The sequence below is a fragment of the Methylobacterium sp. J-090 genome (genome assembly GCF_022829345.1).
In the GTDB taxonomy this organism is placed as follows: domain Bacteria; phylum Pseudomonadota; class Alphaproteobacteria; order Rhizobiales; family Beijerinckiaceae; genus Methylobacterium.
On sequence record NZ_JAKSXV010000089.1, the window covers coordinates 55,816 to 168,250 of the forward strand.

Here is a 112,435-nt window from a genome sequence, read left to right on the forward strand (position 1 = left end):
CAGGTCCGGCACTGGCCCGACGCCAGGGTCATGTTCGAGGTCGGGCAGTGGCACACGCCGACGCCCGCCCTGCCGAGGCGGGCAACCTCGTCGTCGTTGAAGTGGATGCCGTGGGCGAGCCAGGCGCGCGGGCTCATCCAGCCGACCTCCTCGAGGTAGTCGACGGGCCGCTGCCCGAACGTCGCGAGGCAGAAGGCGTCCTCGTCGAGGGTCTCGCCGAGATGGGTGTGCAGGCGGCAATCGTGGCGCTCGGCGAGCATCGCGCTCTCGCGCATCAGCCGCTTCGTCACGTTGAAGGGCGAGCACGGGGCGAGCCCGATCTGCACCATCGCGCCGGGCTTGCGATCATGGAACAGGGACAGCACCCGCTCGCTGTCGGCGAGGATCGTGTCGTCGTCCTGCACGAGGGCGTCCGGCGGGAGCCCGCCGTCGCGCACGGACAGGCTCATGGAGCCGCGGGTGACGAAGGCGCGGATGCCGAGCGCCCGCGCTTCCTCGACCTGGATGTCGACGGAGGCCTCGAGCCCCTTCGGGAACAGGTAGTGATGGTCGCCCGCCGTGGTGCAGCCCGACAGCAGCAGCTCGGTGTAGGCCAGACGCGTGGCGAGGCGGAACGCCTCCGGATTGAGCCTGTCCCAGACCGTGTAGAGCGCCTGCAGCCAGGGAAACAGCGGCTTGTTGATCGCCAGCGGGTGGGCGCGGGTCAGGGTCTGGAAGAAGTGATGATGGGTGTTGACGAGGCCGGGGATCACCACGTGGCGCGACGCGTCGAGGGTCTCGTGGACCGGCGCCGCCGGCCGGCCGCCCGAGGGCACGCGTTCGACGATGCGCGTCCCCTCGACGACGATCCCGCCGGCGGAATCCGCCGCGAGGATCGCCAGGGGGTCCCTGATCCAGAGACGGCGGTCCCCGCCCATGTGCTCGTTCATCCCGACTCCCGATTCCGCGTGTCCCCGCAGGAGAGCATAGTTCGGGCCGCGCGGCCCACCCTCAGAAGATGTGGAACGCGATGCCGGCGAGGAAGCTCTTCTCCTCGTTGCCCTTGAAGGTCGTGCGGTCGACGTTGCCGAACTTGTTCAGCCAGTACTGGAAGCCGATGAAGGCATCGAGCTTGTTGGGCTGGTTCCAGACCATCTTGCCGACGTCGAGTACGAGGTTCGTTCGCGACAGGAACTCGACGCCCGTGCCGGGATAGTAGCCGCCCGGATAGTTGAACGGGTCCCGGATGCCTTTGCCCTTGGGCGTGACGATGTTGTTGAAGCCGGCGAGGCTCAGGGGCAGGTTCGGGAAGAAGGTGATCGGGAAATTGTAGACGATCTCGAACTCGGGAACGGTGTCGAAGCTGACGTCGCGGTCGCCGCCGACGTTGAAGCCGTTGCGGTTCCATTCCTTGTAGGCGTGGGCGCTGATGTTCAGGAAGCCGGCGGGCACGTCGACCGAGAAGGTCAGGCCGCCGACGACGTCGCGCTTCTTCGGGCCGAAAGCGGTGTTCTTCGTGTTCGCGTCGAAGCCGTAGGACAGCGACACGTCCTTGATGAGGCCCGCAACGGTGAAGGCCTTGGTGCCGGTGAGCGCGTTCAGGCTCAGGGTACCGCGATAGAGGCCGTAGGCTTCGGTGGCGCCGCTGTCGTACTGCGCGAAACCGCCCGGGGCGTTGGTGGTCCCGGCCGGGTCCTGCGAGGTCGATTTCAGGATATCGAGGGAGAAGAAGTTCGTGCCGTACGCCCAGGCATCGGCGTGCGAGATGTTGGTGATGTATTTCGGGATGTCGCGGTTGCGGAAGCTGCCATCCGCCCGCTGGATCTGCACACCCGGCTCGGCCGCCGGAAACTGGTAGCGAAAGCTCACCTGCGTGTCCGAGAACAGGAAGAAGGACGGCTCCTTCATCGGCGCCGCCTCCGCCACGTTCGGCTTCTTCGAATCGAGATCGGCGGCCATACCGCAACCAATCATGCCCAGCGACAGAGCCGCGGCCGTGAACCCCCTGGCGACCATCGTGGATCTCCTCATCCGCAAAATCTGCGAAGCGGGCCGCAACCGACGTGCCAGGGCGGGCCATCGGCGCGACGTCGGAGCCCGCCGTCACATAACCGCAACAGATGCCCCCACGGCGGCCGTGCGCCGGGACACCCGCCCGGGCGGGTGACGCCGTTGCGGGGCGGGGGAACTCGTCCTAATCAACGGTGCGCACGCTGCCCTTGCGCCGATTGCGTGTCGGGAACCGAGACCCCAGTGCCTGCGTCCCCCACCCGCTCCGAGAGCCTGTCCGATACGATCGCCGACGCCATCCTGTCGGGCGAATTCGCGCCCGGCACCCATCTCGACGAACAGATCCTGGCCAAGCGCTTCGGTGTCTCGCGGACCCCGGTGCGCGATGCCCTGCGGCTGCTCAACGGCACCGGACTCATCGACCTGCGCCCGCGCTTCGGCGCGACCGTGCGGACGATCACGCCGGACCAGCTCGACATGCTGTTCATCGCCATGGGCGAGATCGAGGCGACCTGCGCGCGCCTCTCGACCCTGAGCATGACGCCGGCGGAGCGCGGGCAGCTCCGGACCCTGCACGAGCGCATGGGCGGCCTCGCCGAGGCGGGCGACCACGACGGCTACGTCCTCGCCAACGGGGACTTCCACAGCCTTCTCTACGCGGGCGCCCACAATTCGGTGATCGACGAGATCGCCCGCAACCTGCGGCGGCGGCTGACGCCGTACCGTCGCATCCAGTTCCAGGCGCCGGGGCGGCTCGCCCGCTCGCATGCCGAGCACGGCCTCGTGGTCCGCGCCGTCCTCGCCCGCGACCCGGCGGCCGCGAACTCGGCGATGCTGGTCCATATGAGCGTGGTCGAGGACGCCTTCGAGATGCTCGACGCCGGAAGTGCCGCCGCGCGCGAAGCGGCCGGCGAGCGGGTGCGGGACCGCCGGTCGCGGAGCGCCGCGCCCGCTCGTGCGAGCAAGGCGCGCCCGCCGCGCTGAAGGCTCCGGCGTCCGGTGCCGCGCCGCGACGGTGTGCACACGCGATGGCCACGGAGGCCGAAACTTCGCGCACGGATGTGTGCGGTTTGGGCACGCGTTTCGGCCGACTTGCATACATGATTGGGGCCGGTCGATCCGACTCGACGGCCCCGCGAGGCCCTGCGCATGCCCAGCGTCATCGAAGCCCAGCCGTCCCCGCTCCCCTTCGACGCGTCGCGCACGGCCCTCGTCATCATCGACATGCAGCGCGACTTCCTGGAGCCCGGGGGCTTCGGGGAGAGCCTCGGCAACGACGTCTCCCTCCTGGCCGCCGCCGTGCCGCCGTGCCGGGCGGTACTCGACGCGGCGCGGGCCGCTGGCCTCCTCGTGGTGCATACACGCGAGGGCCACTGTCCGGACCTCTCCGACGCGCCGCCGGCCAAGCTGGAGCGCGGCGAGCCGACGGCGCGGATCGGCCAGCCCGGTCCGATGGGACGCATCCTGATCCGCGGCGAGCCCGGGCACGACATCGTTCCCGCCCTCGCACCGCGGCCGGGCGAGCCGGTCGTCGACAAGCCGGGCAAGGGCGCGTTCTACGCCACCGACCTCGCCGACATCCTCGCGGCCCGCACCATCGCGACGCTCCTCGTCTGCGGCGTGACCACCGAGGTCTGCGTGCACACGACGGTCCGCGAGGCCAACGACCGGGGCTATCGCTGCGTCGTCATCGCCGATGCCTGCGGGTCGTACATCCCCGAATTCCACGAAGCCGGCCTCGCGATGATCAAGGCGCAGGGCGGCATCTTCGGCTGGGTCTCCGATTCGGGCAGCGTCATCGCCGCCCTCGGCCGCCACGGCTGACCCGTTTTCCCGGGGGGCGCGCGCCCCGCCGGACCGATCGGAGGGCATCATGGCGAGCGGCACGACGAGTCCAGCCGGCGCACCCGGCCGCCCGGCCCTCTGGGTTCCGGGCGACTGGAACGCCTTCTTCGGCTTCGGCACCAACATCCTCGTCAACATGCTGGTGCTGACGGGCCTGCTGCGCTTCGTCCTCGGCATGCCCGACGCGATCACCTTCGGGCGCATCCTGCCCGCCATCGGGCTGATGCTGTTCCTCTCGACCGCCTATTACGGCTGGCTCGGCTACCGCCTCGCCAGGACGACCGGCCGCGACGACGTCTGCGCCCTGCCCTCCGGCATCAGCGTGCCGCACATGTTCATCGTGGTCTTCGTGATCATGCTGCCGATCAAGCTCTCCACCGGCGATCCGGTGAAGGCCTGGGAGGCGGGCCTCGCCTGGGTGTTCATCCAGAGCTTCATGCTGATGATCGGCGGGTTCGTCGCCCCCGTCATCCGCCGTATCACGCCGCGCGCGGCGCTGCTCGGCACGCTTGCCGGCGTCTCCGTCACCTTCATCGCCATGCGCCCGGCGCTGGAGCTGATCCAGACGCCGGTGATCGGCGTCGTCGCCTTCGCCATCATCCTGCTCGCGTGGTTCGGCGGCGTCCGCTACCCCGGCCGCCTTCCGGCCGGCCTCGTGGCCATCCTGTTCGGCATGGCCGTCGCCTGGGGGGCGAAGCTCGTCGGGATCGACATCGGCGGGGTCAGCGGTCCCGGCCTGACGAGCGCGCTCTCGGGCATCGGGTTCTCAGTACCGCTGCCGGCCCTCGGTCACGTCTTCGGCGGCTTCGAGTTCATCGGGATCATCCTGGTGACGGCGATCCCCTTCGGCATCTACGACCTCGTCGAGGCGATGGACAACGTCGAGAGCGCCGAGGTCGCGGGCGATGCCTACCCGACCACGCGGGTGCTCACGGCGGACGGCGCGGTCAGCCTGATCGGCTGCCTGATGGGCAACCCCTTCATCAACGCGGTCTATATCGGCCATCCCGGCTGGAAGGCCATGGGCGGGCGCATCGGCTATTCCTTCGCCACCGGCCTCGTCGTGCTGCTTCTCGCCTGGCTGAACCTGATCTCGCTGATCTCCAGCGTGGTGCCCATCGTCGCGATCTCGCCGATCCTGCTCTACATCGGCATGCTGATCGGGGCGCAGGCCTTCCAGGAGACGCCGCATTCCCACGCGCCCGCCATCGTGCTCGCCTTCGCGCCGCATCTCGCGGCCTGGGCCAAGACCCTGATCGACGGGGCGCTCGGGGCGGCCGGCACCAGCGCCGCGGCGGTCGGCCTCGACCGGCTGGGCCAGGTCGGGGTGCTCTATCACGGGCTCGCGGTACTCGGCGAAGGCGCGATCCTCGGAGGCCTGATCCTGGGCGCCATCGCGACCTTCATCATCGAGCGCGATTTCCTTCGGGCCGCGGCCTTCGCGGCGGCCGGCGGGGTGCTGACCTTCTTCGGCTTCATGCACGGGCCCGCCGTCGGCTTTGCCGTGACGCCGACCCTGGCGCTCGCCTATATGCTCGTCGCGGCCCTGCTCTTCGTGGCGGCCCGCGGCGCGGTCCCGGTCCCGTCGATGACGCGGCCGGTCCACGCGCCGGCGGAATAGGATTTGCCAGGATGCCATCGCTCGATCGCCGTCGCTCGATCGCGCCGGGGAGACGCATGACCGACACACCAAACGACCCGGCCTTCGATCCGGACACCTACGCCCGGGCCGTCGCCGGCCTGCTCGGCCTGCCGATCGATCCGGCCTGGATGCCCATGATCGCGGCCAACCTGCGCGTCCTCCACGCCGCCGCCGATCTCGTCGGCGCCTTCCCCCTGCCGGACGAGGCCGAGGCCGCGCCGGTCTTCGCGGCATGAGGCACAGTCCCGTGAGCGAGCAGGATGGGAACCGGGATTGGAGCCTTGCGCCGGCCGCGTCCATCGCGGCCGCCGTCGCGGACGGTTCGGTGCGCGCCCGGACGGTCGTCGCGGCCGCCCTCGATCGGATCGGCCGGATCGATCCGGCCGTGAACGCCTTCACCGCGGTCCTGGCGGACCGTGCGCTGGCCGGCGCCGACCGCCTCGACACGGCCCGCGACCGGGGCACGCCCCTCGGCCCCCTGGCGGGCGTGCCCTTCGCGGCCAAGAACCTCTTCGACATCGCCGGACTGCCGACGCGGGCCGGGTCGCGGATCAACCGGGAGCGGGCGCCGGCGGAGCGGGACGCGACGCTGATCGCCCGCATGGAAGCCGCGGGGGCGATCCTCGTCGGCGCCCTCAACATGGGCGAGTACGCCTACGACTTCACCGGCGAGAACATCCACGACGGCAACACCCGCAACCCGCACGATCCCGGCCGCATGTCCGGGGGCTCGTCCGGCGGGTCCGGCGGGGCGGTGGCGGCGGGTCTCGTGCCCCTGGCGCTCGCCTCCGACACCAACGGCTCGATCCGGGTGCCGTCGGCCTTCTGCGGCTGCTTCGGCCTCAAACCGACCTACGGGCGCCTCAGCCGCGCCGGCAGCTTTCCCTTCGTCGGCAGCCTCGACCACCTCGGGCCCATGGGCCGCTCGGCCGGCGACCTCGCCCTCGCCTACGATGCCATGCAGGGCCCCGACCCGGCGGACCCCGCCGCCGCCCGGCGGGACCCCGAGCCCGTCCGTCCGAGCCTCGACGCGGGCGTGGCGGATCTGCGGATCGCCGTGGCGGGGGGGTTCTTCGCGCGCGGCGGGGAGGCCGACGCCTTCGCGGCCGTCGCGGCGGTGGCCGGCGCCCTGTCCTGCACCCGCACGGTGGAGATCCCGGAGGCGGCGCGGGCCCGGGCTTCGGCCTACCTCATCACCGCCGCCGAGGGCGCGGCCCTGCACCTCGACCGCCTGCGCGCGCGGGCGGGCGACTTCGATCCGGCCGTCAGGGACCGGCTCATCGCCGGGGCCATGCTGCCCGCGCCCCTCGTCGAACGGGCCCAGCGCTTCCGGCGCTGGTACCGCGCGGCGGTACTCGACCTGTTCCGCGAGGTGGACATCATCCTCGCGCCCTGCACGCCCTGCCGGGCGCCGCGCTCCGGCCAGACCACGTTCGTCCTCGATGGCGTCGAATTGCCGGTGCGGGCGAATGTCGGCCTGTTCACCCAGCCGATCTCGTTCATCGGGCTCCCGGTCGTCGCCGCGCCGGTCTGGCTCGATGGAGGCCTGCCCCTCGGCGTGCAGATCATCGCCGCGCCCTGGCGCGAGGACCTCGCCTTCCGGGTCGCCCGGTACCTCGAACGCGCGGGCATCGTCCGCGCGCCCGTCGCGAACCTCGCGTGACCCCGATGCTGATCGATGATCCCCTGGTGAAGGCCGAGGTCGAGGCCGCGTTCGCCCACTACGAGGCGGCGCTGGTCGGCAACGACGTCGCGACGCTCGAAGCCCTGTTCCACGACGATTCCCGCACCATCCGCTACGGCGGGGCCGAGAACCTGTACGGCATGGACGCGATCCGCGCCTTCCGCCGGTCCCGCTCGCCGCAAGGCCTCGCCCGCGACCTCTCGGGCACGGTCATCACCACCTACGGACGAGACTGCGCCGTGGCGATGACGCTGTTCACGCGCGCGGGCGCACCGGATCGGATCGGGCGGCAGAGCCAGACCTGGCTGCGGTTTCCCGATGGCTGGAAGGTCGTCGCGGCCCATGTCAGCGTCATCGACGCGTAGAACCCCGTGTGAGCGTCATCGACGCGTCGACCCCCGTGTCGGCGTCATCGATGCGTGCCCTGATACGACACGACGACCATCGGATCGGTCTTACGAAGTCCGATTGATCGCTTCGCGATGCGGGTGCCGACCTGGCTCGAGCGCCGCGCGGGGTTCCTTGGCGTAGGATTCCTTGGCGTAGCATTCCTTGGCGCGGGGTCCTGGGGCGCGGGGTCCCGGGCGTCGGCCGCCGTCACGGTCGATCGAGGAAGCCCAGAAGCGTCCCGGTGACGGCCTCGGCCCGCGTCACCGAGTGGGCGTGGCCGCCGTCGAGGGCGAGATCGAGGCCCGCGTTCGGCAGCCCCGCGGCGAGCCGCTCGGAAGCGGTGAACGGCACGAGGACGTCGTCGCGCGCGGCCATCACCAGGGTCTCGTGCGGCACCCCGCCGAGGCGTCCCGTCAGGTCGAACGCTTCGAGCGCGGCGATGCGGGCGAGAACGGTGTCGGCGCCGGGGAAATGCGCCAGGGCATGGGCCTCGTCCGCGGCGAGGCGATCGGCGTTCGCCGAGATCCAGGGCGCCGGATACAGGTAGGTCGCCTGGGCCCGGACGAAGGCCTCGGGGCCGGCCTCGGTCAGCAACGCCTTGCGGGCGGAGAAACAGCGCCGGGTCGCCGGGTCCATGGCATCCCAGCCGTTGACGACGACGATGCGCCCGACCCGCTCGGGGTGGGCGAGGGCCAGCTGCAGCGCGATCAGGCCGCCGAGGGCGTGCCCGACGATGTCGGCCGCCGCGATGTCGAGCCGGTCGAGGAGGGCCAGCACGTCTTCCGCCATGGCCGGGATGTCGTGGCCGGGCTCCAGCGGACCGGGCGAGCGGCCCGTGCCACGATGATCGTAGGCGACCACGCGGAAGCGCTCGGCCAGGGCCGGCAGTTGCGGCGCGAAATAGCCCGCTGAGCCGCCGAGTCCCGGCGAGAGCAGCACGGTTCGCCCCCCGGCCCGGCCGTGGACCGCGTGATGGACCGGCGCGGCCATCCGCTCAGCCGGCCCCGAGATGCGCGACCGACGCGATCTCGATCAGCGCCTCGGGTTTCACCAAGCCACACTGGATGCAGTAGCGCGCCGGCTTCTCGCCGGGAAAATACGTGGCGTAGACGGCGTTGATCGCGGCGTAGTCGGCCCAATCCTTCAGGAAGATGTGGTTGAAGGTGACGTCGTCCATGGTGCCGCCGGCGGCCTCGACCACGCCCTTGATCGTCTCCAGGACGTGGCGGGTCTGCGCGCTCGCGTCACCCACATGGACGACGTTGGCCTCCGCATCGAGGGGCAGCGTGCCCGATACGTAGAGCACGCCGTCGGCGAGCGTCCCGGGGACGTAGGGCGCCAGCGGCTTGCCGGTGCCGGGCGGGATCACGACGGTTTTCGGCATCGCTCTGGGACTTTCGGTTGGCGATCACGCGGCGGAGGCGAGCGCCGCCGCGAAGGCGTCGACGTCGGAGACCCAGCCGAAGAAGGTTTCGATGTTGAGGAGCGCGCCCTCCTGCAGGCTCGGCGGCCCGGCCTGATGCGTCGCGTCGGCCAGCACGATCCCGAAATATTCGAGGAAGAAGCCGTCGCGCAGGGTCGATTCCACGCAAACGTTGGTGGCGATGCCGGTGAAGATCAGGGTGCGGATGCCGCGCGCCCTGAGCATACTGTCGAGGGCGGTGTTGGCGAAGCCGCTGTAGCGCGGCTTCGGCAGGACGATGTCGCCCGGCTCCGGCGTCAGCGCGTCGACGAAGGCGTAGTCCCAGGTGCCCTTGGCGAGCAGCCGCTGGTTCATCTCCGGGCGCCGGCGCATCGTCCTGAGCGCGTTCGACTTGTGCCAGTTCGGCGAACCCGGTCCGCCGGCCTCGACGTAGTCCGCGTCCCAGCCGTTCTGGAACCAGATCACAAGCATTCCCGCCGCCCGGGCGGCCGCGACGGCCTCGGCGATCCGTTCGATGACCGGCCCCGTGGCCGAGACATCGAAGCCGGCGAGATCGAGATAGCCGCCCTTCGTCGCGTAGGCGTTCTGCATGTCGACGACGATGAGGGCGCTCGCCGCCGGATCGAAGGCGATCGGCTCCGGCCGCGCGGCGAGGGTCACGCTGCCGGAGCGGCCAGCCGCGTCGCGGTACCCGGCGGGGGCGTCGCCCTGCATCACGCCACCTCCGCCAGCGGGGCCACGTCTCCGGCGATGTGCCGGCGCGTCGCCATCAGCGGCTGGATCTTCTGCCCGAACGCGTCGAGGCCTTTCAGGAAATCATCGAAGACGAGGAGCACGCCGCCGGTGCCCGGCACCGTCATGACCTCGTCGAGCAGGCGCGCGACGGTGGCGTGGGAGCCGACCAGCGTGCCCATGTTGATGTTCACGGCGGAGGTCGGATCGGCCATCTGGCGGACATTGGTGTCGGCGCCCGACTTGGTGTCGGCCGAGCCCTGCACCCCGAGCCAGGCGATCGCGTCCTCGTCGGCGCCGGCCTTGTAGTGCTCCCACTTGGCGTGGGCCGCCTCGTCGGTCTCGTCGGAAATGATCATGAAGAGCACGTAGGACGAGACCGCGCGGCCGGTCTTCGCCTTGGCCTCCTCCAGCCGCGCCACGGTCGGGGCGAAGGCGGTGGGCGTGTTGACGCCCTTGCCGAAGCAGAAATTGTAGTCGGCATAGGTCGCGGTGAAAGCCATGCCGGCGCTGCTCTGGCCGGCGCAGATGATCTTCATCTCCGCCTGCGGGCGCGGGCTCAGGCGGCAATCGTCCATCTGGAAGAAATCGCCCTTGCGGTCGCTGCGGCCGGTCTCCCACAGATCGCGCAGGATCTGTGCGTATTCCGACAGATACTCGTAGCGCCGCGAGAAGTACTCGTCGCCGGGCCAGAGGCCCATCTGGGCGTATTCCGGCTTCTGCCAGCCGGTGATCAGGTTGAGGCCGAAGCGGCCGTTCGAGATCGAGTCGATGGTCGACGCCATCCGGGCGACGATGGCCGGCGGCAGGCACAGCGTCGGGACGGTGGCGTAGAGCTTGATCCGGCTGGTGACGGCGGCGAGCCCCGACATCAGCGTGAACGAATCGAGGTTGTGGTCCCAGAACTCGGTCTTGCCGCCGAACCCCCGCAGCTTGATCATCGAGAGCGCGAAGTCGAACCCGTAGCCTTCGGCCTTCAACGTCACCTGCTTGTTCAGCTCGAAACTCGGCATGTATTGCGGCGCGTTCTCCGAAAGGAGCCAGCCGTTGTTGCCGATCGGAATGAAGACGCCGATGTTCATGGGCTCGGTCATCGCCACCTCGCAGTTTGATGCCATCGCGCCATGCGGTTGCATGGAAGACGTCAAGCTCGATGCCGCAGGGTGCCGGAACGATCCGGAGCTTTGCTGCATTCCACGAGAATGGCCGCTCGATCCAAGCGGTCAAATCTTAAATCGCGAAGTTTGACCATTTGCACAAACTCTCCGCCGGGTGCCCGCGCGGTGCGCCGCATCTGCCCACGCGTGCGGCGAACCTGATCGCCGGACCATCCCGGCCCCGGCGCGCGCCTCGAATCAGGGGAGGCCGAGGCTCGCCAGGATCAGCCTCTGCGTGCTGGCGACGGTCCGTTCGAAGAAATCCGCGTCGGACAGGTCGCGGCCGGTGATCGCGTTCACCTGCACGGCGAAATCGGCATAGTGCTGGGTGATGGCCCAGATCGAGAAGATCAGGTGATGGGGGTCGTGCGGCGCGATCCGCCCTTGCGCGATCCAGCCGCTCAGCACGGCCGCCTTGGCGTCGACGAGGGCCCGCACGTCGCCCTCGAGTTCGGCCCGCAGGAGCGGCGCGCCCCGGACGATCTCCAGGCAGAAGAGGCGGGATGCCTGCGGCGCGTCGCGCGACAGCGTCACCTTCGCGCGGATGTAGGCCCCGAGGGCCTCCGCCGGTTCGCGTCGCGCATCGAGCGCCTGGAGCGGATCGAGCCAGACATCGAGCACGCGCCGCAGCACGGCGACGTAGAGCGCCTCCTTCGAGGAGAAGTAATAGAGCAGGTTGGCCTTCGAGAGCCCGGCGCGCTCGGCGATCCGGTCGAGGCTCGCCCCGTGCAGGCCGCGGGTCGAGAAGACCGCGAGGCCGGCATCGAGAACCGCCTCGCGCCGCACCGCGCCGTCACGCCGACGCCGCCGCACGGGCGCCGCCACGAAGTCGCCCGCCGGGCCGGTGCCTCCCGAAGGCGCGGCCGAGATGTCCGCCGGAGTCACCACGCAGGCAGCCCGGCGCACCATTCGGCCTCATCGATCGGGATGGCTTCGGGACCCCTCACCCGAGACGCAGCCCGGCCCTCGCCCGGCGCCGCTGCAGGTACAGGCTCGCGCCGAGCGCCGTGGCGATGACCGCGAGCGACATGGCCGTCGTGAGGGTGCCCAGCGCGTAGATCTCCGGCGTCGTCACGGTGGTGGTCAGGCCCTGCAATTCCAGCGGCAGGGTGTTGCGGCCGCCGATGGCCTGGCTGGTGCGGGCGAGTTCGTCGAAGGACAGGGTGAAGCCGAACAGGGCGACGCCGACCAGCGACGGCCCGAGGATCGGCACCACCACGTGGCGCAGGGTCTGGGGCCCGGTTGCGCCGAGATCGCGCGCCGCCTCCTCGTAGGCCGGATCGAACCGGTTGAAGACCGCGAACATGATGAGCAGGCCGAACGGCAGCGTCCAGGTGAGGTGCGCGCCCAGCGCCGAGGTGTAGAGCCCCATCAGGGTGCCGTGCTCCTGGAGCCAGCCCCAGCCGGTCGCGGCGGCGGCCCCGTTCACGGCGTCGTCGAGGAGCCGGAACTCCAGCCCGATGCCGAGCGAAACCACGATGGAGGGCACGATCAGGCTCGCCACCGCGACGGTGAACAGCGCGCCCTCCCCGCGGAAGCGCTTGCGGAAGGCCAATCCTGCGAAGAACGCGATGACGACGGTGAGCCCCATCACCACGACGCCAAGGCGCAAGGATCGCCACAGGGCGCCCCAGATGTCGACGATGCCGAGGCCCGCCCAGAGCTTGCCGAACCAGTGCGTCGAGACCCCGTTCATCGGAAACGTCAGCCCGCCCTGCGGCCCCTGGAAGCTGAGGACCAGGATCGTCAGCGTCGGCCCGTACAGGAAGGCGACGAACAGGGCGAAGAACGCCGCGAGTGCGTAGAAGGCCGGGGCGCGGGGACGGTCGCTCACGGTCAGAGTTCCTTGCGCAGGTCGATGAGGCGGGTCATCGCCACGATCATCAGCATCACGGCGCCGAGCAGCACCACCGCGTTGGCCGCCGCCGCCGGGAGTTGCAAGGCCGACATCTGGACCTGGATGACCTTGCCGACGGAGGCAATCTGCTGGCCGCCCATGACGCCGACCGTGACGAAGTCGCCCATCACCAGGGTGATCACGAAGATCGAGCCGATGGCGATGCCGGGTTTTGCCAGCGGCACCACCACGTTCCACAGGGTCTGCCAGCCGGTGGCGCCGGCATCGTAGGCCGCCTCGATGAGCGCGCGGTCGATGCGCGCCATGCTGTTGAAGATCGGCACGATCATGAAGACCGTGTTGAGGTGGACGAAGGCGAGCACCACCGAGAAGTCGGAGTAGAGCAGCCCCTCGATGGGCGTCTTGATCAGTCCCATCCCCATCAGCGTGTCGTTGACGAGGCCGTTGCGGCCGAGCAGCGGAATCCACGAGATCATGCGGATCACGTTCGAGGTCCAGAACGGGATCGTGCAGACGAGGAACAGCGCCATCTGCATCGTGCGCGAACGGACGTGGAAGGCGACGAAATACGCCACCGTGAAGCCGATCAGCAGGGTGAAGACCCAGGTGAGCGCGCAGAACTTCAGGGTCGAGAGGTAGGTCCGCACCGTCGTGCAGGCCTCGGCCGTGTTCAGGCAGCCCTCGAACACGTCGATGTAGTTCTGCACCGTGAAGGACGGGATGATCTCGTACTCGTTGTACGCCCAGAAGCTGACGATCAGGGTCAGGCCCAGGGGCACCACGAAGAAGACGAGGAACACCAGCGCCATCGGGGCGGCCTGGAGATAGGCCAGCGCCCGGCGGCGGCGGGTTTTCGCGGTGAGACCGGCGGTGGCCGTCGAGGCGGACGGAGTTTTGGCGATGGCGGGCATTGCGGAGAGGGCGGTGTCGGTCATGGCTCTACCCTCGTGAGACGCCAATCCCTCCCCCCCTCTGCGGGGGAGGGTGGCCCTCGCGTCAGCGAGGATCGGGAGAGGGGAGCACTGCTTTTTCCGGGGATGTCGCGGTCCCCTCTCCCGCCCGCTCCGCGGGCACCCTCCCCCGCAGAGGGGGAGGGTTCATGGCAAGCCAATTCCCTCACGCGGCGATGAACTCGTTCCACTTGCGGACCATGTAGGTGTTCTCGTCCATCACCGCGTTCCAGCAGGCGACGCCGCCCATGCGGGTCTCGAACGAGCCGCCGTCGCGGGTGGCGCCGGCCTTTTCCAGCACGCCGCCGTCGGGGCCCTTGATGTCCTTCTCGGCGGGCTTGCCCTCCATCCAGTAGGCCCACTCGTAGGGCTCCATGTGGGATTTCGCCGTCTCCAGCACCGCCGAGTAGTAGCCCTGGCGGTTGAGGTAGGCGCCGGCCCAGCCGGAGAGGAACCAGTTGATGAAGTCGTAGGCCGCATCGAGCTTGCGGCCCGTCAGGGTCTTCGGGAGACCGAAGCCCGTCGCCCAGGCGCGGTAGCCCTCCTTGAGGGGCTGGTAGGTGCAGGCGACGCCCTGGCTGCGCACCTTGGTGACGGCGGGCGACCACATCGACTGGATCACGGTCTCGCCGGACGCCATCAGGTTCACGGATTCGTTGAAATCCTGCCAGAAGGCACGGAACTGGCCGGCGCGCTTGGCCTCGATCAGGAGCTTGATGGTGCGGTCGATCTCCGCCTTCGTCATGTTGCCCTTGTCGGGATAGGTGTAGTCCCCCGTGGCCTCGATCACCATGGCGGCGTCCATGATGCCGATGGAGGGGATGTTGAGGATCGAGGCCTTGCCCTTGAACTCGGGGTTCAGGAGTTCCTTCCAGCTCGTGATCGGGCGCTTGATCAGGTCCGGGCGGATGCCGAGGGTGTCGGCGTTGTAGGTGGTGGGGATCAGGGTGATCCACTCGGTGGCCGAGCCGGCGAAGGTTTTCGCGTTCTGCCCTTCCAGGTAGAACACCTTCCTGGGCGCCGTGCCCTGGTCGCCGATTGTCTTGCCCGCGACCTCGCCCTTGGTGAAGACCGGCGTGATGTTGTCGGCCTGCTTGATCCGGCGGGCGTCCATGCCCTGGATGTTGCCCGAGGGGATGAGCTTCTTCAGGCTGAAGAACTCGGTGTCGAGGAGGTCGAACGAGTTCGGCTGGGTCACCACGCGCTTCGTGACCTCGTCGGTGACGACGGGGATGTACTCGAGGGTGATCCCCAAATCCTCCTTGACCTTGCGGGCGATGTCGCCGGACTGGTTCACGGCGGTGCCGAGGTAGCGCAGGGTCACGGGCTCGGCGGCGATCACGTTGGGAAAGCCGGTGATCGGCCCGGCGCCGAGCGTCAGTCCGGTGGCACCCGCCCCCTGGAGCAGGGTGCGGCGGCTGAACTTGATCGTGGTCGTCATACGGTGTCCTCTGGGCGTTGGATTACGGATCAGGCGCTCAGGTGGTGCGCGGCCGCAGCGTCCCAGCCGAGCGACACGGTCTGGCCGAGGGCGAGCGGGCGGCCCGCATAGGCCGCGTCATCGATGACGGCGGTGAGCGCCGTGGCGCCGGGCCCGCCGAGGCCGTCCGCCTCGAAGCCCACATGCACGCTGGTGCCCTGGTACTCGACGGAGACGACGCGGGCCGGCACCGCGCCGGACCCGGCCTGCGGGCCGAGGCGCATCCGATCGGCGCGCACCGCGATCTCGGTGGAATCCGGCAGCCGGATGATGTTGTGGCCGCCGATGAAGCGGGCGACGAAGGCGGTGGCCGGCCGCTCGAACACCGTGCGCGGGTCGGCCGCCTGCTCGATGCGCCCGCCGTTCATCACCACCACGAGGTCGGAGAGCGCCATCGCCTCCTCCTGGCTGTGGGTGACGTGGATGAAGGTGATGCCGAGCTCGGACTGGAGCCGCTTCAGTTCGGTCCGCATCCGCACCCGCAGGAACGGATCGAGGGCGGAGAGCGGCTCGTCGAGGAGCAGGACCTTGGGTCCGGTGACGAGGGCCCGGGCCAGCGCCACGCGCTGCTGCTGGCCGCCGGAGAGCTGGGCCGGCAGGCGCTCGGCCAGATGCGCCATCTGCACGAGGTCGAGCATGGCGAGGGCCTTGGCCCGGCGCTCGGCCTTGCCCATGCCCCGCATCTTCAGGCTGAAGGCGACGTTGTCCCGGCAATTGAGGTGGGGGAACAGGGCGTAGCTCTGGAACATCATCGCGGTGCCGCGCTCGGCCGGCGTCGCGTTGCCCACCGCATGCGGGCCGATGACGACGTCGCCGGAGGACACCGTCTCGTGCCCGCCGATCATCCGAAGCGTGGTGGTCTTGCCGCAGCCCGAGGGGCCGAGCAGGCAGCAATAGGCGCCCGAGCGGACCTTCAGATCGATGGCATCCACGGCCGTGGTGTTGCCGTAGCGCTTGGTCAGGCGGATCAGCTCGACATCCATGATTCTCTCCCTCCGGACATCCAGCAAGCGGCGGGCCAGACGAGAGCCGGTTCGCCGGGGAAGTCGCCCCGTCGGCTCATGAACTTGGGGCGCCCTGCGCGGTCCGGTCGAGCACCCGCCCATGGCCGAGGGCGCCCACCACCCGCCCGTCCTCGGCCACGACCTCGCCCCGCGCGAGGGTCATCACCGGCCAGCCCGTCACCGCAAATCCCTCCCAGGGCGTGTAGTCGGCACCGTGGTGGAGGTTCGCCTGCCGGATCGTCTCGCGGCGGTTGGGGTCCCACAGCGCGAGGTCCGCGTCGAACCCGACGCCGATGGAGCCTTTTCGCGGGTAGAGCGCGTAGAGCCTGGCGTGGTTCGTGGCGGTGATCGCGACGAAGCGGTTGAGGGAGATGCGCCCCGCCGAGACCCCTTCCGAGAACAGGATGGGCAAGCGCGTCTCGATACCCGGGATGCCGTTCGGCACGTAACGGAACGAGGTTTTCGCGCGCGGGTTCAGCTTGCCCGCACTGTCGTCGTAGCGGAACGGGCAGTGGTCGGAGGACACGATCTCGAACACGCCGGTCTCGATCCCGCGCCAGATCGCGGCCTGGCTCGCCGTGTCGCGGGGCGGCGGCGAGCAGACGTATTTGGCGCCCGCCATGGGGTCGTCGGACCCGTGCCCCTTCAGGTCCTCGGCCGTCAGGGTGAGGTATTGCGGGCAGGTCTCGGCGTGGATCTTCAGGCCGCGCGCCTTGGCCCAAGCGATCTGCTCCATGGCCTGCTCGCCCGAGACGTGGACGATGACGATGGGCAGATCCACGAGTTCGGCATGGGCGATCGCCCGGTGCGCCGCCTCGCGCTCCACGAGTTGGGGCCGGGACAGGGCATGGCCGTAAGGCGTGGTCTGCCCGGCGCGCTCCAGCTTCTCGGTCATGTACCGGATGGCGTCGTAGCCCTCGGCATGGACCATGACGCGGGCGCCCTCGCGGCGGGCCACGTCGAACACGTCGAGGATCTGGCGGTCGTTCAGCACTAGGTCGTCGTAGGTCATGAAGACCTTGAACGAGGTGTAGCCCTCGGCGATGAGCGCCGGCAGTTCCTGGCCGAGCACCGCGGGCGTCGGGTCCGAGACGATGAGGTGGATGGCGACATCGATGTGGCATTGGCCCTCTGCCAACGCCCGGTAGGCGTGCGTCGCCTCGCGGAGCGACGCGCCGCGCGGCTGTAGGGCGAAGGGCATCACGCAGGTGTTGCCGCCGGCCGCCGCCGCCCGGGTGGCGGAGGCGAAATCGTCGGCCATGACGATGCCGGGGCCGGAATCCTGGGCGATGTGGACGTGGCTGTCGATGCCGCCGGGCAGGACGAGGAGGCCCGAGGCGTCGATGGTGCGGGCGGCATCGGTGATCCGCTCGGCGATTCCCGCGATCCGCCCGTCCCGGATGCCGAGATCGGCGCGGACCGTGTCGGCGGCGGTGACGAGGGTGCCGCCCCGGATGGCGAGGTCGAACTCGGGCATGGGTGTCAGTCCCTGACGCGGGCGATGATGGCGACGGGGCCGCCGCCGTCCGGCCCCTGATGCTCGGCCCCGCCCGATACGAACAGGTCGGTCCGCCCGATCACGGCGGCCGCGACCCCGCCCACGAGGGCGCGGGCATGCCGGGTGGCGTTGATGTCGCTGTCGTCGTTCATGATGTGGCGCCGCCCCCGGATCAGGCCATCGTGCGACGGCTCGGCCTTGGCGAGAAGGGCGACCACGCGCTCGGCGTCGTCCGGCGCCAATTGGCCCGCGACGGAGAAGCGGAGATCGGACAGGACGCCGTGAATCGCGAGACCGTCGATGCCGTCGCGCATGACCCGGTGGGCGATGGCGTGCGGGCCGGACCAGCCGCGCGCGTTGCCGAGCACGATGACCTCGTTGCGCATCAGTTCGATCCCGGCCGAGGCGCTGGCACGGCCGGAATAGAGGTCGCGCCGCGCGCCGATGACGGCGTCGGAGAGGTCGGCCCCGTCCACCTCGCCGAGCGCGAGCGCGATGCCCAAAGCCGAGGCGCCGCGCGACAACCCCATCGAGGCGTAGGTGTCGTGGGTCGAAACGGTCCGGCCGCGCGCCGCTGCCTCACCGATCCGGGCGCTGGTGAGAAGCGGACACTTCACCTGGACGAAATGGACGTCCTCCGGGTCGTCCAGGCCGGCCCCGGCCATCGCCCGGCCGACCGCCGCGGCGGTGGCCTCCACCTGCGCCATGCGGCCGATCTCCTCGGGCTGGAAATCGGCGGTGAAGGCCGTGCCGATGGCGAGCGCCGCCGTATCCGGGTCCGGCGCGCCGTCGCGGCGGGCCAGGACGAGCAGGTGAGGCGACAAGCCGCCCTCGGTCCCGCCCGACATCACCAGGGCGACCCGCGCGCCCACGGCCTCGGGCGTGCACCCGAGGGTGCCCGCGAGGGCCGTCTCCAGGGCCATCACGGCGAGTTGCCGGGTGAAGTCGTTGACGCAGCCATTGCCCTCGGTCTTGCCGAAGATTGCCACGATCTCGGCCGCCGCCACGGCGCCGGACGCGATGAGGTCCATCACCCCCGCGACATCGGCGGGGTGACGCGTGGGCACGCGGAAGACGAGGCATTCGGGCATGGCACGTTCGGTTGAGGACGGGGACGCGACGCGCGCCTGGGCTGGGTCGCACGGCACGGCTAAGACCGCTTCCGCCCGGCGCCCCGCGCCCGGACCTTCGACCGCCCGGGGCGGAACGGCAGGCGCCCGCGAAACTTGCACGAACTGGACCAAGCCCGTCGAGCCGGCCCCTCGACCGGCGCCGGGTGGCGGCTCGGATCGGTCACGACCGGCGAAACCCACCCGGCCGGTCGCCCTGCCGCCCCTGGGGTGTCGCTGGGTGACGCGAACGGTGGTTTCCCCGCCGGTCGCGGTCGGGCTCACCACCCTCGACGGAGTCGGCACGGAGCGTTACGCCGGACGTTCCGTACGCGCAATGTTACAACATTTCATGAAAGTCCGATCGGCCGATTGACTCCCCTCCGCCGCGCGGCGAAGGTTCGACGGTCAAGCTTGCTGCGGGTGGTCGACCCGAGGCTGGCGTGCTCCTGCGACGCAGAGGATACCGGTTCGCCGCGGGCGCGGGTGACACAACGAGGGTTTGCGGGAGACCCATCGTGCACAACGTAACGTCCCTCGGGCGGGGTATCCCGGCGGAGTGCAGGAACGGGTCCGGTTGCCGATGCGGCCGATCCCGTGAGGGCACCCGCCCGGCCGCCGCCCGACACTTTCGAGCGCATCGGTGACCGTTCGTCCAAGCCCAACACCCCCGAAGGCCGACGTCGTGCTGGCGATCCGAGGCGCGACCAAGCGCTTCGGCGACCGGCCGGCCCTCGACGGCCTCGACCTGTCGCTCCGCCGGGGCGAGGTCTTCGCCCTGCTCGGACCGAACGGCGCCGGCAAGACCACCACGGTCAACCTGATCCTCGGCTTCCTGAAGGCCGATGCCGGCTCGGTCCGGGTCTGCGGGATCGATGCCGGCACCGATCCCATCGGGGCGCGGCGGCACGTGGCCTACATTCCCGAGCAGGTGGCACTCTATCCCGGCCTCTCGGGCGTGGAGAACCTGCGCTACTTCGCGACGCTCGCCGGCCTCGACCTGGCGAAGGAGACCGCCGTCGCCCTGCTCGCCGAGGCCGGCCTCGGCCGGGAAGCCCACCGCCGGCCCGCCGGTTCCTACTCGAAGGGCATGCGCCAAAAGGTCGGCATCGCGGTGGCGCTCGCGCGTCAGGCCCGGCTCCTGCTCCTCGACGAGCCGACCTCCGGGCTCGATCCGAGTGCGGCGGCGGACTTCTCCGTGACGGTCCGCGCGGCGGCGGACCGCGGCACCGCCATCCTGATGGCGACCCACGACCTCTACCGGGTGCGCGAGATGGCCGACCGCGTCGGCGTGCTGAGCCGCGGCCGGATCGTCGAGGAGATCGCCCCCAGGACCCTCGACCATGTTGGCCTGGAGCGGCTCTACATGGAGCGGCTGGCCGGGGGCGCGGCGTGAGGCGGATCGCAGCCGAACTCGCGCTGACCGCCCGCGACGCGCGCCTGCGCTGGATCGGTTCCGTCCTGGTCCTGCTGCTCCTGGTCACCGGCCTCGGCGCTTGGCGCGACGCCGCGCGCTACGCCGGCGAGGTCGGGCAGGTGACGGCGGCCGAACGCGCGCGCTGGCTCGGCCAGGATGCCAAGAACCCGCATTCGGCCGATCATTTCGGCCTGTGGGTGTTCCGTGCCTCCGCCCCGCTCGCCGTGCTCGATCCCGGCACCGAGCCCTATACGGGTCGGATGGTGCGGGTCGAGGCGCACGTCTTCAACGAGGCGGTCTACCGCGCCGTCCAGGATGCCGGCCCCCTCGCCCGCTCGGGCCTCGGCAGCGTCGCCGAGATCGTCCAGCTCGTGGTGCCGCTCGCCGCCATCCTGCTCGGCTTCTCCGCCTTCGCGGCCGACCGCAAGCGCGGCACGCTGCGCCTGGCGCTCGGCAACGGCGTCCCGCCGGGCCGGCTCTTCGCGAGTCGGTTCACGGCGCTGTTCATCGCCCTCCTCGCCGTGGTCGGCGCTCCGCTCCTCGGGATCGGCGGGCTCGCGGTGGTGAGCCAGGAGGGTGCGGGCTGGCAGGCGGTGCCACGCCTGTTCGCCTGGGTCGCGGCGCAGCTCGCCTACGCCACCGCGTTCCTGCTGCTCGCGATGCTCGTCTCCCTCGTCGCGCGCACGGCCCGGGGCGCCCTCGCCGCCGCGCTGGCGGCCTGGGTCGTCCTCTGCGTCGCGGCGCCCCGTCTCGCCAGCGCCGGTGTCGACGCCTTCGCGCCCGCGCTCGCGTACCGGGACGTCCGGGCCCGCATCGATGCCGGCTTCCGGGCCCATCGGACCGCGGAGGCGAACGACGTCCGCGCGCGCGAGGTGCTGGCCCGCTACGGGGTGAGCGACGCCGACGAACTGCCCGTGGATCTGCGGGGCCTGATGATGTCCGAGAACGAGAGCCACAACTTCGCGGTCTACGACCGCGAGCTCGGCGCCTTCTTTGACAGCCTCGCGGCCCAGGAGCGGGCCTTCGCCTGGGCCGGCCTCCTGTCGCCGCGGGTCGCCCTGCAATCCCTCTCGCAGACGCTCGCCGGCACCGACTTCGCCCAGCACGCCCACTTCGTCTGGGCGGTGGAATCCTACCGGCGCGGGATCTCGGAACGCATGAACGCCGAGATCCGCGACCATCCGCAGCGCGGCGGCGCCGTCCTCGTCGCCGGGCCGGACCTGTGGCGGGAGATCCCGCCCTTCGTCCTCCAGCCCCTGCCCTTCGCCCGCGCCCTGGCCGACGCACGCGTCCCGGCCCTCGTCCTCGCCCTGTGGCTCGGCCTGCTCGCAGCCCTGTGCATTCCTGGAATTCGGAGGCTGAGGCCGTGAGCGCCGCACGCTTCCCCCACCTGCTCCGGGCCGAGCTGCGGCTCATCCTGCGCGAGCGCCTGACCTGGGCGATCCTCGCCGCCCTCGTGGCGGCGCTGTGCCTGGCCGCGTCCACGGGGGCCGGGCGCGTCGCCGCGGAGCGCGGCGCCCTGGCGCAGGCCGCGGCCGACGGGGCGCGGGTGGTGCACGAGGCCAGGGCCGCCCACGAGCGCTACGGCAGGCCGGCTCCCATCAAGGTGAATTACTGGCAGGACCCCACCGACGCCTTCGGCTACATGACCTATTTCATGGCCGCCCACGCGGTGAAACCGCCGACGCCGCTCGCCGTGCTCGCCGCCGGTCAGTCCGACGTGCAGCCCGCTGTCATGCGGGTCGGCTTCGGCTACAGCACGGTCTTCGACGATACGGCCTACGAGCCCGGCTCTGCGGCCAAGCTCCGGCTCGGCCCCTTCGATCTCGCCTTCGTGCTGGTCTACCTCGTGCCGCTCGCGGTCATCGCGCTGGCCGGCACGCGGCTCTCGTCCGAGCAGGATCGCGGCATCCTGCGCCTGATCGCTTCCCAGCCCATCGGACCGCGCCGGGTCGCGGGCGCGAAGTTCGGAGCCGTCGCGCTGGTCGCCGTCGCCGGCGTGCTCGGCGGGACGGCGCTGGCGCTCCTCGTCTCGGGGGGTCTCGGCAGCCTCGATGGGTGGAACGGCACGCTGGCCCTGCTCGTAATGGCGCTGGCCGCCTATGTGGCCGTCTGGGTGGCGGCCTGCACGGTGGTGGCGAGCTTCTGGCGCGGGGCCGTCGCCGCCCTCGCGATCCTCGTGCTGGCCTGGGTCTGCGTGACGGTCGCCCTGCCCACCGCGCTCGCCCTGGCGGTCGACGCCCTCTCGCCCGTGCCCTCGCGGATCGCGGCCATCGACGCCAGCCGGCGGGCGCAGGCCCACTTCTACACCGGCGCGGAAGGCTCGCGGATCACGGCGGCTTGGCTTGCCGGGACGGTCCCGGAGGCCGCGCGCCGGCCGGACCTCGTGGAAGCGCCGGAGATCAAGCGCCTGGCGCGCGACGCGTTCTACGACACGGCACTGGCGGGGTATCGGGACGCCGCGCGCGCGCATGCCCTGGCGGGGGCGGCCTGGGGCCGGCGGTTGGCCGTCCTCTCGCCGGCGACAATCCTCGGCCTCGCCCTGGAGACGGCGGCCGGGACCGATGCGGGACGGCATGCCGCCTTCCTGTCGGCGGGTGCGGCCTACCGGCGGGACCTGAGTGCGTTCTTCGAGCCCCGCATCCTCGCCCAGGCCCTCGAGCCTCGCCCGGTCTGCGACGGCTGCCCGGCGCGCCTCGATTTCGACGCCTACGATGCCGTGCCGTCGTTCGCGCCCTCCCTCCCCCGCGCCGCGGCCGAACGCCAGACGCTGATGGCCCTCGGCAGCCTCATGGCCGGTGCCCTGCTCCTCGCCGCAGTCGCCCACCGTCGGCTCGCCGAGTGGCCCGCCTGAGGTCCGTGAACGGGCTCGCGGTGCGGGGCCTCCACTTGCGACCCTCCGAGCACTTGTCACCCTCTGAACACAGGGGCTCGAAAAGCGCGGCATGGCATTGACGCCGCGCCGTTCGATCGGGCTCTCCTGAGCGCGACGGTTCCTCGTTCGAGGATCAAAAGGGAACGCGGTGAGGGCTTTCGGGCCCGATGCCGCGGCTGCCCCCGCAACTGTAAGCGGCGAGCCCTTCACCACCGACGTCACTGAGCCGCCTCGCTCGGGAAGACGGTGAAGGGCGACGACCCGCGAGCCAGGAGACCTGCCGTCAGTCGTGGTCACACGCGAAACGCGCTGGGCGGGGTGCCCCGGCGGGTGCGGGAGCATGCGCGCGTGCGTGGTTCGGCCTCGTTCGCGGTGACGTGCCACTGCCGTCGCCCGAGGCCCATCAACGTGTCCCGTTCACCGTCGATCCCGCTGCTGCCCGTGCTGGCCCTGTCCTTCGCGATCCCCTCCGCCGTCGCCGCCCAGGGGGCATCCTCCGGCGGGACCGCCGTGGTGCTCGATGCGCTCTCGGTCGAAGGCGCGTTCACCGCCACGCCGACCTACCGGGTCCCGGACCGCTCCAGCGGCACCAAGACGGTGACGCCGCGCCGCGACGTGCCCCAGCAGGTCGACGTGGTCCCCCGGGAGGTCCTGGTCGACACCGCCGCGACCCGGGTCGAGCGCGCCCTCGACTACGTGCCGGGCGTCGGCAAGCAGAACGATTTCGGCGCGCAGAACCTCGCCCTCTACTCCGTCCGGGGCTTTGCCACACAGGACATCTTCCAGAACGGCTTCAACATCGCCCGCGGCTACAACGGCGCGCCCGACACCCAGAACGTCCAGTCCATCGAGGTCCTCAAAGGCCCGACCGGCGCCCTCTACGGCCGCAGCGATCCGGGCGGGACGGTCAACATCCTGACGAAGCAGCCCGTCGCCCGGCCCTTCGTCGAGATGGGCACGCTGTTCGGCAGCTTCGGCACCGCCCGGACCACGATCGATGCCGGCGGGGCGCTGAGCGAAGACGGCCGCGTCCTCTACCGCTTCAACGGCGTGCTCGCCCGCCAGGACAGCTTTCGCGATTTCGTCGACGGCGACCGCGTCCTCGTCGCACCCGTGGTGAGCTGGCAGATCACGCCCGACACCAAGATCACGGTCGAAGCGCAGTACCTGCGCAACCGTCAGACCTTCGACCGGGGCACGGTGGCGGTGAACAATCGCCTCGGCCTAGTCCCGCGCTCGCGCTTCTTCGGCGAGCCGGGCGACGATTCCGTGTCAGAGAGCGCGCTGCTGCAGGTCCGCCTGGAGCACGCCTTCAACAACGACTGGCAGCTGCGCGTCGCCACCCATCTCAACACCGGCAGCCTCACCGGCCTGCAGACCGGCGCGACGGGGCTCCTCGACGATGGCCGCACCCTCCTGCGCGAGTTCCGCCGGCACGACTTCACCTGGGGCGTCGCCATCGGGCAGGCCGAACTCGTCGGCCGCTTCGAGACCGGGCCCTTCGCCCACACCCTGCTGATCGGGCTGGAGCACGAGCGCTACAACAGCACCGAGAACCTCCTGCGCTCGACCCCGCGCCGCGACCCGTTCGGCCTCGACCTGTTCAACCCGGTCTACGGGCAGGCCAAACCGCCGTTCACCCGCACCTACAGCGCCAGCGAGAACGTCGGCAACACGGCCGTCTACCTCCAGGACCAGATTGCGCTCAGCCCGGAATGGAAGCTGCTCGTCGGCAACCGGACCGACCTCTACAACCAGACTTTCCAGGACAAGGTCGCGGGCGAGCGGACGGAGCAGGACCGGACCGGCTTCTCGCCGCGCGCCGGCCTCGTCTACCAGCCGCTCCCGTTCCTGGCCCTCTACGGCAACGTCGCCGCCTCGTTCCGCCCCAACACCGGCTTCGACAGCGCGACCCGGCCCTTCGCCCCCGAGACGGGGTTCGGCTACGAGGTCGGGGCCAAGCTCGACCTGTTCGACGGCCTCAGCGTGACGGGCGCCGCCTTCCACATCGAGAAGGAGAACGTGCTCACCACCGACCCGGCGGACTTCTTCTTCCAGATCGCCGCCGGCGCCGTGCGCAGCCGGGGGTTCGATCTCAGCCTCGTCGGGCAGGTGACGCCGGAGTTCCGGGTGATCGGCGGCTACGCCTTCATCGATGCCGCGGTCACCCGCGACGAGGTGCTGCGTCCCGGCTCGCCCCTCCTCAACATCCCGCGCCACAGCGGCTCGTTGCTGGGCATCTACGAGGTCCAGGCCGGGGACTGGAAGGGGTTCGGGATCGGCGGCGGCCTTCGGGCCGTGGGCTCGCGCCTCGGCGACAGCGGCAATGAGCGCTTCCGGCTGCCGGGCTACGTCCTGACGGACGCGCTCGCCTATTACCGCTACGAGAACCTGCGCTTCGGGATCAACGTCGACAACCTCTTCGACGAAACCTACTACGAGCGCTCCTACAACACGTTCTGGGTCGGCGTCGGCGAGCCGCGCCGGGTGACCGTCAGCATGACGGCACGGTTCTGATGGCCACACCTGCTCCGACGACCGTCCCGCCCGCGCGGGCCCGCATCGGCTCCATCGATGCCCTGCGCGGGCTCGTCATGCTGCTCATGCTCGTCGATCACGTGCGGGAGTTCGTCTACCTGCACGCCCAGGTCCGCGATCCCATGGACCTTGGCCTCACGCCGCCCGACCTCGTCCTGACGCGGCTGACCTCGCATCTCTGCGCGCCGGTCTTCATCCTGCTCACCGGCCTGTCGGCCAGCCTCTACGCGCGGAAACACGGCGACCGGTGGACGGCCAGCGCCTTCCTGCTCAAGCGCGGCCTCCTGCTGATCCTGCTCGAGGTGACGCTGGTGAACCTCGCCTGGACCCGCAGCCTGTTGCCGCCCATCCTCTACCTGCAGGTGATCTGGGCGATCGGCCTCAGCATGGTGGCGCTCGCCGCCCTGCTCTGGCTGCCGCGCGCGGCCCTGATCCTGTTCGCCCTCGCGATCATGCTCGGCCATAACGGGCTCGACGGCCTGGTGCTCCAGCCGGGCGACACCGGCTACCTCCTCTGGTCGATCCTGCACCAGCGCGGCTTCATCGACCTGCCCTGGGGCGTCGCGCGGACCTCCTACCCGGTGCTGCCCTGGATCGGCGTGATCGCGGCGGGCTACGCCCTCGGGCCGCTCTTTGCCGCACCGGTCACGCCGGCCACTCGCCGCGCGGGGCTCCTGGCGCTCGGCGGCGCGGCGCTCGCCGCCTTCCTGGTCCTACGGGGCCTGAACGGCTACGGCGAGCCGGTGCCGTGGCAAGGCGGCGCCACGCCGCTCCTGACGATCCTGTCCTTCGTCAACCTGACCAAGTACCCGCCCTCGGCCGACTTCCTGCTCCTGACGCTGGGCCTCGGCCTCGGCCTCCTCGTGGTGTTCGAGGCCCTGCCGCAACGCGGCCTCGGCTGGCTGCGCGCCTTCGGCGGTGCGCCGCTGTTCTTCTACCTCCTGCATCTCGGCCTGCTGCGCCTGCTCCACGACGGCGCCCTCGCATGTGGCTTCGCCGGCCCGTCCGGCCGGATCGAAGCGGGCGCACCGGTGCAGATCTGGCTGATCGCGGCGGTTCTCGCCCTGCCGCTCTGGTGGGCCTGCCGCTGGATGGTCGCCCTGAAGCGCCGCTCGGCCTGGGCGGGATTGCGTTACCTGTAGGGGCCCGCCCGAGCGCCCGCCCAAGGCGCGGGTGGTCTCGCGGCCTCCGCCGGACCGCGAGGTCGACCACGGCCTCGTGGAAGCGGCCGGTGCCTGCGGCGCGAGCCCGGCCCGGATCGTCGCCGGGGTCCCGCTCCCGGAGGCGCCGCCCGGACACGGGCCGGGTCCGACCCTGGCGGTGGTCTCGGTCCCGGGCTTCTCCGCCATGGTCGGGGCGGTGCCGACGAGCGGGCAGGCCCCGATGCCCCGGTGCACGAAGCCCGTCGCGCGGGGGCCGCGGCGGCGTGATACCCTTGGAGCATGAATGCTTTCTCCGACCCGCAGGCCGTTGCACGCTACGCGGAGAACCCGCCCCGTTTGGTGCCCGGCTATGCCGATCTGCAGCGCATGGCCCTGCTGCTCCTGACGGAGCAGGCGCCCGCCGGGGCCCGCGTGCTCGTCCTCGGCGCCGGGGGCGGCCTCGAACTCAAGGTATTCGCCGACGCCCGGCCGGGCTGGTCGTTCGTTGGGGTCGATCCGGCCCCGGCGATGCTGGACCTGGCGCGAAAGACCCTCGGGGCGCATGCGGATCGGGTCCAGTGGCACGAGGGCACGATCGACGGCGCGCCGGACGGCCCGTTCGATGCCGCGACCTGCATTCTGACCCTGCACTTCATCGCGCGGGCGGAGCGGCTGCGCACCCTCAAGGAGCTCCGGCGCCGCCTGACGCCCGGCGCCCCCCTCGTCACCGCCCATTTCAGCATCCCGGGGGGCGAGCGCGACCGATGGCTCGCCCGGTACGCCGCGTTCGCCACCGCCTCGGGGATCGATCCCGTTCAGGCCGAGAGCGCGCGTGCCGGGATCGCCGCCCGCCTGCCGATCCTCTCGCCCGAGGACGACGAGCACCTCCTGCGGGAAGCCGGGTTCGACGGAATCGGCCTCTTCTACGCGGGCTTCGCGTTCCGTGGCTGGGTCGCCTACGCCTGATCCCCGGTCGGCTTCCCGCCTCGGGCAGACAGGATCGTTCGCGAGCGATCGCGTGCGGCGATGGCGAGCGAATACGCGGCTCAGAACATCCCGTTCGGATTGGCGGAATGCTCGGGCAGGGTCTGCATCACGTCCCAATGCTCGACGATCTTTCCGTCGGCATCGAGCCGGAAGATGTCGATGGCCGCGTAGTCGTCGCTCCCCGGCCAGTGCTGGAGGCAGTGCAGCACCACCCAATCGCCCTCTGCGATGGCCCGCTTGACCTCGACCCGCTTGCCCGGCCACTCCCGCGCCATGCGCTCGAAATACGCGATGAAGCCGTCCTTGCCGGTCGCCACATGCGGGTTGTGCTGGATGTACTCACCGCCGACGTAACGCGCGATCGCCTCGCGGGGCCGGCCGTCGTTGAACATCAGTTCATAGAAGGCGATCACGGTCGCCTTGTTCTGCACGGGATCGGTCATGGTGCCTCCCTGACGGGCCGGACCCGGTCTTCTCATCGAGATCATGCGGGCCGCCCGTCCGCAAGTTACCCCGTCCGGTCGCCGCATTCGCCCCGCTCGCTGCTCCGGCGCGGACAGGGCGGCGGCGGGCGTGGGATCGCGGTGCCGGTCCGCCTGCCTGATGGTCTGCGAGGGTCAGGTCGGCCCTCTGGCCGCCAAGCCGGCTCTGTCCGTCACCTGCACCTGACCGCGACGGATCTCGACGAGGCCCACCTCCGCCCACTCCCCCAGGAGGCGGCTGATGACCTCACGCACGCTCCCCACATCCGATGCGAGCTGCTGATGGGTCTTCCAGACGATGCCGTCCGCGTCGGCCTCGATCAGCAGCCGTCGGGCCAGGCGCTGTTCCAGGGGCGCGAAGGCGATCTCCTCGACGAGGTCGAACATCCCGGACAGGAGCCGGGTGTAATCGTCGAGAACGAAGTCCCGGAAGGCGTCGCTCTCCCGCATCAGTTGCCGGAAGGTATCGGCGGGCAACGCCGCCAGTTCGGTCCTGGCTTCCGCGATGCTCTGTGCCGGGAAACCCCCTCCGGACAACAGGCATTGAGTGGTGAGCACGCAGGTCCCCCCGGCGCCGACCTTGTAGATCAGCATCTCCCTTCCGCCCTCGGACATCCGGAAGACGCGGGTCCGTCCGTCGATGCACATGAGATAGTTCGCGCAGACGTCCTGGAGTTCGTAGGCAATCGCGCCGGCCTCGAGCACCGGGAAATGCACCGTGCCACGGGCGATCTGAAGATGGCTGGCGCTGAAGTTCCGGACCAGCGGAAAGCGCTCGATCCAGCGCTCGACCTGATGGGCGCTCTGCATGGTCGTCCTCCCGAAAACCAGCGGTCGTTGGAGGCCGCCATACCCCGTTGAAGCGATGGTTCTCGCAATTTACAGCCCTCGGTGACCTAGGTCACAGACGGTTGGGAGAGACCCCAGTACCACCGTCGCCAGCGAACAAAAAACCGTCCGGACGGCATCGTTGGGAAGCACGTTCTTTCCGGGAGCCGCCCCGAGCGTCACCGGGAGAAACCATGCGCCGCCTCGCCCCCCTTCTGCTTGTCTCCATCCTGTCGGCCACCCCGGTCCTCCTGGCCGCTCCGGCCCTCGCCGAGCAGGATTTGCTGCTTGGCGCCGACATGGGCTCAGCCGCGATGACCCGGGCCGAGATGACCCGGGCCGATGTCGAGGCGCTGATCGCCAAGGCCGACGGCAAGCCCATCGACCTCTCCGACAAGGCGCTCGCGGGCCTCGACCTCTCCGGGCTCGACCTCAAAGGCGCGAACCTGCGCACCGCCCGCCTCAACAAGGCGAACCTGCGCGACGCCGACCTGAGCGGCGCGAATCTGGAGCAGGCCTGGTTCATCAAGGCGGATCTGTCCGGCGCCAAGCTCGTCGGTGCCAAGATGTTCGGCATCACGGCGCGCGACGCGAACCTCAGCGGGGCCGACCTCAGCCGGTCGATGCCCATCGGCGACTTCAAGGGGGCCAACATGGCCGGGGCGACGCTGGTCGACCTCAAGGGCGGCGCCGACATCAAGAACCAGTCCATGGGCCTGATGCGCGCCGTGTTCGTCTCCGTGAACCTCAAGGGCGCCAACCTGAAGGGAGCGAACCTCGGGCGTTCGCGCCTGGAATATGCCGACCTCACCGACGCCGACCTCACCGACGTGGTGCTGATGGGTTCCGACCTGTCGGGTGCGAACCTGACCGGCGCGACCGTGTCGGGCGCCGACTTCAAGAACGTCGACGTGAGCGGCGCCCGCCTCGTGTCCCTCAAGGGCCAGGACAGCGCGAAGGACTGGTCGGCCCGCGTGAACGTCGAACGCGCGATCACGCGGGCATCGAACTGACCCCACCGCCGTCCCGGAGCGATGGGGGCCGGAGGCCCCGGATCGGGCACGGCTCCGAGCCGGCGCGGTGCGGGCTGCCCTCGGATGGCGGGCTCACTTCAGATGATAGGAGACGCCCGCGATCAACGCCCTTTCCTCGGTGTTGACCGTCCGCCGCGGGTCGGCGCCGAACTTGTTGTGCCAGTACTGGAACCCGGCGAACACCTCGAGCTGGTTGGGCGTTCCGCCGGTCAGCCGGCCGACGTCGAGGACCAGGTTGGTCTGGGACACGAATTCGAGCTGCGTCCGGTTCTCGTTGGTCCGGCCGTAGCGGCCCTTGGGCAGGATGATGGTGTTGAAGCCGGAGAGCGAGAGCGGCAGGCCCGTGAACGCCAGCGGGAACGCGTAGGTGACCTCGAACTCGGGCGTCATCAGGAACTCGACGCTGCGGAAGCGACCGGTGGCGAAGCCGTTATGGGCGAATTCCTTGTAGGCCTGGACCTTCAGGTTCAGGAACCCGGCGGGCACGTCGACGGCGACGTTGAGGCCGAAGGTGCCGGCGCGCTTCTGCGAACTGAAGGTGGTGTCCTTGGCGTTGGCGTCGACGCCGAACGCGAGCCCGATCTCCTTGACGAGGCCCGGAATGGCGAAGACGTCGGTGTCGAAGATTCTGTTCGCGCTCAGGGTCCCGCGGTAGAGCAGGTAGAGTTCCGTCGCGCCGATCTCCGGGAAGCTTCCGAACGCGTTGCCGGCCGGGTCCTGCGAGCCCGAGCGCAGGATATCGAGGGACACCAGGTTCGTGCCGTAGGTCCACGCGTTGGCGTGGAAGAGATTGACGACGTTCTTCGGCACCTCGCGGGGCTCCCGCCGGCCCGTCGGCGTGCCGTCGGGGCGCTGCACACCGATGCCGGGCTCCGCGGACGGGCCCTGGAAGCGGTAGCTGACGATGGTGTCGGAGAAGCTGAAGAGGGTGGGCGGGGCCACGGGCGCGGCCGCACCGCCCGCCGACTCGGCGGCACGGGCGGCACCGATCAGGCGCCCCCCCGTGACGTCCCCGGCGAGCAGGGCCGCCGACACTCCCAGGGCCGTCAGGACCGACCGGCCTGCGCGAGGCGCGAACGCGAGCATGTGCGAGATTCCCAAACGTGTCTTCGCGACGTGTGACGCGTTCGGGGTCGGTCCCCGCTTTCAGGTGTGACGCGTTACGGTCCTGGCCCGTTACGGTCTTGCTCATGGGCTGCCGCACTGTTCCGGATCGGCGAAAACCGGCTCAGAGTAGCTTCCAGAACACCAGGATCATGACCGCGAAGGCGGCGATCAGCAGGGCCGCGCCCTGGCGATCGACGCTGGCGCGGCGCTCCGGCGGCGGCGACAGCCACCAGCCGAGCCGGTTGGCGGTCCACGGCACCAGCCGCGCGGTGAGGAGCACGCTGAAGACGTTGCCGATGAACAGGGCGACGGGGAAATCGAGGTGCAGCACCCGGCCGAGGAACGGCGTGCCGACGAACAGGCCCCACAGGAAGACGGTGGGGTAGAGCGTCAGGAGGACGATCATGTTCATCTTCCAAGCGGCGGGCGGCGGGGCGCCCTCCGGCGTGGCGTCGCGGAACCACTGCTCGAACCCGCTCTGCACCGTCCGCGTATGGAACTCCGCCGTCAGCGGGGCCGCCTCCTCGATGAGCTGCCGGCGCTGGGGCGAGTCGAGCCACGCCTGAAGGTTGGCATCGCCGTCGAAGCGCAGGATCGCGACGAAGTCCTCCTGCACGCCCGGCACGGCCGGCTCGAAGCGGTAGCCCTGCAGGCCGGGCGCCTTCGACTGCGCCGCGGCGACCTTCTGCTCCCACTTGCGGTAGGCGTCCTCCATCCCGGGCTTCACCCGGGTGCTGATGACCGCCGAGGCCGGGGCGGTGCGGGCCGCGCTGGCGGCGTCCGTGACGATGTGGACATCGTCGCGCCCCACCAGCATCGGGGCGGCGCCGACGATGCGGGCCTGGCGTTCGGACGAGGCGAGCCAGCCCTTGGCGTGCGCGAGGCTGACGAAGCGCTGCAGGATCACCCAATCGACCTGGAGCGGCGGGTGGGGCGGCATCAGGCGCTGTTCGATGAAGCCCGGAAACCCCGAGATCACCGCGCTGGTGCCGCCCTGCCACTGGGCGAACGCTTCCGCGCTCTCCGGCCGGACGGAGGTCTGCGTCACGATGCTGACGCTGTTCGTCTCCCCGCTCATCGGGCGGCGAGCTGCGTGAACAGGCGGTCGGGCGTGAACGGCAGGTGGGCGAAGCGCAATCCGGTGGCGTCGGCGAGCGCGTTCGAGACGGCGGGGGCCACGGGATTGATGCCGCACTCCCCCTGCGATTTCGCGCCGAGCGGGCCGATGCGGTCCGTGGTGTCGGCGAAGAAGATGTCCGTGCGCGGGGTGTCGGCGAAGGTCGGGATGCGGCAGTTGCGCAGCTGCGCGTTGACCATCCGCCCTTCGTCGTCGTGCACCATGTTCTCGACCAGCGCCCATCCGTAGCCCATGGAGACGGCGCCATCGAGTTGGCCCCGGCACTGCATCGGGTTGATCGGCAGGCCGATATCGGCGGCATGGACGCTGTGCAGCACCCGGATCTCGCCGGTGACGCGGTGGACCGCGAGGCGGACCCCCTGCACGTTGAACGCGATGGTGCGGGGCGAGAGGTAGGCCCGGCGGCTCACCGCGAAGCGGTGGTCGACCTTCGTACCCGCTTCGTGCAGATCGACCAGGGTGATGCGCCGGTTGCCGCAGATCACCCCATCGGCATCGAGGCGGCACTGATCCACCGGCACGCCCGTGTGCCGGCTCGCGAAGTCCAGGATGTCCTCGACCATGGCCTCGGCCGTCAGGTGGACCGCCTTGCCGCCGACCACGACACCCGTGCTGGCGAAGGTGCCGGTGTCGTAGGGGGTGCGGTCCGTATCGGCGTTGATGATGCCGACGCTGTCGGCGCGGGTCCCGAGGATCGCCGCGGCGATCTGCTTGTGCGCCGTGGTGATGCCGTTGCCCATCTCCGTCGAGCCGCAGGCGAGGAAGTAGGTGCCGTCGGCCTTGAGGTGGAGTTCGGCGCCCGAGCGGTGCTCGGTGGGCGGTCCGCATTCCAGCATGGCGAGCGCGACGCCTCGGCCCTCTTCCCAATCCGCCCCCTCGGGCTTCGGTACGCCGTTGCCCTTGGCGAGCTCACGCTCGACGATGTCGAGGCACTCGCCGATGCCGTGGCTGCCGAAGCTGGCGTCGCTCGGCTCCTTCCAGATGGATTCGATGTTGTCGCCCGGCTGCACGACGTTCCGGCGTCGCATGGTGAAGGGGTCGATGCCGAGCGCGCGGGCGAGGGCGTCGATGGCGCATTCCACCGCGAAGGTGGTCTGCGAAGCGCCGTAGCCGCGAAAGCCGCCGCCCGGGGTCATGTTCGTGTAGACGGCGTGGCCGATGCCCCTCTTGTTGGCGCAGCGATAGGCCGCGATCGGGCTCGCCATGGCGGCCGCCAGGGTCTCGCTGCCGTGGCCGCCATAGGCGCCGGTGTTGGAGTGGACCTCCACGTCGAGGGCCGTCAGCGTCCCGTCCCGGCGGGCGCCGATCTTCACCCGGGTGGTCATCTGGTGGCGCGTGGTCGCGCCGATGAACTCCTCCTCGCGGGTCCATTCCCACTTCACCGGGCGGCCGAGCTTCATCGTGGCGAACAGGACGAGGTCCTCCGAGACCATCTCCTGCTTGCCGCCGAACCCGCCGCCGACCCGCTCCGTGAACACGTGGAGGTCGCGGGGCGGGATCCCCATGACGTAGGCGAGCTTCTGGCGCACGGCGAACGGCGCCTGCGAACTCGTGCGGACGTGCCAGCGCCCGTCCTCGCCCTTCCAGGCGATGGTGCCGTGCATCTCCAGGTGGACGTGCTGGACGCGCGAGGTCGAGTAGGTCTGCTCGTGCACGGCGTCGGCCTCGGCGAACCCCCGGGCCACGTCGCCGATCTCGCCCTGGAGGGTGCAGAAGATGTTGGTGCTCGCGGTGATCCGGTCCCGGTCGTGCAGCACCGGCGCGCCGGGCCGCATGGCCTCGACGGGATCGAACACCGCCGGCAGGATGTCGTAGTCCACCCGCAGGGCCCGGCAGCCGGCCTCGGCGGCGGCCTCCGTCTCGGCCACCACGGCGGCGATGCGCTGGCCGGCGAAGCGGGCCACGTTGTCCAGCAGCAGGATGTCGTCGGGATCGACGAGGTGGTCCTCGTGCAGGGCCGAGCTGAACAGGCGTTTGGGCACGTCCTCCCAGGTATAGACCGCGACGACGCCCGGCACGGCCAGCGCCGCCTGCCTGTCGATGGACACGATGCGCGCGTGGGCATGGGGCGAGCGCAGGACCTTCAGGTGCAGGAGGTCCTCGACCGCGAGATCCATGGTGTAGCGGGCGGTGCCGGTGAGGATCGTGTCGGTGAAGGGGTTGGGCAGGCTCGCCCCGAGGGCCTTGCCGGCGATGTCCGCCTCGATGTTGCACACGCCGTCGAGGGCGTCCTTGATCGAGCGGTAGCCGGTGCAGCGGCAGAGATTGCCCTTGAGGGCGTGCGGCAGGTCGGCCTTCTGCGCGTCCGTGAAGGTCACGGCGGTCATGATCATGCCGGCGGTGCAGAAGCCGCACTGGAAGCCTTGCGCGTCGTGGAACGCCTGCTGCATCGGATGGCGTTCGCCGCACGGCGCCAGCCCCTCGATGGTGGTGATTTCGCGCCCCTCGGCCCGGAAGGCGGGGACGAGGCAGGAATGGAACGGCTTGCCGTCGATATGCACCGTGCAGGCGCCGCAATCGCCGGAATCGCAGCCCTTCTTGACGCCGAACACGTCGAGGTCGCGCAGCATCGTGCGCAGGCACTGACCGGGCGCCGGCTCGGCGGCGTAGGCGCGGCCGTTGATGGAATACTGGGTCACGCGAGCTCCGTACGGATCTGTTCGGCCAGGTACTGCGTGACGTGGCGCTTGTAGGCGGCCGAGCCGTGCACGTCGGGGAAGTACGCGTCCGGCGGCAGGCGCCCGTCGATGGCGCGGCGCAGGTCGTCGGCGGAGGGAAGGGTGGCGAAGCGCAACTGCACGGGGCGCGGAGTCGCCGCCGTGATGGTCAGCAGGAAATCCGCGCCGCCGTCGCCCACCGTGGCGATGATCAGGGCGGCCGACCGCCCGTAGCGGGTCAGCGAGACCTGGCGCATGGCCGTGCGCTTCGCGAGCGCCGCGGCGGGCAGGTGGATGCTGCGCAGGAGCTCGCCCCGGCCGAGCACGTTCGCGTGGTTGCCGGTGACGAAATCGACGACCGGAACCGTGCGCGGTTCGCCGTCGCGCGGCCATAGGGTGCAGACGCCTTCGAGGGCGGCGGTGAGCGAGACCATCGCGCCGGCGGGCAGCGACATGCAGACGTTGCCGCCGACGGTGGCGGCGTTCCAGATCTTGAACGACATCAGGAACGAGTCGATGCAGTGCCGGAACAGCGGCACCGCGCACCAAGCCGGAGGCCCTTCAAATCCGTGCAGTTCCACGATCCGACACGTCGCGGCGATCTCGAGGCCGGATTCCGTCGCCGTCAGCGGCGCCCAGCCCAGGCTCTCGAGGTCGATCAGCGTGTCGACGGCGACCTGCGGCTCGGCGAACAGCCAGGTTCCGCCGGCCAGCCACGAACAGCCGTCATGCCAACCCGAAATCTCGTTCAGCGACGTCGGCCGCTTGACGTCGACGACGGTCGAAATGTTCATCGTTGCCCCTCAAACTCATCCATCGTGACGGCCGGCATGATGTCCCGAGTCCTCATCGGTCTTCGCGCGACGACCGGCAGGCCCTCGCTCCGGGCATTGCGGGGCGACGGGAGGCCCACGACCCGCTCCGAGCTTCACCGTTCGGCGAAAATTTTCCCGTCAGCGGGAGCGTCCCGCACGTGACCCGGCCCGTCGCGACCGCGCCCTCAGGAATTCCGGCCCGTCAGTCCTGCCTCCCACCTCGGCGTTCGCCTCGGACGGATGCAGGAGCCAGTCTGCGACGAGCGGGTAAATAAAAGATAGGTCAAACCGTTTTCTTCGGACGATCTGCGAAGAATTGTAAAGACGCGCATGACGCATCGAGGACATTTTAGCGGAATATCTCTTCTTAAAGAGTCGAGTCACCCAAGAGGCGCATGCCCCGCTGGCATCGGCGGATGCTTCACAGCGACCGCCGACCGACGTGAGACGCATCGCGGTGCCGGGTGGGCGAGCCGGACAGGAACAAAAGCCGCGCCATCGCGGTCGCCCGTGCGGTAGACGAATTAGCCCGACGCGACCGCCCCGGTGATGGCCCGCTTCAGCTCGACCCGCTTCTCAAGGACAGGGTCGAGACATCCGACGCGCGTGTCGACACGCGATGGAAGGCGATGCCGAAGGTCGCGTCGAGGACAGGCGAGAGCGCGACCGCGTTTGCGGTACCGTCGAGAACGATGCGGCCGCGGTCGAGGAGCACGAGGCGGTCACAATCGCGGACGGCCCGTTCGAGGTCGTGCAGGACGACGATCACCGTGCGGGTCCGGGCATAGAGCGTCAGCCGTCGCAGCAGGTCGACGCGGTGGCCGACGTCGAGGCTGGCGCCGGGCTCGTCGGCGAGGAGCACCGGCGGCTCGGCCACTAGGACGGCGGCCAGAAGCGCACGGGCGCGCTCGCCGCCCGAGAGGCGCGACCACGGTCGTTCGGCGAGGTCGGCGAGGCCGTTCGCCTCCAGGGCGGCGGGGACGCGCAGGGCCGCCCCCGGCGCCCGGCTCGCGCCGAGCTCCACTACCGCCCGCACGGTGTAGTCCCAGGCCGGGTGGAAGCTCTGAGGCAGGTAGCCGATCCGGCGCCCGCGCTCGGCGGCCGGCAGGGCCGCGAGGGGCCGCCCGTCGAGGGTCACCGTACCAGCCTCGGGTGCGGCGAGACCGGCGAGGCAGCGGAGCAGGGTCGACTTGCCGGCGCCGTTGGGGCCGATCAGCCCGACGAGGCGGCCGGGCTCGGCCCGGAACGACACACCGTCGAGGATGCAGGTCCGCGCATCGTCGCGCCCGACCACGAGGTTGTCGGCGGCGAGAACGCTCATCCCCGCATCCGCCGGCGCAGGAGGACGAGGAAGAACGGCCCGCCCGCCGCCGCCGTGATGAGTCCGAGGGGGATCTCGGCCGGGGGCAGGACGGAGCGGGCGAGGCCGTCGCAGACGAGGACGAGGCCGGCGCCAATGGCGCCCGAGACCGGCAGGAGCGCACGGTGCCGGGGACCGACCCACCAGCGGGCGATGTGGGGGGCGATGAGCCCGACGAAGCCGACGAGCCCGCCATAGGCCACGGCCACGGCGACCACGAAGGCCCCGACGAGGACGGCACGGCGCAGGAAGCGGCCGGTCTCCAGGCCGAAGGCCGCCGCCTGATCGGCCCCGAGGCCGAGGAGGTCGAGGCCGCGGGCGAGCGGCAGGCTGGCGGCCAGGGCCATTCCCACGAGGATCGCCAGAAGGCCGAGGCCGTCCCAGGTCGGGGTCTGGATGCCGCCGAGCGTCCAGCTCAGAACCACCTGCAGGCTCACGCTCTCGTCCGACAGGGCCAGCATCAGGAACGAGCGCACGGCCCCGAGCATCGCCGCGACGGCGACACCGGCCAGAAGCAGGCCGGCGGTGTCGCGGGCCCCGTGCGCCACACCGAGGACCAGCAACGTCGCGGCCCAGGCCCCGGCGAAGGACAGGCCGCCGAGCGCAAGGCTGGAGGGGATGCCGAGGGGCACGAGGAGCGCGATGGTGGCGCCGATGGCCGCCCCTCCGGCGGAACCCAGCAGGTAGGGCTCCGCCAGGGGATTGCGGAACACGCCCTGGAAGATCGCCCCGCCGAGGCCGAGGAGCGCGCCGACGAGCCCGGCGGCCAGGATTCGGGGCAGGCGCCACGCGACCAGGAGGCGGGCGCCGAGGTCCGGATCGCCCGCCAGCGCGCGCACCAGATCGAGGGGGCCGGCCCAGCGGTGGCCGGCGCAGGCCGCGAAGACGAGGCAGGCGAGGAGCGCGAGGGCGAGGAGGGCCGGGCGTCCGGCGACGACCCTCACGGGGCGCCGGCCGGATGGAGTAGGCCGGCGAGGCGCTCGATCCCCGCGACGGTGCGGGGACCGGGGATCAGGAACTCGGTGCGGGGCACGGCGTGGGCGTGTCCCGCGGCGACGGCGCGCATCCCGGAGAATCCCGGCCGCCGCGCCAGTTCCGCCATCTCGTCGGCCGAGCCGGCGAGCAGCAGCACGTCGGGATCGGCGGCGAACACCGCTTCGGGCGAGACCTGGGGGACGGCCCCGTTGCCGGAAAGCGCGAAGCAGCCGCCGGCGCGCAGGATGGCGTCGCCCGTATAGGTGTCGCGGCGTGCGCTCAGCAGCAGCCCGTTGCCGAGGCGCCCCGTCACCATCACGACCCGCCGGCAGGGACGGGTCGCGACCCGTTCCCGCACGGCCCCGAGGCGGGCCTCGAGACCGGACGCCAGGGCCTCTCCGCGCTCCGGCACGCCGGTGGCGCGCGCCAGCAGGCGGAGGTTCTCCACCACTTCCGTCACGGTGCGGCTGGTCAGCACGACGGCCGGCACGCCGATCCGCTCCAGGGCGTCGAGGATCTGGTGCACCGCCTGCCGGGCCGGCGTCAGCACGACGAGATCGGGGTTCTGCGCGGCGATGGCCTCGACGGAGAAGCCGAGGCGGCCGCCGACCACGGGTTTCGCCGCGGCGTCGGGCGGGTAGCGGGTGAAGGCGTCGATGCCGACGATGCGGTCGGTGAGGCCGAGGGCCGCGACGAGCTCGGTGTTGGACGAGAAGATCGTCACGATGCGCCGGGGCGGCGCGGCCAGGACCACGCCGCGCCCGAGGGCATCGACCACGCGCACGGGCTCCGCCCGGATCGGGCCGGCCGCGACCAGAACCAACAGACAACCGGTCGCGGCCCCGCGCATCAGAACCGCGCCTGGACGCCGACCTGGATGTCGCGGCCCGGCGACGAGGTCCCGGCGCTGCCGTTGTAGAACCGCAGGTCGGCGAGCGTCGGCGTCTGACCGGCGATGGCGATGAACAGCGGGTGGTAGTTCGTATCGAACACGTTCCGGACCTGCGCGAACAGCTTCACGCCGGGCAGGAGATCGACCTCGCCGCGCAGGTTCACGAGGACGAACGGGTCCTTCCGCCAGATGAACTCGCGGTAGGGCTCGGCGAAGGGGACGCGCAGGTTCTCTTCCGTGTTGTACCAGACCGGTCCGTTCAGCACGCCCTGGACCTGGACCGTCCACGGATAGGGCACACCGGCCTGGCCGATGCGGGTGCCGAGCGCCAATTGGTACTGGTAGACGCGCTCGACCCGGTGGGTATTGGCCGAGGCGACGCTGAGCGAACCCTCGTCCTTCATGTCGAAGTTGTAGTTGCCGTTGGCGTAAGTCCGCCAGCGCCAGACCTCCGACTCCCAGCCGACGACTTTCAGCATGTCGGTCTCGAACTGCGCCTCCAGGCCCCGGATGACCACGTCGCCAGGGTTGTTGACGTAGTCCGAGGTGTTGGCGTTGGCCGAGCGCGCCCGGGTGATGATGCGGTCGGTGATCGTGTTCTGGAACAGGGCGAGATCGAGGCGGGCGACGCCGTTGGTGAGCGTCGTGCCGATCTCGATCTGCTCACTGGTCTCGGGCCGGATGTTCGGGTTGCCGAAGATGCGCCCGCCGCCGAGCGTGTTGAAGTCGGCGGCGATCTCGGTGGCCGTCGGCGCGCGGAAGCCCGACGAGGCGCCGATGCGGAACGCGGCCCAGTCGGTGGCCCGATAGGTGGCGCCGACCGAGTAGGTGGTGGCCTCGTAGGGGCGCGAGCCCGTCACCTGCGCGGCGAGATACGGCGTCGGGTCGAAGCTCGTGGTGCCGTAGGTCTGGCGGATGCCGGCCCGCAGGGTCACCCGGTCGCCGAACAGGCGCTGGGTGTCCTCGAGGTAGAGGGCGTGGAACTGGTCGGTCTGGTTGTTGTCCTGCGGCGAGACCTGGGCCAGGGGATTGCCCGGCACGCCGACGCGGAACCGGTCGGAGCGCAGGCGGCTGGTCTCCCAGTCCCAGCCGAGCAGCAGGTCGTTGCCCGGCAGAAGGCGGGCGCGCGGCTGGAACCGGGTGCCCTGGATGTCGAGGAAGCGGGTGTTGAAATCGGCCGCCGTGCCCAGAGCCGGCAGGTTGTTGCCGCCGCGCTGCACCGGCGAGGCCCACTTGAAGCGGTCCTCGTCGGTGACGCTGTAGGCCTGAGCGAACAGGCTGAAGCGGTCGTCCTCCGTGCGCCCGGAATAGCTCGCGTCGAACGAGCCGTTGATGCGGTCGTCCCGGCTGTAGAGGTTGCCGCCGGAGCCGCGAAAGCCGACGCCGTAGATGCCGTCCGTGCGCAGGCTGACGTCCAGGCGCTGGTTCGGGTCGATCTGGAGGCCGAGCCCCCCGGTGATGCCCATGCGCTGCCACTGGGTGTTGGCCATGCGGCCGCCCCCCGTCCCGGCGAAGTAATCGTCGCGCTGCGCGCCCGACACGCCGAGATAGTAGTCGATGGGGCCGGCCGTGCCGCCGGTCTGGGCGCGTCCCTGGGCCAGTCCCCAGACGCCGCCGATGCCCTCCACCAGGGTGCCGGGCGCCGTGCGGCCGGTCTTCAGGATGATGTTGATGACGCCGCCGATGTTCTGGCTGCCGTAGATCACCGAGGACGGGCCGCGCACGATCTCGATGCGCTCCACGTCGGCGATGGACAGCTTCGACAGGTTGGCGGTGCCGGCGCGCCGGCCGTTCATGAGGACGAGGACCTGACTCTTGAAGTCCTTGCCCTGGCCGTCGGTGGCGCCGCCGCGGATGTTGATGGAGGTCTGGCCCGGCGTCCATTCCGAGAAGAAGCCCACCGCGTTCTCGGCCAGGAGATCGGTGATGGATTTCGCCGTCGAGGTCTCGATCATCGCGCGGTCGATGACCTGGACGGTGCCGGCGATCTCGGAGCGCGGCTCGGGCCGGCCGGTGGCGGTGACCACGAGCTGGTCCAGGGTCACGGACGTTTGGTCCTGCGCCTGGGCGACGGGGGACAGGGCTGTCCCGCCGAGGCAGGCCAGGGTGAGGCGGGCAACGGTGAAGCGGGCGAGGGAGCGCGGCATCACGAAGGGGTCCTCCACACGAGAACGGCGGAGGTCCGGGCGACGGCGAGGCGATGGCCGGACGGGACGGGCACGGCCTGGGCGGCGAGGTGGTCCAGCAGGTCCGGCCGACGCGGATCGTCCGGCGGCCAGCCGAGGCGATCGGCCAGCGAACGCGCCGTCCGCGCCACGTCGGCGACGACGGCCGTGAAGGTCCAGGCAACCTCGGCGACGATGGCCGGCTGTTCGCTCGGCGACAGGCCGCGCAGGACGATGTCGACGCCGGGCGTCTCGTCCTCGCCGTGCCAAGCCTGGGGCAGGCAACCGGCGAGGCAGATGCCGCGCGGGCCGTGCTGGGCGGGAACGAGCCAGACCACGGTGCGGCGCGCCCATTCGCGGCAGCGCGCCAGGAAGGCCGAGGGATCGGTGAGCGGGGCCGGCATGTTGGCGGCGAGCACGGTGTCGGCGCAGGCGGCGGGCAGGCCCGCCTCCTTCCAGCCGCTGCGGACGAGGCGGGGCGCGGGATCGAGGGCCTGCAGCCGGCGCTGCATCACGGGCGCGGGCTCGACGACGCTCCAGGCCTGGCCCGGCACCCGCAGGTTCGCACCGAGCTGGCCGCCGCCGGCCCCGATGTCGAGGAGGTCGCCGATGCTCGGCACGGCGGCCCGGATCAGGGGGGCGACGCGCGCGACGTAGTCGGAGGTGTCGATGCCCGCGGCGTAGCGTTCGAGGGGATCGACGCCGTCGGGCTCGGGCGATGGCCGGGGGCCCGCCCGTCCCGGCGGCGGCCGGTCGTCGAAGCGTAGGGAATCATCGGGCCAGTTCGCCCCGGCAGCAGAGGTTGGTGTCATCATCGGTCCTTCCCCGAACCTTGCGGGGATGCCGATGAGGGGGCGCAGGCGCGCACGCGGACGGGATGCCGCGCATGGCATGCAACCCGTCAGGACACCCCGCCCACGAGATACGTTCCGGAGTTCCTCACCAAACGCCCGGTCGCAGTCGGTTCGCTCTCTGAACACGACGGCGCAGCGGGAGTTTCGCGCGGGAAACTCAGTCGAGGCAGGTCTCCTGGCTCGCGGGTCGGTGCCATCCGTCTGGTCTTCCCGGTGAGGTCTCACCAGTGACGCTGATCGACGGGCGGCTCGCCGCTTACAGTTGCGGGGACAGCTTCGGCATAGGCGCTCGCGCGCCGCACCGAATTCCCTCTTCGCTCACCGTCTTGTGACGGCGAGAACCTTGACTACAGTTCACTTGCTGGAGCGACGCCCGCGCTGTCAACAGCCGCGTGATGCCGGACAGCGGATGACTTCATTCGATCCACCACCGTGGCCGATGCGCGACGATGGCTTCCTTGCAGGCGTGCAGTTCGCCGTCATGGACCGACGGGTCCGGGAAGCGCTCATCCTCCAGGATCGACGTCGATCCCGATCGGGCTGGGGCGGCTCATCCGCGAGAAGAGACAGGGCTCCGACCGCCCCCCGGCATCGTCCCCGTGGAACTCTCACGCCGGTGCCGGCATAGGCCACGCTGACGCGCGAGGGCCGCCCATGACCACGGATGTGACGACCGACGGGACGCCGCCGCGCCTCGAACGAAAGGCGGTGGCGGCCGTCGTGCTCGGCAACGCCCTCGAATTCTACGACTTCACCATCTACGCCTTCTTCGCCAAGCCGATCGGCGAAGCCTTCTTTCCCTCACAGAACGCCACCGACAGCCTGCTCGCCTCCCTGGCGCTGTTCGGCATCGGCTACGTCATGCGTCCCATCGGCGGCATCCTCATCGGGGCGTTCGCCGACCGGGCCGGACGCAAGCCCGCGATGCTGATCACCATCGCGCTGATGGCGATCGGCATGCTGATGCTGGCGGCCACCCCCGGTTACGCGACCCTGGGGGGCTGGTCGCAGGCGATCGTCATCGTCGGCCGGCTCATCCAGGGCCTCGCCCTCGGGGGCGAGGTCGGTCCCTCGACCGCCTACCTCCTCGAAGCGGCGCCGCCCCGGCACCGGGGCTTCGTCGCGAGCTGGCAGATCGCCAGCCAGGGCTGCGCCGCCCTGATCGCCGGCCTCGTCGCCTCCGCCCTGACCTTCGCCGTCGGCGACGAGGCGATGGGGACGTGGGGCTGGCGCGTGATGTTCGCCCTCGGCATCGGCGTCGTGCCCGTGGGGCTGATCATCCGCAGCCACCTGCCCGAGACGGCCGGCGAGGGAGCCGATCCGGCCGCCGCGGACTCGACCTTCGCCGTCGTCCGGCGCCTCGTGCGCGAACACGGCCGGCTCCTCGTGCTGACCTTCCTCGTCATCGCGGCCTCCACTGTCTCCAACGCGGTGGGCACCAACATGCCGGTCTATGCCCAGGCGACCCTCGGGCTGACCGAGACGGTCTCGACGGCCGTGCCGATCGCGCTGGGCCTCGCCTCCATCGTGTTTCCGCTCCTCGGCGGCTGGATCGCCGACCGCGTGGGCCGCCGCGCGGTGATGATCTGGCCGCGCGCGGTGATCGTCCTCCTGACGGTCCCCGCCTTCGCCTGGCTCGTCCGCGACCCGACCGGTCCGTCGGTCTACGCCGTGACATTCCTCCTGTCGGCTTTGTCCTCGATCAACGCGGCGGCGATCATCGTGGCGATCCCGGAATCCCTGCCGCGGGCCGTGCGCAGCGCGGGCCTGTCCATCGTCTACGCCTTCTCGGTCTCGATCTTCGGTGGCAGCACGAACTACGTGGTGAACAAGCTCATCGCGCTCTCCGGCGACAAGATAGCGCCGGCCTACTACCTCGTCGCCTTCAGCATCGTCGGGACCATCGCGGCCTTCCTGATGCCGGAGACGCGGGGCAAGGATCTCGAAGCCAATTCGGAGTCGCGATGAAAGATCGCGTGCCCGCGCGAGGCTCCTCGCGCCGGTCCGCCCCAGCGCGCGGCCATGGAAGGCCGCCGAACCGTAAGGTTTCGCCGAAAGGACGACGTGAATGTCCTGCTCGAAGCCAGCGCGGGCGGACGCTGCTGGCTTTCGCACACCGCACGCCCTCTGCGGCGAAACTCAAGCTTGCCAGTCGAGCCCGGTCGCGGCACTCTTAAGCTTGGCCTGACGCTCGTCAGGGAACGCCGCAGCGTTCTCTCATCCGGCCGCCTGACGTGGGAAGTCGAGGATCATGATCGTGGACGGTGGACATGCCGAGGGCGGCGGGATCGCCCTTCTCGGACGTCGAGCGGGGGTTCTCAGCCGCCGGTCGTTCCTCGTCGGGTGCGGCGCGCTGGGGTTGGCCGGTTGCGCGACATCCGACGGCACGATCCTCGCCGAGGCGGCGAAGGTCTACGGACCGATGCCGGACGAGAAATTCCCGATCCCGGCGGCCGATATCAGCAAGGTCGACCCGAAGTATTATCGCCGGACCGTTCGTTACGAAACCAAGGAAGCGCCCGGCACGATTGTCGTCGACCCCGGCAATTTCTATGTCTACCGCATCGAGGGCGACGGAACCGCCACACGCTACGGTGCCAATGTCGGCCGCGACGGGTTTTTGTGGAGCGGGGACGCCTATGTCGGCCGCAAGTCCGAATGGGCGACCTGGACACCGCCCAAGGAGATGATCCGGCGTCAGCCCGAGGCCGCCAAATACGCCCGCGGGATGCCGGGCGGCCTCGACAACCCCCTCGGCGCCCGCACCCTCCATCTCTACCAGAACGGCGCCTATACGCTCTACACGATCTACGCGAGCAGCGAGCCCGAATCGATCGGCACGGGCGTCACGAGCGGCTGCGTCGGCCTGCTCAGTCAGGACATGATTCACCTCTACGCGCGAACGCCGGTCAAGACGAAAGTGGTCATCCTGCCCGCGTAGGTATCTGCCCGCGTAGATAAAGGTGTCGGCCGAGCCGTCGCAACGCGCCCGACCGGGCCCGTCATTCGGCTCCGACGACCGGTGGGCGCGCGGTCGCCGTCGCGACCGGACGCTCCCGGGAAAGCCCATGGCCGCAGCAGGGTCGGGAAGCCGTTCGGGAACCGCCAGACGCGTCAAAGGTGGCCGCGCCCCACGACGTCCGGCATCGCCCTTCGCGACGCTGGGCGCTCATCGGACGGGCCGGGCTCCCGCGTCGATAGGGTGATCTCGGCGCGAAGGCCGCCTCCCGGGCGATTGGACATCCTGATATCGCCACCATGGGCGCGGACCGCCGACCGTACGATGGCCAGTCCGAGTCCGGTCCCGCCCGTCTCCGCGTTGCGCGAGACCTCGAGGCGCGTGAATGGCGCGAACATCTCCTCGACCCTATCCGGCGGCATGCCCGGACCGTCGTCGTCGACGAGAATCCTGACGCTGTCCGGCCCGCTTTCCAGGGTGATCCGCGCGCGGTCGCCGTACCGGACGGCGTTGTCGACGAGATTGTCGAGGGCACGACGCAACGTCATCGCCCGGCCGTGGAACGGAAGGTGCATCGGAGCGGCCACGGATACCTCGCGCCCCAGGACGGCGTGGTCGGCCACGAGGGCTCGAACCATCGCGGCGAGGTCGAGGGGACCGCTGTCCTGCACGAGCGCATCCTCACGCGCGAATGCCAGGGTGGCGTCGACCATGCGCCCCATCTCCGAAATCGTGCGCACCATGGCGCCGCGCAGGTCGGCATCCTCCACCATCTCGGCCCGCAGCCAGAGCGAGGCGATGGGCGTGCGCAGGTCGTGGCTGATCGCGGCCAGCATCCGGGTCCGGTCGGCGACGAAGGCCCGCGAGCGCGCCTGCATCCCGTTGAACGCCGCCGTCATGGTGCGCAGCTCCTGCGGGCCGCGTTCCGGGAGCGGTTCCACCACCGCGCCCCGGCCAGCCATCTCGGCCGCTCGGGCCAGTGCCGAGACGGGTCCGACGATTCCGCGCATGGCGATGCCGGCGACGGCGAGAACGGCGACGACGCTGGCCACGGCCTGGATGAGCCCGATGCGTATCCAGGGAGGCGTCTGCAGCGCGAGCGGGGCCTCGCCGTTGAGCCAACGGCCATCGCCGAGCCGGACGGAGACGCGAAGCGCCTGGAGCTTGCCGGCGCCGTGGTCCGACGGGGCATCGGGATCGGTGTCCCGATCCACCAGGGCGATCCGGGCCTGTCCCGCGCCCGCCGCCAGACGCCGGTCGAGGCGGTGCGCGAGCCGAGCCGCGTCGTCGGCCATCGCGCTCTCGGATACGAAGCTCGTGGCGTCGAGGGTGAAACTGCGGCGCGGGGAACCGTAGGCTTCGAGCACGGCCGGAACGGCATCGGCCGGCACCGCATCGAGGAGGCGCACCAGGGTGGCGGCCCGGTCGAGGAACTGGGTCCGGGCGACCGCGCGACCGACCCGGGAGGATTCCAGCGCGACCATCGTGAAGGCCACGGCCTGCGCCCCGACGACAGCCAGCAGGAGCAGGAGCGCCAGCCGGACACCGAGCGACCGCGGCGCCAGCCTCACGGCAGGGTCCTCACCTCGGTGGCCAGCACGTAGCCTCCGCCCCAGACCGTCTTCAGAAGGCCGGGGTTGGCGGGATCGCGCTCCAGTTTCCGCCGCAACCGGCTGACCTGATTGTCGATGCTGCGGTCGAACCCGTCGGCGGCGCGGCCGCGCGTCAGGTCGAGCAGCTGGTCGCGGGACAGCACCACTCTCGGATGGCGCGTCAGCGCGGCGAGAAGGCGGAATTCGGCGGTGCTGAGCGCCACGGCGGCACCGCACTCGTCGACGAGTTCGCGACGGCCGGTGTCGAGTACCCAACGGTCGAAGAAAAGCTTTCGTCCGTCGGCCTCGTCGCGGGTCCGCGGAAGTGCCCGGGTGCGGCGCAGAAGATTCTTGATGCGCGCCAGGAGCTCGCGCGGCTCGAAGGGCTTCGTGACGTAGTCGTCCGCCCCGATCTCCAAGCCGACGATCCGGTCCGTTCGCTCCGCCAGGGCGGTCAGCAGGATGACCGGGGTGTCGTAGGCCTCGCGGATGTGCCGGCAGAGCGACAGCCCATCCTCGCCCGGCATCATCACGTCGAGGACGACCAGATCGATGGCGCCGGCGGCCAGGATCGGACGAGCGGACGCGGCCTCCGCGGCGACACTGACCCGGAGATCGTGCCGCTTGAGATAGGCCGCGAGCGGATCGCGGATATCGCGGTGGTCGTCGACCACCAGGACGTGTGCGTCTTCCATGGTCCCCTCCCCTCTTGATCACCCGGTTTAGCGCGTCGGGCCGCTCGCCTCACGAAAATGATGTCGCGAAGTGTATCGGCCGGCTCGGATCTGCGACCGATCGCGACGCTTTCGGCTCTCCTCGGCAAACGCCTGTGACAGGCCGCCGGCACGGTGGGGGCCTGGCAACCGATGCTTGGAGAACGAGACGATGACGAAGGACGTGTTGCGTGCGCCGACGCTGCTGAAGCGTCTTCTCCCGGTGGCCCTGCTGGCGGCGGGGCTGGCGGCCCCGCTGGCGACGGCCGGCACGGCCGAGGCCCGCGACGGCTGCGGCCTCGGGTTCCACCGCGGGTTCCGTGGTTACTGCCGACCCAATCTCGGGTGGAGACCGTTCTACGCCCCCTACGCTTACCGGCCGTCCTTCTACGGCCCGCGCCGCTTCGGCTGGGGCGGACCCCGCTGGCATCGCTGGGGCGGCTACCGCCACGTCGGATGGCGCGGCGGATGGCATGGTGGTTGGCATCGCCGCTGGTGACCTCGGTTTCACAGGCGTCGGGGACGTACCGCCCGGTGCGCGCCCCGCCGATCCTCCCGCGACGAAGGAACTCCCATGGCGAAGAGAGCCGTTTGCCTGACGCTCGCCGCGTTCATCGCGGCGACGGGCGCCGACGCCCAGACACCCACGACCAGGCCCCCGACGGCGGCCGACGGACCCGGCGGCGTCGACCTCGCGACCTTCCAGACACGGAACCGGACGCGGCTGATGCGGATCGATGCCGACCGCGACGGGCGTATCAGCCGATCCGAGTGGTCGGCCTGGTGGGACGCCCGCCCCGGAAGGGGGCCATACGATCCGGCGGGGCGCTTCCGGGCTCTCGACGCCGACGGAGACGGCTTCCTCACCGCGCAGGAGGTCGACGCGGCATTCGCCAAGCGTTTCGCGCGGCTCGATGCCGACCATGACGGACGCGTCACGCCGTCGGAGCGGCCCTGCCGGGCCAAATGATCCCGAATTCAAGTAATCCCGATATCAGGTGGTCCCGATAGTCGGGCCCCGGCCCGAAGACCTTTCCCCGAAGGACCGGCCGAGGCGCCGCGTCCGCAGCAAACAAGGAATCGCCATGAAGCTCACAGGTCTCATCGCCGGCGCGGCCGCGACCCTGCTCGTCGCGGGCGCGACGCAGGCACTTCCCATGACCGCCGCCGGAATTGGATTGGACGCACCGGTCGTCCAGGTTCGCGGAGGATGCGGCTTCGGTGCCCACCGTGGCGTGTTCGGCGGCTGTCGCCTGAACCGCGGGCCGCGTGGCGCGATCCGCGGCGCCCTCACCGGCGCCCCCCGTGGCTGCCCGCCCGGGCTCTACCGCGGCCCGGCAGGTCGCTGTCGCCGCTGACCGTGCCCTTTCGCAGGTGCACCGGCCGGGGTTCCCCGCGTCCGTGCGCCTCGCGCGGCGCGCGGGGCGATGAGCCCCGGGGCTCGCGCACCCTGAATCTGGGCTGATATGGCGCTTGACGCCCGCGCGCCGCAGTATTCGGCAGCATTTGCCCGGCGAGCACCATCGTCGCGGGCTTCCGCCGCAACCCCCGGAAAATCCGGGCAGCAATCGAGAGCGCCGCCATCATTTCGGCTTGACGGGCGATCTTGGACATCGATCGCGTGGGGAGGCGCAGATCCTGCGCGTCACTTCGCGGCCTGCCGTCATGCGCGTCCATACCCGCGGAATCTTCCTCGGAATCGAGTGTCAGGAGCAAGCCTCAGCCTGAGCGACTGCAGACATCTGTTGATATATCCTATGAATACGAATATTTAATCAGCGAATAAACTCCATTTTCATTGTTTAAAGCCACAGTCAGCCTATGATCTGGCTCAGCTCCCTCATGATTATTATCGGTATAGCGTTGCTGGCCGCATCGCTGAAGCCGATCTCAGACATCCTCACGCTGGTACGCGAGGGGCGATTGCATCGTATGTGGCGTGTCCTCAGCTCGCTCATCATTCTCTTCATGGTGGGCTATGCAGCTTTTGGTATCCTGGGTTTGTCCAGTACCGTCGTCAGAATTGCCGATATCATCGTCTCTACCATCTTGCTCGCCGGCGGGGCCTTCGTCCTCATCGTCGCCCAACTTTCCGCGTCCACGACGCGCGACATCGTCCGCATCGCGAAACTGGAAAGCGACGTGATCCGGGATCCGCTGACCGGCGCCTTCAATCGCCGGTATCTCGACGAGATGATCGGAGCCGAGGTGGCATTTGCAAGGCGGACGGAGCGGTCGCTGTCCGCCCTGCTCATCGACCTCGATCACTTCAAGCACGTCAACGACACGTATGGTCATCCGGTCGGCGACCTCGTTCTCAAGCACGTCGCCGGCCTGCTCCTCCAGTCTTGCCGAACCTCCGACAGGGTCGTGCGGTACGGGGGCGAGGAATTCCTGGTGGTCGCACTCGACAGTGATCTCGACGACGTGACGACGCTCGGCGAACGCCTGCTCCACAAGATTGCCGATGGCTCCATCGCTCTGCCGGACAATACGCAGTTGAAGGTCACCGCCAGCATCGGCGCCGCCTGCTTGAGAAAGGACACCGATCAGGACAACTTCATCGCGCGCGCCGATGAAGCGCTCTATGCCGCCAAGCAAGGCGGTCGAAATCGTCTCTGCACTTTCCCTCCGGTCGCAAGCCAGGTCGTTGCGAAGCCGGTACACGGGGCGATGCCCGCCGAACTCTGCCTTGCACAGGCGATTTGTAGGAAGATCCCGCTTCCGCCCCCCGGGCAGGCCCTGGGAAGGTCCGCGTCCAGGCTGTCGATGGAGCGGAGGCCTACGACTGCCTGGGTGGTCTCGCGACGGTTTGCTTCCGGCAGAATGGTCGATGAAGCTGACGATGGACAATTCGGCTTCGTCCAGGTTTTCTACCCGGGATGCGGAGCGATCCCGTTGATCCCGATGCCGAGCCTCTCGGGACCACGGAGGGAGGCCCCGGGCCTGTACGGTGGGGGATCGGCTAAGAGCCGTGGGGCCACGAGGCGGCGGCAGAGGGCGACCAGGGCGATCTCCGCCTCGATCCGCGCGAGCGGTGCACCCATGCAGTAATGAAGCCCGCCGCCAAAACCGAAATGCTGGTTGTCCTCCCGATCCGGGTCGAAACGGTCCGGATCGTCGAAGCGGGCCGGGTCGCGGTTCGCGGCGGCGAAGAGCAGGATGACCGGCGCGCCCTTCGGAATGATCCGTCCCGCGACCGCGATGGTCCCGAGGGCTTTGCAGGTCCGAAAATGCACGGGCGGCTCGTAGCGGAGCAGCTCTTCGATCACCCGCGGCGCCCGCTCCGGATCGGCGCGCAGGCGCTCCAACTCTTGCGGATGGCGCAGCAGGGTGAGCATGCCGTTGGTGATCAGGTTCACGGTGGTCTCGTGGCCCGCCACCAGCAGCAGGATCGCCGTCGAGATGAGGTCGAAATCACCCATCACGGCCTTGCCGTCGGGGCCCGGCGCGGCCAGCGCGCTGAGCATGTCGGCGGTGGGGCGTCGACGCTTCTCGCGGATCAGGGCGCGCATGTAGCCGGAGATCGCGTCGAAGGCCGCCACCGTCCGGTGCCGGCTGGCCTCGTCGTGGCGGGCATCGGGCTCCAGGGCGGTGGCAAGCTGCGTCGCCCAGGCCTGGAACCGCGGCTCGTCGGCCTCCGGCACGCCGAGCAGGTCGCAGATCACCGAGACCGGGAGCGGGTAGGACAGGTCCTCGACGAGGCAGACTTCGTCACGCCCCCGGCAGGCGTCGATGAGGGCGTCCACGTCCCGCACGACGCGCTGCCGCAGCGCCTCTACCCGCGCCACCGAGAACGCGCGCATCACGGCGTGGCGCAGGGTGTCGTGGTCGGGGGGATCGCGGAAGATCAGGGGGCGGTGCGCGGTGGCGATCCGGTCCTTGATGGGGTTGAGAAACCAATCCTTGAGCGGGTTGCCCGTGCGCGGGCGGTGGGAGGGCGGCAGATCCTCGGAGCTGAGGCGCGGATCGAAGATCAGGCTGCGGATCGCCGCGTGGCTGCTCACCACGACGCTGCCGTCGCGCTGGGGCGCGACCGGGTTCTCGCGAAGCCGCGCGTAGATCGGATAGGGATCCGCCCGATTGGCGGGGTCCAGGACCTCGGAAAACAGCGTGTCCTCAGCCATGGTGGGCCTCGATGGGGGTGGGAGCGGCACGCGGTGGCGGGAAGCCCGGCGCCATGGCGAGGAAGCCGCCCTGGTCGCTCGCATCGCGGATCGGCGGGAACGCTTGGCCGGCCGCGACCGCCTCGGCATAGGCGGGGAGCCAGCGCGCCTGATCGAACGAGACGGCGGCGATGCTGCGTCCGGCGCGGCCATAGACGGCGAGGAAGCGCCGCGATGCGCGCGAGCCCTGGACGATCGCGACCGCGTCGGCGCCCGCGCTCAGGCCGACGGCCTTGATGTTGATCCCGAACTGGCTCGACCAGAAGGCCGGCAGATGGTGATAGGCCTGCTGGTCCTCGGAAGGCGCCAGCATGTTGCGCGCGGCGTGCGCAGCCTGCGCGACGGCGTTCCCCCAATGCTCCACCGACATCAGCCGGCCGCCGTAGAGGGGATTGGGCCAGCGCGCGACGTCCCCGGCGGCGTAGATGTCCGGGCACGGCGTCCCATCGGCGCCGAGCACCCGGCAGGTGCCGTCGCAGGTCACGCCGCCGGCATCGGCCATCAGGCCTGCGCCCGAGAGCCAATCCGTGGCGCGCGTCGCGCCGAGGGCCACGATCACGAGATCGGCCTCGACCGCGCGCCCGTCCGCCAGATGGGCGCGAGCGACCCGGCCCGCGGCGTCGCCCGCGAAGCGGAGCACCTGTGCGCCGGCATGAAAGGTTACGCCGGCATCCCGCAGGCAATCGGCGATCACGCCGCCGACCCAGGTGCCGAGCGAGCGGGCGAGCGGCGTCGGATTGGGATCGACCAGCGTGACGGGCAGTCCGAGATCGCGGCAGCAGGAGGCCGCCTCGCAGCCGATCAGGCCGGCGCCGACGATGAGGACGCGGGCAGGCCCTTCGGCCAAAGCGGTCCGCAGCCGGGCCGCATCCTCCCGGCCGCGCAGGGTGAAGATCCCGTCAAGCCCGCCACCCGAGGCGGCGGGCCAGGGCCGCGCCTGCGCGCCGGTGGCGACGAGCAGCCGCTCGTAGGCGAGCACCGACCCGTCCGCGAGGCGGATCGCCTTCGCGTCCCGGTCGAGGGCGACCGCCGCATGGCCCAGCCGCCACTGCGCATCGAGGGCGGCGCGTTCCGGCAGCACGGTGGCATCCGGTGCCAGTTCGCCGGACAGGACGTGCTTCGACAGGGGCGGCCGGTCGTAGGGGCGATGCGGTTCGTCGCCGACGAGGGTGAGCCGGCCGGCATAGCCGTGGCGGCGCAGGGCCTCCGCGCCCCGAAGACCGGCGAGCGACGCGCCGACGACGACGATGCCGGCCTCCGCGGCGCTCACGGCGTGTCTCCGCGATCCGCCTGGAGGCTGATGGCGCGGACCGGGCAGGCCTGGACGGCCCGCTCGATCTCACCTCGTCGTGCGCGCGGCGGAGCGGGGTCGTAGAACAGGATCTCGTGGCCCCGCACCTCGAAGGCGCCCGGCGCCGCGTAGCAGCACTGGGCGTAGCCCTGGCACCGGTTGAGGTCGACCACGACGCGAAGCGGCGCGGCCTCGCCTGGAGCGGACGCGATGGGGTCGGTCATGGCGATACCTCGCTGACGGTCAGAGGCCGAGGAACGGTTCGGACGGATCGTCCGCCCGTGGGATCAGTTTGGCGACCGACCCCAGGGGCAGGCCGGTGACGGCAGCGAGGACGAGCGTGGCCGCGAACGCGATCGGCCCGGACGTTCGCCAGCCCTCGTGGTCCCGGTTCGCCGTCTCTCCGGCCAGGGCTCCGGCACGGCCGAGGATCGGGATGGCGGTCATGCGGCGATCCCCCGGAGGCTCGAGCGGGTGCGAACCGCCTCGTCGATGCCCGCGAGCACCGCCGACCCGGCGTCCAGCCCCGCGAAGGCGCGCGCCAGGGATGCGGCCCGCGCGCGGTAGCGGGGTTGGGCCAGCACCGTCTCGATCGCCTCGCGCAGCGCCGGGATCGCCGGTGCGTTGGTCGCCAGATTAAGTCCGGCGCCCGACCAGCCGATGCGGGCGCCGATCTCCGCCTTGTCCTCGGTCAGCCCGGCCGAGACGATCGGCACGCCGGCCGCGAGGGCCTGCGAGACGCTGCCGTATCCGCCGTTCGTGACGAGGAGGGACACCTCCGGCAGCATCGCGTCGAAGGGCAGGAACGGCGCCACCCGGGCATTCGCCGGAAGAGGTCCGCGCAAGGCCTCGACGGGGCGCCCGCCCGTGGTCGCCACCACGAGCAGGTCGTCGCGCTCCGCCAGGGCCGCGAGGGTCGGCTCGACCAGTTCGCCGAAATCGGCATTCGCGAGGGTGCCCTGCGTGACCAGGACGACGGGCTTGGCCCGGTCGCGCGCCTGCCACCAGTCGGGAAGCGCCACCGCGGCGCTCAGCGCCGGCAGCAGGCCGACGAAGCGCAGGTTGGGCGGCAGCGTCCCGAAATCGTACTCGAAGTCCGGCACGGTCGGCTGGAGGAACAGGTCCGGCAGCACGGCGATGGAGTGCGGCAGCGAGGCCGGCAGGGGCGGCAGGCCGAGGCGCGCCAGTTGCGCGTCGGCATGGGCGCGCACGGGATCGACGAAGGCGGCGTCCATCCCGGCCTTCAGGACCGCGTAATGGGCCCGCTCCGCGTCCGTTCGGGCCGGCGGCAGGCCGAGGCCGACCGGCGCGTCGTCCGGCCGGTCGAGGAACAGGAAGCTGACGTTGAGGACGATGATCGGAGGACGTGGCTCGGAGGCGAGCAGCATCGGCAGCACGCCGAGGAACAGGCTGCCGGCGACGATCACGTCGGGACGCTCGGCCGCGACGAGGCGGCGCAGGGCCTCGGCCTGGACCGGAATCGGGTCGATGAAGCGGCGCGCGAACTCGCGCCGGTAGCGCTCGGGGCCGGCCGGCAGGTCGGTCTCGCGGTACGCGGCGGCATCGCCGTCGTCGTAGGGTGAGAAGCGCAGGCCCGCCGCCTCGACCTTTTCGCGGAACCGCTCGGCGGTGGTCATGACGACGCCGTCTCCCCGGGCGGCGAGACACCGGCCCAGGCTGAGAAGCGGATTGATGTGCCCGGTCAGGGCCGTGGCGGCGATCAGCACCTTCATGGCGGCGCGTCCTCGATGAATCGGTTGCGATGCTGAGACCATCGCTGACGCGCACGTCCGGGTTACGGGCGGGCGACCGGACGGGTGCGCTGGCGCACGGGGGTTCCCGGCTCGATCATGGCCGCAGCGGTCCGCCGCCCTCGGTCCAGGCGCGCAGACGCCCCTGCGCGAGGGCCTCCTTGGTGTGGCGGTAGCCGATCTCCGCGATGGCCTCGAAGCTCGACCAGGCCCGCAGGTCGATGCCGGCCAGCGGCGGCTTGAGCAGGGCGGTGGCGTGACCGACCGCCATCATCGATTGCGCATCGCCCGACACGGTCGCGGCCCGCAACAGCAGGGGCGCGATGCCCGGCATGGCGTCGGGCGCGCCGAGCATCCGCCGGATCAGGCGTCCGCGCCAGGAGCGCGTCGGCATCTCGCCGAAGGCGCGGTCGCTGCCGACGTCGATGGCGAGCACCGGTCCCCGCTCCAGGCCCGCCATCACGTCGGCCGGCAGGTTGTTCATCATGCCCCCATCCACCAGGACGCCCTCCTCGGTGCAGACCGGCGGGAGCAGGCCCGGGATCGCGATGCTGGCGCGGAGCGCTCCCGGCAGGTCGCCGGTGCGGTGGACCATCGCGGTGCCGGTCGTCAGGTTGGAGGAGACGCAGAGGAAGGGAAGCCAGAGATCCTCGATCCGGGCACCGCCGAACCACGCGGCGAGACCCGCATCGACCTTCGCCCCACGGGTCAGCGCGTGGTAGGGCAGCGTGTAGTCGTTGAGGGGATTGTGGCCGACGAAGAAGTCGACGGTCCGTGCGCGGATGCGGTCGATGCCGAGACCCATGGCGAGGCTGGCCGCGACCACCGCGCCCATGCTGGTGCCGCCGACGAAGTCGGGGGCGTAGCCGGCCTCCGCCAGGGCCTGCAGCACGCCGAGATGGGCGAGGCCGCGCGCGCCGCCGCCGCCGAGGACGAGGCCCCGGGCCGTGCCGCTCGCGAGGCGCGCCAGCCGGCCGAGATCGCCCGCGTTGCCGGCCCGGACCGGGATGCGCAGGGCGGCGGGCAAGGCGGCGACACCCGGGTGAAGGGGGCGGGGCAGAACCGCATCCGCGTCCTGCGGGACGGCGAGATCCATCCGGATCCAGTCCGATCGCAGGCTCCCGAGCCAGGCGGCGGCACCGTGGCGCGGCGGCCGGCCGGGCTCGGCGAGCAGCAGGACGTGGTCCGCATGGCGCAGGCAGAGCCGGCACCACGGGCAACCGACCTCGTGGGCCACGAAGATCGTGCGGGCGTGGCGGGTCTCGTAGTCGTGGAACCAGGTCTCGTCCGCGCCGTCCGGCCAGCGTGTCAGGCAGCCGGTGCGGCCCGGCAGGGTGGCGTCGAGGGCCGCCGCCAGGGCGTCCCCGAACGCCGCCGCATCGAGCCCTTCCGTGACGGCGAGCACGGCGAAGCTGCGCGGCCTGTGGCGCACCGCCTCTCCGAACTGGGTGGCACGCATGCGCTCGGTGAGCCGTCGCGCGAAGTACAGCAGCATCCGGGGATGATGCGCGACCACATCCTCGAAATCCGCGCGGCTCAGCCGCAGCAGACTGGAATCCCGCAGGGCCGTGGCCGTGGCCGATCGGGGGGCCGGCGACAGCAGCGCCATCTCGCCGAAACTCTCGGGCGGCCGCAGCCGGGCGATCCGGCGCGGCGTGGCCGCGTGATCTTCGGTCGAGATCCCGATGGCGCCGGAGACCAGGGTGTAGAGCGCGTCCCCGGCCTCGCCCTGCGCGAACAGCGTGTTTCCCCCGGCCACCGCCACCGAGACCATGCGGGCCCGCACCGCGGCGGCGGCCTCCGGGTCCAGGCCGGCGAGGAACGGGATCTCCGGCCCGGTCATGGCTGCCGCTTGAGCATGGCGGCGGCCCGGGCGTAACCGCCATCGGCCCCATCGACGAAATGGACGTGGTCGTCGCGCAGAAGGGAGGGCGTGATGCAGGTCACCACTGCGGCCTCCTGGCGGTGCAGGCCGTAGCGCACCAGCCCCGCCGCTCGCGCGGCCGCGAGCCGCGCCTCGATCCGATCCGCCGTGGCGACCGGACAGGTCACGGTCAGGCGAAGCCCATCGTCGTACTTCCGGAAATCGGCATTGGCCGCCAGCCGCCGTCGATAGCGGCGCGGCGAGAAGGGGCCGAACGGCACGCCGAGGCGGAACAGCGCGAAGGCCGCGCCGCGCGACAGGAACAGGCTCGCCAGTCGGAGCAGCCGCGACCCCGCCGACGCGCTTTCGCCGCGCATATCTTCCCGGAGGCCCGACCACGGCGGCCGCATCGCGGGACCGGACTCCGGCACGGGGCGTCCCATGCCGGGGCTCGCCTCGACCTCGGCCAGAAGTTCGCCGAGGACCGCCAGCACGGCGTTCCGGTCGGCGCCCCCCTCGGGCAGGACGATGAGGGAGAGGACCAGGCCGTCTCGGGCCGGAACCGCCTCGAACCGGCAGGACAGGCCGGTGAGATCGGGCCTGGCGCCCCCCGGGGCCGCCGGGACCGCATGGAGCCCGCGCTTCAAGGCAGCCTCCGCGTAGGCGAGGCCGCCGCCGGAGAACATCGCGTAATCGACCGTCGGCGAGGCCGCGTAGCGCGCGATCCGCAGGTCGTGGCCGGCGACCCGCACCGCCGCGACCGGGATCAGGGCCGCCCGCAATTCAAGGCCGAGGGTCTCGCGGACCCAGGTCACGGTCGCGGCCAGGACCGTCTCGACCGTCCGACGATGCTCGGGTGAGACCAGCAGGGTCGCACCGTCGCCGCCGAAGACGAACGGCATGTCGGCCTCCGGCAGGGCGTTGCGCACGGCCGCGATCAGGGCGGCCCCGGCCATGTTCACGGACCGGTAGCGCCCCTCCTCGATCGCCCGCGTCGACATCACCACGTCGCAGAGGGCGATCCACCACGCATCCGGCACCGGGACGTAGCGCGCCTCGTCGAGCACGTCCGAGAACCGCGTGAGGCGCGGAACGGCAGCGTAGCGGAAGGGGGGCGGGGCGCCGGCCTCATCGAGGTCCATCGGCAAACCGGAACGAGGGGCCGACGCGGGTTCGACGTCGGAGGGCGCTTGGTGCGCAGGCATCGCCGAGCATCCCTTCTGTTCCGATGACGATCGACCGCGCGGAAAGTTTCGGCAGGTGAGCATACGGACCTTATGAAGGTTCGCCGGCCGCCCCGATTCGGTTACGCAAAGATCGGAATGCCTGCCCTCGCGTCGCCTCGATCCGGTCGGGCGCGACGCGCGCCAGTTCGGGATCAAGTGCCGAATTGTCGAGAAGCGCGATACGCTCTTTCGACATCCGGACTTCGATCCGGACTTCGGCCGATGACGCATCGGGAACCGTAGAGCGCTGTCGATCGATTGTAACCGAGCGTTGCCTGCGACGAATGACGAATATCCCGCCTCGTCACGGAGCACGCCATGTCGTCCCGCCTCGTTCCACTCCTCCTCGCACTCGCGCCGGTCATGCTCGTCTCCGGCCCTGCCCTGGCCCGGCCCGTGGTGGTGGAACTGTTCACGTCGCAAGGGTGCTCGTCCTGCCCGCCGGCGGAAGCGCTGCTCGGCGAGCTGGCCGGCCGCGACGACCTCCTGGCGCTGGGCTTCCACGTCACCTACTGGGACGATCTCGGCTGGAAGGACACCGCGTCCTTCGAGGGCGCGACCGAGCGGCAGGCGACCTATGCGGGGCGTCTCGGCGAGGGGAACTTCACGCCGCAGCTCGTCATCGACGGCCGCAGGAGGGTGGTGGGATCGCGCCGTGCGGCGGCTGCCTCGGCCGTCGCGGCAGCCCGTGCCGAGATGGGCGCCGGAACCGAGATCGCCGTCGCGCGCCGGAACGGCCAGATCGCCGTGACGGTCGGCTCCGGCAAGGGCAGCGCCCGGGTCACCCTCGTCGGCTTCGACCACGCCCTGCGCACCCCCGTGGCACGGGGCGAGAACGGCGGACGCACCCTCGTGCAGGCCAATGTCGTGCGCTCCCTGCGCACCCTCGGCACCTGGTCGGGCGAGCCCCTACAGTTCAGCGAGGCGTTGCCGGCCGGGCAGGATGCCGCCGTGATCGTGCAGCAATCGGACGGCCGCATCCTCGGAGCCGCACGCCTCTCGCCGGGGACCTGAGACATGCCCCTTCGGAACGAGGAGCCGAGCCCCGGCGCCTTGCCTCATGCCCGCCTGATCGACGCGCTGGCCCGCAGCCTCGTTCCGGTCCGGCGCCTCGGCTCACCGCTCCGGCGCATGCTCGGCTGGCTGCTGGTCGTCGCTTTCCCCGGCGCCGGCCTCGCGGCGGTCGCCGACCTGAAGGGGGCGCTGTCCCGCCACGCCGCCGACCCGGACCTCGTTCTGGCGGCCGTCGGATCGATCGCCACCGCCGTCACGGCGGCGGCGGCCGCGATCCTGGCGACGCTGCCCGACCGTGATCCGCGCTGGGCCCTCCTGCCCGCGCCGAGCCTCGCGCTCTGGATCGGGGCGAGTGTCTCCGGGGCGGGGGCGGCGCACGGAGCACCGATCTCCCTGTCGGAAGCCAGCGCCTGCGTCGGGTTCATCCTGGGGCTCGGCGTTCCCTTCGCGTTGCTCCTCGCCGCGATCCTGCGGAACGGCTACGCCCTCCATCCCTCCCTGAGCGGCGGCCTCGCGGGTCTCGCGGCGGCCTCCGCCGCGGCTTCGGTCCTGGGCCTGTTCCACCCCTTCGCCATGGCGCTGAACGATCTGGCCCTGCACGCGCTCGCGGTCGCGCTGCTCGCGGGGGCCGGGGCCGGGTTCGGCAGGCGCCTGCTCCGCGCGAGCGCCTGAGAATGGTCCTGCGCGACCTCGTCCGGCGAAGCCTGCTCGCGTGCCTCGCCCTCGTTCTCCTGGAAACTTTCCCGGCGCGCGCGGCGTCCACCGCGTGGATCGGCGACGACCGGGCGGCGGTGCGGCTCGTGACGGCCACGGACGCCGTGAGCCCGGGAGCGCCCGTCGAGGCGGCCCTCGAGTTCCGGTTCGGTGACGGCTGGCACGGGGCGTGGCGCAGCCCGGGCGATGCCGGCCTCGCCCCGACCTTCGACGGGAGCGCATCGGACGGGCTCGTGCTCGACGCCATCGCCTGGCCCGCGCCGCGCCGCCTCGCCGTCGGCGACCTTCAGACGTTCGTGTACGAATCCGGCACCGTCCTGCCCCTCCGGTTCGCGCGGCGCGGCGACGGGGCCGCGCATCTGCGCCTGCGCCTCGTGCACGCGGTCTGCGGCGAGGTCTGCGTGCCCTATCGCGCGACCCTCGACCTCGCGCTGCCGGCGGGACCGGATCGCCCCTCGGCGGAAGCGGGACTGATCGGGGCCGCGCGCGCGCTTGTTCCCGGACCGCCGGAGGCGGCGGGTTTCGCCGTCGTCGGGCAGGCCCGCGAGGGAGCGCCGGACGATCGGCGCCTGGTCCTGCGGGTGACCAGCGAACGCCGCGCCTTCGTGGCGCCGGACCTGTTCGTCGAGGGCCCGAAGGGGGCCGTGACCGCCCCTCCGGCGGTTGCCCTGTCCGACGGCGGACACGCGGCCCGGATCGCCCTGAGGCTGCCGCCGGACGTCGCGGAGACCGACCTGCGCGTCACCCTGGTCGATGGCGCGCGCAGCGCCGAATTCACGGTTCCGCCCATGGACGGCATCGGCTGGGATGCGTGGCTCGCGATCCTGGCGACGGCCCTGCTCGGAGGCCTCGTCCTCAATGCGATGCCCTGCGTCCTGCCGGTCCTGTCCCTGAAGGCCTTCACGTTGACGCGGGCAGCCGGAGGGGATCGACGCGGCGTCCGGGCCGAACTCCTCGCCACGGCGGCGGGCATCGTCGCGTCCTTCCTCGCCATCGCCCTGGTTCTGATCGTCCTGAAGGCCTCGGGCGCCAGTATCGGCTGGGGCATCCAGTTCCAGGCGCCGTGGTTTCTCGCCGGCATGGCCCTGCTCACGGTGCTGTTCGCCGCGAGCCTGTTCGAATGGGTCACGATCGGGCTGCCCCGCCCGCTCGCCGCGCTCGGATCGCTACGCGGGAGCAGCCGCCTGTCGGAGGCCTTCCTCACCGGCGCCTTCGCCACCCTGCTGGCCACGCCCTGCTCGGCCCCGTTCGTCGGAAGCGCGGTGGGCTTCGCGCTGACCCGGGGACGTGTCGACATCCTGCTGGTCTTCGCGGCACTCGGCCTCGGAATGGCGCTCCCCTTCGCGCTCCTCGCGCTGAAACCGGGTTGGACGCGCCTGCTGCCGCGACCGGGTCCCTGGATGGTCCGGCTGCGGAGCGGGTTCGGCCTCCTGCTCCTCGGAACGGCCGCGTGGCTCATGACGGTCTTCGCCGCGGTGGACGGCATCCCTCGGGCGATAGGGTTGGCGGGCATCCTGGCCCTTCTCCTCGGCTGGCTCGCCCTGAGCCGACGGGGGCGCAGTCCCGATCGCCGCCGAAGCCTGGTCACGGCGGCCCTCGTCCTCGCGCTCGTCCCCGTCACGGTGTGGCCGTCCGGCTTCCGGATCACCCCGGTGGCTCGGATGGAGGACGGACCCTGGCGCGCCTTCGCCCCCGAGGCGATCCCGGCCCTGGTGGCGGAGGGCAAGGTCGTCGTCGTCGACGTGACGGCGTCCTGGTGCCTGACCTGCCGGATCAACGACGTCACCACCCTCGATCGCGCGGAGATCCGCGCGCGCCTGTCGGCGCCCGACGCGGTCGCGATGCGGGCGGACTGGACCCAGGCCGATCCGGCCATCCTCGCTTTCCTGCGCCGCTTCGGACGCTTCGGGATCCCGCTCTTGGCCGTCTACGGGCCCGGCCTGCCGCGCGGCGAGGCCCTGCCGGAACTGCTGACTCCGGCAGCGATGCGGGCCGCCATCGTGCGGGCAGCGCGGGAGAGCTCAGACAAGGCCGCGGCAAAATCGCTGCCCTGACCTGTAATCGTCATCGGCGCCCCTCCGAAAGACTTTGCAGTACCGCCGAACCGTTCGGTACGCCCCAGAAGGCTCACCGCCCATGAGCACTCTCCTCCGGGTCGCCGCCGCCGTCCTTGCCACCGCAATCTCCGGAGCCCCGGCCTTCGCGGTCGATACCATGTCCAAGGACTCGATGAAGATGTGAGTTCGGCCTCGTGCGGACGGCGGGGGTCGCGGGCACTGGCTGTACGCAGCGACCGGCGGATCTCGGCCATGCCGAGCACGTCGACGAGGCCTACCGGGACGATCTTACGAAACCAGAAACGGTCACCGCGTTTGACGACGTACACAGGCGCCCCGGATCTGAGCCAGGACCGAAGTCCAGGCTGTGACGGGGCCCTGTGCCATGATGCGCTGACATCACGGCAGAAACATCGATTATTTCAATGACTTAGAGTGGCGGAGACGGAGTCCGCCTTCATGGTAGAATTTCTCATTTAATTTCATGGATTTAGCTTTCCGGTATTGATATCTACCCACATATTAACCCACGTCTTCAACGCGGATCGCCATGAACGGCTGCGAACTGTCGCGGACCGCCGGGCGCACAAACGATCCGGCCGGCAGTTGCCTCGGCATGGGCCCCGATCGGCCCTGACGAGGTGGTCCGATGTCACCACGAACGGTCGCGATCCTCGCCGGTGGCGGGTGTGCCCTGCTCGGGCCTGCCATCGCTCACGCCTTCAGCAGTGACCCGACGGATCAGATTGTTCTGTCCCTCATCATCGCAGGCTCAGTGGTCGTGACGGTCCTGGTCCTCGGCCTTAGATCGCGGGACGACTGAGGTCGGCATGTCACGACGCCTCGATGTCCCGATCCCCGCCACGCAGCCATGTGACCTGACTGTCGTGCTCTTCAGGGGCACCGAGCGACGGCTCCCCATCAGCGTCAGGCTCGAGATCCGCGTCGCCGTCCGTTGCGTCGAGCAGGGCAACAATGCGGTCGACGACGTCGAGGGCTAGCTCGGCCAGACGCTCGAACTCCTCGCGTGGGATGGTTGCGGCCGGGACGCGTCGGGTAGCCGGGAAGCGAACGACGTTGGTCATGTCAGACCACCTTCGGTGAGAGGGTAGCCAACTCGTCGTATCGCGCCGGCATATGATATCCTGCGCCGTAGCCATCGCGGGCGATGCCCGTCACGGAACAGATAGCGGCCGCAACGGATAGGAGGCACCGCTCAGCCCTTTGCTGCGCGGGCTCGCGGAGATGCTCCACGCCATTCAGCACGGATTCTATGGCGTGGGATGCGATGGCGAGCTGACACAACATGCCGCCAGGCGAAGCGGCGCGAGCATAGCTGACGGCGTCTCCCAGCATTTGAATTTTTCGCTCAACACGGAGCGCATTGGCGGCTGCAATAGCGCCCTGTGGGCCAGCATTATCAAGTTCGTGCCAATACTGGATCGCCTCCTCCATCAGATCCGCAATCTGTCCGGCGGCGCATTGAATAGGGACCGTCCCCAAGGGCGCTGGCGCCAACCGCTCGATGTCCCGGATCACCCCGACCCAAGCGGCATGGTCTAGTGCCTCTTTACCGTGAGGTCCCCTTGGTCCGCTGGTATGTTCCAGCTCATCGCGAAACACGGGAAGCTTGATACGGAGATCGACAACTGATTTTACGGGGTAGGCGAGGATCGCCCTTTGTACTTCATCGTTGCGACGGAAAATTGGCTCGGCCTCCTCGTCGCTGAGGTCGCCATAGTTTTGCAGACGCATGTTCTCCTGCCACTCGTCCACCAGCGCTACGAGGCCTGGCGATGCGGTCGGCCCTTCCGGCTTGCCGTGAATTACGCGGGCCGCAGTTGCCCTGGACGCCTTCGCACGCTGGCGCAGGCTGGGCGACTCGTTGTCGGGGCGGGTTTTGCGCGCGGTGCTCATGCTCGCCTCCCCTCAAGCCAGATGCACGAAGCCGTAGGCGATCACGCCCCCGGCGATGATGAGGACAGCCGATGCCATTTCCCCGATGAGGTCGAGGAAGCGCAGGGCGCGGACGTGGGGCGTGTCCGGCCGGACCGGCGCCGTGACGCGCCAATCCTCGGCACTGTCAGGTGTGTGCTCGTCAGCCTCTAGGATTGGTGCCTGCCGGGCATAGAGGCCGTCCGTGGGTCGGCGTTTGAGATGCAAAGGGACGAGCGTGGGCATTGCCATAACCGGTGTGCTCCGGGGCTGAGGGCGTCGGAATGTGCGTGGGGCTGCGCTTTCGCGCAGGGGTCAGGCCTCGGCCGCGTTGCTCTTCAGAGCCGAACCTGATAATTTAGATATCAGGTCAGAACGATCCGAAGTCAATATCAAAAATATCAGGTTGGCATGGCATCGATCAGGCAGGTGAAAGCAGCACGCGCGCTCCTAGGCTGGTCGCAAGGCGACTTGGCCGAGCGTTCGAGCGTCTCGAAGCCCACCGTTGCCCGGCTTGAAACAGGCGGCGGAGATCTAGGAGGCTATGCCGACACGCGGGACAAGATCCTCGCTGCCCTCGAAGCCGCCGGCGTCGAGTTCATCCCAGAAAACGGCGGAGGGGCTGGCGTGCGGCTGAGGAAGCGGCAAGATGCAGGTAGCGAAAACTAGGAGCGTCGCCCGTGGCCATTCTGGATCCCGAGATCGAGCACTCGCCACTTGGCGGTGCGATAACGCGCAATGGCCAGACGGTGACGGTTCACATCTATCGGTTTGCCGGGACCGAGGATGAATGGACGCTGGAGGTTGTTGGCCTGGATAGCAGCCACATTGTTTGGGCCGAGACGTTTGAGACCGATCTGGAAGCCTACGAGGCTTTCGAGCGCACGGTCGCTCAGGACGGAATCAAATCCTTTACGGAGGATGCGCCGGCAGGGCACTAATTCCTGAAGCTGCTGACGTCATCTTCCTAAAGCAAAACGGCGAAGATCCGGGCGTATGCTTCGACAAATTTTAGTCGAGAATCATCCGAGTAAAGCCTCGCATTTCAGTGAAACTCTATCAAAAATCCCATTTCCCCAAAAACAAATAAAGATTGGATAGTGATGCCGATATACTTGCAAGGGTTAAAGTTGAGAAATTATCGTGGGATCGGGCCAGACGAGCAAATTCTTGCACCCTTCAAGGAATTCAATTTCTTTATTGGTGCAAACAATTCTGGAAAGTCTGCTGTACTAAACTTTATTTCAAATTACCTGCCTCCAATTTTTCAATCTCGGCATAGTCATGATTCACGACAGCCGATTGATGCTTTAGAAGAGTATTCTTATGGACAATCAGGTCAAATTTCGATGGCACTCGGAGTGAAATCAAGCTCGTTTTCTGAGCGATTAATGAAAAATCTTGTCGCCCCTCATTTGCAAATGCACGCTCAGCCTCTTGTTCAGAGATTTGTAAATTATTTAGAACAGAATGATCACATTTGGTTTGATAGCAATATTCCCTATAGAGATAATCTTGGCTTTGGTCCTGAATTAAACAAAACCGAACTCACAAAGATTTTTGATCGAAGCGAGTGGGCATCACTCTTCCGGTATTTCTTTCCCAATGGCTCTGGTGGCGACATCGAAGGTTGGGCGGAAATGATCTTCAAACGTATTCGGGAAACTGAGCAATTCATCCTCCCCCCGGTACGACTTATCCCAGCATACCGGCAAATTGGTCCGAAGGGCGAAGGGCTTTCAGATTTCAGCGGTCGCGGGCTGATTGATCGATTGGCCGAAGTCCAAAATCCCAGGCATGATCGCCGTCATGAACTGGAACTTTTCGAGAAGATAAACAGCTTCCTGCAAACCGTGACAGTGCGCGAAGATGCCAAGATTGAGGTACCACACGATCGAGAGCACATTTTGGTGCACATGGACGGCAGGATCCTACCGCTTGCATCACTGGGAACCGGTATCCACGAAGTCGTTATGATTGCTGCTTTCTGTACCTTCAGCAATTCACAGATAGTATGCATTGAAGAGCCCGAAATACACCTTCATCCCTTGCTGCAGCGGAAGCTGATGAATTACCTTAGAGATAAAACGGATAATCAGTATTTTATTGCCACACACTCAGCAAGCTTTATCGACACGCCTGGTGCAGCAATTTTTCACGTCAGCCATGACGGCAAGCAAACCCATATACGTGAGACAATACTTCGTAATGAAAAATTCGATATTTGCTTAGATCTGGGACACAAGGCCTCAGATATTGTTCAGTCAAATGCTGTAATTTGGGTCGAGGGACCGTCCGACCGTATTTATATCAAAGTTTGGATAGAAAGTATCGCACCTGAATTTATCGAGGGTATCCATTACTCGATAATGTTCTACGGTGGTCGTTTGCTGTCTCATCTAAGCGCAAACGATGACGAAATTAACGAATTTATTTCTTTACAAAGCTTAAATCGCAATTTGGCAATCGTCATTGACAGCGATAGAAAATCAGACGTCGACGAGATCAACGAAACGAAGAGTCGTATTGTTAAAGAAGTCGGCGCAGGCAGAGGTGTTGTTTGGGTAACGGCTGGCCGTGAGATTGAGAACTACATCGGCCACGATGTACTTCAGGCCGCCGTTAAAAGCATCAATCAGAAAACCTATATTCGACCTGCTAATGGCGGTCGGTTTGACCATGCGCTATTTTTTCGGCGGACACCAAAGAGGAGGAAAAACGGCGCCACATCGAGCAACATCACAGAGTTGGAAGAAAGCATCGACAAGGTCAAAGTGGCGCGCATCGTTTCATCCGCCGGAGTAGACCTTTCTGTGCTTGATCTTGAGGAACGTATTTCCGAGATCGTTCGAATGATTCGACACGCTAACGATTAGGCGGCGTTCGTGACGAGCCAATCGATGCGCCTGTAGCCGAGCGTCGAGAGCATCGATCATATTGGGCTGCTCACCATCGATATCTGCCGGGAGCGGTCGAGGTTACGGACTGCATAACTAGCGACGCGAACCCATAGATGACTGCCCTCATCCGTACCGCCGATCTCGACAACCGCACCCCGGCGGCTATCTTACCGGGATGCGCCCTGCCCTGCTCGCCCTCGCCCTTGTCGTCCTGGCCGCTCCCGCGCTGAGCCGTGGAACACCTACGGTTCAGGAACTCCTACGGGCAGAGGCTGCCGCCACGTCGAAGTGCCAGGGCTCAAGCGACGAATTGGTGACTTCTGCAGCATGTCCACTTCGGGACAAGCTGTACGGTCGCTTGCTTCAGGCAGGGTATTGCTTTGGCCGCGTCGGACAGATGCAGTCCGAAAAGACTTGGCACAAGTGTCGCGCCAAATCGATCTACGATAACGAGCTTTTTGTTGACTAGTTTTCCTGGCTCGCCCGCGCCATTGTCGCTCCGCGGTTTAGCTTAACGTCTCGAAAAAGACTGCCGCCCACTGTTGTGCTGGCTGTCGTGTCCGGCCCAGCCTTGTTGATGATGACGCCGACCTGGGTGTCCGCCTTGATCGTAGGGCCACCGGCGACTCCGGACTTGAGCGCCTTCCTCATTGCGGGGCTTTCGTTGATGCTGGCGAATGCCTTGCCGATCCCGCGCATATCCTCTTCATTTTTGGCGCGCTGTTCGGCCAGCCCACCGAGCGTTTCGTTGGCTGCCCCAAGTCCGTCCTTGCCCCTCCGCATGCCGCGCAAGCTGTTGCGCATGTCGTTGAACCTGGGATCGCTGAACATGCGCAGTTGGCCAGGCTCGGCCTTGTCGCCGTAGAAGCGCTTTGCGCGGTCGAAGTCGGCGCCGGCCTCGGGTCCTACCTTCGATCGATCCGGGCGGTCCGCCGTGGTTTCGATCTCCGGAAGGGTCACGCCGCCGCGACGGTAAAGATCAAGCTGGCGGCGCGCGTGGCGCTCGCGCTGCGCCTGAAGAGGTCCCTTGTATCCCTCGAAAATCTGACCGATCCGATTCCCCCGGCCAAGGTCTGTTTCGTTACGCCAATTGCGCTCCGCTGCCGTCGAGCGGCGCTTGGTCTCCTCATCGAAGAAATCAACCTGAGCGTCGAAGTCGGTCCAGGGAACGTTGCGGCCTTCGGCGAACTTCTTGAGCGCCCGAAACCGTTCGGCCCGCCATTGGAACATGCCGTGCGCGGCGTCGTCCCCGCGGCCGAACCTCTCCGTGTCGCCAAGAGGGCCGTCCGAGCGAACGCCGCTCTCTTCGACCGCCTGTCCGATCGCCGTTGATGCAGCCTCTGGCGTCCAACCGCGGGCGATGAGGCGTGCCATAGCTCGCTGGGCACGCGCGTCTTGCTCTTTCGGAACAGAGCCCTGCGATCGGACGCGGGGGCCGGTGTCCTGCGGCTCGCCGCGCAGAGCCCGCCCGACGCGCTCAGCCGGGCCATCGGGGCGCGTCACAAGCGGGCTGCCGCCGAGACCGCCGAAGCGGCCACCGCCGAAGTTGCGGTTCGGGAATGGTCCCGACTGCGAGGGTGCCCCGCCGCCGTAGCTCTCCTGGCGCTGGCGCCCAGCTTCGCCCAGGGCTCGCCCGACCCCGCGCATGGCCTCCGGCACGTTGCCTCGATACCCCCGGTTTTCCAGGAACGCTCGGAAGCGGTCCATTGCATGGGGATCGCCCTGGGCAGTCAGCCCTCGGCCGCCGAGCCCCGCCATGCTGTTGCCCACGCCGGCCATCGCGCCCATGGCGCCGAAGGACGCCTTCTGGATCAAGCCGCCAAGAGCGGGCGCCGTGCTGGCGTCGAACGATTGCTGCTGAACCGTCGCTTCGCCCGGCTTCTTGTCCGGCAGGGCCTCGCGCAAGCGCCGCATCTCGTCGGTAAGCTTGCCCTGCTCCCGGCGGTAGGTCTCGGCCTCACGTTGAGCCTTGGCGGCGTCCTCGGGCTTGCCGCCGGTGATGGTGCCCAGCATGGCCTCCGCCTCGGGCGTCAGCTTTTTGGTGGGCTCGGCATTGCTGCGCTTGCCGATGCCGGCGTCCGTGGCCCGATCGATCTCAGCCAGCTTCTTGCCAGCCTCGCTGAAATCGAGGTTCTTCAGATCCTTCAGCACGCCGATGGATAGGGCCACCGCGCGGATTGCTCGGGCCGTATCGTTTGCCGCCGCACCGATCTCCTTGAACACCCCCGAGACCGCGTCCCCGCTGCCCTTGGTGCTGAACTCGGCCATCAGGTCGCGGAGCTGCGTGAAGGCTCCACCAAGCTCCGTCTTGACCTCGCCGAACCCCTCGCGGAGCCGGGCGAACGCTCCGTTCCAATCGATGGATTCAATGTAGGTCACAGCGTCCCGGATCGTCTGGACGATTGCTGGTGTGACGCCCTTCCGCTCGTCGTCCAGGAAGCTCTTCATCGTCACCGCGACCTTCGCCAGCGGGCCTTCAAGCTCCATGGCGATCGCGGTGCCGATCCGCTTCATGGTGGTCGCGAGCCCGCTCATCGCCTTGTCGTAGGCTTCTGCGCTCTGCACCATCTGAGGCGTCAGGGGGCCAGCCTCCTTGTTGGCCTTCGCCATCTGCTCGTCGATGGTCCCTCGATGCTTCTCGACGACCCGTGCGGCCTCCGCCATACGCAGCACCTGCTCGGCGTAGACGCGTCTGTCGGCCGGGTCCTTGATGCCCTCCAGCCCCTTAAAGGCTTTCATGAAGGCTTCGCCGGCATCCTTCGACTTAATGAGCGAGTCGGCGATGCCTCCGAAGTAGGCTCGGCCCTCGGTCGTCTTTCCCTGGGTCCGGAGAAAATCCATCAACGGGCCGACGCCGCCCCTGGCCTGCCGGGCCGCCTCGGCAAACGCGATGATGCCGGCGGACGACTGGTTGGCGTCGATGCCGACCTTCCCCAGCACGCTCTGAATGTCGCGCAGCTGCTCGGCCGCGATACCCGTGTCTCGACCAAGCTGCCCCAGCCCAGATGCATTTGTCGTGAAGCTTCGGACCGCCGCCTGGATGCCGGCGAGGGCCGCCGTGACGCCAAGGGTCGTGACGCCGATCGAGCTCAAGGCCGGGTTGAGAACGTTCGTAACCGTGCCCGCCGTCTTCGCCATGGCGCGCTCGGCATGGGTGAAGCCCTCGCCGAGGGTGCGGCCGTGCTCCTTGCCCTCCTTGCCGAGGACCTGCAGCTGGGTGCGCAGGCGCTTCATCGGATCAGAGAACTTGTCGACAACCTCGGCCTCGAGCCTCAGAGCTTCCATGGCGTGATCCTCTCGTGGCTACGGGTGTGCGGCTGTCAGGCTCGTGCGGAGCCGGGCAGAAAGAGGCCGGCCAGCATGTAGGCACAGGCCACGAAGTCGGCGGGGGCGATCCGCGTCACGGTCGAGGGCGGCACGGCGGCCAGGCGGCTCATCATCGCGACCATCTTGCGCTCGTGGATGTCCACGCTCGGCGGGTCGGAGGCGAGGTTTAGGGACGCCGGCAGACCAGCCGCCAGGATGTCCGCGGTGGTTGCCTCCCGGAACGTCAGCTCCGTGATGGTGGCGCCATCGATCTCGATCGGCTGGGAAAGCGTGTGGGTCAGGGGAGCGGGGGCGGTCATGGTCAGGTCCTTCGATTTCATGTGCTGCGGCTACGCCGTGGCGGCGGCGGCGGTGCCGAGATCGAGGGTCCGCATCGGGACCTGAGACGGAACGCCTTCCGGCGGGGCCTTCACGACCGCCAGGACGCGGATCGGCGTGGCGAGGGTATCGAGCGCCGCCACCGCCCACGCCTCGGCTGCAAGGGCAGCCTGAACGCGGCTATCCGGCACGCTCTCCATCGGCACCCGCAGCGTCTTGGCGGAGGCGTCCAGCGGCGCGCCCGGGTAGCTCCACACCGCCGCATCGGGGCAGCGCCAGAGCCGGCCATGGGTGTCCTTCGCCGCTAGGGAATCGAGGTCGGCGAAAGTATCGGGAGCGGGTTCGGCCATTTCAGGATTCCTCTGGGTTGGGGATCACGGCATCGGCAAAGCCGACCTCGACGGCTTCGTGGCCGGTGAAGGTTCGCTCTTGGTGCATGGCGTCTGCGAGCCAACCGCGGGAGCATTTGCAGCGCGTGCCGAGGATGTCCCGGATCTGGGCGTCCGCCTCGGCCAGCGTGTCGGAGAGGACCTGCAATCTCGCCGAGGTCAGCGCCCACCCCTTCGTGTCGACGAAGCGGGAGTCGTGGATCTCGAAGCGCGCCGCCTCCGCTATCTCGATGCGGTCCCCCGCGCACACGATGACCGTCGCAGCGGATGCGGCCTGCTTAGGAATGCGGATCGTGACATGCCGCGGGTCGCACTTGAGAGCCAGATAGATCGCCACGCCCTCGGCCAGATTGCCGCCGGTGCTGTCGATCTCCACGACGACCGGTTCGCCTCGCGGCCAATCGGCCAAGGCGCGCCGCACGCTCGCGGCGTTGCATCCGTTCGCCGGCTCAATGGAGCCCGCGATGTGGATGGCGCCGCCCCGAATGAGCGAGACGACTGCCTCCTTGGCGGGCGGCGTCCAGTCGAGATGGATGGTGCCGTCCGCGTCCTCGACCCGGCGCGCCGCGATCATGCCGGCACCGCCGATCCGCCGACGAGACGGGCGCGCTCGGCCGCGATCCAGTCGTGCATGCTGATCTGAAGGTCGACCCGCTCGCGGGCGGGCTGCGGGTCCTTGCCGTTGCGGCTGATGGGGATGCGCCGGACCTCGCCGGCATCCTCGTTGAGCTCCAGGCCGTGGCCCGGGGCCTCGGTAAGCAGCCGGCTGATGGCCGTGGCTTGCGCGGTGCCGGGCCGGAAGCCGACCTTCATGGCGAAGGCGCGCGCGGCCACCGGCGCCGGGACCATCCAGCCCCCGGCCTCGACCTCGCACCACTGGTTCATGTTGCCCCGGAAGCCGGCCGGCTGAAGGAAGAACACCACCTCTTCCGGCACAAGGACCGGTACCGGCGGGGCCAAGGCCGGCACGGGCATCGTCGCCGCCAGCGCCCCGCCTCGGATGTCTTCGGCGCGCTGGCGCAGGGCCGCGAGCATCGGGGCCGCCGCCTCACTCGGCGTGGTCACGGTGAACTGTCCGGTCGCAGTATCGAAGTAGGTCAGGGGTGGCGTGTAGGCCCGCGGGAGAGCGACGTGCAGCACCAGGGCTGTGACCTGCCCTACGAAGGCGCTCGGCCCGCCGATGGGGTCGGGGTCGACGCCGGCCTCGACGGTAGCGGCCATGGCCCGGTGCGCCTCGGCGAGGGCGCGCGAGGCGGTGTCCACCTTAGCGACGGCGGCCTCGATGCGGGCAACGTGGGCCAGGCGCTCGTCGGCGATGCGGCTGCGCTCGATGCGGTCCCGCTCGGTCTGAAGCCTAGCTTGCGCCTCGGCGATCATCTCAGCCAGGACGCGCGCGGCATCCTCCAGGGCCGCCCGATCGTCAGCCGTCTTTCGGCAGGTGTCGCCGGCCTTCTTGAGGGCCACGGCGTCGGCCCCGTCCGTCTCGATGAGGAGCCGGCGCTGTTCGGCCGCCGCCTCATCGGCCTTGGTGGCGGCGTCGGCGAGGCGTCGCAGCACGCCTTCGTGGCGAGCCGTCAGGCTCACGAGGTCGGCTTGCGCGGCCTTCATCGGGTCACGGCTGAACATACCCATGAGGCGATCCTTCGCGGCAAAGGGGGAACGGCGCCGGGCAAGGGGAGATGAAACCCTGCCGGCGCCGCCACGCTGCTCGACCGGGACATGACCCGAACCGGGAGCGGCATTCGTGATGGGGGATGCGTCTGCATTCATGGCCTCAGTATCGGGAGGCCGGCACAGGTGGTCACCTATGCAAAACAGGAAAAACAGGAATGAAACGGGAAAGCTTCGTGCGTCCGAGGGCGGTGTTACCTGTTACCCTGTTACCTGTTACCCGGTTTTGACGCCTCAAACCTAGACAGATGCCGCACTCGCGCTGACCCTCGACACCGGGTGGGGTCTCCAAGGACCCAGAGAACTCGACCGAGGCATTGAAGTCGCGTTAGCATCAGCTTCTCGATCACCGCGCTTGGTGCTCGATTCGGGAGGAATATTGATGCCGGCATTGCATGGCCCGTTCAAAGCGTATGGCGAAGGTGCCACCGAGGCACTTAAAAATGCGCACCAAAAGGCTCAATCACTTGCGCCTGGAACAAAAGGCAAGGTGTCAACGCGGGTTCAAGCGTCTGGAACCACCGAAGATGCAAATGGCTATGTTATGGCTTGGGTAGAATTTCAAGTACAAGTCGATGACTAAATAGGCACGCAGAGTCGGGGAGCTGTACCGTGTTCGCGGGTGGGGGAAAGTATTAACCTCCACCGGCTCACAGTAGTGCTTCCCGATGCACCCACCAGCGCCCGCCATTGCGCTTCGTGACCATGGCGGACGCCTCTACCTTCAGCCGCTTCACCCTCTTGCGGGCAGCGTCCTCGCCCACGCCCCAGGCCGCCGCAGCGGTCTTCAGGGGCACGAAGGCATCTTTCGGGGCCGTGGGGATGGGAGCGGCGCTGGCCCCAGCCAGGATGGCTGCGATCGCATCAGCGCTGGCCAAGCAAGCGGACCGGGCATTCTCTAGGATTTGACGTTCGGCCTCAGTCATGACCGCGCCTTCTGATGTTGCCCACGGTCTGAGGAGACACGCCGGCTCGGCGGGCGATCTCGCGATCTGCGAGGGGGGCAGTGCCGAGATTTCCGGCATTGAGCAGGGCCAGCACGTCGCGACGCTTGTCGGCGTTGGTGCGCCGGAAGTGTCCAGATTGGACAGGTGTTGATGCGGTCCCCGGATCGGGGGAGCGGGCTGATTTGCTCGTGCGGTCCTGTCCAAATTGGACAGGTGCAGCATCGTCCCGGATGCGAGCGGCCATGCGTTCGATGTCGGCGCGTAGGGTGGTCAGGACCGGCTCCTGCTCCTTCCACGAACGAGCCATGTCGAGCTTCGCGACGTGCTCCATCCAAGAAAACCGGGCGCGGATGTCGTTGAGCGACTGCGCCGGCAGGGTCTGACAAAGATCCTCGAGGATGTATCGGCGTGCCTCGGCCCACGAATGAGCCGAGTAGTCCGGACAGAAGGCGCAACGGTCGGTGTCGAGCTTCTCCGCGGCCTCGTACTCGGCCCAGGCTGCTGCTGTCGTCGTCGGAAGGGGCCATGCCTCGGTGACCGCCCGGCGGACGCTCTCCGGCATCTGGGATCGAGCGTCGTATCCATGCCACCCATCCAGCCGATAGATCGTGTTCCACGTCTGACCTGGGCCCAACAGCGGTTCGCAAGCCCGACGAAGCGCAGCCTCGCGGTCCGTATCGGCCCAGACGGCGTCTTCCGACCCGTACTCCATTAGAAGATCGCGACGCTTAGCTGCGCGCTGACGCTCACGTTTGGCGCGCTCGGCGCGAAATTCCGGGGTGTTGAACAGGTCCTCGAAGAAGTTGGACGGTTTCGGGGGCGGCGCGTCCAAAGTGGACACGGCCTGCTCGACGCTCATCCCTGCCTTCCGGGCAAGAGTCTGCATCTTCAGCATCGCGGCTGCCTTCTCACCCGGGCTATCCGTACGGTCGTGAAGGGCGCGGACCTTGGCGAAGGTTTCGAGACCGGTGACCATCAGCCTGTCCCCGCGAGCAATTCGGGCGTGGCCCGTGCGTCGAGGTGCCGGATCCCGAACTCGGCCAAGATGCTGGGCGGGACCTTCGTCCGCGGGTCGTCGGGCGGCTCAGTGCGTTGCTGCCAGGGCCAGTGGCCACCACGGGATTTCCAGGCGCGAACTCGATCGCGCCAGACCTCGGCCGAGATCTCGGCCACGGGGGCGGCCTCGTCGACCTTCGGGGCATAGTCCCGCCAGCGTCGCTGATACAGCCAGGTGTCGGCGGTCTTCACGAACTCGGTGCCGGCCTTGCCGATGCGCTCCTGCTCGGCGGCGTAGGCCTTGGCGCCAGCGACGATCTCGGCCGGCGTGGCCCCACGTCGTCGAGCCTCGAGCCAACGCTTCCGGGCGTACGTCGTCGGGAAGGCAACGTTGCGTTTCGGGTAGGCGCTTTTGAACTCGGCGAAGCCTTCAGGATCCTCGTCCCCGATGGGGAATATAGGGGATTCTTTAGCTTTAGCTTTAGCTGCTTTCGTTTCGCTTTCGTTTTCCTTCTCAATTACAGAACCTAATGCCCCAACCGGATCCTGTAATTCCAATGGCTTAGGCCGTCCGCCCATCCTCCCAGCGACGCGTTTTCTCTCGACTTTTTCGCTTACGAATTGATGATCGCGAGCGACTTGTTCGTTGCTCCAATTACCATTTTCGAGGGCCCAATTGGCCAGCACGATCGGCTTCAAGCTGGCCCACCGCTTCAGGGTGGTGCCGAGCATGCGGGCGAACCGAGCGTCATCGTCCGGCAGGCAGCAACCGGGCGAGCGCCAAGCGAAAATCTGCAGGCGGAAATAGGCGCCGGCTTCCTCGTTCGTCATGTGGGCGGTGTCGGCGATGTGCCGGTCGACGCCGACTGGCATGGTCGGGAGGGTGCTCATCGCACAGCCTCCGCCAACACGTTGCAGGCGACATCGCAGAAGCAGGTGATCCGAATCGTGGGACCCGAGCGCTGCTTCAGGATCTCAATCTCGAGCTCGTTCTGGCACCCAAGGAGGCGGATATCCTCCTCATCCGTCCGCCCGACCTTGTGCTCAAGGTAGTAGCTCTCCCGGAACAGCCCGAGGACGACATCGGCGTCCTGTTCGATCGACCCGCTATCCCGGAGGTCCGATAGCAACGGCCGCTTGTCCGGGCGCTTCTCCACCTCGCGGTTGAGCTGGCACAGGCCCACCACGGGGATGCCGAGCTCCTTCGCCAGCCCTTTCAGGCCGCTGCTGATCTCGGTCACCTCCTGGACGCGGTTACCGGAGTAGCGCTTGGACGGCCGGATCAGGCCGATGTGGTCGATGATGAGCGCGGCGAAGGGAATGCCCTGACGCTCGGCCTTCAGCTTCATCTGCCGGGTGCGGGCCGCGATCTGCGACAGGGTCAGCCCGGGCTGCTGTTCGATCCAGAGGGGCGTGTCGGCGCAGGCGTACTTCGCCTCGTGCAGGCGGGCCGTTGCCTCATTCGATAGCCCACGGGCCTCGGCGATGGCGCGATAGGTGATCGGGTCCGGATCGCGGGGGGAATAGGCCGTGGCCGCCAGGACGCGTTCGGACAGCTCCTCGGCGCCCATCTCGAGCGACATCAACCCGACGGCGCCGCTGCGCCGTGCGGCCGACAAGGCGATGTGGATGGCGACGGTGGTCTTGCCCATGGCGGGCCGGCCCGCGAGCACGATGAACTGCCCCGGCCGCATGCCCAGGGTCGCGATATCGAGCCTCGGCACCCCGTACGTCACCCCGACTGTGCCCTTGCCCTGGCGAGCCTGATCCACCCGGGTCATCACGCTCGCTACGCCCTGGCCCAGCGTGACGCGCTTGGCGCTCTCGCTCAGGCCGGCACTGGCCACCCCGTCCAGGGCTTCAATCATCCAGGCTGCAAACTCAGCCGGGTTGTGGACGGACCCGGCTGTCATGGCGCCGACGGCGGCCTGCGCGGTTTCCAGCACCTTCCGCATGCGGGCGGCCTGGGCGATGAGCCGGGCGTAGCTGGGCGCCCCACTCACTGTGGTGGCGCTTCCAGCGAGCTTGCCGAGGTAGGTACCCACGGTCATGCCGCCGAGATCCGCATTGCCGAGGACCGCCGTCATGAGGTGGAAGTCGATGGCTTCGCCGCTGTCACGGCGCATGCACATTGCCTCGAAGATCGCGCGGTGTAGCTCGTCTACGAAATCCTGGGCCTGCACGTGGTCGCGGGCACGGTCCAGGGCATCGTTGTTCACGAGGATCGCGCCGAGCAACGCCCGTTCGGAGTCGATGGCCGTCGGCGGGGTCGGGGTCGAAGCCGGCAAGGGTGCCGTCACGGGGACACCTCCCGCTCGGCGGCCTGCAGGGCTTGGATCAGAGCCGGCAGCGTGGACTTGGCGAGACGAATGCCGTTCGTGGTCGGGTAGGGCTCGCCGTGGGAGGTTTTCGGGGCCGCGAACACCCGCAAGTCCACCAGGGTGAACCCGTCGCCCGTGACGACGCTGACGCGGATCTCCTCGGAGTTGTTTTTGCGAACGGTAGCGACGGTGCGTTGATTGCTCATGCGCGGGTCCCCCAAGTATCGGAGACCGCGAAGGCCAGCTCGGCCACCTGGGCGGCGAGCGACGGCGAAAGATTGAACCGCCGCGTGAGGCGGGATGCTTGAAGGAATGAAGTGGGTGCGATATCTCTGGAGTTGTCAGCGGCCAAGCAGACAGTTTCCAGAGCCCTCGGCGTGCCCGCGCCGGGGGTTCTTTTATTTTCGGCCATGCGTCACGCGGCCTCCTGCTCGAGCGAGGCCAGGTACCCGCGGAGGCTGTCGGCCGGGATCAGGGTGCGACTCCCCACCTTGATCGTGCGAAGCTTCTTCTCCGCGACCAGGGAATAGATCGTCGTGCGACCTAGCCCGGTGGCGTACTGTGCCTCGACGATGGTGTAGGCAAGCTTCTCCGTTGGCGCGCGCAGGTCTCCCTGCGGCGCCTGAACACTGTGCGTGTGCATGGCGATATCCAGTTTTGTCCGCTGGCGTTCCAGCGGCTCGGGATAAAGATGGGCCTACATTTGAGAAGCGTCTAGATATCAATCACTTCAGTCTATTGATATGAAGCGAGATCGCTTCAGTCTTATAGATTGAAGTCCCGGATTCGACGCCAGATCGTCGTTTTCGATACAGGCACAAGATCCTCTTCCCTCAGCCGTTTGTTAACCGGCTCGAGGATCCACGCCGCCAATCCGTCCGGGGATAGATTCCCCCGTTGAACTCCTGCAGCCTTGATTTCCTGTTTGATGATCTGGACCTGCTTATCGAAGCGAGATTCATTTTTTTGAGCACGTGCAGCCCGAGCAAGCATGGGAGCTTTGGGCTCGAACCGACGAGCGACGGTCTCGTCTCGCGTCAAAAGCGTGCCGCTGAGGAACGCGCCATCGATAATGCGCTCCAATCCCAGCAGAAGCTCAAGAGCCACGGCAGCATCGGTACCGGCGATTCCTTCCGCAGATGCCAAAATTTGACGCCACCCATTGTCGATGTCGTCCATGGCCAATGAAATCTGCACCTCAGCGTTCACAGTGCCGGATTCGATTGAAAAGGTTCGCAGATCTTCGCCAAGCTGCTGCAGCCGACGCGCAACACGATCCCTCGCGCTCGTGAACCCAATGGCAGGATCAGCAGTCACGTTGAGGCCGGATCCAATTCAGTGAAGGCCGCCCAGGAATCCATCAGCGCTCGCCGCTTTGCGAACAGATCGCCGCGCCGGTAGGCAGCCTCGACCTTGCTTTCGATGGCATGCGCCAGGGCCATCTCGACCACCTCGGAGGGGAAGTGCGTCGTCTCGGAAGCCCAGTCGCGAAAAGTCGAGCGGAAGCCATGCACGGTCAGGTCCTCACGGCCCATCCGGCGCAGCATCATCAGCATGCCCATGTTGGAAAGCGACTTGCCGTGCCGGCCGCCGGGGAACACGAACTCGCCGCGACCGGCTTCGCTCAAACCCTTCAGGATCGCCAGGACGGGCGCTGACAGCGGCACCCGGTGTTCGGCGCCAGCTTTCATCCGCTCGGCCGGAACGGTCCACTCCGCGGCCTCAAGGTTCAACTCGGACCAGCGGGCTCCGATCACCTCGCCGGTGCGGGCGGCCGTGAGGATGGCGAACTCTAGGGCGCGGGCGGCCATGGCCTCGCGGGCCCGCAGGTCAGCCAGGAACGTGCCCACCTTGGAGTACGGCAGCGCGGCGTGGTGCTCGACCTTCTGCACCCGAGAGCGCTTCGGCAGGAGGTTGGAGAGGTGCCCCTTCCACCTGGCCGGGTTCTCACCGCGCCGGTAGCCGTGGGTCGTGGCCCAATCGAGGATGGATTCGATCCGGCCGCGGACGCGCGTCGCGGTCTCCGGCTTCGTCGTCCAGACCGGCTGCACGGCCTGCATCACGAAGCCGGTGTCCACCGCCGCCACGGGCAGGCCGCCGAAGGCGGGATAGGCGTAGGTGGTGAGGGTCGCCGTCCATTGGGCGGCATGCTTGGCGTTGCGCCAGCCGGCCTTGTGAGCCTCGATGTAGGCCGCGGCGCACTGCTCGAAGGTCATGGCCCGTGCCGCCTCAAGGCGGGCCTCGTCCTGCTGCGCCCGCTTGGCCTCGATTGGGTCAAGCCCGTCGGCGCAGAGCTTGCGGCAGGCCAGCGCCCTATCGCGTGCCTCAGCAAGGGTGAACGTGCCAGCCGAGCCCAGGCCCATCTCTCGCGATTTTCCGCGCAGGGTGAACCGGAAGATCCAGCTCTTGGCGCCCTTGCCGGTAACCTGCAGCCATAGGCCACCGCCGTCGCCGTACATGCCGGGCGTCTTCAGGCGTGCGACGCCAATGGCCGTAAGCTTTCCCTGCACTGACTCACCCACGATGCTACCCACATCGTAAACGCGAATTTGGGCGAACGCCAGCGGCCCGGCGCGAACGGCACCAGGCAGAAAGTCGTGCAATTTAAGGGGGTTATAGGACTGCTGCGAACGGTGGCGAACAGGTATCTGGCGGAGACGGAGGGATTCGAACCCTCGATACCCCTTTCGGGGTATGCTCATTTAGCAAACGAGTGCCTTCAGCCGCTCGGCCACGTCTCCGCAGGCCGTCGATCTAGAATTTCGCGTCGGGGCGGTCAAGCCGGGATTCGGAGTTGGCGCGAGAATCCGCGCGGCGGCGCTCGTAGTGCTTGGCCACGCGCAGGTGGCGGGAGATGGCGTAGTTCATGGCCGTGAGGAAGCCGTAGGTGCCGCGCACGAAGTGGCGGCGGCCGAGATAGGCCTTGAGGAAGTTGCCCGGCAGCTCGACGAAGAGGCGCCAGGTCGGGATCGCGACGCCGCGGGCGGCGAGGTCGTCGGCCTGCTGGTCGGAATAGCGGTTGAGCTTGTCGAGCTGGTCGCCGAGCGAGCGCACGGAGAAGTGGTGGATCACGCCCCGCAAGGTGCCGATGCCGGCGCCGGGGGCGAGGTCGACCCGGTCGTGGACGGGGGACGGGGAGTAGCGGCCGCGATCCTTGCGGTAGAGCCGCACGGGCGTCAGGCGGTAGGCCCAGGGATGCGGGCGGCCCTCACCGGGAAAGATTTCCGCGATGGCGATGCGGTAGGCGGGACGGGCCGGCTCGCCCCGGGCGAAGGCGGCGCGGATGGCGGCCGCCAGGTCCGCGGGCACCACCTCGTCGGCATCGACGTTGAGGAGCCAGACGTGGCGGCACTGCTCTTCCGCGAAGCGCTTCTGCGGGCCGTAGCCCGGCCAGTCGTTGTGGATCACCCGGGCCCCCAGCGACTCGGCGAGCGCCTGCGTGCCATCGGTCGAGCCGGAATCCACCACCACGAGGTCGTCCGTCAGGTCGCGCACCGCCCGGATCGTCGCGCCGATGCGGTCGGCCTCGTTCCGGGCGATGATGAAGACGGAGAGCGGGAGGCAGGTCGTCGCGGGGGATGTCATCGCGGGGCGGCCATCGGGGCGGGAATTCCTGATCTGGGCCCTCGCTCTATCGGGCGCCCTCCCCCGCCACAACCGTCACGCCTGCCCGAGCCAGCGGCGCCTGCCCGAGGCGGCGGCGCTGGACCTTGCCGTTGGGCGTGCGCGGCAGGGCCTCCAAGAAGCGGATCTCGCGCGGGCACTTGTAGGCGGCCAAGTGCTGGGCGCAGAAGGCCAGGAGGGCCTCGGCCGCCGGGTCCGTTCCCGCCTTGGCCACCACGAACGCGCCGATGACCGAGAGATCGGCCCGGACGGCGAGTTCGGCCACCCCGACCTCGGCGACATCGGGATGGCGGGCGAGCACCGCCTCGACCTCGCCCGGCGAGACCCGGTAGCCCAGCGCGTTCATGAGGTCGTCGTTGCGGCCGTGGAACCGGAGGTATCCGTCGGCATCGAGGCTGGCGAGGTCGCCGCCGGTGAACCACTCGCCCCGGGTGACCGCCGCGTCCTCGTCGGGCCGGTTCCAGTAGCCGAGCATCAGGCCGGGCTCGGAGCGGTGCACGGCGAGAAGACCGGTCTCGCCCGGCGGCAGCGGCTCGGGCAGGCCTTCCGTCGGCAGGATGGCGACGCGGCGCCCGGGCTGGGGCCGGCCGGGCGAGCCGGGGCGCACGGGGATCGTCGGCCCGCTAGAAACGTAGGTCGAGATCTCGCTCATGCCGAGCGCCTCGTAGAGGGGTTTTCCCGTGGCCGCTTCCCAGGCGGCGAGGAGCTCGGCCGGCAGGGCCTCGCCGGCCGTCACCCCGTGGCGGAGCCGCGTGAGGTCGTGGGCGGCGAGATCGCCGTACTTGAGGATCTGGCGGTAGAGGCTCGGCACGGCGGCGAAGATCGTGGCGCCGTGGCGGGCGATGAGGGCGGGCCAAAGGACCGGATCGCGCGGGCCGTCGTAGAGCACGGCGGTGGCGCCGCAGGCCCACGGGTCGGTGACGCCGACGCCCAGCGTGTAGGTCCAGTTCAGGGTGCCGGCATGCAGCATCACGTCCGTGTCCGTGAGGCCGAGCCAGTGGGTGTACATGGGCCGGCGGCCGCGCACGGACCGGTGGGCGTGGAGCACGCCCTTGGGGCGGCTCGTGGTGCCCGACGTGTAGACCAGGATCGCAGGATCCTCGGCAGCCGTGTCGGCGTAGGCCGGCAACGGGTCCCCGGCCTTCAGGGCGGCGATGTCGGCCGGGCGCAGGACGAGGCGGCGGGCCGCGCTCTCGGGATCGAGCACCACGTCCGTGCCGGCGACGATGGCGGCGGCCCCGGAATCACGCGCCAGGAAGGCGGCCTCGGCGGGGGTGAGCTGGGGCGAGGCCGGCAGGGCGACAAGGCCGGCGGCCAGCGCCGCGAAATAGGTCAGGACGTAATCCGCCTCGTGGCCGAGGCGGACCATCACCCGCGCGCCGGGTTCCAGGCCGAGGCCGAGGAGGCCGGCCGCGAGGGCGCGCACGGCCCGGTCGGCCTCGGCATAGGTGAGGATCGCGGCGGCCCCGTCCGGGCCGGCCATGACGAGGGCGGCCTTGTCCGGCCGCAGGTGGGCGTTTTCGGACAGGCAATGGGCGGCGGCGTTGAAGCGGTCGGACACGGGCCTCTCCCGGACGGATTTTTCGCGATCAGAGGCGCAAACCGGGGCGCGACACAAGGGGGCTCAGCCGAACCCGAGCCGGGCGCGGACCGCCGCGGCGGCGACGCCCTCCGCCCGGAGATCGGCGAGGCTGCGCGAGCCGCGGGATTTCGCGAGCTTCGCGCCCGTGGCGTCGAGCAGGAGGGCGTGGTGGTGGTAGCGCGGGTGCGTCAGGCCCAGGAGCGCCTGGAGCAGGACGTGCAGGTCGGTGGCGGCCAGGAGGTCGGCGCCGCGCACCACGTGGGTGATGCCCTGCGCGGCGTCGTCCGTCACCACGGCGAGATGGTAGCTCGCGGGCACGTCGCGCCGGGCGATGACGGTGTCGCCCCAGCGGGCCGGATCGGCGGCAACGAACCCCGTCGCCCCCTCCGGGTCGAAGGTGGAGAAGCCGAGCGGTCCGGGGGGCGCCGCAAGCGCGCGGTCCATGGCGAGGCGCCAGGTATGGGGCTCGCCCCGGGCGAGCCGCGCCGCGACGGCGTCGGCCGACAGGTGACGGCAGGGGCCCGGATAGAGCGGGGCGCCGTCGGGATCGCGCAGAACCGGCCCGTCGCCGGCGGCACGCCGCGCCGCAGCAGCGACCTCGGAGCGCGAGCAGAAGCACGGATAGACCAGATCCCGGGCAGCGAGGCTGTCGAGCGTTGCCCGGTAGGCGGCCATGCGGGCGGACTGGTGCATCGGCGCCGCGAAGCGCAGGCCGAGCCAGGCGAGGTCGGCCAGGACGGCGTCGACGAGGTCCGGGCGCGAACGGCCGGGATCGATGTCCTCGATGCGCAGCAGGAGGCGCCCGCCCGCGGCGCGGGCGAGGCGGTCGTTGAGCAGGGCGGAATAGGCGTGGCCGAGGTGCAGGCGGCCGTTGGGACTCGGGGCGAACCGAAAGGTCGACGCGGACACGGCGCCCGGGTCAGCCGCCGCTGCGGCGCAGGCACCGGGTCTCGCCGGCCACGCAGGCGATGCCCGGCAGGGAACAGGCGGCGCCCTCCTCCCGGCGCTGGCAGACCCGGCAGCCGTCGCCCCACTCGGCGCAGGTGAGGTCGGCACCAGGCGTCACGGCGGCGGGCCGGTGCGCGGAGGGTGCCAGGGTTCCGATCAGCACGGTGGCGAGGACGAGGGCGAGAATCCCGCCGAGGACGCGGCGGTCGGTGCGGGCGGACGCGGCGTCCGGCGGCGGGGCGTCGAGGGGCGGGGAAGCGGCCATGGCGCCCGTGTTCGCGCGCCGGCCCGGACCTGTCAACGCGCGTGTCGCCGCCCTCGGGATGCTCGACCCCGCTTCTCCAACGGTCTCCGGCCGGGTCCCGGCGTTTCGGAGACGCGCAACGGAAAATCTTAACGTCTCGCTCCGCATGATCGAGCCGACCGCAACACCGGGAATCCAGAACGCCCACTCGCCGAAGCGGATGCCGGTTCGGCGAGCGCGCGCGACAACACGAGGACCCGGAGCCGCTCACCGTCTTGAGTTCATGAGATGATTTCTTCCATCACTGGCAACGGGACCGGAGCCGGCCGCACCGCCCGGGGCAAGCGTCGATTCGGGCAGGACCGGAGCGGTGCGACCGTGGTGGAATTCGCACTTCTGGCACTGCCGTTCCTGCTGATCGCGAGCGCCTCCCTCGAGGCCGGACTCACGTATTTCAGCCAGGAGATCCTGCAACAGGCCGTCACCGACGCCGGTCGGCAGATCTACACGGGGCAGTTCCAGGTCGCCAATGTCGGAACGACCGACAAGACCGCCCTGCTCGATCGGTTTCGCAGCGCCCTGTGCAACCCCATCGGACAGCCTCCGATCACGATCTTCAATTGCGCCAACGTGCGCGTCAGCATCACCGAGGCGGCGACGTTCGGAGGGGCGGCCCCGGTCGATGCCGTCGTGGCGGACAACACGGGGGCCCTGGGCTGGAACCCGAGCTTCGCGACCTACACCTGTGGACGCGCCAACGCGGTGATCATCGCTCAGGCGGCCGTGGACATCCCCGTGTTCGTCCCGGCCCTGGGCATCGCGGGAACGTTCCTGCCGAACGGGCGTCGCGTGCTCCAGGCGGCGACGGTGTTTCAGGTGGAGCCGTTCAACTCCAGCGCGACTTGCTCGTGATGATGCGAGCCGGTGCCGCTCGCCTCCGGTGCGACGTCCGCGGTGTCGCGGCGGTCGAGTTCGCCCTGGTGGTCCCGCTTCTCCTGCTGATCTTCTTCGGCGTGACCGAGTTGGTGCGCGCCATTGATACGAGCCGAAAGGTGACGATCTACGCGCGGACCATCGCCGATCTGGCCGGCCGCGCGAGCAGCGACGAGGCCCGCATCTCCGGCATCCTCGACGCCGCCGGGGTGATCATGCGCCCCTACGGCACGACCGACGTGCAGACCATCATCAACGCCATGGGCGTCGAGCAGGTCTCCGGCACGCTCATGGGCGGCGTCTGCTCGAGCTATGCCCGCAACGCGACGAAGCGGGCCCCCCTCACCCTCAACGGCACCGGCACCCTTCCGGCGACGCCCGCGACCTTCCGCTACGACGGCGCTCGCTACGTGCTGGTCGAGGTCAGCCTCGCCTACACGCCGGTCCTGGGGGCGAGTCTGTATCGGTCGATCTTCGGCGCGGCGGGAATCGTCTTCGCGCGGCAGGTGCCCTGGGCCCAGCGTCTCGACACCGGAGAAGTGGTGATGCCCAACGGTGCCAAATGTCCGACCTTCTAGACCCGATGCCGCCCGCCGCCCCGGTCGAGGGGGTATCGGAAGCCCACGCGAAACCCGTGGCGCGCATGGGCTTCCGGTTTCTGCGCGCGCGCGGCCGATTTCTCCGCGCGCGCGAAGGCCAGGTGGCCATCCTCTTTATCCTGATGGCGGTGCCGATCCTGTTCGCCTCGGGTGCCGCCGTCGATTACGGCCGGCGCAACGCCGCCAAGGTGCAGCTGGACGCCAGCCTCGACGCGGCGGTCCTCGCGCTCATGGCGGAGAAGACGAACACGATCTCCGCGGCGTCGATCGCCAACGCCGAGACACAGTTCCGCACGGAGGCGTCGAAGCTCTCCGGCGTGACCATCACGTCGTTCGTCATGGTACCGGTGCCGGTCAACGCCACGGGCCAGCTCGGGGTGACCGCGACCTACGGCGCCACCGTGAAGACGACGCTCAGTTCCATGATGCAGGTCGCCGCCATGCCCATCGCCGGGCGGTCGGGAGGCGAGCGAACCATTTCGCAGTACACGGATTTCTACCTGCTCCTCGACAACTCGCCGTCCATGGGCCTCGGCGCAACCCAGGCCGACATCGACAACCTGACGAAGCTGACGGCCAAACAGACCAGCGATCGCCGCAAGAATTGCGCCTTCGCCTGCCACGAGACCAAGGTGGTCAACGGCAAGACCGTCGACGATACGGACGATAATTACTATCTCGCGAAGAAGAACAACATCAAACTCCGGATCGACAATCTGCGCGAGGCGACTCAGTCACTGGTCGACACGGCGGTCCAGAAGACAAAATTCCCCAACCAGTACCGGATGGCGATCTACACCTTCAGCGACATCTTCACGGAAGTCGCCCCCCTGACGACGACGCTCTCCACCGTCAGGACCAGCGCGGGCAAGATCGATCTGGCGTATTCCTATCCGGACGACCGGGATACCCAGACGTCCTACATCCGCGCCCTGCCGCAGATCGCCGGCAAGATCCCCAACAGCGGCAGCGGCGTCACCGCCGACGCACCGATCCGATTCCTGTTCTTCGTGACCGACGGGGTGCAGGACGCCGTGACAGACGGCAAGGTGATGGGTCCCTACGACAAGAAGACCTGGTGGACCGATCGCTTCCTTGGGGCGATCGATCCGGCCCTGTGCACGTCGATGAAGAACCGCAACATCCGGATCGGCGTGATCTACACCACCTACCTGCCCCTGCCGAACAACGACTTCTACAAGGAGTACGTGGCGCCCGTGGCCGCCAATATCCCCGAGAATCTCAGGCAATGCGCCAGCGACGGACTGTTCTTCCCCGTCTCCACCGGCGGCGACATCAACACGGCGATGCAGAAGCTGTTCGAGGCCGCCCTGGCGTCGACGCGGATCACGCGCTGAGACACCCGCTGGCGTCCCCGACGGGGGTGTCGTGCGTCAGGCCAACAATCTCTCCTTCTGCGGAGAACGCCGAGCCCTCGACCCTCGACCTACGGGCGGCGATCCCGCGACCGACGATCGTGCGGCGCCACGCTCCGCCGCGGACTCACGCCGCCGACCGGCGCTCCAAGAGGGCCGGCAGGGCGCGGAGGTTGAGGGGTTTGGCCAAGAAGCCGTCGAACCCCGCCGCGCGGGCGGCCCGTTCGTCGTCGCGGCCGGCATTGGCGGTGAGGGCCACGAGGTGGAGCGGCGGACCGCCCTGCCCCGCCTCCAGGGCGCGGATGCGCCGGGCGGTCTCGAGGCCGTCGAGGCCGGGCATGCGGATGTCGATGAGGGCGAGGTCGAAGGCCCCGCCCTCGGCGAACAGCGCCAGGGCCGCCAACCCGTCCCGAGCCGGGAACACGGTGGCGCCGAGGCGCTCCAGGGCCCGGGTGGCGAGGAGCGCGTTGATGGGGTTGTCCTCCGCCAGGAGGACGCGGATGCCGGCCCGGGGGACGCAGGCCGGCGGGATCGGGGCGGCGATGCCCGGGCCGGTGGGCGCCGCGCCGGGGAGCGCCGGCGCCAGGAGCCGGTCGAACAGGGAGCGGGCGCGCACGGGCTTGATGAGGTAGCCGTCGAAACCCGCCGCCCCGGGGGAGCCGAACCCGCGCCGGTCGAAGGGCGAGAGCAGGACGAGGCTGCAGCGTACGCCCCGGGCCTTGGCCGCCCGGGCGAGCGCCCGCACGGCGGCGTCGCCCAGGGACCGATCGGCGATGACCGCGTCGAACGGCGTCCCGGACAGCGCCGCCAGGGCCGCCGCTTCGGTGGCCACCACCACGGCCGAGGCGCCGGCGGATGACAACCGGCGGGCGAGGAACGGGGCCTGGAACGGCGAATCGGCCACGATCAGCACCGTGTGTCCGGCCATGGACGGCGCCGTCCCGGCGGAGGCCGAGGGGACGGAGTCCCGGGGTACCTGCGCCAGGGGAAGGATGGCGGTGAAGCGGCTGCCGCGGCCCACCGTCGACTCCGCCTCGATCCGCCCGCCCATGCGGGCGACGAGGCGGCGCGTGATGGCGAGACCGAGGCCGGTGCCCTCGTGGGGCCGGCTCGCGCTGCCGTCGCCCTGCTCGAATTCCTCGAAGAGGATCGGAATGCGGTCCTGCGGGATGCCCGGCCCCGTGTCGCACACCGTGAGCGCGACCCCGTCGCCGTCGCGGGCGATCTCGAGTCCGACGCCCCCCGTCGCGGTGAACTTCACGGCGTTGCCCGCGAGGTTGACGAGGATCTGGCGCACCCGGTCGGCGTCACCGATCACCCGGGGAGGCAGGTCGTCGGCGATGTCGAGGGCGATCTCGATGCCCTTGTCCTGGGCGCGTGGCGCCAGGAGCTCGACCACCCCCTCGGCCAGGGCCGCGAGATCGAACGGCGCGGCGGACAGATCGAGGCGGCCGGATTCGATCCGTGAGAAATCCAGGATGCCGTCGATGAGCGACAGCAGCGCCTTGCCGGAGGTCCGCACCGCCTCGACATAGGTGCGCTGCTCCGGATCGAGGCCGGTGTCGAGGACGAGGTCGGCCATGCCGAGGATGCCGTTGAGCGGCGTGCGGAACTCGTGGCTGACGGTGGCGAGGAAGCGGGATTTGGCGACGTTGGCCGCCTCGGCCCGGGTCAGGGCCTCATCGAGGGACCGCGCCGCCTCGATGCGACCGGTGATGTCGGTGCCGGCGCGCAGCCACTGGGTCCCGCCATCGGGGCCGGAGACGGGCATCTCGATGAAGGAGAACCAGCGCGGCGGTCCCTCCACGGGGGACAGGCGCATCTCGACCCGCCGCACCCCGTCCTGGCCTTCCTCGACGCCGCCGCGCTCCCGGCACGCGACGTCCACGGTGGAGCCGACGAGGGTGAAGGGCTCGGCGCCGACGAGCCGCCCGAACCCCGCATTGGCGAAGGTGATCCGCCCGAGGGCGTCGCGCTGGACGATGATTTCGGTGGTCGCCTCCACCAGGGCGCGGTAGCGCTCCTCGCTTTCGGTGATGCGCCGGATGCGGTCATGGAGGTGCTCGACCTCGGCGGGCTCCACGACCGGCATGGCGCGCCGGCGCAGGAGGATGATGAGGGCGAGGGCGGCGGCCAGGACGGCGAAGATCGGCGCGAGGGCCTGGAGGGTCATGCGTCTCTCCCCGGCGCGACCGGACGGGCCCGTCCGCGACATCGGGCGGAGGATGCCAGTCGGGGTTGAACGCCGGCTTTCGAAAGGCGCTTAAGGATGTCTTGAGCCAGTCCCCGGACCCGGCGCGGACGGACCGCGCTTCACGGGCCGGTCGCGATGGTGTAGGCGCGACGGCTCCATCCGAAAGCCCGACCGTCCCGCGCCCCGGGGCCGGCCGCGAGAGCGCAAGCGTCCATGACCGAACCGAGCTCTGCCAACGGCACCGCCCAGACCCGCATCGCGGCGACCTTCGCCCGCTGCCGGGCGGAAGGGCGCGCGGCCCTCGTCACCTACGTGATGGCGGGCGATCCCGATCCCGAGACCTCGCTGAAGGTCCTGGAAGCCCTGCCGGAGGCGGGCGCCGACATCGTCGAGTTCGGTTTGCCGTTCACCGATCCCATGGCCGACGGCCCGGCGATCCAGGCCGCCGGCCTGCGGGCCCTGAAGGGCGGCCAGGGCGTCGCCAGGACCCTGGACCTCGTCCGCCGCTTCCGCGAACGCAATGCCGGCACGCCCGTGATCCTGATGGGGTACTTCAACCCGATCCACACCTACGGCGTCGAACGCTTCCTCGACGACGCCGTGGCGGCCGGGATCGACGGCCTCATCGTCGTCGACCTGCCGCCGGAAGAGGACGACGAGCTGTGCCTGCCGGCGCTGGCCAAGGGCCTCGCCTTCATCCGCCTCGCCACCCCGACCACGGACGAGAAGCGCCTGCCCGCCGTCCTCGCGAACACGGCCGGCTTCGTCTACTATGTGTCGATCACCGGCATCACCGGAACGGCGACCCCGGATTTCGGCAAGGTGGCCGACGCCGTCGGCCGCATCCGGCGCCACACCAGCCTGCCCGTCGTCGTCGGCTTCGGGGTGCGCACGGGGGCGGACGCGGCCGCCATCGCGCGGGGGGCCGACGGGGTCGTCGTGGGGTCCGCCCTCATCGACGCCCTCCGGGGCAGCCTCGACGGCGAGGACCGCGCCCAGGCCGGGACCGTGGAGGCGGTGAGCGCCCTGGTGCGCGATCTCGCCGCGGGCGTGCGCCGGGCGGCCAAGGCCTGACACCGGAATTTCGCGAACAAGGACGGCATCACGATGATGGTTGAGCCGATGAACTGGATCTCGGAGGTCGTGCGCCCCAAGATCAAGACCCTGTTCAAGCGCGAGACGCCGGAGAACCTCTGGGTCAAGTGCCCCGATACCGGGCAGATGGTCTTCCACAAGGAAGTGGAGGGCAACCACTGGGTCATCCCCGGCTCGGAGCACCATCTCAAGATGAGCGCCCAGGCGCGCCTCAAGATGATGTTCGACGAGGGCACCTGGATCGACGTGCCGCTCCCGGAAGTCGCCGCCGACCCCCTCAAGTTCCGCGACGAGAAGCGCTACGCCGACCGCCTCAAGGACGCGCGCGCCAAGACCGGCATGCCCGACGCCTTCAAGATCGGCTTCGGCCGGGTCGGCGGCCTGCCCATGACTCTCGCGGCCCAGGACTTCGCCTTCATGGCCGGGTCGCTCGGCATGGCGGCGGGCGAGGCCTTCGTGCGCGGCGCCGAGACGGCACTCGACAAGCGCACCCCCTACATCTTGTTCTCGGCGTCGGGCGGCGCGCGCATGCAGGAGGGCATCCTCTCCCTCATGCAGATGCCGCGCACCACCGTGGCGATCCGCCGGCTCCGGGCGGCGAAGCTGCCCTACATCGTGGTGCTGACGAACCCGACCACGGGCGGCGTCACCGCCTCCTACGCCATGCTGGGCGACGTGCATCTCGCCGAGCCCGGCGCGCTGATCTGCTTTGCCGGCCCGCGCGTCATCGAGCAGACGATCCGCGAAAAGCTCCCCGACGGCTTCCAGCGCTCGGAATACCTTTTCGCGCACGGGATGATCGACCAGGTCGTGCACCGGCACGCCCTGAAGGAGACCATCGCGCGCCTGTGCGGCCTGCTCATGAAGCAGGACGCCCCCACCCCGCCCCGGCCGGCCCCCGTGGCCGAGCCGGCCTGAGCCCCCCGACGCGACCCCGCCCATGGATTCCTCCGACGCGCTGATGGCGCGCTTCCTCGCCCTGCATCCGCGCACGATCGACCTGTCGCTCGGTCGCATCCAGCGCTTGCTCGAACGTCTCGGCCACCCGGAGCGCAAGCTGCCGCCGGTGATCCATGTCGCCGGCACCAACGGCAAGGGCTCGACCATCGCGTTCATGCGCGCGATTCTCGAGGCCGGGGGCCTGGCCGCCCACGTCTACACCTCGCCTCACCTCGTGCGCTTTCACGAGCGCATCCGCATCGGCGCGGTGGGCGGCGGGCATTACGTGCCCGAGGATCAGCTCGCCGATGCCCTGGCCCGCTGCGAGGCGGCGAATGCCGGCGAGCCGATCACGGTGTTCGAGATCACCACGGCCGCCGCCTTCCTGCTGTTCTCCGAGACGCCCGCCGACGTGCTCCTGCTGGAGGTGGGCCTCGGCGGGCGGGTGGACGCCACCAACGTCATCGACCGGGTGGCCTGCGCCGTGGTCACTCCCATCGGGCGCGACCATGCCGAGTATCTCGGCGACACCGTCGAGGCGGTGGCCACGGAGAAGGCCGGAATCTTCAAGGCCGGCTGCCCGGCGGTGATCGCCGCCCAGGACTACGTGGAGGCCGATTCGGTCCTGTGCCGGCTGGCCGATGCCATCGGGGCGGATCCGATCCGGGTCGGCAACCAGGACTTCTCCGTCCATGCCGAGCGCGGGCGCCTGGTGTTCCAGGACGAGGTCGATCTGTTCGACCTGCCCCGCCCCCGTCTCAACGGGCGCCACCAGCTCACCAACGCCGGCACCGCCATCGCGGCCCTGCGGGCGGCGGGGTTCGGCGATATCGGGATCGCCGCCATCGAGCGGGGCCTCGACACCGTCGATTGGCCCGGACGCCTGCAGCGGCTCAACCGCGGGCGCCTGTCCGAACTCGTGCCGGCGGGCGCCGAACTCTGGCTCGACGGCGGCCACAACGTCGATGGCGGCCGCATCCTCGCCGCCGCCATGGCGGATCTCGGCGAGCGCAGCGACGTGCCCCTCGTCCTCGTGGTCGGGCTCCTCGGCACCAAGGACGCGGAGGGTTTCCTGCGCAACTTCGTCGGCCTCGCCCGGACCCTCGTCGCGGTGCCCATCGCCGGCCAGATGGCGGCGCGCCCCGCCGACGAGGTGGCGCAGATCGCCGTCGAGGTCGGCCTCGACGCCCACGTGGCCTCCGGCATCGAGGCGGCGCTGGAGGGCCTGTGCGCCACGGTGTTCGACCGGCCGCCGCGCATCCTCATCTGCGGCTCGCTCTACCTCGCGGGCGCTGTGCTGACCGCCAACGGCACGCCCCCGACATGACAGCGCCGCAATCCTCGCAGGCGCCGGCCCTGCATCGCTCCGGCCGGTGTGGCACCCACGCTACATCTTGGCCGTAGAAAGTCGGTTAGTTTCTCCTTCGATCGGGCAACTCGCTGGGGATCAATAATGAAAAAGCTTCTGACGTCTTTCGCCGCCTTCACGGCTCTCACGGCTGCCGCCACGGCCGCCGACCTTCCGCGCCGCGCCGCGCCGCCGGTCTTCGTGCCGGTGCCGGTGTTCACCTGGACCGGTTTCTACGCCGGTTTCAACGCCGGTTACGGCTTCGACGCCGGTAACGACGTCGCCACGCCGGCCGTCGTCGCCACGGGTGCTTCCGGCATCTTCCGCGCTCCCGGCCTCGTCGGCGGCAACGGCGCTGTGATCTACAACAACAGCCGTTCGCAGGAAGGCTTCACGGGCGGTGGCCAGATCGGCTACAACTACCAGTTCACCCCGGGCTCCGGCTTCGTGGTCGGTGTCGAGGCCGACGCCCAGTACGTCGACTTCGGTCGTGACCGCAACCGCGTCGCCGGTTTCGTCGGCACCCCGAACCCGGACCTGACGTTCGTCAACCCGAACGGCATCTCCAGCCTCGACTACTTCGGCACCGTGCGCGGCCGTATCGGTTACGCCTTCGACCGCGTCCTGTTCTACGGCACCGGCGGCTTCGCCTACGGCGCCGGCAGCGCTGAGCGTTCGTTCGGCGGCTTCCGCGGCAACGACAACTTCCGCACCGGCTACGCCGCCGGCGGTGGTATCGAGTACGCTCTCCCGACCGACTCGTTCCTGAACTTCTTCCGCTCGTCCGCCGTGACGCTGAAGGTCGAAGGTCTGTACGTGAACCTCGATCGCACTGCCGCCAGCAACGTGTTCGCCGTGTCCAACAGCACCGGCCTGCAGTTCCGTACCGGCACCCCCTACGCCACCGCCACCGGCGGCACCCGTGGCCGCGACACCGAGTTCGCCGTCATCCGCGCCGGCCTGAACTACAAGTTCGGCTCGTACTAGGCCAAACTCCTTCCGGGTCTCGGAACCTTCCGAATCACGGAACTTGGGAAGCCCGGCCGAAAGGCCGGGCTTCCTTCGTTTCCGGCTCCCGCCGCCCCGATGCAGGATCATTGCGGCCTAGAGCGTTTTCTGTGATCCTTGGATCGCAGAAAACACTTTATCCCTTTGTTGTGTATCGCATTTTCTTACGCCGAACCGGCAACCACTTCGGCGGAAAATGCTCTAAAAAAGGCCCGGTGCGCGAGCACCGGGCCTTCTGTTCGTCGGAAGCGGTCGGTCGGTTCAGGCGCTCGCCTGAATCCAGCGCGAGAGGTCACCCTTGGGGGCCGCGCCGACCTTCTGGCTGGCGAGTTCGCCGTTCTTGAAGATCAGCAGCGTCGGAATCGAGCGGATGCCGTACTGCGCGGCGATGCCGGGGTTCTCGTCGACATTGACCTTGGCGATCTTCACCCGCCCCTGGAGATCGGTGGCGATCTCCTCGAGCGCCGGGCCGATCTGCCGGCAGGGACCGCACCACTCGGCCCAGAAATCCACTACGACGGGCTCGACGGACTTGAGGACGTCCTGCTCGAAACTCGCGTCGGTCACTTTCACCGTCGCCATCTTGGTCCCTTTCACGTTCGCGCCGGAGCGCGGTCCGTCCGGGCCGGACGGCCCTGGGCGGGGTGCGCCGCTTACGGGCGGCGCCTCATCGTGAGACTTGGCGACGCGGGGCCGGACGGTCAAGGCGGTCCGCGGCCCCCGCGGGGCAGGACACCGTCCGCCTCATGCCTTGTCCACCGTGGCGACCCTTGTCCACCGTGGCGGCGGCACGCAGGGTCTCCGGCTGCCCCGAACATCGGTTGCCGACGGAGACCGGGCCTCGCCAAACGCCCGCGCTCGCCCCATCTCCCCCTGACCCGCATGGGCCTCAGCGACCGGCCGGGGCGCTTTCGGCTGCCTCGCGCGCCGGGGCGCCGGTTACGGTAAAAGACACGACCCGACACGCCGACCCGATACGGCGAAAATCTGACACGGCACCTCGCCGCCATGGAGGACAATCCGACGTGAAGCGCATCTCCCAGACCCTGCTCGCCACCCTCGCCCTCGCCGGCCTCCCCGCAGGCGCCATCGCGCAGGAGGCGGGCGCCGCCGCGCCCCGGCAGCCGCGGGTCGAGGGCGAGGCCTTCAGCGCGCCCACCTCCGACGCCGCCGGCACGACGCCCGCCGAGACGGAAGCGCCCAACACGACCTACAAGCCGCTCCTGCCCAACCAGACCCGGGCGCCCAAGCCCGCCGAGGCCACCAAGGTCAAGACCGAGACCGTGGCCAAGGGCCTCGACAGCCCGTGGGCGCTGGAGTTCCTGCCCGACGGCCGCATGCTGGTCACCGAGAAGGCCGGGACCATGCGGATCGTGGCCAAGGACGGCACCCCGGGCGCGCCGATCCCCGGCGTGCCGAAGGTCGATGCACGGGGCCAGGGCGGCCTCCTCGACGTGGCGCTCAGCCCGAGCTTCGTCGCCGACCGGCTGATCTACTTCAGCTACGCCGAGCCCCGCGAAAAGGGCAACGGCACCACGGTCGCCCGCGCCAAGCTCATCGAGGACAAGGGCGCGGCCCGCCTCGACGAGGTCAAGGTGATCTTCCGGCAGATGCCGACCTACGACGGCGACAAGCATTTCGGCTCGCGCCTCGTCTTCGCGCCGGACGGCAAGCTGTTCGTCACCGTGGGCGAACGCTCCGACAAGGGCCCCCGCGTCCAGGCTCAGGACCTCACCAGCGGCCTCGGCAAGGTGTTCCGCATCGACACCGACGGCAACGCCGCCAAGGACAACCCGTTCACGGGCGGCGAGAAGGCCAAGCCCGAGATCTGGTCCTATGGCCACCGCAACGTCCAGTCGGCCGCCCTCGACCCGCAGGGCCGCCTCTGGACCGTGGAGCACGGCCCGCGCGGCGGCGACGAGTTGAACCGTCCGCGTCCGGGCGTGAATTACGGCTGGCCGGAGGTGACCTACGGCATCGAGTATTCGGGCGAGAAGATCGGCGAGGGCAAGACCCAGGCAGCCGGCACCGCGCAGCCGGTTTATTATTGGGATCCGGTGATCGGCCCCTCCGGCATGGCGCTCTACACCGGCGACAAGTTCCCGGCCTGGAAGGACGCCTTCCTCATCGGCGGTCTGGTCAGCCAGGGTCTCGTCGCGGTCAAGCTCGACGGCGACAAGGTCGTCACCGAGGAGCGCATTCCCCTGGAGGCCCGCATCCGCGACGTGAAGGTCGGCCCCGACGGCGCGGTCTACGCCGTCACCGACGGCCCGGGCGGCAAGATCCTCAAGCTGACGCCCGGCCAATGAGCGACCGGCGCCCGCCCCTCAGGCGGGCGCCGAGGCCGTGCGGATCGCCGCGAGGCTGAGGCCGGACGGCCCGTCCGGCCCGGTCACGGTGAGATGCTCGGTGCCCGTCGCGAGCATGAGCGCGAGGGCATCGCGCACGGACGCGTCGTGGGCGATGGCCGGCGCGCCCCCGGTTGATCCGGGCTCGGCCAGGGCGCCGACGGTGAGCCCGGCCAGACGCCGCAGGGCCCGGTCGGGACCGATGAAATCCGCCACGAACGCGTCGGCCGGCCGCGCCAGCAGGTGATCGGGCGTGTCGGCCTGGACGATGCGGCCGGCCCGCATGAGGACGATGCGGTCGCCCATGCGGACCGCCTCGTCGAGGTCGTGGGTCACGAGGATCACGGTCTTGCCCAGGCGCTTCAGGATGGCGCCGATCTCGACTTGGAGGCGGGCGCGCGCCACGGGATCGACGGCCCCGAACGGCTCGTCCATGAGCAGCACCGGCGGATCGGCCGCGAGCGCCCGGGCGACGCCGACGCGCTGGCGCTGCCCGCCCGAGAGGGCGTCGGGCCGGCGCTCCCGGTACTCCGCCGGGTCGAGGCCGACGAGGTCGAGCATCGCGTCGACCCGATCTGAGATGCGGGCTTTGGGCCAACCCAGCAGTTCGGGCACGGTGGCGATGTTGCGGGCGACACTCCGGTGGGGGAACAGGCCGACGCCCTGGAGCACGTAGCCGATGCGGCGGCGCAGGTGGATCGGATCGATCCGGGCCACGTCCGCGTCCGCGAGGTGGATCGTGCCGGCATCCGGATCCACCAGCCGGTTGACCATGCGCAGGGTGGTGGACTTGCCGCAGCCCGAGGGGCCGATGAGGGCGCAGGTCTCGCCCTCCCGTATCGCGAGGTCGATGGCCTCGACGGCCGGACGCGGCGCACCGGGAAACCGCTTCGAAACGCCCGCGAAGCGAATCATTCCGCCGGGGCCGACTCGGCAGCCATTCGCCTCAGCAGCCCTTGCAGATGGAGCCCATGGTGGTGCGCATCTTCGAGTCCCAGGCCTTGTCACGAGTCGCAGCCGCCCGCTGGGCCTTGGCCATGTCCGCCTCGGTGTTGGCACGGGTGTACGGCGCGCCGGCCCGACCCGGCGGCTTGGTGACGCCGGTGCTCGTCACGGTACGGCCCCCCGGCGCGGCGGGAGCCTGCGCCAGGGCGGCCCCCACCAAGAGCGGCAGGGCGAGGGCGGCAACGAGAAAACGAGACATGCTGAAACCCCGTGGCGCGGCGGACATGATGCGTGGCATCGGCGCGCGCGCGGACAGTCAGGATCATAAGGCCCGCAACACGCCGCGCAAACGGTCGCCTACGCGCCACGTGCGCGTCGGCACCTCCCTCGGGCGGACAGTTCCGGCCTCGCGGACGGCTCCTGCCTCACGGACGGCTGAGGAAGCCGATGGGCTCGCGGCCGGGCTGGCCGAGCCAGAGCAGGATCGCCCCGAGGCCGAGGCCGAGGAGGGCGGCCGGGGCCAGGGTGAGGGGCAGGACCAGGATCTGCCAGAGCCACGGCGCGACGCCCTCGACGGTGCCCTGCAGGGCGCTGGCCCGATCCTTGAACAGGGTGAACAGGAGGTCGCTCAGACTCGTCATCCGCACGCCGTTGTTGGCGATGGAGCGGGCGCCGTCATAGACGAAGCCGACGAAGCCGCCCGCGAGGAAGACGAGGCCGAGAAAGCGGCTGAGGAAACGAAGCATCGCACCCGGTCACACCCGCCGGCATCGCGCCGGCCCGTGCCTGAGTAGGGGTGGGCGCAGATCCGTGCAAGCCGACCCGTACCAGCCGTTGCCGGCCCGCCGCCGACCGTGCGAAACCGGCGCGCCTCTTCCGGGATCGAAACTTGACCGACCAGACATCGACCGCCACGGCGCCGCGACCCGTCGGCGATGCCCACGCCCCCCTCGCCCTGGTGATCTTCGATTGCGACGGCGTGCTCGTCGACAGCGAACCGATCAGCCTCGCCCGCCTCACGGCCGGCCTCAACCGCATCGGCGTGCCCATCGACGTCGAGACCGTGCGGGTGCGCTTCGCCGGCACCTCCATGACCTCGATCATGGCGCATATCGCGCGCGACTATCCCGTCACCGTACCGGACGATTTCGTCGCGGCGGTGAAGGCCGACACCCTGCGGGCCTTCGACGCCGGCCTCACGGCGATGCCGGGCGTGGCGCGGGCCGTCGCAGGGCTGGCGCTGCCGCACTGCGTCGCCTCCAGCAGCGATCCGGTTCGCCTGGCCCACACCCTCGGGCTGACGGGGCTACTGCCCCTGTTCGCGGAGCGGGTCTATTCCTCGACGATGGTGGCGCGCGGCAAGCCGGCGCCGGACCTGTTCCTCCACGCCGCCGCCGCCATGGGGGCGGACCCGCGGGCCTGCCTCGTCGTCGAGGACAGCGTGCCGGGCGTGCAGGCGGCGCGGGCGGCGGGAATGCGGGTCCTCGGTTTCACCGGCGGCGGCCACTGGACCCATGACCGCAGCGGCGCGGACCTCGTCGCCGCCGGCGCCGCGCGGGTGTTCGACGACTTTTCCAGCTTCGCGGCCCTCGTCGCATCGGCCTGACCGGCCGGCCGGAGGAAACCATCGCGGCGGCCACGGCGGAGAGCGGTTCCTGCCACGTCGGGCCATACCTTCGAAAGATCGATCCGTTGACGAACCGGCCCCCGCGCAGCATCTTCAGAGTGTTCGGCGGCGGCTTTCACCGCTGTCGCACCGCGGTGATTTGAAGTGTGTAGCTTGCGCCGCGTCACCAAACGCTAAAGCACCGCGACGCGCCCGCGCTTCGTGGTCCTTGCTCGATGAGGATGACTTGCCGTGCTGAAGACCCTCCCGATCCGACCAATCCTGAACGCCTGCGACGGCTGTCGATGCTGATCTTCGAAATGCATCCAGCCCGTCCACGCCCGGCCCGACGCCGGCCTCAGGAAAGTCCGCTCCCATGTCGCATCACCACGCCGACACCACCGCCCGTGCCCTGAACCAGCGCCACGCGGCCCCGCCCTTCCTCGATCTCCAGACCGCCCGGGCCCGCAACCGGCTCCACGCCGATCCGATCTACGCCGATCATACGGTCGAAGCGGCCCCGACGCGGATCATCGAGATCGGCGAGGTCACGGCCGGGATCGCCGTGCCGGAGCGCGGCGGGGTGCGGTTCTTCTCGTCGCAGCGGGATTTCGACCGCCTCGACGGGACCGTCTTCGCCAGCGTCGAGCAGGCGGCCCGCGCCGCGCGCGAGCGGTTCCGGGCCCGGTCCGGCGCCCCGTCCCGGGGCCGTCCAACCGGCGCGGGACACCTGCGCGCGGTCTGATATCCCGTGAGCTCCGCCCCATGAAGCGCAGCGCCCCTCACCCGGGGCGCTGCGCTCGCCTGCGCGCGACTTGCACGCGCTACTTGCACTCGTCGCGGGTGCGCTTCATCGCCTCGACGAAACCCGCCAGGGCGTATTCGTCGCTGGTCGGGTTGCCGCGCAGGGAGGTCGTCTTGACCTGGAGCTTGGCCGTGCGGCCCATCTCGGTGACGACGCGGGCCTCCTCGGCCTGGTTCTGGAGCCAGGCGTTGTTGTCCTTGGTGACGAGGCCGTAGCGGGTGGCCCCGAGGTGGATGGCCGGGTCCGTGGCGGCCGCGTTGGGCTTCGCCGCTGCCCCGGATTGACTGCCGGCGGGCTTCGCCGGGAAGCCCAGCATCACCGCGACCTCGTTCTGGATGTTCTCAGCCTTGCGCACGGTGACGAACAGGTAGGCGGTGTCGCGCTTCAGGGTCTTGGGCGAGCGCGTCGTCGGCTGGGCGATGGCGTAGCAGACCCGGGTCTTGCCCTGGCCGCTGGCGAAGACGTTCCAGTCGCCGAAGATCGCCACGGGCGTCGCCTGCTGCATCCCCGGTGCCGTGACGGCTTTGGCCGCGCCCCTCGGCTCGCGCGTGCGCCGGCGCTTGCGCGGGCTCTCGGCCTCCTCGGGCGCCGCCTCCTGCGCCCGGGCGAGGCCGGTGCCGAGGAGCGATCCGGCACCGATCCGATCCGCCGGTCCGCACAGGAGGACCGTCGCAATTCCGAGGATGAGGCAGCGCCGGACGTCGAGGAGCATGGGGAAACCTTGTGGGACGAGGCGGCCGGGAGGGCCTGCCCATCGTCCGGAAATGCGGCGGCGGAGCGGGAGCCCGGAAGGCGCCGGCCAATGACGCGAACTGCCGGGACTCAGGACACGTGGGCCTCGGTGCCGAGGCCCGGCCCGCGCATCGCCGCGACGGGCATGGCGAGATCCGGGAGTTCGCGCGGGAGTCCGAGATCCGGGATTTCGCGATCCGGCACGTCGCGTCCCGGCGTCAGGCGCTCGGGTGCCTCCGCCGGGGCTTGGGCGATCGGGGCTTGGGCGATCAGGGCCTGCGCGATCAGGGCCGTGGCCGGCAACGGGCGCGGCTTCGGATCGTTGTAGGGCGTGTTGTAGCACTTGCGCACGGACGCCCAGAACGCGGCACGCTCGGCTTCGCCCAGGCGATCGAGGGTCGCGTCGATGTGGGCGGTGGCATGGGCGGCGAAAACTTGGGTGTCGTCCGGCGATAAACAGCTCTCGACGGGCATGCGCGCGATCTCCGAAGGGGTCCGGGCGTGGTTTAGGCAGGATCACATAGCTGGACCGTGAACGCCATGCGGCACGGTCCAGCTTTTCCTCAAGCTCTCACGGCGCGGGGGCGTCGCCAAGCCGCTCGAGCCAGCGGGTGGCCTGAGCTCGCACGTTGTCGGGCGCGGTGCCGCCGTAGCTCGTGCGGCTCGACACGGAGTTCTCCACACCCAGCACGGCATAGACCGCCTGCGTGATCCGGGGCTCCGCGGCCTGCATCTCCGCGAGGGTGAGTTCCTCCAGCCCGACGCCGCGGGCGGACGCCGTGCCGACGAGGCGGCCGGTGACGTGATGGGCCTCGCGGAAAGGCAGGCCGAGTTCGCGCACCAGCCAGTCGGCGAGGTCCGTGGCCGTGGCGTAGCCGGAGCCGGCGGCCCGCGCGAGGACGGGGGCGTTGGGCTCGAGGTCGCGCACCATGCCGGTCATGGCGGCCAGACACAGGGACAGGGCCTGGAGGGCGTCGAAGGTGCCTTCCTTGTCCTCCTGCATGTCCTTCGAATAGGCGAGCGGCAGGCCCTTCATGACGATCAGGAGGCCGGTCAGCGCACCGATGACCCGGCCGGATTTCGCCCGGACGAGTTCGGCGGCATCGGGGTTGCGCTTCTGCGGCATGATCGACGAGCCGGTGGTGTAGCCGTCCGACAGGCGCACGAAATCGAACTGCGCCGAGGTCCACACCACGAGTTCCTCGGCGAAGCGCGAGAGGTGCACGGCGCAGATCGAGGCGGCGGCGAGCGATTCGAGGGCGAAGTCGCGGTCGGCCACGGAATCGAGGGAATTCGCCGTCGGCCGGTCGAAGCCGAGGGAAGCCGCCGTGGCGTGCCGGTCGATGGGGAAGGAGGTGCCGGCGAGCGCCGCCGCGCCGAGCGGGCACTCGTTCAGGCGGGCACGGGCATCGCGGAAGCGGCCCCGGTCGCGCGCCAGCATCTCGACATAGGCGAGGCAATGGTGGCCGAAGGTGACGGGCTGGGCCGATTGCAGGTGGGTGAAGCCGGGCATCACCGTGCCGGCGTGCGCCAGCGCCTTCTCGGCCAGGGCCTTCTGCAGGTCGGCGACCTGGGCGTCGAGGCCGTCGAGGGTGTCGCGCACCCACAGCTTCATGTCGGTGGCGACCTGGTCGTTGCGCGAGCGCGCCGTGTGCAGGCGCCCGGCGGCCGGGCCGACGATTTCGGTGAGACGGCTCTCGACGGACATGTGGATGTCCTCGAGTTCGCGCCGGAACACGAAGCCGCCGCCCTCGATTTCCGCCTGCACCGCCTTGAGACCGTCTTGAATCGCCGCCACATCGGCACGCGGCAGGATGCCAGTTGCCCCCAGCATGGTCACGTGCGCCAGGGAGCCGCGGATGTCCTGGGGCGCGAGGCGCTTGTCGAACCCGATGGAGGCGTTGATCTCCTCCATGATCTCGGCGGGGCCGCTCGCGAAGCGCCCGCCCCACATCCGGTTGCTCATGCTCTCAAACGTCCTTCCAGCCGTCCTGCTCGCCCATCGGAGCAAGCAACGATGATGCCCGGCACCAAGGCGATGCTCGCCGGCGGGGCCGTCCTCGCCGCCGCCCTCGGCGTAGGGCTTGCCGTATACGGGACGGGTCCGACCGGCGGCAACACCGGTCCGTGCGCCGGCTCAGCCGTAACGATCACACGGCTGGCCCCGTTCGCCCGCGGCGAAGTCGCGGCGCTCCAGGCCGCGGAGACGCCCCGCCCGGCCCCGGACCTGACGTTCAAGGGCCCGGACGGCGCCGACACGACGCTCTCCGCCCTCAAGGGTCGGTTGCTGCTGGTCAACCTGTGGGCGACGTGGTGCGGCCCCTGCAAGGCCGAGATGCCCGCCCTCGACCGGCTCCAGGCGGAGATGGGCGGCCCGGATTTCGCCGTGGTGGCCATCAACGTCGATACCCGCAACCTCGACAAGCCGCCGCAATGGCTCCGGGACAACGGCATCGCGCACCTCGCCAACTACGCCGATCCGGGCGGCCGGGTGCTGCCGGCGATCCAGAAGGACACCGGCTCCCAGGGCCTGCCGACGACGATGCTGGTCGATGCCAAGGGCTGCACGCTCGGCGTCATGAAAGGGCCGGCCGAATGGAGCAGTCCGGACGCCAAGCGCCTCGTCGGCGCGGCCCTGGGCTGGGAGTGACGGGGTAGGCCGGTTCGCCGCGAGGGGGGCAGGGCGGCGTGTCTCCCGAAAAGCGCCCGCCGCGCCGCCGTGCCGGCGGGTGACGATTTGCGAGGCATCCTTAACGGAGCCTTCAGGAAACTGGCAAACTTGATGGAGCTTATCCGGACCCCTTGGTCGAGACGAGCGATGTCATTCAAGACTCTATCCATCCGCGCGAAGCTCGGCCTCAGCTTCGGCGTGATCTTCCTGCTGGTGCTGGCGCTGGGCGCCCTGTCCCTCTTCCAGTTGAATGCCGTGAACACCGTCGCACGGGAGATGCGCGACGACCATTTGCCCACCGTTCAACTTCTCGCGAAGATGCAAGTCCTCATTCTGCGCACGCGGACGAACGGGGCCCGGCTCGTGAGCGCCGATACGGACGCCCTGCGCGCCGAGATCACGGCCACCCTCGCCAAGCGGGATTCCGAGATGCGCGATGTCCAGGCCGCCTTCGCGGCACGGCCGGCGAGCCCGGAAGCCCGGACGCTCTATGCTGCGTTCGAGACGCAGTGGGCGGCCTACAATGCCCTGCGGGAGGGCGCGGCCGCCGATGTGCGGGCCGGAAACACCGCCAATGCCCAGCGCACCTTCAACACGGTCCTGTCCACGGGGGTGAACCTCGTGCTGGGCGAACTCCAGAAGCTCATCGACCTCGAGGACCGGACGGCCCGCACGAGCGGCGTCCACGCCCAGGAAACCTACGACACCGCCGTCCTGACCACCACGATCCTCGTCGGGGTGGCGCTCCTCTGCGCCATCGGCGCGGCGGTGCTTCTCGCCCTGGGCGTCAGCGCGCCGCTGCAGCGGATGACCCGGGCCATGGACCGCCTCGCGCAGGGCGATGTCGCGGCCGAGGTGCCGGGGGCCGGGCGCGGCGACGAGATCGGCGCGATGGCGGGCGCCGTCCAGGTGTTCAAGGACAACATCATCGCAACCCGCGCCCTGGAGGAGGAGACCCGCCTCGCCCGCCTCGACGCCGAGGCCCAGCGCCGGGCGGCGACCCTGCGGCTCGCCAAAGGGTTCGAGGCGGCCGTGGGCGGCATCGTCGCGCAGGTGAGTGCCGCGGCGACCGAACTCCAGGCGACCGCCGGCAGCATGTCGGAGACGGCGTCGGAGACCGCCGGGCGCTCCACGAGTGTCGCAGCGGCGGCCGACGAGGCGGCCACCAACGTCACCACCGTCGCGGCGGCGGCCGAGGAACTCGGCTCGTCCGTGGAGGAGATCGGCCGGCAGGTGCAGGGGTCGGCCAACCTGGCGCGCATCGCCGTCACCGAGGCGGGCGAGACCGCCGCCCTCGTGCGCGACCTCAGCGAGACCGCCGCGAAGATCGGTGACGTGGTTGCTCTGATCTCGACCATCGCGGGCCAGACCAACCTGCTGGCGCTGAACGCCACCATCGAGGCGGCACGGGCCGGCGAGGCCGGACGGGGTTTTGCCGTCGTGGCGGCGGAGGTCAAAGAACTCGCCAACCAGACGGCGCGGGCCACCGACGAGATCACCGGCCAGATCGGCCGCATCCAGACCTCGACGGGTCAGGCGGTGGCGGCCATCGGCGGCATCACCACGCGCATCCGCGAGATCAGCGACGTCGCGACCTCCATCGCGGCGGCCGTCGAGGAGCAGGGGGCGGCGACCCAGGAGATCGTGCGCAACGTCAGCGAGGCGGCCACGGGCACCGGCGCGGTGACCCGCAACGTCATCGGGGTCGCAGCGGCGGCCGAGGAGACCGGGGCGGCGGCGGCCCAGGTGCTGTCCTCGGCTTCCGAACTCTCGCGGCAGTCCGAGGACCTGCGCGCCCAGGTCTCGCACTTCCTCGCCTCGGTGCGGGCGGCCTGACCAGGCCTCGATGGGCCCGGCCCATCGGGGTCTGCCCGCGCGACCGCGCGGCGGCGGTCGTCCGCCGGACCGCCTCGATCCCGACCATGAGTCGGCGTCGAGGAGAACGGGGATGCGGCGCGCTTCAGCGCCTGCGCAGGCTGAGGCCGAAGATCCGCAGGGTGGCGAGCAGGAGCACGGCGTAGACGACCGCGCCGGCGGCGCCCACGACGCCCAGGACCGCGACCTCGCGCAGGTGCGGCAGGGCCCGCACGAGGCCCTCGGCCATGGGCACGCCGTAGACGGCGACGGCGGTGAGCGCCGCGCACGCGGTCGCGACGCCGATGAGCGTGATGCCGAACCCCCGGCTCGGCGCCATCCAGCCGCGCCGCCAGGCGAGCGCCACCAGGATCGCGAGGTTGACCCACTGGCCGATGGCAGTGGCGAGCGCCAGGCCGGTGACGCCGTAGGGCCCGGTGAGAACGATCTTCAGGCCGACGTTGATGGCGATGGCCGTGAGCGACGCGATGAGCGGCGTCATCGTGTCCTGGCGGGCGTAGAAGCTCGGCAGGGCGCTGCGCAGGAGCACCACGGCGGGCAGCGCCAGTCCGTAGGCGGCGAGCACGGAGGCGGCGCGAGCCGCGTCCTCGGCCCCGAAGGCGCCGCGCTGGAACAGGGCCGCCATGATGAGACCCGGCAGGATCAGGAAGGCGATGGTGAACGGCGCCGACAGGGCCAGCGAGAAGCCCGCCGCCCGGTTCTGCGCCGCATGCGCGCCGGCCGCGTCGCCGGCCGCGATCCGCCGGCTCATCTCCGGCAGGAGCACCGTGCCGGCCGCGATGGCGATGACGCCGAAGGGCAGCTGGTAGAGCCGGTCGGCGTAGTACAAGGCCGAGACCGCGCCGATGGGCAGGAAACTCGCGATGATCGTGTCGGCGAAGGACGCGATCTGGAATCCGGCCGAGCCGACCACCGCCGGTCCGAGCACCTTGAAGAACCGCGTCATGACCGGATCGCGCAGGGTGGGTGCGACCAGCGTCGGGGCGATGCCGGCGCGCCGGCAGGCCCACCACACGAGGGCGAATTGCAGCACGCCGGAGACCGAGACGCCCCAGGCGGCGGCGTAGGCGGCGTTGGGGAACAGGAACGCCAGGCTGAGCGCCACCAGCATCGACAGGTTGAGCAGGACCGGCGCGCCCGCCGCCACGGCGAAGCGCCGTTGCGCGTTGAGGAGCCCGGAGAACAGGGTCACCAGGGTCATGAACAGGAGGTACGGGAAGGTGATCCGGGTCAGCGAGACGGCGAGCGCGAAGCGCTCCGGATCGTCGGAGAAGCCCGGCGCCAGGGCTTTGACCACCCACGGCATCGCCGGCATGGCGAGTGCCAGGAAGCCGATCTGCACCAGCAGCATCAGGGTGAAGATGCGGTCGGCGAAGCGCCGGGCGGCGCCCGCTTCCGCCGCCTCGGCGAGGCCCGCATAGGTCGGCACGAAGGCGGTGTTGAACGCCCCCTCGCCGAAAATAGCCCGGAAATGGTTGGGCAGGCGGAACGCCACCACGAAGGCGTCGGCCACGGGCCCGGCGCCGAGAATCGCGGCCATCACCACGTCGCGGGCGAACCCCGTGACCCGCGACACCAGCGTCCAGCCGCCGACGGAGAGGATGGAGCGGATCATGGGTGCAATCGAAGATGAAGAGTGGAACGAGGCTCCGCTCTCCCCACGAGGGAGAGGCCGCGCATTGATAGACAGGCAATAAAAAAGCGCCGCAAGCCCGAGGGCTCGCGGCGCACATCCTATGAAACAATCAGGCGGTGGCTTCGCCGTACATCTTCTCGACGTGCTCCCAGTTCACCAGGTTCTCGATGAACGCCTTGAGATAGTCGGGCCGGCGGTTGCGGTAGTCGATGTAGTAGGAGTGCTCCCAGACATCGACGCCGAGGATCGGCTTGGCGCCGTGGACGAGGGGATTCTCGCCGTTGGGAGTCTTCTGGATCTCGAGCTTGCCGTCCTTGACGGCGAGCCAAGCCCAGCCGGAGCCGAACTGGCCGATTCCGGCCTGGATGAAGTCGGCCTTGAATTTCTCGAACCCGCCGAGATCCTCGTCGATCTTCTTGGCGAGCGCGCCCGGCACGGCGCCGCCGCCGTTGGGCTTCATCCACTGCCAGAAGTGGATGTGGTTGTAGTGCTGGCCGGCATTGTTGAAGAGCGGCTGGTTGTTGCCGTAGGCGGCAACCAGCACCTCCTCGACGCTCTTGCCTTCGAGGCCCGTGCCTTCGAGCAGCTTGTTGCCCGTATCGACATAGGCCTTGTGGTGCTTGTCGTGGTGGAACTCGAGGGTTTCCTTCGACATGTAGGGGCCGAGCGCATCGTAGGCGTAGGGCAGTTCGGGCAGGGTGAAGGTCATCGGCACTCTCTCCGGTCGTACGGCGTGGCGGCGAAGGCGGGCGCGACGATCGGCCCGCCGCCTGCGAACCAACGCGCCGATACGTAAGTCGATGCCTGCGCTGCGGCAACGCCCGAACGGCCCGTGGCCTGTGGCCGGCGTTTCGATTTTGCAAAATGCCGGCAGGGCCTTACTGTGCGCGCCGCACTCCGGGTGCAGGCGTTTTTCGAGAGTTCCATGATCATTGCGCTGTTCGCGCTTGCTGTCCTGATGATCGTCGGCGGTGTCGCGTCGGTCGTCCAGGGGTTTCCCTTCGTGCGCCTCGAGAGCGGCATGGCGATGACCGTCGCCGGCGCGACCACGGCGTCGGCCGGGGCCGTGGTCCTGGGCCTGGCGGCGGTGGCGAGCCACCTGCGCGGTCTTGGACGGCGCCTCGGCGCCCTGCGCCTGGAGGCGCCTTCGGCCGAGCCCAGGACGGCGGCGGCCCTGCCGTCCCGCGACCCCGAGCCGGACCTGTTCGAGCCCGCCTCGACCATCGCGCCGTCGACCATGCCCGCGCTCGACGGTCGGCCGGTCCGACAGCGGCCGAGCTTCGGCGGCCCCGACCCGCGGGACTTCGGCCTCGACGCCATGGGTGCGGCGGCCGGTCTGGGAGCAGCGGGTCTGGGAGCGACAGGGCTTGGTGCGACCGGACTCGGAACCACGGGCCTCGAGCCCGGCATATCGAGCGGAGCGCTCCATGCGGACCCGCGGGGCCGCGGGCCGGAGCCGACCTTCGTGCATCCGCCGGAACCCGATCTGCCGGCCCCGCCGACCCCGGAGGAGATCGAGCCGCCGCTGCCCGACCTTCTGCCGCCGGAGGACGAGACCAGGACGGTCCCCGACGCGCATCGTGAGGGATCCTTGGCCGCACCGCCCCCGGCCGAGCCCGAACTCGTCGCGGAGGCGTCCCCCGCGCCGGAGAACCAGCGCACCCTCGCGCTGTTCGACGCCGGCCCCGACACGACCGGCGAGCCCGTGCGCCTGTATCCCACCCTCGACACGATGGCGGACATCACCCCCGAGCCCCCTCCCCCGCCCGCCGTCGAGGAAAAACCCGAAATCGTCGGAACCTACGCGTCGGGCGGCAACACCTACGTGATGTACGCCAACGGCTCCATCGAGGCCGAGACGCCGCGCGGGCGCTTCAGCTTCGAGTCCCTCGACGAACTGAAGGCCTTCGTCGAGGCCGGCGGCGAAAACGACGCGCGCGGCGCCGCCTGACCCCGACCCGGCGCGGCCCTCAGGCCAGGGGGTTGAGCACCGTGTTGCGCACGGGCAGCGGCGCCAGCATGCGCAGACGGAAGCCGTCCGGCGGATAATCCATCGCCACGTCCGCCCGGACCTGTGCCGTCAGCACACGCTGGAGCAGGCGCGAGCCGAAGCCCTGGCGCGTCGGCGGGCGCACGCGCGGACCGCCGCTCTCGACCCAGTCGAACCGCAGGGTCTCGGCCGGGCCGTCCGGCGCGAGGCTCCAGACGATCGTCACGCGCCCGTCCGGGGTCGAGAGCGCGCCGTACTTCGCCGCATTGGTGGTGAGTTCGTGGATCGCCATGCCGACGGGTACGGCGACCTCGGAGGCGAGGTCGACGGGCGGGCCCTCCAGGCGGATTCGGGCATCGTCGCCCGCCCCGTCCAGGGCGCCGTCGGCGTAGGGCTTCAGTTCGTTGACGAGGAGGCTGCGCAGGGACGCCGTCTGCCAGGTATCCTCGGTGAGCACCGAATGCGTGTGCGCCAGGGACATGATCCGCCCGACGAACGCCTCGTAGAAGCTCTCGATGCTGGAGGCGGTGCGGGCCGTGGACCCGACGATGGCCTGCACCGTCGCGAGCGTGTTCTTCACCCGATGGTGCAGTTCGCGGATCAGCAGGGTCTGGCGTTCCTCGGCCATGCGCCGCTCGGTGACGTCGGCGACGACGCCGATGAGCCGGCGCGGCAGCCGGTGGGCGGCGTCGCGCTCGAAGCGGCCGGCGAGATCGATGATCCGCCAGGCCCCGTCGCTCCGTCGCCTGATGCGGCCCGTGGCCTTGAAGACCGCATCGCCGCGCAGGGCATTCGAGATCGCCGAGCGGAAGGCGGCGCGGTCGTCGGGATGGAGGATCTGCTCCAGGAACTCGCGCTTGCCCACCGCCCCGTCCTCGGCCGTGCGCCCGAAGATCGCGAACATGCGGGCGTTCTCCCAGACCGCCTGGTCGTCGAGCATGTGCCACTCGAAGATGCCGAGGGCCGCGAGGGAGGCGGCGATGCGCAGGCGCTGTTCGCCAGCATGCAGGGCCGTGCGGGCGGCGACCTGGGCCGTGATGTCCTGCACCACGCCGACGATGGCGGCGGGCCCGTCCGCACCGCCGCGGCTCGCCTCGCCCCGCAGGCTGAGATCGATTTCGCTCCCGTCATCGGCCCGGCGCAGGCGGCATTGCAGGGCGAACCGCCCGCCCTCCGCAAGGGCGGTCCGGACCTGAGCCTCGACCCGTGCGATCTCGTCCGTCTCCAAGCGGGCGCGCAGGGTCGCCCAGGGAAGACCGACGCCTGGGCGGTCGCCGAGGATATGCGCGGCACGCCGCGAGAGTGACACGAGACGCGTTTCCCCATCGAAACGCCATTCCCCGACGCCCGCGGTCGTCAAGGCGGCCTGGTTCTCGACGGCCGACACGAGATCGTCCGTCTCGGCCTCATCGACCACCAGAACCTGCCCCGCACCGGTCGAAGGCGAAGGCCGAATGCGGACATAGACGCTGCTGCCGTCGGCGGCGCGCCAGCGGCGGAGGCCGGCCGGCACGGGGATCGTCGCTTCCCCAAGATCGGCGAGGGCGAGACCGGTCAGGTCGCCGGCGGGATAGCGCATCAGCATGCACAGATGCGGATTGGCCGCCCGGATGCGACCCTCCTGCAGGTCCAGGGTGAGGAGGCCGATCTCCGCCGCCGCGAAAGCCGCGTCGGCGGCTTCGCCCGGGTGAGGCGAGGCCGGGCCTATCCCGTTCTGTTCCGCCGCGTCGCCCAATCCGCAACCCCGCTCACGACACCGTGCCGGAGACGCGCGAAGACTTTCCCGGTTTTCAGGAACGTTTCGTCGGTCCCGGGCATCGCTGCGCCGAGCGCATGCAAAGCTTTCGCAGGGCGGAAGGCAAGAGGGACCTTCCACGGAAACACGTCTCCCACAGGAGCGACGTGTTGTCAGTCGGTCGCGACCCGCCGGAACTCCAGATAAGTGGGAGCCCGCCCGGCCGCGAGGGCCTTCGCCTCGTAGCGCGTGCCCGGCCAATCCGGCCACGCCAGGCGCCAGTCGTCGGCGGAGGCGGCGGTCCAGGCGAGGCCGGGGCAGCGGGCGGTCCGCACCAGGGTCCAGCCGGCATAATCGTCGATGTCGCTGGCGAATCGGAAGACGCCGCCGGGCTTGAGGACGCGGGCGACCTCGCGCAGGGCTTCGTCCGAGACGAAGCGGCGCTTGCGCTGGCGGCGCTTGGGCCACGGATCGGGATAGAGCAGGTAGACCCGCGACAGGGCACAGTCGGGGATCGCGGCGAGGAGTGCCGTCGCGTCCTCGTCCCAGACACGGACATTTCGAAGGGCACCGTCATCCACGGCCCGCAACAGCTTGGCGACGCCGTTGACGAAGGGCTCGGCGCCGATGATGCCCACGCGCGGATGAGCCTTCGCCTGCGCGGCCAGATGCTCGCCGCCGCCGAAACCGATCTCGAGCCAGACCTCGTCGACGGGGACAGGGAACAGGCCGACCGGATCGAGCGGGGCGGCGTCCGGCGGAAGGGCCACCCGCAGGCTCGGTAGGAGCTCGGCGATGCGCTGCTCCTGGACCGCCCGCAGGCGCTTGCCCTTGCGCCGCCCGAAGAAGGCGCGGTCGGCGCCCTCCACGACGTCCCCGCCCGGGAGGGGCGGGAGTTCATCCCGCCCCATGGTCATGGGATCAGGACAGGGCCGACTTGAGGCTGTCGGCAAGGTCGACCCGCTCCCACGAGAAACCGCCATCGGCCTCGGGCGCCCGCCCGAAATGGCCGTAGGCCGAGGTGCGGGCGTAGATCGGCCTATTGAGGCCGAGCTTCGTCCGGATGCCGCGGGGCGACAGGTCGAAGGCGTTCATGAGCACGTCCTCGAGCTTGGCCTCGTCCACCTGGCCGGTGCCGTGCAGATCGACGTAGATCGACAGGGGCTTGGCGACGCCGATGGCGTAGGCGAGCTGGATGGTGGCCCGCGTCGCGAGACCGGCGGCGACCACGTTCTTGGCGAGGTAGCGCGCGGCGTAAGCGGCGGAGCGATCGACCTTCGTCGGGTCCTTGCCCGAGAAGGCACCGCCGCCGTGGGGCGCGGCTCCGCCGTAAGTGTCGACGATGATCTTGCGGCCGGTGAGGCCGGCGTCGCCATCCGGGCCGCCGATGACGAACTTGCCCGTGGGGTTCACGTGCCACACGGTCTCCTCGGAGACCCAATCCTTCGGCAGGGCGTTCAGGATGTAGGGCTCGACGATGGCGCGCACGTCGGCCGAATCGAGGGACTCGTCGACGTGCTGGGTCGAGAGCACGATCTGGGTCACGCCGACGGGGCGGCCGTTCTCATAGCGCACGGTGACCTGGCTCTTGGCGTCGGGGCCGAGCTTGGCCGCGTCGCCCTGCTTGCCCTTGCGGGCGTCGGCCAGGTCCTTGAGGATCTTGTGGGCGTAGTAGATCGGCGCCGGCATGAGCTCGGGCGTCTCGTCGGACGCGTACCCGAACATGATGCCCTGGTCGCCGGCACCTTCGTCCTTGTTGCCGGACGAATCGACGCCCTGGGCGATGTCGGCCGACTGGGCGTGCAGGTGGATGGCGATATCGTTGTTCTTCCAGTGGAAGCCCGACTGCTCGTAGCCGATGTCGCGCACCGCCTCGCGGGTGAGCTCGGTGAGGTGCTCGAAGGTCACGGAATCCGGACCGCGGACCTCGCCGGCGATGACGATACGGTTGGTGGTGGCCAGGGTCTCGACGCCGAGACGCGCTTCCGGCATCGCCGCGATGTAGGCATCCACCACCGTATCGGAGATGCGGTCGCAGACCTTGTCCGGATGCCCTTCCGAGACGGATTCGCTCGTGAATAGGTAGTTGGAACGTGCCATGGGACAGGTACACCCGGTTTTCGGGTGCGCCTCATACGATGCGTCTGCCCCGGCCTACGGAAGGTCGCGGTTCTTGCACCGGGAACCGGGACGGTCAAGCCGAAAAACCGGACGCGTTCGATAAAAAGAACGAATCGTCCGCCAATCAACGTTTGAGCTTGGCGTCGAGCGCCTGGATCGCGGCGGACAATTCGCGGCGACGTTCCTCCGAAAAATGCTCCGTGACGTGACGGGCCACCACATCCACGAGCCCCTGCCAGCTGTCGCCGGCGACGTAGGGCTGCTGAGGCGTTTCGTGAAAGGCCGCATCGGGCTCGGCGTCCGTGTGGACGAGATCCTCGAAGAAGTACGTGACGGGCACGCCGATCATCCGGCTGAAGCTCTCGAGGTGGAGCGCGCTGATCCGGTTGGTGCCCTTCTCGTATTTCTGCAGCTGGGCGGCGGACATGCCGAAGCGCTCGGCCACGCGCTTCTGGGTCAGCGACGCCTTCTTGCGCTGCTCGGCGATGCGCCGGCCCACATGCACGTCGCGCGCGTCGGTCTTCTGGCCTGCCATCCTGCCCGTTCCGTGCCGCGGCCTCCCGCCGGAGCTTGCGGAAGAAAGGCTCGGCCATTCCCGTGAAGACCGGGTTAAGGCCACGCGATTCCGCAACGTCTGCGGCACGGGCGTGAGTGAATGGTGGCGTCCCCGGCAGGGCTCGAACCTGCGACCCCAGGTTTCATACCACTTCGGCTTCCGCCGCCGCCCCCTCGCGGGTGCGTTCGTGGCCTGGACTATCCCTTCACCATGGGCGCCCGAAGGTGCCGTTAGGTGCCGCCCGTCTAGTCTCTACACCTTCCCGCCGCCCCTTCGCGGGAGCATGACGGGCTTGGCTCGGGATCGGCGGGGCCTGCGATTGGGCAGACCCTCGGGCTTTCCCCGAATTTGAGCGGATCCGCCGCGCGGTTTCCCCTCGCGGCGCCCAATTGTGTCTAGGAAACCTGTGCTCTGTCCAGCTGAGCTACGGAGACTCACCGACGCCTTCCTAGCACCAACGCCGGGGCCAAGCCAACCACGCCGATGGGGCCGTGTTGCGGGCCTGCCGCAGGGCGCCCGAAACGCCTGCCGCGGCCCGCACCCTGCTTGTCCTCGGGGTGGCGGAGACCACAATGACGGCTCGGGTCACGGCCCGCTCGGGTCGCGGGAGGAGCGTTCCATCATGGCGGATCGCAGGACCAGGACGGATCGCAGGACGGATCGGCGTCATGCCTTCGGCGCGCGCGTCCTGACGGTCCTCGCCGCCGGATTCGGCGCTGGGTCGCCGGCCGGGGCCGTCGCCCCCGAATGCCGGACCACGCCCGTGCCCGCCACCGCCCTCACCGCCGTCGACGCGCGGGGCGAACTCGCCTTCGCCTCCGGGGCGCGCGGCGTCCTCGACGGCCTGCGCTGGCCGGAGGCACCGGACCGGGCGCAGGCGGCGCGTATTTGGCTGCTCGCCCATGCGGGCACGCCCCTCACCCTCGTGGCGCGCGGCGAGACCGACCGCTGGGGCCGGGTCCATCTCGACGCCACGGGGGCCGACGGCACCGCCGACCTCGCCGGGGGCCTCGTCGAGGCGGGGCTCGCCGCCGTCGACGCGGGCGAGCGCGACAGCCTGTGCCGGCCCGGGCTTCTCGCCGTGGAGGCGGGCGCGCGTGGGGCCGGGCGGGGCCTGTGGCGGGAGGCGGATCAGGACGCCCGGGACGGCGCCGCCCTGCGCACCCGCCTCGGCCGCTTCGTCGTGGCCAGCGGGCGCGTCCTCTGGGTCGGGGAGCGGGCGCGGCGAACCTATCTCGACTTCGCCCGGCGCGGCGAGGACGGGCTCACCGTAACCGTGTCGAAACGCACTTGGCGCCAGTTGCAGGAACGTGGTTTGAGTGCGGTATCCCTGCGCGAGCGCCTCGT

Annotated in this window: 106 protein-coding genes, 1 tRNA gene, 3 pseudogenes and 2 riboswitches (2 of these 112 running past the window's edge); of the genes and pseudogenes, 41 read left to right on the plus strand and 69 right to left on the minus strand. The window is 69.7% G+C overall.

The window, feature by feature from the left end; all coding sequences use genetic code 11:
* A protein-coding gene (locus MKK49_RS15345) for an 8-oxoguanine deaminase (RefSeq protein WP_244029884.1) crosses the window boundary here: on the minus strand, positions 1–929 show its 5' portion. It extends 436 nt beyond the left edge of the window; only the first 929 of its 1,365 coding nucleotides appear in the window; the start codon lies at positions 927–929; its stop codon lies beyond the left edge, outside the window.
* Positions 930–990: 61 nt separating this feature from the next.
* Complete coding sequence (locus MKK49_RS15350) at positions 991–1,995, minus strand: hypothetical protein (protein WP_244029886.1); 1,005 nt, start codon at positions 1,993–1,995, stop codon at positions 991–993.
* Positions 1,996–2,232: 237 nt separating this feature from the next.
* Between MKK49_RS15350 and MKK49_RS15355 the strand changes: the two genes are divergently transcribed.
* The 6 genes from MKK49_RS15355 (at position 2,233) to hpxZ (ending at position 7,525) form a co-directional block, all read left to right on the plus strand.
* The gene (locus MKK49_RS15355) at positions 2,233–2,973 is read left to right on the plus strand and encodes a GntR family transcriptional regulator (protein WP_244029888.1); all 741 of its coding nucleotides are present in this window, start codon (positions 2,233–2,235) and stop codon (positions 2,971–2,973) included.
* Between the two features lie 165 nt (positions 2,974–3,138).
* Positions 3,139–3,813, plus strand: a complete 675-nt coding sequence (locus MKK49_RS15360; RefSeq protein ID WP_244029891.1) for a cysteine hydrolase family protein — start codon at positions 3,139–3,141, stop codon at positions 3,811–3,813.
* Between the two features lie 49 nt (positions 3,814–3,862).
* Positions 3,863–5,455 carry a regulator gene (locus MKK49_RS15365; RefSeq protein ID WP_244029893.1) on the plus strand — a complete coding sequence of 531 codons (1,593 nt, stop codon included), beginning with the start codon at positions 3,863–3,865 and terminating at the stop codon, positions 5,453–5,455.
* A 56-nt stretch (positions 5,456–5,511) separates the two neighbouring features.
* On the plus strand, positions 5,512–5,712 hold the full coding sequence (locus MKK49_RS15370; RefSeq protein ID WP_244029895.1) for a DUF4089 domain-containing protein: 201 nt from the start codon (positions 5,512–5,514) through the stop codon (positions 5,710–5,712).
* Positions 5,713–5,723: 11 nt separating this feature from the next.
* Positions 5,724–7,139: an AtzE family amidohydrolase gene (locus tag MKK49_RS15375; RefSeq protein WP_244029897.1), complete on the plus strand. Its 1,416-nt coding sequence runs from the start codon at positions 5,724–5,726 to the stop codon at positions 7,137–7,139.
* Positions 7,140–7,144: 5 nt separating this feature from the next.
* Positions 7,145–7,525 carry an oxalurate catabolism protein HpxZ gene (gene hpxZ / locus MKK49_RS15380; protein ID WP_244029899.1) on the plus strand — a complete coding sequence of 127 codons (381 nt, stop codon included), beginning with the start codon at positions 7,145–7,147 and terminating at the stop codon, positions 7,523–7,525.
* Between the two features lie 232 nt (positions 7,526–7,757).
* On the opposite strand, the gene rutD is transcribed toward hpxZ, so the two are convergent.
* From rutD to MKK49_RS15435, 11 genes are all read right to left on the minus strand, one after another.
* Positions 7,758–8,540, minus strand: a complete 783-nt coding sequence (rutD, locus tag MKK49_RS15385) for a pyrimidine utilization protein D (protein WP_244029902.1) — start codon at positions 8,538–8,540, stop codon at positions 7,758–7,760.
* Positions 8,541–8,544: 4 nt separating this feature from the next.
* Complete coding sequence (gene rutC, locus MKK49_RS15390; protein WP_244029904.1) at positions 8,545–8,934, minus strand: pyrimidine utilization protein C; 390 nt, start codon at positions 8,932–8,934, stop codon at positions 8,545–8,547.
* Between the two features lie 24 nt (positions 8,935–8,958).
* Positions 8,959–9,687 (minus strand): pyrimidine utilization protein B, encoded by a 729-nt coding sequence (gene rutB / locus MKK49_RS15395; RefSeq protein WP_244029906.1) that lies wholly within the window; start codon positions 9,685–9,687, stop codon positions 8,959–8,961.
* Complete coding sequence (rutA, locus tag MKK49_RS15400) at positions 9,687–10,787, minus strand: pyrimidine utilization protein A (RefSeq protein WP_244030194.1); 1,101 nt, start codon at positions 10,785–10,787, stop codon at positions 9,687–9,689. The genes rutB and rutA overlap by 1 nt, the downstream gene beginning before the upstream one ends.
* Before the next feature lie 273 nt (positions 10,788–11,060).
* Positions 11,061–11,771, minus strand: coding sequence for an HTH-type transcriptional regulator RutR (rutR, locus tag MKK49_RS15405; RefSeq protein ID WP_244029908.1), 711 nt, complete (start codon positions 11,769–11,771; stop codon positions 11,061–11,063).
* Between the two features lie 34 nt (positions 11,772–11,805).
* On the minus strand, positions 11,806–12,696 hold the full coding sequence (locus tag MKK49_RS15410) for an ABC transporter permease (RefSeq protein ID WP_244029910.1): 891 nt from the start codon (positions 12,694–12,696) through the stop codon (positions 11,806–11,808).
* Positions 12,697–12,698: 2 nt separating this feature from the next.
* Positions 12,699–13,655, minus strand: a complete 957-nt coding sequence (locus tag MKK49_RS15415; protein WP_244029912.1) for an ABC transporter permease — start codon at positions 13,653–13,655, stop codon at positions 12,699–12,701.
* Positions 13,656–13,836: 181 nt separating this feature from the next.
* Positions 13,837–15,111 (minus strand): PotD/PotF family extracellular solute-binding protein, encoded by a 1,275-nt coding sequence (locus tag MKK49_RS15420; RefSeq protein WP_244029914.1) that lies wholly within the window; start codon positions 15,109–15,111, stop codon positions 13,837–13,839.
* A 29-nt stretch (positions 15,112–15,140) separates the two neighbouring features.
* The gene (locus MKK49_RS15425; RefSeq protein WP_244029916.1) at positions 15,141–16,133 is read right to left on the minus strand and encodes an ABC transporter ATP-binding protein; all 993 of its coding nucleotides are present in this window, start codon (positions 16,131–16,133) and stop codon (positions 15,141–15,143) included.
* A gap of 76 nt (positions 16,134–16,209) precedes the next feature.
* Positions 16,210–17,631, minus strand: a complete 1,422-nt coding sequence (hydA, locus tag MKK49_RS15430) for a dihydropyrimidinase (protein ID WP_244029918.1) — start codon at positions 17,629–17,631, stop codon at positions 16,210–16,212.
* 5 nt (positions 17,632–17,636) lie between these two features.
* Positions 17,637–18,743, minus strand: a complete 1,107-nt coding sequence (locus tag MKK49_RS15435; RefSeq protein WP_244029920.1) for a ring-opening amidohydrolase — start codon at positions 18,741–18,743, stop codon at positions 17,637–17,639.
* 661 nt (positions 18,744–19,404) lie between these two features.
* Between MKK49_RS15435 and MKK49_RS15440 the strand changes: the two genes are divergently transcribed.
* The 7 genes and pseudogenes from MKK49_RS15440 to MKK49_RS15470 all read left to right on the plus strand — a co-directional run bounded on the left by MKK49_RS15440 (position 19,405) and on the right by MKK49_RS15470 (position 27,699).
* Positions 19,405–20,157 carry an ABC transporter ATP-binding protein gene (locus MKK49_RS15440; RefSeq protein ID WP_244029922.1) on the plus strand — a complete coding sequence of 251 codons (753 nt, stop codon included), beginning with the start codon at positions 19,405–19,407 and terminating at the stop codon, positions 20,155–20,157.
* Entirely contained in the window at positions 20,154–21,548 is a 1,395-nt protein-coding gene (locus MKK49_RS15445; protein ID WP_244029924.1) for a DUF3526 domain-containing protein, read from the plus strand. The genes MKK49_RS15440 and MKK49_RS15445 overlap by 4 nt, the downstream gene beginning before the upstream one ends.
* Complete coding sequence (locus MKK49_RS15450) at positions 21,545–23,032, plus strand: DUF3526 domain-containing protein (RefSeq protein WP_244029925.1); 1,488 nt, start codon at positions 21,545–21,547, stop codon at positions 23,030–23,032. The genes MKK49_RS15445 and MKK49_RS15450 overlap by 4 nt, the downstream gene beginning before the upstream one ends.
* A gap of 119 nt (positions 23,033–23,151) precedes the next feature.
* A riboswitch (cobalamin riboswitch) is annotated at positions 23,152–23,353 on the plus strand.
* A gap of 108 nt (positions 23,354–23,461) precedes the next feature.
* Positions 23,462–25,570 carry a TonB-dependent siderophore receptor gene (locus tag MKK49_RS15455; RefSeq protein ID WP_244029927.1) on the plus strand — a complete coding sequence of 703 codons (2,109 nt, stop codon included), beginning with the start codon at positions 23,462–23,464 and terminating at the stop codon, positions 25,568–25,570.
* On the plus strand, positions 25,570–26,733 hold the full coding sequence (locus MKK49_RS15460) for a DUF1624 domain-containing protein (RefSeq protein ID WP_244029929.1): 1,164 nt from the start codon (positions 25,570–25,572) through the stop codon (positions 26,731–26,733). The genes MKK49_RS15455 and MKK49_RS15460 overlap by 1 nt, the downstream gene beginning before the upstream one ends.
* A gap of 55 nt (positions 26,734–26,788) precedes the next feature.
* A pseudogene (locus tag MKK49_RS15465) lies at positions 26,789–26,965 on the plus strand (DL-methionine transporter permease subunit); the annotation flags it as partial.
* 68 nt (positions 26,966–27,033) lie between these two features.
* On the plus strand, positions 27,034–27,699 hold the full coding sequence (locus MKK49_RS15470; RefSeq protein WP_244029931.1) for a class I SAM-dependent methyltransferase: 666 nt from the start codon (positions 27,034–27,036) through the stop codon (positions 27,697–27,699).
* 80 nt (positions 27,700–27,779) lie between these two features.
* Here the strand turns inward: MKK49_RS15470 and MKK49_RS15475 are convergent, their stop codons facing one another.
* Both MKK49_RS15475 and MKK49_RS15480 read right to left on the minus strand, forming a co-directional pair.
* Positions 27,780–28,163, minus strand: a complete 384-nt coding sequence (locus MKK49_RS15475) for a nuclear transport factor 2 family protein (RefSeq protein ID WP_244029933.1) — start codon at positions 28,161–28,163, stop codon at positions 27,780–27,782.
* A gap of 174 nt (positions 28,164–28,337) precedes the next feature.
* Positions 28,338–29,012: a Crp/Fnr family transcriptional regulator gene (locus MKK49_RS15480; RefSeq protein ID WP_244029935.1), complete on the minus strand. Its 675-nt coding sequence runs from the start codon at positions 29,010–29,012 to the stop codon at positions 28,338–28,340.
* A gap of 212 nt (positions 29,013–29,224) precedes the next feature.
* Here MKK49_RS15480 and MKK49_RS15485 point away from each other — a divergent pair, with 212 nt between their 5' ends.
* On the plus strand, positions 29,225–30,043 hold the full coding sequence (locus tag MKK49_RS15485; protein ID WP_244029937.1) for a pentapeptide repeat-containing protein: 819 nt from the start codon (positions 29,225–29,227) through the stop codon (positions 30,041–30,043).
* A gap of 93 nt (positions 30,044–30,136) precedes the next feature.
* Here MKK49_RS15485 and MKK49_RS15490 read toward each other — a convergent pair whose 3' ends face one another.
* The 9 genes from MKK49_RS15490 to MKK49_RS15530 form a co-directional block, all read right to left on the minus strand.
* Complete coding sequence (locus tag MKK49_RS15490; protein WP_244029939.1) at positions 30,137–31,150, minus strand: hypothetical protein; 1,014 nt, start codon at positions 31,148–31,150, stop codon at positions 30,137–30,139.
* A 142-nt stretch (positions 31,151–31,292) separates the two neighbouring features.
* Entirely contained in the window at positions 31,293–32,249 is a 957-nt protein-coding gene (locus tag MKK49_RS15495; RefSeq protein WP_244029940.1) for an antibiotic biosynthesis monooxygenase, read from the minus strand.
* Positions 32,246–34,948, minus strand: a complete 2,703-nt coding sequence (locus MKK49_RS15500; protein WP_313899170.1) for a molybdopterin cofactor-binding domain-containing protein — start codon at positions 34,946–34,948, stop codon at positions 32,246–32,248. The genes MKK49_RS15495 and MKK49_RS15500 overlap by 4 nt, the downstream gene beginning before the upstream one ends.
* The gene (locus MKK49_RS15505; protein WP_244029942.1) at positions 34,945–35,760 is read right to left on the minus strand and encodes an FAD binding domain-containing protein; all 816 of its coding nucleotides are present in this window, start codon (positions 35,758–35,760) and stop codon (positions 34,945–34,947) included. Before MKK49_RS15505 ends, MKK49_RS15500 begins: the two co-directional genes overlap by 4 nt.
* A gap of 580 nt (positions 35,761–36,340) precedes the next feature.
* A complete protein-coding gene (locus MKK49_RS15510; protein ID WP_244029944.1) occupies positions 36,341–37,102 on the minus strand; it encodes an ABC transporter ATP-binding protein in 762 nt (253 codons plus the stop codon).
* On the minus strand, positions 37,099–38,085 hold the full coding sequence (locus MKK49_RS15515) for a FecCD family ABC transporter permease (protein ID WP_244029947.1): 987 nt from the start codon (positions 38,083–38,085) through the stop codon (positions 37,099–37,101). Before MKK49_RS15515 ends, MKK49_RS15510 begins: the two co-directional genes overlap by 4 nt.
* Complete coding sequence (locus tag MKK49_RS15520; protein ID WP_244029949.1) at positions 38,082–38,939, minus strand: ABC transporter substrate-binding protein; 858 nt, start codon at positions 38,937–38,939, stop codon at positions 38,082–38,084. Before MKK49_RS15520 ends, MKK49_RS15515 begins: the two co-directional genes overlap by 4 nt.
* Positions 38,940–38,965: 26 nt before the next feature.
* A complete protein-coding gene (locus MKK49_RS15525) occupies positions 38,966–41,155 on the minus strand; it encodes a TonB-dependent receptor (RefSeq protein WP_244029951.1) in 2,190 nt (729 codons plus the stop codon).
* Positions 41,155–41,988 (minus strand): class I SAM-dependent methyltransferase, encoded by an 834-nt coding sequence (locus MKK49_RS15530; protein ID WP_244029954.1) that lies wholly within the window; start codon positions 41,986–41,988, stop codon positions 41,155–41,157. Before MKK49_RS15530 ends, MKK49_RS15525 begins: the two co-directional genes overlap by 1 nt.
* A gap of 186 nt (positions 41,989–42,174) precedes the next feature.
* Positions 42,175–42,388: riboswitch (cobalamin riboswitch) on the minus strand.
* A gap of 293 nt (positions 42,389–42,681) precedes the next feature.
* Here MKK49_RS15530 and MKK49_RS15535 point away from each other — a divergent pair.
* Complete coding sequence (locus MKK49_RS15535; protein ID WP_244029956.1) at positions 42,682–43,995, plus strand: MFS transporter; 1,314 nt, start codon at positions 42,682–42,684, stop codon at positions 43,993–43,995.
* Between the two features lie 283 nt (positions 43,996–44,278).
* Positions 44,279–44,968: a L,D-transpeptidase gene (locus MKK49_RS15540; protein WP_244029958.1), complete on the plus strand. Its 690-nt coding sequence runs from the start codon at positions 44,279–44,281 to the stop codon at positions 44,966–44,968.
* A 173-nt stretch (positions 44,969–45,141) separates the two neighbouring features.
* Here the strand turns inward: MKK49_RS15540 and MKK49_RS15545 are convergent, their stop codons facing one another.
* Together MKK49_RS15545 and MKK49_RS15550 are read right to left on the minus strand one after the other, a co-directional pair.
* Positions 45,142–46,557 carry an ATP-binding protein gene (locus tag MKK49_RS15545; RefSeq protein WP_244029961.1) on the minus strand — a complete coding sequence of 472 codons (1,416 nt, stop codon included), beginning with the start codon at positions 46,555–46,557 and terminating at the stop codon, positions 45,142–45,144.
* Positions 46,554–47,273 (minus strand): response regulator, encoded by a 720-nt coding sequence (locus MKK49_RS15550; protein WP_244029963.1) that lies wholly within the window; start codon positions 47,271–47,273, stop codon positions 46,554–46,556. Before MKK49_RS15550 ends, MKK49_RS15545 begins: the two co-directional genes overlap by 4 nt.
* Before the next feature lie 190 nt (positions 47,274–47,463).
* On the opposite strand from MKK49_RS15550, the gene MKK49_RS15555 reads away from it, so the two are divergent.
* The 4 genes and pseudogenes from MKK49_RS15555 to MKK49_RS24810 all read left to right on the plus strand — a co-directional run.
* The gene (locus tag MKK49_RS15555; protein ID WP_244029965.1) at positions 47,464–47,790 is read left to right on the plus strand and encodes a GCG_CRPN prefix-to-repeats domain-containing protein; all 327 of its coding nucleotides are present in this window, start codon (positions 47,464–47,466) and stop codon (positions 47,788–47,790) included.
* Between the two features lie 75 nt (positions 47,791–47,865).
* The gene (locus tag MKK49_RS15560) at positions 47,866–48,261 is read left to right on the plus strand and encodes an EF-hand domain-containing protein (protein WP_244029967.1); all 396 of its coding nucleotides are present in this window, start codon (positions 47,866–47,868) and stop codon (positions 48,259–48,261) included.
* Positions 48,262–48,376: 115 nt separating this feature from the next.
* Positions 48,377–48,649, plus strand: coding sequence for a GCG_CRPN prefix-to-repeats domain-containing protein (locus tag MKK49_RS15565; RefSeq protein ID WP_244029969.1), 273 nt, complete (start codon positions 48,377–48,379; stop codon positions 48,647–48,649).
* Positions 48,650–49,259: 610 nt separating this feature from the next.
* Positions 49,260–49,850, plus strand: a pseudogene (locus tag MKK49_RS24810) (GGDEF domain-containing protein); the annotation flags it as partial.
* A 314-nt stretch (positions 49,851–50,164) separates the two neighbouring features.
* On the opposite strand, the gene MKK49_RS15575 reads toward MKK49_RS24810, so the two are convergent.
* The 7 genes from MKK49_RS15575 to MKK49_RS15605 all read right to left on the minus strand — a co-directional run bounded on the left by MKK49_RS15575 (position 50,165) and on the right by MKK49_RS15605 (position 57,505).
* Positions 50,165–51,418 carry a cytochrome P450 gene (locus tag MKK49_RS15575; protein WP_244029973.1) on the minus strand — a complete coding sequence of 418 codons (1,254 nt, stop codon included), beginning with the start codon at positions 51,416–51,418 and terminating at the stop codon, positions 50,165–50,167.
* Positions 51,411–52,727 (minus strand): NAD(P)/FAD-dependent oxidoreductase, encoded by a 1,317-nt coding sequence (locus tag MKK49_RS15580; protein ID WP_244029975.1) that lies wholly within the window; start codon positions 52,725–52,727, stop codon positions 51,411–51,413. Before MKK49_RS15580 ends, MKK49_RS15575 begins: the two co-directional genes overlap by 8 nt.
* Positions 52,724–52,972, minus strand: coding sequence for a ferredoxin (locus MKK49_RS15585; protein ID WP_243913060.1), 249 nt, complete (start codon positions 52,970–52,972; stop codon positions 52,724–52,726). The genes MKK49_RS15580 and MKK49_RS15585 overlap by 4 nt, the downstream gene beginning before the upstream one ends.
* Positions 52,973–52,991: 19 nt before the next feature.
* Complete coding sequence (locus MKK49_RS15590; RefSeq protein ID WP_244029978.1) at positions 52,992–53,195, minus strand: hypothetical protein; 204 nt, start codon at positions 53,193–53,195, stop codon at positions 52,992–52,994.
* Entirely contained in the window at positions 53,192–54,481 is a 1,290-nt protein-coding gene (locus MKK49_RS15595) for a glycosyltransferase (protein WP_244029980.1), read from the minus strand. Before MKK49_RS15595 ends, MKK49_RS15590 begins: the two co-directional genes overlap by 4 nt.
* A gap of 115 nt (positions 54,482–54,596) precedes the next feature.
* On the minus strand, positions 54,597–56,342 hold the full coding sequence (locus MKK49_RS15600; protein ID WP_244029982.1) for a patatin-like phospholipase family protein: 1,746 nt from the start codon (positions 56,340–56,342) through the stop codon (positions 54,597–54,599).
* The gene (locus MKK49_RS15605) at positions 56,339–57,505 is read right to left on the minus strand and encodes a DUF3095 domain-containing protein (RefSeq protein ID WP_244029984.1); all 1,167 of its coding nucleotides are present in this window, start codon (positions 57,503–57,505) and stop codon (positions 56,339–56,341) included. Before MKK49_RS15605 ends, MKK49_RS15600 begins: the two co-directional genes overlap by 4 nt.
* A gap of 402 nt (positions 57,506–57,907) precedes the next feature.
* Between MKK49_RS15605 and MKK49_RS15610 the strand changes: the two genes are divergently transcribed.
* The 3 genes from MKK49_RS15610 to MKK49_RS15620 are packed head-to-tail and all read left to right on the plus strand — an operon-like array spanning position 57,908 to position 61,371.
* Positions 57,908–58,603, plus strand: a complete 696-nt coding sequence (locus tag MKK49_RS15610) for a DUF1223 domain-containing protein (RefSeq protein WP_244029986.1) — start codon at positions 57,908–57,910, stop codon at positions 58,601–58,603.
* Between the two features lie 3 nt (positions 58,604–58,606).
* On the plus strand, positions 58,607–59,275 hold the full coding sequence (locus MKK49_RS15615) for an NrsF family protein (RefSeq protein WP_244029988.1): 669 nt from the start codon (positions 58,607–58,609) through the stop codon (positions 59,273–59,275).
* Positions 59,276–59,277: 2 nt separating this feature from the next.
* Positions 59,278–61,371 carry a protein-disulfide reductase DsbD family protein gene (locus tag MKK49_RS15620; protein ID WP_244029991.1) on the plus strand — a complete coding sequence of 698 codons (2,094 nt, stop codon included), beginning with the start codon at positions 59,278–59,280 and terminating at the stop codon, positions 61,369–61,371.
* A gap of 215 nt (positions 61,372–61,586) precedes the next feature.
* Here the strand turns inward: MKK49_RS15620 and MKK49_RS24815 are convergent.
* The 4 genes and pseudogenes from MKK49_RS24815 to MKK49_RS15635 form a co-directional block, all read right to left on the minus strand.
* Positions 61,587–61,703 (minus strand): annotated as a pseudogene (locus MKK49_RS24815) (DUF6538 domain-containing protein); the annotation flags it as partial.
* A 504-nt stretch (positions 61,704–62,207) separates the two neighbouring features.
* A complete protein-coding gene (locus MKK49_RS15625; RefSeq protein ID WP_244029993.1) occupies positions 62,208–62,459 on the minus strand; it encodes a hypothetical protein in 252 nt (83 codons plus the stop codon).
* A 1-nt stretch (position 62,460) separates the two neighbouring features.
* Positions 62,461–63,291 carry a hypothetical protein gene (locus tag MKK49_RS15630; RefSeq protein WP_244029995.1) on the minus strand — a complete coding sequence of 277 codons (831 nt, stop codon included), beginning with the start codon at positions 63,289–63,291 and terminating at the stop codon, positions 62,461–62,463.
* Positions 63,292–63,303: 12 nt separating this feature from the next.
* Complete coding sequence (locus tag MKK49_RS15635) at positions 63,304–63,561, minus strand: hypothetical protein (protein ID WP_244029997.1); 258 nt, start codon at positions 63,559–63,561, stop codon at positions 63,304–63,306.
* A gap of 159 nt (positions 63,562–63,720) precedes the next feature.
* Between MKK49_RS15635 and MKK49_RS15640 the strand changes: the two genes are divergently transcribed.
* The 3 genes from MKK49_RS15640 (at position 63,721) to MKK49_RS15650 (ending at position 66,185) form a co-directional block, all read left to right on the plus strand.
* Positions 63,721–63,978 carry a helix-turn-helix domain-containing protein gene (locus MKK49_RS15640; RefSeq protein WP_244029999.1) on the plus strand — a complete coding sequence of 86 codons (258 nt, stop codon included), beginning with the start codon at positions 63,721–63,723 and terminating at the stop codon, positions 63,976–63,978.
* 11 nt (positions 63,979–63,989) lie between these two features.
* Complete coding sequence (locus tag MKK49_RS15645) at positions 63,990–64,250, plus strand: hypothetical protein (protein WP_244030001.1); 261 nt, start codon at positions 63,990–63,992, stop codon at positions 64,248–64,250.
* 162 nt (positions 64,251–64,412) lie between these two features.
* Positions 64,413–66,185 (plus strand): AAA family ATPase, encoded by a 1,773-nt coding sequence (locus MKK49_RS15650; protein ID WP_244030003.1) that lies wholly within the window; start codon positions 64,413–64,415, stop codon positions 66,183–66,185.
* 489 nt (positions 66,186–66,674) lie between these two features.
* Here MKK49_RS15650 and MKK49_RS15655 read toward each other — a convergent pair whose 3' ends face one another.
* From MKK49_RS15655 to MKK49_RS15675, 5 genes are read right to left on the minus strand one after another with little or no spacing between them, the layout of a single operon-like run.
* Positions 66,675–69,494 carry a phage tail tip lysozyme gene (locus MKK49_RS15655; RefSeq protein WP_244030005.1) on the minus strand — a complete coding sequence of 940 codons (2,820 nt, stop codon included), beginning with the start codon at positions 69,492–69,494 and terminating at the stop codon, positions 66,675–66,677.
* Between the two features lie 35 nt (positions 69,495–69,529).
* A complete protein-coding gene (locus tag MKK49_RS15660) occupies positions 69,530–69,835 on the minus strand; it encodes a phage tail assembly protein (protein WP_244030007.1) in 306 nt (101 codons plus the stop codon).
* Between the two features lie 30 nt (positions 69,836–69,865).
* Positions 69,866–70,204 carry a hypothetical protein gene (locus MKK49_RS15665; RefSeq protein WP_244030009.1) on the minus strand — a complete coding sequence of 113 codons (339 nt, stop codon included), beginning with the start codon at positions 70,202–70,204 and terminating at the stop codon, positions 69,866–69,868.
* A gap of 1 nt (position 70,205) precedes the next feature.
* Positions 70,206–70,817: an ATP-dependent Clp protease proteolytic subunit gene (locus tag MKK49_RS15670; protein WP_244030011.1), complete on the minus strand. Its 612-nt coding sequence runs from the start codon at positions 70,815–70,817 to the stop codon at positions 70,206–70,208.
* A complete protein-coding gene (locus MKK49_RS15675; RefSeq protein ID WP_244030013.1) occupies positions 70,814–71,875 on the minus strand; it encodes a hypothetical protein in 1,062 nt (353 codons plus the stop codon). Before MKK49_RS15675 ends, MKK49_RS15670 begins: the two co-directional genes overlap by 4 nt.
* Positions 71,876–72,269: 394 nt before the next feature.
* On the opposite strand from MKK49_RS15675, the gene MKK49_RS15680 reads away from it, so the two are divergent.
* Complete coding sequence (locus MKK49_RS15680) at positions 72,270–72,497, plus strand: hypothetical protein (protein ID WP_244030015.1); 228 nt, start codon at positions 72,270–72,272, stop codon at positions 72,495–72,497.
* Positions 72,498–72,564: 67 nt separating this feature from the next.
* Here MKK49_RS15680 and MKK49_RS15685 read toward each other — a convergent pair whose 3' ends face one another.
* The 13 genes from MKK49_RS15685 to MKK49_RS15745 all read right to left on the minus strand — a co-directional run bounded on the left by MKK49_RS15685 (position 72,565) and on the right by MKK49_RS15745 (position 82,597).
* Positions 72,565–72,840 (minus strand): hypothetical protein, encoded by a 276-nt coding sequence (locus tag MKK49_RS15685; RefSeq protein WP_244030018.1) that lies wholly within the window; start codon positions 72,838–72,840, stop codon positions 72,565–72,567.
* Positions 72,833–73,837 (minus strand): hypothetical protein, encoded by a 1,005-nt coding sequence (locus MKK49_RS15690; RefSeq protein ID WP_244030020.1) that lies wholly within the window; start codon positions 73,835–73,837, stop codon positions 72,833–72,835. Before MKK49_RS15690 ends, MKK49_RS15685 begins: the two co-directional genes overlap by 8 nt.
* Positions 73,837–74,748 carry a DUF1376 domain-containing protein gene (locus MKK49_RS15695; RefSeq protein ID WP_244030022.1) on the minus strand — a complete coding sequence of 304 codons (912 nt, stop codon included), beginning with the start codon at positions 74,746–74,748 and terminating at the stop codon, positions 73,837–73,839. Before MKK49_RS15695 ends, MKK49_RS15690 begins: the two co-directional genes overlap by 1 nt.
* Positions 74,745–76,157, minus strand: a complete 1,413-nt coding sequence (locus tag MKK49_RS15700; protein WP_313899171.1) for a replicative DNA helicase — start codon at positions 76,155–76,157, stop codon at positions 74,745–74,747. The genes MKK49_RS15695 and MKK49_RS15700 overlap by 4 nt, the downstream gene beginning before the upstream one ends.
* A complete protein-coding gene (locus MKK49_RS15705) occupies positions 76,154–76,384 on the minus strand; it encodes a PC4/YdbC family ssDNA-binding protein (protein WP_244030026.1) in 231 nt (76 codons plus the stop codon). The genes MKK49_RS15700 and MKK49_RS15705 overlap by 4 nt, the downstream gene beginning before the upstream one ends.
* A gap of 209 nt (positions 76,385–76,593) precedes the next feature.
* The gene (locus MKK49_RS15710; protein WP_244030028.1) at positions 76,594–76,821 is read right to left on the minus strand and encodes a helix-turn-helix domain-containing protein; all 228 of its coding nucleotides are present in this window, start codon (positions 76,819–76,821) and stop codon (positions 76,594–76,596) included.
* A 122-nt stretch (positions 76,822–76,943) separates the two neighbouring features.
* Positions 76,944–77,495, minus strand: coding sequence for a hypothetical protein (locus MKK49_RS15715; RefSeq protein WP_244030030.1), 552 nt, complete (start codon positions 77,493–77,495; stop codon positions 76,944–76,946).
* A complete protein-coding gene (locus MKK49_RS15720; RefSeq protein WP_409565088.1) occupies positions 77,492–78,667 on the minus strand; it encodes a tyrosine-type recombinase/integrase in 1,176 nt (391 codons plus the stop codon). The genes MKK49_RS15715 and MKK49_RS15720 overlap by 4 nt, the downstream gene beginning before the upstream one ends.
* A gap of 160 nt (positions 78,668–78,827) precedes the next feature.
* A tRNA-Ser gene (locus tag MKK49_RS15725) sits at positions 78,828–78,919 on the minus strand.
* Between the two features lie 13 nt (positions 78,920–78,932).
* Complete coding sequence (locus MKK49_RS15730) at positions 78,933–79,763, minus strand: glycosyltransferase family 2 protein (protein ID WP_244030033.1); 831 nt, start codon at positions 79,761–79,763, stop codon at positions 78,933–78,935.
* A gap of 46 nt (positions 79,764–79,809) precedes the next feature.
* Positions 79,810–81,363 carry an acyl-CoA synthetase gene (locus MKK49_RS15735; protein ID WP_244030035.1) on the minus strand — a complete coding sequence of 518 codons (1,554 nt, stop codon included), beginning with the start codon at positions 81,361–81,363 and terminating at the stop codon, positions 79,810–79,812.
* A 63-nt stretch (positions 81,364–81,426) separates the two neighbouring features.
* The gene (gluQRS, locus tag MKK49_RS15740) at positions 81,427–82,293 is read right to left on the minus strand and encodes a tRNA glutamyl-Q(34) synthetase GluQRS (protein WP_244030038.1); all 867 of its coding nucleotides are present in this window, start codon (positions 82,291–82,293) and stop codon (positions 81,427–81,429) included.
* Positions 82,294–82,303: 10 nt separating this feature from the next.
* Positions 82,304–82,597, minus strand: coding sequence for a hypothetical protein (locus MKK49_RS15745; protein WP_244030040.1), 294 nt, complete (start codon positions 82,595–82,597; stop codon positions 82,304–82,306).
* A gap of 267 nt (positions 82,598–82,864) precedes the next feature.
* Here MKK49_RS15745 and MKK49_RS15750 point away from each other — a divergent pair, with 267 nt between their 5' ends.
* The 3 genes from MKK49_RS15750 to MKK49_RS15760 all read left to right on the plus strand — a co-directional run bounded on the left by MKK49_RS15750 (position 82,865) and on the right by MKK49_RS15760 (position 85,466).
* Positions 82,865–83,488, plus strand: coding sequence for a TadE/TadG family type IV pilus assembly protein (locus MKK49_RS15750; RefSeq protein WP_244030042.1), 624 nt, complete (start codon positions 82,865–82,867; stop codon positions 83,486–83,488).
* Positions 83,488–84,087, plus strand: a complete 600-nt coding sequence (locus MKK49_RS15755; protein ID WP_244030044.1) for a TadE/TadG family type IV pilus assembly protein — start codon at positions 83,488–83,490, stop codon at positions 84,085–84,087. The genes MKK49_RS15750 and MKK49_RS15755 overlap by 1 nt, the downstream gene beginning before the upstream one ends.
* 122 nt (positions 84,088–84,209) lie before the next feature.
* Positions 84,210–85,466 carry a TadE/TadG family type IV pilus assembly protein gene (locus tag MKK49_RS15760; RefSeq protein WP_244030046.1) on the plus strand — a complete coding sequence of 419 codons (1,257 nt, stop codon included), beginning with the start codon at positions 84,210–84,212 and terminating at the stop codon, positions 85,464–85,466.
* A gap of 145 nt (positions 85,467–85,611) precedes the next feature.
* On the opposite strand, the gene MKK49_RS15765 is transcribed toward MKK49_RS15760, so the two are convergent.
* Positions 85,612–87,657: an ATP-binding protein gene (locus MKK49_RS15765; RefSeq protein WP_244030048.1), complete on the minus strand. Its 2,046-nt coding sequence runs from the start codon at positions 87,655–87,657 to the stop codon at positions 85,612–85,614.
* A gap of 234 nt (positions 87,658–87,891) precedes the next feature.
* Between MKK49_RS15765 and trpA the strand changes: the two genes are divergently transcribed.
* From trpA to MKK49_RS15785, 4 genes are all read left to right on the plus strand, one after another.
* Positions 87,892–88,752, plus strand: a complete 861-nt coding sequence (trpA, locus tag MKK49_RS15770) for a tryptophan synthase subunit alpha (protein WP_244030050.1) — start codon at positions 87,892–87,894, stop codon at positions 88,750–88,752.
* 33 nt (positions 88,753–88,785) lie between these two features.
* On the plus strand, positions 88,786–89,691 hold the full coding sequence (gene accD, locus MKK49_RS15775) for an acetyl-CoA carboxylase, carboxyltransferase subunit beta (RefSeq protein ID WP_244030052.1): 906 nt from the start codon (positions 88,786–88,788) through the stop codon (positions 89,689–89,691).
* 22 nt (positions 89,692–89,713) lie between these two features.
* Positions 89,714–91,039 carry a bifunctional folylpolyglutamate synthase/dihydrofolate synthase gene (locus MKK49_RS15780; protein ID WP_244030055.1) on the plus strand — a complete coding sequence of 442 codons (1,326 nt, stop codon included), beginning with the start codon at positions 89,714–89,716 and terminating at the stop codon, positions 91,037–91,039.
* Between the two features lie 126 nt (positions 91,040–91,165).
* Positions 91,166–92,047 carry an outer membrane protein gene (locus MKK49_RS15785; RefSeq protein WP_244030057.1) on the plus strand — a complete coding sequence of 294 codons (882 nt, stop codon included), beginning with the start codon at positions 91,166–91,168 and terminating at the stop codon, positions 92,045–92,047.
* Between the two features lie 282 nt (positions 92,048–92,329).
* Here the strand turns inward: MKK49_RS15785 and trxA are convergent, their stop codons facing one another.
* Positions 92,330–92,650: a thioredoxin gene (trxA, locus tag MKK49_RS15790; RefSeq protein ID WP_056088302.1), complete on the minus strand. Its 321-nt coding sequence runs from the start codon at positions 92,648–92,650 to the stop codon at positions 92,330–92,332.
* Positions 92,651–93,093: 443 nt separating this feature from the next.
* Between trxA and MKK49_RS15795 the strand changes: the two genes are divergently transcribed.
* Positions 93,094–94,377 (plus strand): PQQ-dependent sugar dehydrogenase, encoded by a 1,284-nt coding sequence (locus MKK49_RS15795; protein WP_244030059.1) that lies wholly within the window; start codon positions 93,094–93,096, stop codon positions 94,375–94,377.
* An 18-nt stretch (positions 94,378–94,395) separates the two neighbouring features.
* On the opposite strand, the gene MKK49_RS15800 is transcribed toward MKK49_RS15795, so the two are convergent.
* The 3 genes from MKK49_RS15800 to MKK49_RS15810 form a co-directional block, all read right to left on the minus strand.
* On the minus strand, positions 94,396–95,331 hold the full coding sequence (locus MKK49_RS15800; protein WP_244030061.1) for an ABC transporter ATP-binding protein: 936 nt from the start codon (positions 95,329–95,331) through the stop codon (positions 94,396–94,398).
* Positions 95,332–95,362: 31 nt separating this feature from the next.
* Positions 95,363–95,620 (minus strand): hypothetical protein, encoded by a 258-nt coding sequence (locus tag MKK49_RS15805; RefSeq protein ID WP_244030063.1) that lies wholly within the window; start codon positions 95,618–95,620, stop codon positions 95,363–95,365.
* A 166-nt stretch (positions 95,621–95,786) separates the two neighbouring features.
* Positions 95,787–96,107, minus strand: coding sequence for a PetM family of cytochrome b6f complex subunit 7 (locus MKK49_RS15810; RefSeq protein WP_244030065.1), 321 nt, complete (start codon positions 96,105–96,107; stop codon positions 95,787–95,789).
* 143 nt (positions 96,108–96,250) lie between these two features.
* Between MKK49_RS15810 and MKK49_RS15815 the strand changes: the two genes are divergently transcribed.
* Positions 96,251–96,967 (plus strand): HAD family hydrolase, encoded by a 717-nt coding sequence (locus tag MKK49_RS15815; RefSeq protein WP_409565084.1) that lies wholly within the window; start codon positions 96,251–96,253, stop codon positions 96,965–96,967.
* 490 nt (positions 96,968–97,457) lie between these two features.
* Entirely contained in the window at positions 97,458–97,712 is a 255-nt protein-coding gene (locus MKK49_RS15820) for a hypothetical protein (RefSeq protein ID WP_244030202.1), read from the plus strand.
* A gap of 79 nt (positions 97,713–97,791) precedes the next feature.
* Here the strand turns inward: MKK49_RS15820 and MKK49_RS15825 are convergent, their stop codons facing one another.
* From MKK49_RS15825 to argH, 3 genes are all read right to left on the minus strand, one after another.
* Positions 97,792–98,484 (minus strand): invasion associated locus b family protein, encoded by a 693-nt coding sequence (locus MKK49_RS15825; protein ID WP_244030068.1) that lies wholly within the window; start codon positions 98,482–98,484, stop codon positions 97,792–97,794.
* Positions 98,485–98,594: 110 nt separating this feature from the next.
* Entirely contained in the window at positions 98,595–98,978 is a 384-nt protein-coding gene (locus MKK49_RS15830; protein ID WP_244030070.1) for a hypothetical protein, read from the minus strand.
* 97 nt (positions 98,979–99,075) lie between these two features.
* Positions 99,076–100,470, minus strand: a complete 1,395-nt coding sequence (argH, locus tag MKK49_RS15835) for an argininosuccinate lyase (protein ID WP_244030072.1) — start codon at positions 100,468–100,470, stop codon at positions 99,076–99,078.
* Positions 100,471–100,524: 54 nt separating this feature from the next.
* On the opposite strand from argH, the gene tlpA reads away from it, so the two are divergent.
* On the plus strand, positions 100,525–101,154 hold the full coding sequence (gene tlpA / locus MKK49_RS15840; RefSeq protein WP_244030204.1) for a thiol:disulfide interchange protein TlpA: 630 nt from the start codon (positions 100,525–100,527) through the stop codon (positions 101,152–101,154).
* 168 nt (positions 101,155–101,322) lie between these two features.
* On the plus strand, positions 101,323–103,011 hold the full coding sequence (locus tag MKK49_RS15845) for a methyl-accepting chemotaxis protein (protein ID WP_244030074.1): 1,689 nt from the start codon (positions 101,323–101,325) through the stop codon (positions 103,009–103,011).
* Positions 103,012–103,135: 124 nt separating this feature from the next.
* Here MKK49_RS15845 and murJ read toward each other — a convergent pair whose 3' ends face one another.
* Both murJ and MKK49_RS15855 read right to left on the minus strand, forming a co-directional pair.
* Positions 103,136–104,665, minus strand: coding sequence for a murein biosynthesis integral membrane protein MurJ (gene murJ, locus MKK49_RS15850; protein ID WP_244030076.1), 1,530 nt, complete (start codon positions 104,663–104,665; stop codon positions 103,136–103,138).
* A gap of 130 nt (positions 104,666–104,795) precedes the next feature.
* Positions 104,796–105,395: a superoxide dismutase gene (locus tag MKK49_RS15855; RefSeq protein WP_244030078.1), complete on the minus strand. Its 600-nt coding sequence runs from the start codon at positions 105,393–105,395 to the stop codon at positions 104,796–104,798.
* 216 nt (positions 105,396–105,611) lie between these two features.
* On the opposite strand from MKK49_RS15855, the gene MKK49_RS15860 reads away from it, so the two are divergent.
* Positions 105,612–106,637 (plus strand): hypothetical protein, encoded by a 1,026-nt coding sequence (locus MKK49_RS15860; protein WP_244030080.1) that lies wholly within the window; start codon positions 105,612–105,614, stop codon positions 106,635–106,637.
* 19 nt (positions 106,638–106,656) lie between these two features.
* Here the strand turns inward: MKK49_RS15860 and MKK49_RS15865 are convergent, their stop codons facing one another.
* The 4 genes from MKK49_RS15865 to MKK49_RS15880 all read right to left on the minus strand — a co-directional run bounded on the left by MKK49_RS15865 (position 106,657) and on the right by MKK49_RS15880 (position 111,067).
* Positions 106,657–108,411 carry a sensor histidine kinase gene (locus MKK49_RS15865; protein WP_409565085.1) on the minus strand — a complete coding sequence of 585 codons (1,755 nt, stop codon included), beginning with the start codon at positions 108,409–108,411 and terminating at the stop codon, positions 106,657–106,659.
* A 173-nt stretch (positions 108,412–108,584) separates the two neighbouring features.
* Positions 108,585–109,328, minus strand: a complete 744-nt coding sequence (locus MKK49_RS15870; RefSeq protein WP_409565086.1) for a tRNA (guanine(46)-N(7))-methyltransferase TrmB — start codon at positions 109,326–109,328, stop codon at positions 108,585–108,587.
* A gap of 4 nt (positions 109,329–109,332) precedes the next feature.
* Positions 109,333–110,511, minus strand: coding sequence for a methionine adenosyltransferase (metK, locus tag MKK49_RS15875; RefSeq protein ID WP_244030084.1), 1,179 nt, complete (start codon positions 110,509–110,511; stop codon positions 109,333–109,335).
* Positions 110,512–110,656: 145 nt separating this feature from the next.
* Positions 110,657–111,067: a helix-turn-helix domain-containing protein gene (locus MKK49_RS15880; protein ID WP_244030086.1), complete on the minus strand. Its 411-nt coding sequence runs from the start codon at positions 111,065–111,067 to the stop codon at positions 110,657–110,659.
* Between the two features lie 643 nt (positions 111,068–111,710).
* On the opposite strand from MKK49_RS15880, the gene MKK49_RS15885 reads away from it, so the two are divergent.
* Positions 111,711–112,435, plus strand: the 5' portion of a protein-coding gene (locus tag MKK49_RS15885) for a thermonuclease family protein (protein ID WP_244030088.1). Its footprint extends 97 nt past the window's final position; 725 of the gene's 822 nt are visible here — the first part of the coding sequence; it begins with the start codon at positions 111,711–111,713; the stop codon falls past the right edge of the window.

Bases quoted from the DNA above. Each gene is read 5' to 3' on its own strand.
- argH (WP_244030072.1), bottom strand. From the start codon at position 100,470: ATGAGCAACCGGATGTGGGGCGGGCGCTTCGCGAGCGGCCCCGCCGAG.
- tlpA (WP_244030204.1), top strand. From the start codon at position 100,525: ATGCCCGGCACCAAGGCGATGCTCGCCGGCGGGGCCGTCCTCGCCGCC.
- MKK49_RS15625 (WP_244029993.1), bottom strand. From the start codon at position 62,459: ATGACCAACGTCGTTCGCTTCCCGGCTACCCGACGCGTCCCGGCCGCA.
- MKK49_RS15555 (WP_244029965.1), top strand. From the start codon at position 47,464: ATGACGAAGGACGTGTTGCGTGCGCCGACGCTGCTGAAGCGTCTTCTC.
- MKK49_RS15650 (WP_244030003.1), top strand. From the start codon at position 64,413: ATGCCGATATACTTGCAAGGGTTAAAGTTGAGAAATTATCGTGGGATC.
- MKK49_RS15475 (WP_244029933.1), bottom strand. From the start codon at position 28,163: ATGACCGATCCCGTGCAGAACAAGGCGACCGTGATCGCCTTCTATGAA.
- MKK49_RS15660 (WP_244030007.1), bottom strand. From the start codon at position 69,835: ATGACCGCCCCCGCTCCCCTGACCCACACGCTTTCCCAGCCGATCGAG.
- MKK49_RS15750 (WP_244030042.1), top strand. From the start codon at position 82,865: ATGATTTCTTCCATCACTGGCAACGGGACCGGAGCCGGCCGCACCGCC.
- trpA (WP_244030050.1), top strand. From the start codon at position 87,892: ATGACCGAACCGAGCTCTGCCAACGGCACCGCCCAGACCCGCATCGCG.
- MKK49_RS15485 (WP_244029937.1), top strand. From the start codon at position 29,225: ATGCGCCGCCTCGCCCCCCTTCTGCTTGTCTCCATCCTGTCGGCCACC.
- MKK49_RS15460 (WP_244029929.1), top strand. From the start codon at position 25,570: ATGGCCACACCTGCTCCGACGACCGTCCCGCCCGCGCGGGCCCGCATC.
- MKK49_RS15365 (WP_244029893.1), top strand. From the start codon at position 3,863: ATGGCGAGCGGCACGACGAGTCCAGCCGGCGCACCCGGCCGCCCGGCC.
- MKK49_RS15495 (WP_244029940.1), bottom strand. From the start codon at position 32,249: ATGAGCGGGGAGACGAACAGCGTCAGCATCGTGACGCAGACCTCCGTC.
- MKK49_RS15630 (WP_244029995.1), bottom strand. From the start codon at position 63,291: ATGAGCACCGCGCGCAAAACCCGCCCCGACAACGAGTCGCCCAGCCTG.
- MKK49_RS15745 (WP_244030040.1), bottom strand. From the start codon at position 82,597: ATGGCCGCTTCCCCGCCCCTCGACGCCCCGCCGCCGGACGCCGCGTCC.
- MKK49_RS15800 (WP_244030061.1), bottom strand. From the start codon at position 95,331: ATGATTCGCTTCGCGGGCGTTTCGAAGCGGTTTCCCGGTGCGCCGCGT.
- MKK49_RS15565 (WP_244029969.1), top strand. From the start codon at position 48,377: ATGAAGCTCACAGGTCTCATCGCCGGCGCGGCCGCGACCCTGCTCGTC.
- MKK49_RS15685 (WP_244030018.1), bottom strand. From the start codon at position 72,840: ATGACTGAGGCCGAACGTCAAATCCTAGAGAATGCCCGGTCCGCTTGC.
- MKK49_RS15845 (WP_244030074.1), top strand. From the start codon at position 101,323: ATGTCATTCAAGACTCTATCCATCCGCGCGAAGCTCGGCCTCAGCTTC.
- MKK49_RS15620 (WP_244029991.1), top strand. From the start codon at position 59,278: ATGGTCCTGCGCGACCTCGTCCGGCGAAGCCTGCTCGCGTGCCTCGCC.
- MKK49_RS15755 (WP_244030044.1), top strand. From the start codon at position 83,488: ATGATGCGAGCCGGTGCCGCTCGCCTCCGGTGCGACGTCCGCGGTGTC.
- MKK49_RS15415 (WP_244029912.1), bottom strand. From the start codon at position 13,655: ATGACCGACACCGCCCTCTCCGCAATGCCCGCCATCGCCAAAACTCCG.
- MKK49_RS15360 (WP_244029891.1), top strand. From the start codon at position 3,139: ATGCCCAGCGTCATCGAAGCCCAGCCGTCCCCGCTCCCCTTCGACGCG.
- MKK49_RS15615 (WP_244029988.1), top strand. From the start codon at position 58,607: ATGCCCCTTCGGAACGAGGAGCCGAGCCCCGGCGCCTTGCCTCATGCC.
- MKK49_RS15550 (WP_244029963.1), bottom strand. From the start codon at position 47,273: ATGGAAGACGCACACGTCCTGGTGGTCGACGACCACCGCGATATCCGC.
- MKK49_RS15585 (WP_243913060.1), bottom strand. From the start codon at position 52,972: ATGACCGACCCCATCGCGTCCGCTCCAGGCGAGGCCGCGCCGCTTCGC.
- MKK49_RS15710 (WP_244030028.1), bottom strand. From the start codon at position 76,821: ATGCACACGCACAGTGTTCAGGCGCCGCAGGGAGACCTGCGCGCGCCA.
- MKK49_RS15590 (WP_244029978.1), bottom strand. From the start codon at position 53,195: ATGACCGCCATCCCGATCCTCGGCCGTGCCGGAGCCCTGGCCGGAGAG.
- MKK49_RS15670 (WP_244030011.1), bottom strand. From the start codon at position 70,817: ATGATCGCGGCGCGCCGGGTCGAGGACGCGGACGGCACCATCCATCTC.
- MKK49_RS15860 (WP_244030080.1), top strand. From the start codon at position 105,612: ATGATCATTGCGCTGTTCGCGCTTGCTGTCCTGATGATCGTCGGCGGT.
- MKK49_RS15805 (WP_244030063.1), bottom strand. From the start codon at position 95,620: ATGTCTCGTTTTCTCGTTGCCGCCCTCGCCCTGCCGCTCTTGGTGGGG.
- MKK49_RS15420 (WP_244029914.1), bottom strand. From the start codon at position 15,111: ATGACGACCACGATCAAGTTCAGCCGCCGCACCCTGCTCCAGGGGGCG.
- MKK49_RS15855 (WP_244030078.1), bottom strand. From the start codon at position 105,395: ATGACCTTCACCCTGCCCGAACTGCCCTACGCCTACGATGCGCTCGGC.
- MKK49_RS15810 (WP_244030065.1), bottom strand. From the start codon at position 96,107: ATGCTTCGTTTCCTCAGCCGCTTTCTCGGCCTCGTCTTCCTCGCGGGC.
- MKK49_RS15690 (WP_244030020.1), bottom strand. From the start codon at position 73,837: ATGGTCACCGGTCTCGAAACCTTCGCCAAGGTCCGCGCCCTTCACGAC.
- MKK49_RS15610 (WP_244029986.1), top strand. From the start codon at position 57,908: ATGTCGTCCCGCCTCGTTCCACTCCTCCTCGCACTCGCGCCGGTCATG.
- MKK49_RS15785 (WP_244030057.1), top strand. From the start codon at position 91,166: ATGAAAAAGCTTCTGACGTCTTTCGCCGCCTTCACGGCTCTCACGGCT.
- MKK49_RS15530 (WP_244029954.1), bottom strand. From the start codon at position 41,988: ATGATGACACCAACCTCTGCTGCCGGGGCGAACTGGCCCGATGATTCC.
- MKK49_RS15425 (WP_244029916.1), bottom strand. From the start codon at position 16,133: ATGGATGTCGAGCTGATCCGCCTGACCAAGCGCTACGGCAACACCACG.
- MKK49_RS15600 (WP_244029982.1), bottom strand. From the start codon at position 56,342: ATGACCGGGCCGGAGATCCCGTTCCTCGCCGGCCTGGACCCGGAGGCC.
- MKK49_RS15470 (WP_244029931.1), top strand. From the start codon at position 27,034: ATGAATGCTTTCTCCGACCCGCAGGCCGTTGCACGCTACGCGGAGAAC.
- MKK49_RS15350 (WP_244029886.1), bottom strand. From the start codon at position 1,995: ATGGTCGCCAGGGGGTTCACGGCCGCGGCTCTGTCGCTGGGCATGATT.
- MKK49_RS15525 (WP_244029951.1), bottom strand. From the start codon at position 41,155: ATGCCGCGCTCCCTCGCCCGCTTCACCGTTGCCCGCCTCACCCTGGCC.
- MKK49_RS15505 (WP_244029942.1), bottom strand. From the start codon at position 35,760: ATGAACATTTCGACCGTCGTCGACGTCAAGCGGCCGACGTCGCTGAAC.
- MKK49_RS15635 (WP_244029997.1), bottom strand. From the start codon at position 63,561: ATGGCAATGCCCACGCTCGTCCCTTTGCATCTCAAACGCCGACCCACG.
- MKK49_RS15825 (WP_244030068.1), bottom strand. From the start codon at position 98,484: ATGCTCCTCGACGTCCGGCGCTGCCTCATCCTCGGAATTGCGACGGTC.
- rutD (WP_244029902.1), bottom strand. From the start codon at position 8,540: ATGGCCGCGCCGGTCCATCACGCGGTCCACGGCCGGGCCGGGGGGCGA.
- MKK49_RS15370 (WP_244029895.1), top strand. From the start codon at position 5,512: ATGACCGACACACCAAACGACCCGGCCTTCGATCCGGACACCTACGCC.
- MKK49_RS15490 (WP_244029939.1), bottom strand. From the start codon at position 31,150: ATGCTCGCGTTCGCGCCTCGCGCAGGCCGGTCGGTCCTGACGGCCCTG.
- rutC (WP_244029904.1), bottom strand. From the start codon at position 8,934: ATGCCGAAAACCGTCGTGATCCCGCCCGGCACCGGCAAGCCGCTGGCG.
- MKK49_RS15780 (WP_244030055.1), top strand. From the start codon at position 89,714: ATGGATTCCTCCGACGCGCTGATGGCGCGCTTCCTCGCCCTGCATCCG.
- MKK49_RS15665 (WP_244030009.1), bottom strand. From the start codon at position 70,204: ATGGCCGAACCCGCTCCCGATACTTTCGCCGACCTCGATTCCCTAGCG.
- rutR (WP_244029908.1), bottom strand. From the start codon at position 11,771: ATGGTGCGCCGGGCTGCCTGCGTGGTGACTCCGGCGGACATCTCGGCC.
- MKK49_RS15705 (WP_244030026.1), bottom strand. From the start codon at position 76,384: ATGAGCAATCAACGCACCGTCGCTACCGTTCGCAAAAACAACTCCGAG.
- MKK49_RS15435 (WP_244029920.1), bottom strand. From the start codon at position 18,743: ATGCCCGAATGCCTCGTCTTCCGCGTGCCCACGCGTCACCCCGCCGAT.
- MKK49_RS15830 (WP_244030070.1), bottom strand. From the start codon at position 98,978: ATGCCCGTCGAGAGCTGTTTATCGCCGGACGACACCCAAGTTTTCGCC.
- MKK49_RS15880 (WP_244030086.1), bottom strand. From the start codon at position 111,067: ATGGCAGGCCAGAAGACCGACGCGCGCGACGTGCATGTGGGCCGGCGC.
- rutA (WP_244030194.1), bottom strand. From the start codon at position 10,787: ATGAACATCGGCGTCTTCATTCCGATCGGCAACAACGGCTGGCTCCTT.
- MKK49_RS15655 (WP_244030005.1), bottom strand. From the start codon at position 69,494: ATGGAAGCTCTGAGGCTCGAGGCCGAGGTTGTCGACAAGTTCTCTGAT.
- hpxZ (WP_244029899.1), top strand. From the start codon at position 7,145: ATGCTGATCGATGATCCCCTGGTGAAGGCCGAGGTCGAGGCCGCGTTC.
- MKK49_RS15605 (WP_244029984.1), bottom strand. From the start codon at position 57,505: ATGGACCTCGATGAGGCCGGCGCCCCGCCCCCCTTCCGCTACGCTGCC.
- murJ (WP_244030076.1), bottom strand. From the start codon at position 104,665: ATGATCCGCTCCATCCTCTCCGTCGGCGGCTGGACGCTGGTGTCGCGG.
- metK (WP_244030084.1), bottom strand. From the start codon at position 110,511: ATGGCACGTTCCAACTACCTATTCACGAGCGAATCCGTCTCGGAAGGG.
- MKK49_RS15540 (WP_244029958.1), top strand. From the start codon at position 44,279: ATGATCGTGGACGGTGGACATGCCGAGGGCGGCGGGATCGCCCTTCTC.
- trxA (WP_056088302.1), bottom strand. From the start codon at position 92,650: ATGGCGACGGTGAAAGTGACCGACGCGAGTTTCGAGCAGGACGTCCTC.
- MKK49_RS15730 (WP_244030033.1), bottom strand. From the start codon at position 79,763: ATGACATCCCCCGCGACGACCTGCCTCCCGCTCTCCGTCTTCATCATC.
- MKK49_RS15535 (WP_244029956.1), top strand. From the start codon at position 42,682: ATGACCACGGATGTGACGACCGACGGGACGCCGCCGCGCCTCGAACGA.
- hydA (WP_244029918.1), bottom strand. From the start codon at position 17,631: ATGCCCGAGTTCGACCTCGCCATCCGGGGCGGCACCCTCGTCACCGCC.
- MKK49_RS15575 (WP_244029973.1), bottom strand. From the start codon at position 51,418: ATGGCTGAGGACACGCTGTTTTCCGAGGTCCTGGACCCCGCCAATCGG.
- accD (WP_244030052.1), top strand. From the start codon at position 88,786: ATGATGGTTGAGCCGATGAACTGGATCTCGGAGGTCGTGCGCCCCAAG.
- MKK49_RS15765 (WP_244030048.1), bottom strand. From the start codon at position 87,657: ATGACCCTCCAGGCCCTCGCGCCGATCTTCGCCGTCCTGGCCGCCGCC.
- MKK49_RS15870 (WP_409565086.1), bottom strand. From the start codon at position 109,328: ATGACCATGGGGCGGGATGAACTCCCGCCCCTCCCGGGCGGGGACGTC.
- MKK49_RS15595 (WP_244029980.1), bottom strand. From the start codon at position 54,481: ATGAAGGTGCTGATCGCCGCCACGGCCCTGACCGGGCACATCAATCCG.
- MKK49_RS15480 (WP_244029935.1), bottom strand. From the start codon at position 29,012: ATGCAGAGCGCCCATCAGGTCGAGCGCTGGATCGAGCGCTTTCCGCTG.
- MKK49_RS15695 (WP_244030022.1), bottom strand. From the start codon at position 74,748: ATGAGCACCCTCCCGACCATGCCAGTCGGCGTCGACCGGCACATCGCC.
- MKK49_RS15510 (WP_244029944.1), bottom strand. From the start codon at position 37,102: ATGAGCGTTCTCGCCGCCGACAACCTCGTGGTCGGGCGCGACGATGCG.
- rutB (WP_244029906.1), bottom strand. From the start codon at position 9,687: ATGCAGGGCGACGCCCCCGCCGGGTACCGCGACGCGGCTGGCCGCTCC.
- MKK49_RS15640 (WP_244029999.1), top strand. From the start codon at position 63,721: ATGGCATCGATCAGGCAGGTGAAAGCAGCACGCGCGCTCCTAGGCTGG.
- MKK49_RS15675 (WP_244030013.1), bottom strand. From the start codon at position 71,875: ATGGGTATGTTCAGCCGTGACCCGATGAAGGCCGCGCAAGCCGACCTC.
- MKK49_RS15560 (WP_244029967.1), top strand. From the start codon at position 47,866: ATGGCGAAGAGAGCCGTTTGCCTGACGCTCGCCGCGTTCATCGCGGCG.